The organism is Pseudomonas sp. TE12234 (assembly GCF_054061835.1).
This window is the reverse complement of sequence record NZ_JBSSEP010000002.1, coordinates 1-115,343: the sequence shown is the minus strand read 5'-3', so window position 1 is coordinate 115,343 and position 115,343 is coordinate 1. Positions and strand designations below refer to the sequence as shown.

Annotated in this window: 98 protein-coding genes and 4 pseudogenes (1 of these 102 running past the window's edge); 53 read left to right on the top strand and 49 right to left on the bottom strand. The window is 57.6% G+C overall.

What is annotated here, in order from left to right:
* Positions 1 to 628 carry the 3' portion of a polyphosphate kinase 2 gene (gene ppk2, locus ACVWYU_RS04200; RefSeq protein WP_247257065.1) on the top strand. Its footprint begins 194 nt before the window's first position, so the window shows 628 of its 822 coding nt (coding positions 195–822); the start codon falls outside the window, past its left edge; its stop codon occupies positions 626 to 628.
* 48 nt (positions 629 to 676) lie between these two features.
* Positions 677 to 2,461 carry a SulP family inorganic anion transporter gene (locus ACVWYU_RS04195; protein ID WP_457371997.1) on the top strand — a complete coding sequence of 595 codons (1,785 nt, stop codon included), beginning with the start codon at positions 677 to 679 and terminating at the stop codon, positions 2,459 to 2,461.
* A gap of 23 nt (positions 2,462 to 2,484) precedes the next feature.
* Here the strand turns inward: ACVWYU_RS04195 and ACVWYU_RS04190 are convergent, their stop codons facing one another.
* The 3 genes from ACVWYU_RS04190 to ACVWYU_RS04180 are packed head-to-tail and all read right to left on the bottom strand — an operon-like array spanning position 2,485 to position 8,334.
* On the bottom strand, positions 2,485 to 3,921 hold the full coding sequence (locus ACVWYU_RS04190; RefSeq protein WP_090321644.1) for an efflux transporter outer membrane subunit: 1,437 nt from the start codon (positions 3,919 to 3,921) through the stop codon (positions 2,485 to 2,487).
* Position 3,922: 1 nt separating this feature from the next.
* Positions 3,923 to 7,132, bottom strand: a complete 3,210-nt coding sequence (locus ACVWYU_RS04185; RefSeq protein ID WP_457371996.1) for an efflux RND transporter permease subunit — start codon at positions 7,130 to 7,132, stop codon at positions 3,923 to 3,925.
* Positions 7,129 to 8,334: an efflux RND transporter periplasmic adaptor subunit gene (locus tag ACVWYU_RS04180; protein ID WP_457371995.1), complete on the bottom strand. Its 1,206-nt coding sequence runs from the start codon at positions 8,332 to 8,334 to the stop codon at positions 7,129 to 7,131. The genes ACVWYU_RS04185 and ACVWYU_RS04180 overlap by 4 nt, the downstream gene beginning before the upstream one ends.
* Before the next feature lie 393 nt (positions 8,335 to 8,727).
* Here ACVWYU_RS04180 and ACVWYU_RS04175 point away from each other — a divergent pair, with 393 nt between their 5' ends.
* The 3 genes from ACVWYU_RS04175 (at position 8,728) to ACVWYU_RS04165 (ending at position 12,759) form a co-directional block, all read left to right on the top strand.
* A complete protein-coding gene (locus ACVWYU_RS04175) occupies positions 8,728 to 9,753 on the top strand; it encodes a GlxA family transcriptional regulator (RefSeq protein WP_457371994.1) in 1,026 nt (341 codons plus the stop codon).
* A 230-nt stretch (positions 9,754 to 9,983) separates the two neighbouring features.
* Complete coding sequence (locus tag ACVWYU_RS04170; RefSeq protein ID WP_457371993.1) at positions 9,984 to 11,195, top strand: M24 family metallopeptidase; 1,212 nt, start codon at positions 9,984 to 9,986, stop codon at positions 11,193 to 11,195.
* A 223-nt stretch (positions 11,196 to 11,418) separates the two neighbouring features.
* Positions 11,419 to 12,759 carry an MFS transporter gene (locus ACVWYU_RS04165; protein WP_457371992.1) on the top strand — a complete coding sequence of 447 codons (1,341 nt, stop codon included), beginning with the start codon at positions 11,419 to 11,421 and terminating at the stop codon, positions 12,757 to 12,759.
* A gap of 190 nt (positions 12,760 to 12,949) precedes the next feature.
* Here ACVWYU_RS04165 and ACVWYU_RS04160 read toward each other — a convergent pair whose 3' ends face one another.
* From ACVWYU_RS04160 to ACVWYU_RS04150, 3 genes are all read right to left on the bottom strand, one after another.
* Positions 12,950 to 13,966 carry a GlxA family transcriptional regulator gene (locus tag ACVWYU_RS04160; protein WP_090327303.1) on the bottom strand — a complete coding sequence of 339 codons (1,017 nt, stop codon included), beginning with the start codon at positions 13,964 to 13,966 and terminating at the stop codon, positions 12,950 to 12,952.
* Positions 13,967 to 14,272: 306 nt separating this feature from the next.
* Positions 14,273 to 15,487, bottom strand: coding sequence for an aldose 1-epimerase family protein (locus tag ACVWYU_RS04155; protein WP_457371991.1), 1,215 nt, complete (start codon positions 15,485 to 15,487; stop codon positions 14,273 to 14,275).
* Positions 15,488 to 15,674: 187 nt separating this feature from the next.
* Entirely contained in the window at positions 15,675 to 17,555 is a 1,881-nt protein-coding gene (locus ACVWYU_RS04150; protein WP_090321661.1) for a sigma-54-dependent Fis family transcriptional regulator, read from the bottom strand.
* Positions 17,556 to 17,898: 343 nt separating this feature from the next.
* Between ACVWYU_RS04150 and ACVWYU_RS04145 the strand changes: the two genes are divergently transcribed.
* The 11 genes from ACVWYU_RS04145 (at position 17,899) to ACVWYU_RS04095 (ending at position 29,102) form a co-directional block, all read left to right on the top strand.
* A complete protein-coding gene (locus tag ACVWYU_RS04145; RefSeq protein ID WP_457371990.1) occupies positions 17,899 to 18,999 on the top strand; it encodes an ATP-NAD kinase family protein in 1,101 nt (366 codons plus the stop codon).
* A complete protein-coding gene (locus tag ACVWYU_RS04140; RefSeq protein WP_457371989.1) occupies positions 18,977 to 19,954 on the top strand; it encodes a thiamine pyrophosphate-dependent dehydrogenase E1 component subunit alpha in 978 nt (325 codons plus the stop codon). The genes ACVWYU_RS04145 and ACVWYU_RS04140 overlap by 23 nt, the downstream gene beginning before the upstream one ends.
* A 32-nt stretch (positions 19,955 to 19,986) precedes the next feature.
* The gene (locus ACVWYU_RS04135; protein ID WP_090321669.1) at positions 19,987 to 21,006 is read left to right on the top strand and encodes an alpha-ketoacid dehydrogenase subunit beta; all 1,020 of its coding nucleotides are present in this window, start codon (positions 19,987 to 19,989) and stop codon (positions 21,004 to 21,006) included.
* Positions 21,003 to 22,115 (top strand): acetoin dehydrogenase dihydrolipoyllysine-residue acetyltransferase subunit, encoded by a 1,113-nt coding sequence (locus ACVWYU_RS04130; RefSeq protein WP_457371988.1) that lies wholly within the window; start codon positions 21,003 to 21,005, stop codon positions 22,113 to 22,115. The genes ACVWYU_RS04135 and ACVWYU_RS04130 overlap by 4 nt, the downstream gene beginning before the upstream one ends.
* Before the next feature lie 90 nt (positions 22,116 to 22,205).
* Positions 22,206 to 23,270, top strand: a complete 1,065-nt coding sequence (locus ACVWYU_RS04125; RefSeq protein ID WP_245706734.1) for a 2,3-butanediol dehydrogenase — start codon at positions 22,206 to 22,208, stop codon at positions 23,268 to 23,270.
* Positions 23,271 to 23,547: 277 nt separating this feature from the next.
* Entirely contained in the window at positions 23,548 to 24,216 is a 669-nt protein-coding gene (locus ACVWYU_RS04120) for a dTMP kinase (RefSeq protein WP_457371987.1), read from the top strand.
* Between the two features lie 176 nt (positions 24,217 to 24,392).
* On the top strand, positions 24,393 to 25,124 hold the full coding sequence (locus tag ACVWYU_RS04115) for a GntR family transcriptional regulator (protein WP_090321679.1): 732 nt from the start codon (positions 24,393 to 24,395) through the stop codon (positions 25,122 to 25,124).
* Positions 25,125 to 25,258: 134 nt separating this feature from the next.
* Positions 25,259 to 26,548, top strand: a complete 1,290-nt coding sequence (locus ACVWYU_RS04110) for an MFS transporter (RefSeq protein ID WP_390956142.1) — start codon at positions 25,259 to 25,261, stop codon at positions 26,546 to 26,548.
* Positions 26,549 to 26,576: 28 nt separating this feature from the next.
* A complete protein-coding gene (locus ACVWYU_RS04105) occupies positions 26,577 to 27,422 on the top strand; it encodes an amidohydrolase family protein (RefSeq protein ID WP_457371986.1) in 846 nt (281 codons plus the stop codon).
* Between the two features lie 154 nt (positions 27,423 to 27,576).
* A complete protein-coding gene (locus ACVWYU_RS04100) occupies positions 27,577 to 27,720 on the top strand; it encodes a hypothetical protein (RefSeq protein ID WP_248914929.1) in 144 nt (47 codons plus the stop codon).
* Entirely contained in the window at positions 27,717 to 29,102 is a 1,386-nt protein-coding gene (locus tag ACVWYU_RS04095) for a GntP family permease (protein ID WP_457371985.1), read from the top strand. The genes ACVWYU_RS04100 and ACVWYU_RS04095 overlap by 4 nt, the downstream gene beginning before the upstream one ends.
* A gap of 327 nt (positions 29,103 to 29,429) precedes the next feature.
* Here ACVWYU_RS04095 and ACVWYU_RS04090 read toward each other — a convergent pair whose 3' ends face one another.
* The 4 genes from ACVWYU_RS04090 to ACVWYU_RS04075 all read right to left on the bottom strand — a co-directional run bounded on the left by ACVWYU_RS04090 (position 29,430) and on the right by ACVWYU_RS04075 (position 34,724).
* Positions 29,430 to 30,770: an OprD family outer membrane porin gene (locus ACVWYU_RS04090; protein WP_457371984.1), complete on the bottom strand. Its 1,341-nt coding sequence runs from the start codon at positions 30,768 to 30,770 to the stop codon at positions 29,430 to 29,432.
* A 215-nt stretch (positions 30,771 to 30,985) separates the two neighbouring features.
* On the bottom strand, positions 30,986 to 32,170 hold the full coding sequence (locus ACVWYU_RS04085) for an amidohydrolase (protein WP_457371983.1): 1,185 nt from the start codon (positions 32,168 to 32,170) through the stop codon (positions 30,986 to 30,988).
* Positions 32,171 to 32,174: 4 nt separating this feature from the next.
* The gene (locus ACVWYU_RS04080) at positions 32,175 to 33,464 is read right to left on the bottom strand and encodes an MFS transporter (RefSeq protein WP_390956136.1); all 1,290 of its coding nucleotides are present in this window, start codon (positions 33,462 to 33,464) and stop codon (positions 32,175 to 32,177) included.
* A 336-nt stretch (positions 33,465 to 33,800) separates the two neighbouring features.
* On the bottom strand, positions 33,801 to 34,724 hold the full coding sequence (locus ACVWYU_RS04075; protein WP_457371982.1) for a LysR family transcriptional regulator: 924 nt from the start codon (positions 34,722 to 34,724) through the stop codon (positions 33,801 to 33,803).
* Between the two features lie 292 nt (positions 34,725 to 35,016).
* On the opposite strand from ACVWYU_RS04075, the gene ACVWYU_RS04070 reads away from it, so the two are divergent.
* The 4 genes and pseudogenes from ACVWYU_RS04070 to ACVWYU_RS04055 form a co-directional block, all read left to right on the top strand.
* Complete coding sequence (locus ACVWYU_RS04070; RefSeq protein WP_390956135.1) at positions 35,017 to 36,360, top strand: MFS transporter; 1,344 nt, start codon at positions 35,017 to 35,019, stop codon at positions 36,358 to 36,360.
* 19 nt (positions 36,361 to 36,379) lie between these two features.
* Entirely contained in the window at positions 36,380 to 37,588 is a 1,209-nt protein-coding gene (locus tag ACVWYU_RS04065) for a benzoate/H(+) symporter BenE family transporter (RefSeq protein WP_457371981.1), read from the top strand.
* A gap of 50 nt (positions 37,589 to 37,638) precedes the next feature.
* Entirely contained in the window at positions 37,639 to 38,907 is a 1,269-nt protein-coding gene (locus ACVWYU_RS04060) for an OprD family porin (RefSeq protein ID WP_247257039.1), read from the top strand.
* Positions 38,908 to 39,386: 479 nt separating this feature from the next.
* A pseudogene (locus tag ACVWYU_RS04055) lies at positions 39,387 to 39,788 on the top strand (methyl-accepting chemotaxis protein); the annotation flags it as partial.
* Between the two features lie 21 nt (positions 39,789 to 39,809).
* Here the strand turns inward: ACVWYU_RS04055 and ACVWYU_RS04050 are convergent.
* Entirely contained in the window at positions 39,810 to 40,037 is a 228-nt protein-coding gene (locus ACVWYU_RS04050) for a DUF2790 domain-containing protein (protein ID WP_457371980.1), read from the bottom strand.
* A 119-nt stretch (positions 40,038 to 40,156) separates the two neighbouring features.
* Between ACVWYU_RS04050 and ACVWYU_RS04045 the strand changes: the two genes are divergently transcribed.
* A complete protein-coding gene (locus ACVWYU_RS04045) occupies positions 40,157 to 41,095 on the top strand; it encodes a LysR family transcriptional regulator (RefSeq protein ID WP_457371979.1) in 939 nt (312 codons plus the stop codon).
* Between the two features lie 57 nt (positions 41,096 to 41,152).
* On the opposite strand, the gene ACVWYU_RS04040 is transcribed toward ACVWYU_RS04045, so the two are convergent.
* The 4 genes from ACVWYU_RS04040 to ACVWYU_RS04025 all read right to left on the bottom strand — a co-directional run bounded on the left by ACVWYU_RS04040 (position 41,153) and on the right by ACVWYU_RS04025 (position 45,724).
* Positions 41,153 to 42,079 carry a helix-turn-helix transcriptional regulator gene (locus ACVWYU_RS04040; RefSeq protein WP_457371978.1) on the bottom strand — a complete coding sequence of 309 codons (927 nt, stop codon included), beginning with the start codon at positions 42,077 to 42,079 and terminating at the stop codon, positions 41,153 to 41,155.
* A gap of 177 nt (positions 42,080 to 42,256) precedes the next feature.
* Complete coding sequence (locus tag ACVWYU_RS04035; protein WP_457371977.1) at positions 42,257 to 42,799, bottom strand: VOC family protein; 543 nt, start codon at positions 42,797 to 42,799, stop codon at positions 42,257 to 42,259.
* Positions 42,796 to 44,691, bottom strand: coding sequence for an oxidoreductase (locus ACVWYU_RS04030; RefSeq protein ID WP_457371976.1), 1,896 nt, complete (start codon positions 44,689 to 44,691; stop codon positions 42,796 to 42,798). Before ACVWYU_RS04030 ends, ACVWYU_RS04035 begins: the two co-directional genes overlap by 4 nt.
* A 130-nt stretch (positions 44,692 to 44,821) precedes the next feature.
* Positions 44,822 to 45,724, bottom strand: a complete 903-nt coding sequence (locus ACVWYU_RS04025; RefSeq protein ID WP_007980482.1) for a LysR family transcriptional regulator — start codon at positions 45,722 to 45,724, stop codon at positions 44,822 to 44,824.
* Between the two features lie 334 nt (positions 45,725 to 46,058).
* On the opposite strand from ACVWYU_RS04025, the gene ACVWYU_RS04020 reads away from it, so the two are divergent.
* From ACVWYU_RS04020 to ACVWYU_RS04000, 5 genes are all read left to right on the top strand, one after another.
* A complete protein-coding gene (locus tag ACVWYU_RS04020; RefSeq protein ID WP_457371975.1) occupies positions 46,059 to 47,396 on the top strand; it encodes an MFS transporter in 1,338 nt (445 codons plus the stop codon).
* Between the two features lie 175 nt (positions 47,397 to 47,571).
* The gene (gene salA, locus ACVWYU_RS04015; RefSeq protein ID WP_019689163.1) at positions 47,572 to 48,855 is read left to right on the top strand and encodes a salicylate 1-monooxygenase; all 1,284 of its coding nucleotides are present in this window, start codon (positions 47,572 to 47,574) and stop codon (positions 48,853 to 48,855) included.
* An 80-nt stretch (positions 48,856 to 48,935) separates the two neighbouring features.
* A complete protein-coding gene (catA, locus tag ACVWYU_RS04010; protein ID WP_457371974.1) occupies positions 48,936 to 49,874 on the top strand; it encodes a catechol 1,2-dioxygenase in 939 nt (312 codons plus the stop codon).
* A gap of 48 nt (positions 49,875 to 49,922) precedes the next feature.
* Complete coding sequence (locus ACVWYU_RS04005) at positions 49,923 to 51,068, top strand: NAD(P)-dependent alcohol dehydrogenase (RefSeq protein ID WP_457371973.1); 1,146 nt, start codon at positions 49,923 to 49,925, stop codon at positions 51,066 to 51,068.
* 27 nt (positions 51,069 to 51,095) lie between these two features.
* On the top strand, positions 51,096 to 52,547 hold the full coding sequence (locus tag ACVWYU_RS04000; RefSeq protein ID WP_457371972.1) for an aldehyde dehydrogenase: 1,452 nt from the start codon (positions 51,096 to 51,098) through the stop codon (positions 52,545 to 52,547).
* 81 nt (positions 52,548 to 52,628) lie between these two features.
* Here the strand turns inward: ACVWYU_RS04000 and ACVWYU_RS03995 are convergent, their stop codons facing one another.
* From ACVWYU_RS03995 to ACVWYU_RS03985, 3 genes are all read right to left on the bottom strand, one after another.
* Complete coding sequence (locus tag ACVWYU_RS03995) at positions 52,629 to 53,903, bottom strand: MFS transporter (RefSeq protein ID WP_457371971.1); 1,275 nt, start codon at positions 53,901 to 53,903, stop codon at positions 52,629 to 52,631.
* Between the two features lie 63 nt (positions 53,904 to 53,966).
* A complete protein-coding gene (locus tag ACVWYU_RS03990) occupies positions 53,967 to 55,121 on the bottom strand; it encodes an acyl-CoA dehydrogenase family protein (RefSeq protein ID WP_457371970.1) in 1,155 nt (384 codons plus the stop codon).
* Between the two features lie 58 nt (positions 55,122 to 55,179).
* A complete protein-coding gene (locus tag ACVWYU_RS03985) occupies positions 55,180 to 56,046 on the bottom strand; it encodes an IclR family transcriptional regulator (RefSeq protein ID WP_457371969.1) in 867 nt (288 codons plus the stop codon).
* Between the two features lie 237 nt (positions 56,047 to 56,283).
* On the opposite strand from ACVWYU_RS03985, the gene ACVWYU_RS03980 reads away from it, so the two are divergent.
* The 5 genes from ACVWYU_RS03980 to ACVWYU_RS03960 are packed head-to-tail and all read left to right on the top strand — an operon-like array spanning position 56,284 to position 61,606.
* The gene (locus ACVWYU_RS03980) at positions 56,284 to 57,069 is read left to right on the top strand and encodes an enoyl-CoA hydratase (RefSeq protein WP_457371968.1); all 786 of its coding nucleotides are present in this window, start codon (positions 56,284 to 56,286) and stop codon (positions 57,067 to 57,069) included.
* Between the two features lie 3 nt (positions 57,070 to 57,072).
* The gene (locus tag ACVWYU_RS03975) at positions 57,073 to 58,611 is read left to right on the top strand and encodes a 3-hydroxyacyl-CoA dehydrogenase (RefSeq protein ID WP_457371967.1); all 1,539 of its coding nucleotides are present in this window, start codon (positions 57,073 to 57,075) and stop codon (positions 58,609 to 58,611) included.
* Between the two features lies 1 nt (position 58,612).
* Positions 58,613 to 59,851 (top strand): CaiB/BaiF CoA transferase family protein, encoded by a 1,239-nt coding sequence (locus ACVWYU_RS03970; protein WP_457371966.1) that lies wholly within the window; start codon positions 58,613 to 58,615, stop codon positions 59,849 to 59,851.
* Between the two features lie 60 nt (positions 59,852 to 59,911).
* A complete protein-coding gene (locus tag ACVWYU_RS03965) occupies positions 59,912 to 60,676 on the top strand; it encodes an electron transfer flavoprotein subunit beta/FixA family protein (protein ID WP_457371965.1) in 765 nt (254 codons plus the stop codon).
* The gene (locus tag ACVWYU_RS03960) at positions 60,677 to 61,606 is read left to right on the top strand and encodes an electron transfer flavoprotein subunit alpha/FixB family protein (protein ID WP_457371964.1); all 930 of its coding nucleotides are present in this window, start codon (positions 60,677 to 60,679) and stop codon (positions 61,604 to 61,606) included.
* A gap of 48 nt (positions 61,607 to 61,654) precedes the next feature.
* On the opposite strand, the gene ACVWYU_RS03955 is transcribed toward ACVWYU_RS03960, so the two are convergent.
* The gene (locus ACVWYU_RS03955; RefSeq protein WP_457371963.1) at positions 61,655 to 63,523 is read right to left on the bottom strand and encodes a sigma-54-dependent Fis family transcriptional regulator; all 1,869 of its coding nucleotides are present in this window, start codon (positions 63,521 to 63,523) and stop codon (positions 61,655 to 61,657) included.
* A gap of 314 nt (positions 63,524 to 63,837) precedes the next feature.
* On the opposite strand from ACVWYU_RS03955, the gene ACVWYU_RS03950 reads away from it, so the two are divergent.
* From ACVWYU_RS03950 to ACVWYU_RS03930, 5 genes are all read left to right on the top strand, one after another.
* Positions 63,838 to 64,638 carry an SDR family NAD(P)-dependent oxidoreductase gene (locus tag ACVWYU_RS03950; protein WP_457372262.1) on the top strand — a complete coding sequence of 267 codons (801 nt, stop codon included), beginning with the start codon at positions 63,838 to 63,840 and terminating at the stop codon, positions 64,636 to 64,638.
* Between the two features lie 160 nt (positions 64,639 to 64,798).
* Positions 64,799 to 66,469, top strand: coding sequence for a flavin-containing monooxygenase (locus ACVWYU_RS03945; protein ID WP_457371962.1), 1,671 nt, complete (start codon positions 64,799 to 64,801; stop codon positions 66,467 to 66,469).
* A 113-nt stretch (positions 66,470 to 66,582) separates the two neighbouring features.
* The gene (gabD, locus tag ACVWYU_RS03940; RefSeq protein ID WP_457371961.1) at positions 66,583 to 68,031 is read left to right on the top strand and encodes an NADP-dependent succinate-semialdehyde dehydrogenase; all 1,449 of its coding nucleotides are present in this window, start codon (positions 66,583 to 66,585) and stop codon (positions 68,029 to 68,031) included.
* A gap of 111 nt (positions 68,032 to 68,142) precedes the next feature.
* Positions 68,143 to 69,474 (top strand): carbohydrate porin, encoded by a 1,332-nt coding sequence (locus ACVWYU_RS03935; protein ID WP_457371960.1) that lies wholly within the window; start codon positions 68,143 to 68,145, stop codon positions 69,472 to 69,474.
* Between the two features lie 121 nt (positions 69,475 to 69,595).
* Entirely contained in the window at positions 69,596 to 70,378 is a 783-nt protein-coding gene (locus tag ACVWYU_RS03930; RefSeq protein ID WP_457371959.1) for a (S)-acetoin forming diacetyl reductase, read from the top strand.
* 142 nt (positions 70,379 to 70,520) lie between these two features.
* Here ACVWYU_RS03930 and ACVWYU_RS03925 read toward each other — a convergent pair whose 3' ends face one another.
* The 4 genes from ACVWYU_RS03925 to ACVWYU_RS03910 are packed head-to-tail and all read right to left on the bottom strand — an operon-like array spanning position 70,521 to position 74,184.
* A complete protein-coding gene (locus ACVWYU_RS03925; protein ID WP_457371958.1) occupies positions 70,521 to 71,504 on the bottom strand; it encodes an LLM class flavin-dependent oxidoreductase in 984 nt (327 codons plus the stop codon).
* A 44-nt stretch (positions 71,505 to 71,548) separates the two neighbouring features.
* Positions 71,549 to 72,355, bottom strand: a complete 807-nt coding sequence (locus ACVWYU_RS03920; RefSeq protein ID WP_457371957.1) for a sugar phosphate isomerase/epimerase family protein — start codon at positions 72,353 to 72,355, stop codon at positions 71,549 to 71,551.
* A gap of 15 nt (positions 72,356 to 72,370) precedes the next feature.
* The gene (locus tag ACVWYU_RS03915; protein ID WP_457371956.1) at positions 72,371 to 73,171 is read right to left on the bottom strand and encodes a sugar phosphate isomerase/epimerase family protein; all 801 of its coding nucleotides are present in this window, start codon (positions 73,169 to 73,171) and stop codon (positions 72,371 to 72,373) included.
* Entirely contained in the window at positions 73,168 to 74,184 is a 1,017-nt protein-coding gene (locus ACVWYU_RS03910; RefSeq protein WP_457371955.1) for an LLM class oxidoreductase, read from the bottom strand. The genes ACVWYU_RS03915 and ACVWYU_RS03910 overlap by 4 nt, the downstream gene beginning before the upstream one ends.
* Before the next feature lie 156 nt (positions 74,185 to 74,340).
* Here ACVWYU_RS03910 and ACVWYU_RS03905 point away from each other — a divergent pair, with 156 nt between their 5' ends.
* Positions 74,341 to 75,222, top strand: coding sequence for a LysR family transcriptional regulator (locus ACVWYU_RS03905; RefSeq protein WP_457371954.1), 882 nt, complete (start codon positions 74,341 to 74,343; stop codon positions 75,220 to 75,222).
* A gap of 76 nt (positions 75,223 to 75,298) precedes the next feature.
* Here the strand turns inward: ACVWYU_RS03905 and ACVWYU_RS03900 are convergent, their stop codons facing one another.
* Genes ACVWYU_RS03900 through ACVWYU_RS03885 form a run of 4 tightly spaced genes read right to left on the bottom strand, consistent with a single transcriptional unit; the run spans position 75,299 to position 77,872 of the window.
* The gene (locus tag ACVWYU_RS03900) at positions 75,299 to 75,700 is read right to left on the bottom strand and encodes a DoxX family protein (protein ID WP_457371953.1); all 402 of its coding nucleotides are present in this window, start codon (positions 75,698 to 75,700) and stop codon (positions 75,299 to 75,301) included.
* A gap of 16 nt (positions 75,701 to 75,716) precedes the next feature.
* The gene (locus ACVWYU_RS03895) at positions 75,717 to 76,388 is read right to left on the bottom strand and encodes an alpha/beta hydrolase (RefSeq protein ID WP_457371952.1); all 672 of its coding nucleotides are present in this window, start codon (positions 76,386 to 76,388) and stop codon (positions 75,717 to 75,719) included.
* A complete protein-coding gene (locus ACVWYU_RS03890) occupies positions 76,381 to 77,223 on the bottom strand; it encodes a DODA-type extradiol aromatic ring-opening family dioxygenase (RefSeq protein WP_457371951.1) in 843 nt (280 codons plus the stop codon). The genes ACVWYU_RS03895 and ACVWYU_RS03890 overlap by 8 nt, the downstream gene beginning before the upstream one ends.
* A gap of 19 nt (positions 77,224 to 77,242) precedes the next feature.
* Positions 77,243 to 77,872 (bottom strand): NADPH-dependent F420 reductase, encoded by a 630-nt coding sequence (locus ACVWYU_RS03885; protein ID WP_457371950.1) that lies wholly within the window; start codon positions 77,870 to 77,872, stop codon positions 77,243 to 77,245.
* A gap of 109 nt (positions 77,873 to 77,981) precedes the next feature.
* On the opposite strand from ACVWYU_RS03885, the gene ACVWYU_RS03880 reads away from it, so the two are divergent.
* Entirely contained in the window at positions 77,982 to 78,881 is a 900-nt protein-coding gene (locus ACVWYU_RS03880; RefSeq protein WP_457371949.1) for a LysR family transcriptional regulator, read from the top strand.
* Between the two features lie 12 nt (positions 78,882 to 78,893).
* On the opposite strand, the gene ACVWYU_RS03875 is transcribed toward ACVWYU_RS03880, so the two are convergent.
* The 5 genes from ACVWYU_RS03875 to ACVWYU_RS03855 form a co-directional block, all read right to left on the bottom strand.
* On the bottom strand, positions 78,894 to 79,847 hold the full coding sequence (locus tag ACVWYU_RS03875) for an alpha/beta fold hydrolase (protein ID WP_457371948.1): 954 nt from the start codon (positions 79,845 to 79,847) through the stop codon (positions 78,894 to 78,896).
* Between the two features lie 58 nt (positions 79,848 to 79,905).
* Positions 79,906 to 81,285 carry an MFS transporter gene (locus ACVWYU_RS03870; RefSeq protein WP_457371947.1) on the bottom strand — a complete coding sequence of 460 codons (1,380 nt, stop codon included), beginning with the start codon at positions 81,283 to 81,285 and terminating at the stop codon, positions 79,906 to 79,908.
* Positions 81,286 to 81,375: 90 nt separating this feature from the next.
* The gene (locus tag ACVWYU_RS03865; protein WP_457371946.1) at positions 81,376 to 81,990 is read right to left on the bottom strand and encodes a nitroreductase family protein; all 615 of its coding nucleotides are present in this window, start codon (positions 81,988 to 81,990) and stop codon (positions 81,376 to 81,378) included.
* A gap of 70 nt (positions 81,991 to 82,060) precedes the next feature.
* Positions 82,061 to 82,414, bottom strand: a complete 354-nt coding sequence (locus ACVWYU_RS03860) for a putative quinol monooxygenase (protein ID WP_457371945.1) — start codon at positions 82,412 to 82,414, stop codon at positions 82,061 to 82,063.
* A gap of 82 nt (positions 82,415 to 82,496) precedes the next feature.
* Positions 82,497 to 82,694 carry a tautomerase family protein gene (locus ACVWYU_RS03855; protein ID WP_057397893.1) on the bottom strand — a complete coding sequence of 66 codons (198 nt, stop codon included), beginning with the start codon at positions 82,692 to 82,694 and terminating at the stop codon, positions 82,497 to 82,499.
* 166 nt (positions 82,695 to 82,860) lie between these two features.
* On the opposite strand from ACVWYU_RS03855, the gene ACVWYU_RS03850 reads away from it, so the two are divergent.
* Complete coding sequence (locus tag ACVWYU_RS03850; RefSeq protein ID WP_457371944.1) at positions 82,861 to 83,763, top strand: LysR family transcriptional regulator; 903 nt, start codon at positions 82,861 to 82,863, stop codon at positions 83,761 to 83,763.
* 25 nt (positions 83,764 to 83,788) lie between these two features.
* On the opposite strand, the gene ACVWYU_RS03845 is transcribed toward ACVWYU_RS03850, so the two are convergent.
* The 4 genes from ACVWYU_RS03845 to ACVWYU_RS03830 form a co-directional block, all read right to left on the bottom strand.
* The gene (locus ACVWYU_RS03845) at positions 83,789 to 85,309 is read right to left on the bottom strand and encodes an MFS transporter (RefSeq protein WP_457371943.1); all 1,521 of its coding nucleotides are present in this window, start codon (positions 85,307 to 85,309) and stop codon (positions 83,789 to 83,791) included.
* Positions 85,310 to 85,321: 12 nt separating this feature from the next.
* On the bottom strand, positions 85,322 to 86,509 hold the full coding sequence (locus ACVWYU_RS03840; protein WP_457371942.1) for an efflux RND transporter periplasmic adaptor subunit: 1,188 nt from the start codon (positions 86,507 to 86,509) through the stop codon (positions 85,322 to 85,324).
* Positions 86,506 to 88,014 (bottom strand): efflux transporter outer membrane subunit, encoded by a 1,509-nt coding sequence (locus ACVWYU_RS03835; protein WP_457371941.1) that lies wholly within the window; start codon positions 88,012 to 88,014, stop codon positions 86,506 to 86,508. The genes ACVWYU_RS03840 and ACVWYU_RS03835 overlap by 4 nt, the downstream gene beginning before the upstream one ends.
* A 122-nt stretch (positions 88,015 to 88,136) precedes the next feature.
* Positions 88,137 to 88,757, bottom strand: a complete 621-nt coding sequence (locus ACVWYU_RS03830) for a TetR/AcrR family transcriptional regulator (protein WP_457371940.1) — start codon at positions 88,755 to 88,757, stop codon at positions 88,137 to 88,139.
* A 242-nt stretch (positions 88,758 to 88,999) separates the two neighbouring features.
* On the opposite strand from ACVWYU_RS03830, the gene ACVWYU_RS03825 reads away from it, so the two are divergent.
* Complete coding sequence (locus ACVWYU_RS03825; protein WP_457371939.1) at positions 89,000 to 89,464, top strand: transcriptional regulator, SarA/Rot family; 465 nt, start codon at positions 89,000 to 89,002, stop codon at positions 89,462 to 89,464.
* 95 nt (positions 89,465 to 89,559) lie between these two features.
* Here ACVWYU_RS03825 and ACVWYU_RS03820 read toward each other — a convergent pair whose 3' ends face one another.
* The 11 genes and pseudogenes from ACVWYU_RS03820 to ACVWYU_RS03770 form a co-directional block, all read right to left on the bottom strand.
* Positions 89,560 to 90,816: an OprD family porin gene (locus ACVWYU_RS03820; RefSeq protein ID WP_457372261.1), complete on the bottom strand. Its 1,257-nt coding sequence runs from the start codon at positions 90,814 to 90,816 to the stop codon at positions 89,560 to 89,562.
* A gap of 374 nt (positions 90,817 to 91,190) precedes the next feature.
* The gene (locus ACVWYU_RS03815) at positions 91,191 to 91,817 is read right to left on the bottom strand and encodes a trimeric intracellular cation channel family protein (protein ID WP_457371938.1); all 627 of its coding nucleotides are present in this window, start codon (positions 91,815 to 91,817) and stop codon (positions 91,191 to 91,193) included.
* A 7-nt stretch (positions 91,818 to 91,824) separates the two neighbouring features.
* Positions 91,825 to 93,081 (bottom strand): M20 family metallopeptidase, encoded by a 1,257-nt coding sequence (locus ACVWYU_RS03810; RefSeq protein WP_457371937.1) that lies wholly within the window; start codon positions 93,079 to 93,081, stop codon positions 91,825 to 91,827.
* Positions 93,082 to 93,132: 51 nt separating this feature from the next.
* Entirely contained in the window at positions 93,133 to 93,561 is a 429-nt protein-coding gene (locus ACVWYU_RS03805; RefSeq protein ID WP_457371936.1) for a MarR family winged helix-turn-helix transcriptional regulator, read from the bottom strand.
* A gap of 165 nt (positions 93,562 to 93,726) precedes the next feature.
* The gene (locus ACVWYU_RS03800; RefSeq protein ID WP_457371935.1) at positions 93,727 to 94,368 is read right to left on the bottom strand and encodes a 3-oxoacid CoA-transferase subunit B; all 642 of its coding nucleotides are present in this window, start codon (positions 94,366 to 94,368) and stop codon (positions 93,727 to 93,729) included.
* Between the two features lie 8 nt (positions 94,369 to 94,376).
* The gene (locus tag ACVWYU_RS03795; RefSeq protein WP_457371934.1) at positions 94,377 to 95,069 is read right to left on the bottom strand and encodes a 3-oxoacid CoA-transferase subunit A; all 693 of its coding nucleotides are present in this window, start codon (positions 95,067 to 95,069) and stop codon (positions 94,377 to 94,379) included.
* Positions 95,070 to 95,478: 409 nt separating this feature from the next.
* Positions 95,479 to 96,621 (bottom strand): carbohydrate porin, encoded by a 1,143-nt coding sequence (locus tag ACVWYU_RS03790; protein WP_457372260.1) that lies wholly within the window; start codon positions 96,619 to 96,621, stop codon positions 95,479 to 95,481.
* Between the two features lie 253 nt (positions 96,622 to 96,874).
* Positions 96,875 to 99,280, bottom strand: coding sequence for a glucose/quinate/shikimate family membrane-bound PQQ-dependent dehydrogenase (locus ACVWYU_RS03785; RefSeq protein WP_457371933.1), 2,406 nt, complete (start codon positions 99,278 to 99,280; stop codon positions 96,875 to 96,877).
* Between the two features lie 405 nt (positions 99,281 to 99,685).
* Positions 99,686 to 101,032, bottom strand: a complete 1,347-nt coding sequence (locus ACVWYU_RS03780) for a short-chain fatty acid transporter (protein WP_457371932.1) — start codon at positions 101,030 to 101,032, stop codon at positions 99,686 to 99,688.
* A 425-nt stretch (positions 101,033 to 101,457) separates the two neighbouring features.
* Positions 101,458 to 102,126: pseudogene (locus ACVWYU_RS03775) on the bottom strand (site-specific integrase); the annotation flags it as partial.
* A 27-nt stretch (positions 102,127 to 102,153) separates the two neighbouring features.
* Positions 102,154 to 102,432, bottom strand: coding sequence for a DUF6088 family protein (locus ACVWYU_RS03770; RefSeq protein WP_457371931.1), 279 nt, complete (start codon positions 102,430 to 102,432; stop codon positions 102,154 to 102,156).
* A 115-nt stretch (positions 102,433 to 102,547) separates the two neighbouring features.
* On the opposite strand from ACVWYU_RS03770, the gene ACVWYU_RS03765 reads away from it, so the two are divergent.
* The 9 genes and pseudogenes from ACVWYU_RS03765 to ACVWYU_RS03725 all read left to right on the top strand — a co-directional run bounded on the left by ACVWYU_RS03765 (position 102,548) and on the right by ACVWYU_RS03725 (position 108,795).
* Positions 102,548 to 102,946: a hypothetical protein gene (locus ACVWYU_RS03765; protein WP_457371930.1), complete on the top strand. Its 399-nt coding sequence runs from the start codon at positions 102,548 to 102,550 to the stop codon at positions 102,944 to 102,946.
* 23 nt (positions 102,947 to 102,969) lie between these two features.
* A complete protein-coding gene (locus tag ACVWYU_RS03760) occupies positions 102,970 to 103,353 on the top strand; it encodes a hypothetical protein (RefSeq protein ID WP_457371929.1) in 384 nt (127 codons plus the stop codon).
* 513 nt (positions 103,354 to 103,866) lie between these two features.
* Complete coding sequence (locus ACVWYU_RS03755; RefSeq protein WP_457371928.1) at positions 103,867 to 104,082, top strand: hypothetical protein; 216 nt, start codon at positions 103,867 to 103,869, stop codon at positions 104,080 to 104,082.
* 147 nt (positions 104,083 to 104,229) lie between these two features.
* On the top strand, positions 104,230 to 104,958 hold the full coding sequence (locus ACVWYU_RS03750) for a metallophosphoesterase family protein (protein ID WP_457371927.1): 729 nt from the start codon (positions 104,230 to 104,232) through the stop codon (positions 104,956 to 104,958).
* Positions 104,959 to 104,981: 23 nt separating this feature from the next.
* Positions 104,982 to 105,317, top strand: a complete 336-nt coding sequence (locus ACVWYU_RS03745; RefSeq protein WP_457371926.1) for a hypothetical protein — start codon at positions 104,982 to 104,984, stop codon at positions 105,315 to 105,317.
* 399 nt (positions 105,318 to 105,716) lie between these two features.
* The gene (locus tag ACVWYU_RS03740; RefSeq protein ID WP_457371925.1) at positions 105,717 to 106,394 is read left to right on the top strand and encodes a hypothetical protein; all 678 of its coding nucleotides are present in this window, start codon (positions 105,717 to 105,719) and stop codon (positions 106,392 to 106,394) included.
* A 264-nt stretch (positions 106,395 to 106,658) separates the two neighbouring features.
* Positions 106,659 to 106,901: pseudogene (locus ACVWYU_RS03735) on the top strand (DNA polymerase V subunit UmuC); the annotation flags it as partial.
* A 212-nt stretch (positions 106,902 to 107,113) separates the two neighbouring features.
* Positions 107,114 to 108,268 carry a diguanylate cyclase gene (locus tag ACVWYU_RS03730; RefSeq protein ID WP_457371924.1) on the top strand — a complete coding sequence of 385 codons (1,155 nt, stop codon included), beginning with the start codon at positions 107,114 to 107,116 and terminating at the stop codon, positions 108,266 to 108,268.
* Positions 108,253 to 108,795: an RES family NAD+ phosphorylase gene (locus ACVWYU_RS03725; protein WP_457371923.1), complete on the top strand. Its 543-nt coding sequence runs from the start codon at positions 108,253 to 108,255 to the stop codon at positions 108,793 to 108,795. Before ACVWYU_RS03730 ends, ACVWYU_RS03725 begins: the two co-directional genes overlap by 16 nt.
* Positions 108,796 to 109,182: 387 nt before the next feature.
* Here the strand turns inward: ACVWYU_RS03725 and ACVWYU_RS03720 are convergent, their stop codons facing one another.
* On the bottom strand, positions 109,183 to 110,370 hold the full coding sequence (locus ACVWYU_RS03720) for an MFS transporter (RefSeq protein WP_457371922.1): 1,188 nt from the start codon (positions 110,368 to 110,370) through the stop codon (positions 109,183 to 109,185).
* Between the two features lie 109 nt (positions 110,371 to 110,479).
* Between ACVWYU_RS03720 and ACVWYU_RS03715 the strand changes: the two genes are divergently transcribed.
* On the top strand, positions 110,480 to 111,445 hold the full coding sequence (locus tag ACVWYU_RS03715; protein WP_457371921.1) for a LysR substrate-binding domain-containing protein: 966 nt from the start codon (positions 110,480 to 110,482) through the stop codon (positions 111,443 to 111,445).
* A gap of 85 nt (positions 111,446 to 111,530) precedes the next feature.
* On the opposite strand, the pseudogene ACVWYU_RS03710 reads toward ACVWYU_RS03715, so the two are convergent.
* Positions 111,531 to 112,433 (bottom strand): annotated as a pseudogene (locus ACVWYU_RS03710) (alpha/beta hydrolase).
* 301 nt (positions 112,434 to 112,734) lie between these two features.
* Between ACVWYU_RS03710 and solA the strand changes: the two are divergent.
* The 3 genes from solA to ACVWYU_RS03695 all read left to right on the top strand — a co-directional run bounded on the left by solA (position 112,735) and on the right by ACVWYU_RS03695 (position 115,133).
* On the top strand, positions 112,735 to 113,913 hold the full coding sequence (gene solA, locus ACVWYU_RS03705) for an N-methyl-L-tryptophan oxidase (protein ID WP_457371920.1): 1,179 nt from the start codon (positions 112,735 to 112,737) through the stop codon (positions 113,911 to 113,913).
* On the top strand, positions 113,910 to 114,689 hold the full coding sequence (locus ACVWYU_RS03700; protein ID WP_457371919.1) for a MetQ/NlpA family ABC transporter substrate-binding protein: 780 nt from the start codon (positions 113,910 to 113,912) through the stop codon (positions 114,687 to 114,689). The genes solA and ACVWYU_RS03700 overlap by 4 nt, the downstream gene beginning before the upstream one ends.
* Before the next feature lie 78 nt (positions 114,690 to 114,767).
* Positions 114,768 to 115,133, top strand: coding sequence for a histone-like nucleoid-structuring protein, MvaT/MvaU family (locus ACVWYU_RS03695; protein ID WP_457371918.1), 366 nt, complete (start codon positions 114,768 to 114,770; stop codon positions 115,131 to 115,133).
* The last annotated feature ends 210 nt before the right edge of the window (positions 115,134 to 115,343 follow it).

The following is a 115,343-nucleotide window of genomic DNA, read 5'->3' as shown; positions in this document are numbered from 1 at the left end:
CAAGGCGCTGACCGAGCGCGTCAGCCCGCGGGTCTTTCGGGTGGTGGCCCTGCCAGCCCCGACCGACCGTGAAAAGAGCCAGATGTATGTGCAGCGCTACCTGCCGCACCTGCCGGCGGCTGGTGAAGTGGTGATCTTCGATCGCAGTTGGTACAACCGCGCGGGCGTCGAGCGGGTGATGGGATTCTGCAGTGAAGAACAGGTGGAAAAATTCCTGCAAACGGCCCCCCTCGTAGAACACGCCATCGTCAATTCCGGGGTTATCCTGCTCAAGTACTGGCTGGAGGTCAGCCCGCAGGAGCAGACCCGCCGACTCGAGGCACGGATCAAGGACGGGCGCAAAATCTGGAAGCTGTCGCCGATGGACCTCAAGTCCTATGGCCGCTGGTACGACTATTCACGGGCACGAGATGCGATGTTCAACGCCACCGACACCGAATATGCCCCTTGGCTGGTCGCGAACTCGAACGACAAGCGTCGGGCCCGCCTCAACATCATCACTGACCTGCTCAGCCGCATCCCGTACAAAGAGATCCCGCGCGAGAAGGTGACCTTGCCCAAACGGCAGAAACCTGGCAGCTATCGCGAGCCGGATTATCCGTTCCGGCACATCCCGGAAAAATTCTGACCGGTACGTCCACGCGAACCTGCGCCATCGCCAGAGGGCTGAAGTCCCATGAATCATTCGGATACGCCGCCCACAGAGCCTGGACGGATCGCGCGCAGGGAAACAGGCGCCGACCAACCCGGCTGGAGCCGCTGGCTGCCGGGCCTGCGGATGCTGCGCAGCTATAAGGCTGCCTGGCTGCAGCACGATATCGTCGCCGGCCTGGTGCTCACGACCATGCTGGTGCCAGTCGGCATCGCTTATGCGGTGGCCTCAGGTGTCCCCGGTATCTACGGCCTCTACGCAACCATCGTGCCGCTACTCGCCTATGCGTTGTTCGGGCCCAGCCGGATTCTGGTACTGGGGCCTGATTCTTCGCTGGCGGCGGTGATACTTGCGGTGGTCCTGCCATTGTCCGGCGGCGATCCGCAACGCGCGATCGCCCTGGCGGGCATGATGGCGATCGTCTCGGGGACGGTGTGTATCCTGGCCGGTATCGCGCGCCTGGGCTTCGTCACGGAACTGCTGTCCAAACCGATCCGCTATGGCTACATGAACGGGATCGCGTTGACGGTATTGATCAGCCAGTTACCGAAGTTTTTCGGCTTCTCGATCAACAGCGAAGGCCCCCTGAGAAATCTGTGGGCCATTGCAATGGCGGTGGTCGATGGCAAGACCAATTGGGTCACGTTCGCCATCGGCGCGGCGACCCTGCTGGTGATCCTGCTGCTCAAGGACAAAAAACGTGTGCCGGGGATTTTGATCGCGGTGGCAGGCGCCACGGTGGCCGTGGGAGTGCTGGACCTGGCGTCGCATAACGTAGCGATCCTCGGTTCACTGCCACAAGGCCTGCCGGCGTTCGCCATCCCGTGGATCACCACTGAGGATATCGTTCCGGTGATCATTGGCGGTTGTGCCGTCGCCCTCGTGTCGTTCGCCGACACCAGTGTGCTTTCCCGGGTGTATGCGGCACGCACCCGTTCCTATGTCGATCCGAACCAGGAGATGGTAGGGCTCGGCGTCGCCAATCTGGCGGGTGGGTTGTTTCAAGGCTTCCCGATCAGCAGCAGTTCATCACGCACACCCGTGGCCGAAGCGGCGGGGGCCAGGACCCAACTGGCCGGCGTCGTCGGTGCACTGGCGGTCGCCGTGCTGCTGATGGTAGCGCCGGACCTGCTGCACAACCTGCCGACCAGTGCCTTGGCCGCTGTCGTGATCGCGTCGGCGATCGGCCTGATCGAAGTCACTGACCTCCTGCGAATCTATCGTATCCAGCGTTGGGAGTTCTGGCTCTCCATCGTCTGCACGATAGGCGTGGCCGTGTTTGGCGCGATCGAGGGCATCGGCCTGGCGATCGTCATTGCGGTCATTGAGTTTCTGTGGGATGCCTGGCGCCCGTACTCTGCCATTCTGGGGCGTGCCGATGGCGTGCACGGTTTTCACGACATCAAACGTTACCCCAACGCGCGCATGCTGCCCGGACTGGTGTTGTTCCGCTGGGACGCACCGTTGTTTTTCGCCAACGCCGAACTGTTCAGTGACCGGGTGCTGGACGCCGTGGCCGCGTCCCCCACGCCCGTGCGCTGGCTGGTCGTGGCAGCGGAGCCGGTGACCAGCGTCGACGTGACCTCCGCCGACATGCTCGCCGAGCTGCACGAAACCTTGCACGAGGCCGGCATCAAATTGTGCGTGGCGGAAATGAAGGACCCGGTCAAGGACAAGCTCAAGCGATTCGGGCTTATGCCGCGGTTCGGCGAATCGGCGTTCTATCCGACGGTGGGCTCTGCCGTGAGCGGCTACCTCAATAACCATCCGCAAGAACGAAAGCCGGGGCTGGACGAGGATTACGAATAAGCGGTGAAGGGGCAACCCGGCGACTACTGGCCAGGTTTGTCCTTGCCGACGACCGTCAGCTTGTCAGCCTCGCTTACCCAACCACCGCCAGTCGCTTTGTACAGATCGATCATGTTGGTGAACACCGAGCCACGGGTGCGGGTGTAATTCAATTCGGCGTCGAACAGGCTGCGCTCGGCGTCCAGCACTTCGATGTAGCTGGTGTAACCGTTGTCGTAGCGCAACCGTGCGTAATGGGCGTAAGTGCTCAGTGCCTCGACCTGCCTGGCCTGGTAATCCATCTGCTCTCTGGATTTACTCGACGCGACCAAGGCATTTTCCACGTCCCTGAACGCCGATTGAATCGCCTGCTGGTAAGTCAGCAGCGCTTGTTTCTGGAAGGCTTCGGCTTGTTGCACCTGCCCGGCGATACCGCCGGCCGTGAAGATCGGCATGCTCGCCGCCACACCATAGGACCAGGTGGAAGCGGGCCCGGTGAACAGGTTCGACAGTTGGGTGCTGGCGGAGCCCAACAGCCCGGTCAGGGAGATTGTCGGGAAGTACTGGGCCTTGGCGGCGCCGATCTGGGCATTGGCCGAGATCAGATTCAGCTCGGCCTGACGCAAATCAGGTCGCCGCTCGAGCAGGTCCGACGGCAAGCCGGCCGGCACCGTTGGCAGATTCAGTTGGGCCAGGTCACGGCCGCGGATGATCGGCCCCGGGTTGCGCCCAAGCAGCACGGCCAGGGCGTTTTCCTGTTGCGCGACCAAGGGTTCGAATTGCGCAACCGACGCCTGGGTGCGCTCGAATTCGGATTGGTTCTGCGCCAGTTCCATTTCGGAAATGGTGCCGGCACCGTAGCGCAGTTTGAATATTTCATAGGATTCACCGCGCGCCTTGGCCGTCGTGCGGGCGATTTCCAGCTCCCGGTCGAGATCGCGCAGGGTCACGTAACTCGACGCTACCGAGGCGACCAGACTCAATATCACGCTTCGACGGCCTTCTTCCGAGGCCAGCAAATCGGCACGGGCGGATTCGTCCAGGCGGCGCAAACGGCCCCAGATATCCAGTTCCCAGTTCACGCTGAGAATGGCCTGGTAGTTGTTGAACACCGGATCCACCGATGGATCCAGCGGTACCGGGCCGGTGTCTCGCTGCGAACGGGACCGCTGCCCCTGGGCACCCAGCCCGACTTGCGGGAACAACAGGGAGCGGGTCTGGCCGTAACGGCCCTGGAACTCTTCGACCCGCGCGGCGGCAATCTTGATGTCCTTGTTTTCGAGCAGCGCCGTGCGGATCAGGTCATTGAGGACAGGGTCCTGGAACTGCTCCCACCACAGCGTGTTCGACAGATTCTTTGCTTCTTTGTCCGCGTAACGGTAGGCCGCGGGGGTGTCGATATTCGGGTGCTGGTAGTCAGGCCCTACCATGCAACCCGCCAGGCCCAGGCACAACAACAGTGGGAAAGGAGGCTTACGCATCTCAATCCCCCTCATGTCGGTTTTGTGCCGCGCCGTCGGGAATCGTCGGAGCCTGCGTCAGTGCCGGCGGCTTGGCAGCCTTTTGGGCGTTGTCCTTTTCCCCGAACATTCGCTCTATCAGGTAATAGAACATGGGGATGAAGAAGATCGCGATCACCGTCGCCGCCAGCATGCCGCCAATCACCCCGGTACCGATGGAGTGACGGCTGTTCTCCGAGGCACCGACGGCGATGGCCAACGGAACGCAGCCGAGGATGAACGCCAGGGACGTCATCACGATAGGGCGCAGACGTTCTTTTGCGGCGGTCATGGCGGCGTCGTAGGCCGACATGCCGGTTTCCCGGTTCAGTACCGCAAACTCGAAAATCAGGATGGCGTTCTTGGCGGCCAGCGCCACCAGCATGGTCAAGCCGATCTGGAAGTAGACGTCGTTGCTCAAGCCCCTAAGCAGGACGGCGAGCAGGGCGCCGAACAAGGCAAAGGGTACGGCCAGCAGCACACCCACGGGCAGCGACCACTTTTCGTACTGCGCCGCGAGGATCAGGAACACCATTACCAGGCCGAAGATGAACACCTGGGAGGAGGCACCGCCGCTCTTTTTCTCCTCGAATGCCTCGCCGCTCAAGGCCAGCGCATAGTCATTGGTCATGATTTCCGCGCTGATTTCTTCCAGAGCCTTGAGTGCCTGGCCGGAGCTATAGCCCGGTGCGGGGTTCGCCGTGAGTTTGACCGCCGGGAAGTTGTTGAAACGGGTCAGCAGGTCGGGGCCGGTGACGTAGCGGGTGGTCAGCAAGGCCTTGAGCGGCACCATGTCGAGGTTTTTGCTGCGCACGAAGATCTCCTGCAGGTCCTCGGCCTTCAAGCGATACTCCGGTTCGGCCTGCAAAATCACCTGCCACAGGCGACTGAACTTGTTGAATTGCGAGACGTAGAGCGAGCCGAACATGGTCTGCATGGCGCTGTAGACATCTTCGACCGGCACGCCCAGGGATTCCGCTTTCTCCCGATCGACGTCGACCATCAATTGACGGGAAAACACATTGAAGGTGGAGGTGATGACACCCAGCTCAGGGCGTGTTTTGGCCTTCGCCACCAGATTGGCGACCAGTTCCGCCAGTTGACCGACACTGCCGTCGCCCTTGCTCTGCACCCAGACCTCCATGCCGCCGGTGGTACCCAGGCCGGGAATGGACGGTGGGTTGACCGGCAAAATGATCCCGCCCTGAACCGTGGAAAACGCCCGCGCGGCTTTCTGAATCACCGCCGGGGCGCTTTGTGCCTTGATGGTTTCGGAGTCTTTGTAACGCCCCTCGAAATCCTTGAAGCCGACGAAAAATGCACCGGCATTGTTCTTGTTCTGGCCGTCGAGCAGGCTGTAGCCGTTCACAATCGCGACACCTTCGACGGCCTCGTCGTTCATGAAGAAATCACTGGCTACTTTGCCCACTTCTCCGGTGCGATCCAGGCTGGCGGCGTCGGGCATGATCACCGCGCCGAGCAAGTAGCCCTGGTCTTCCGGTGGCAGGAACGCGCTGGGGATACGCTGAGCCATCAACAGGATCAGCACGACCATGCTGGCAAAAAGCAGCAACGCCAGCACGAAGCGCTTGATCATGAAGGCCACCGAGCGTGAATAGCCCTCGGTCATGCGCTCGAAATTGCGTTCGAACCAGCGGAAAAAGGCGTTCTTGTCACCGTGCTGCGGCTTGAGCAGCAGGGCGGCCAGGGCAGGGGACAGGGTCAGGGCAACCAGGCCGGAAATCACCACGGAAATGGCGATGGTGATCGCAAACTGTTTGTAGAGCTGACCGGTGATACCGCCCATGAACGCCACCGGAATGAACACCGCGCACAGCACCAGCACAATGGCCACCACCGGGCCTGCCACTTCATCCATCGCCCGTTTTGCCGCGTCCTTGGGCGTCATCTGGTGCACATGCATGTTGCGTTCGACGTTTTCGATCACCACGATCGCGTCGTCCACCACGATACCGATGGCCAGCACCATGCCGAACAACGTCAGCATGTTCACCGAAAATCCGAGGGCGGACATGCCGATGAACGTGCCGACAATCGACACCGGCACCGCGATTACCGGAATCAGCGTCGCTCGCAGGCTCTGGAGGAAGATGTAGACCACGATGACCACCAGCACCAGGGCTTCGAAGAAGGTGCGGATCACCTCGGTAATCGAAGCGCGGGTAAAGGCCGTGGTGTCCATCACGATCTTGTATTCGATGCCCTCGGGAAACGTGGCCTTCATGTCCGACAGGGTCTTGGTCACCGCCGCGGAAACGTCGAGGGCGTTGGCCCCGGGTTGCTGGTACACGGCAATCAGCGTCGCCGGCCGGCCCTGATAGGTGCTGCGCAGGGAATAGTCCTTTTGCCCGAGTTCGGCGCGCCCGACGTCCTTGAGTCGCACGATGGCAGCGCCGTTGCTGCTGGCGCGCAAGATGATGTTCTCGAACTCCGATGGCTCGGTCAGGCGTCCCTTGGTGGTCACGGCAAACGACTGCTCCACGGGTTGCCCCGTTGGCGACTGACCGACCCGGCCCACGGCGAACTGCTGGTTCTGATTGGCCACGGCTTTCTGCACATCGGCGGCGGTGATGCCCAACTGGGCCATGCGGTCGGGCTTGAGCCAGATCCGCATGGCGTAGTCCGGCGTACCGAAGATACTGGCCTGGTTCGCCCCCGGAATGCGCTTGATCGCATCGAGGATATAGAGGTTGGCGTAGTTGGCGACGTAGGTGCTGTCGTAGCGATCGCCGGGGGAATACACCGCAAGCACCATCATGAACGCCGAGGATTTTTTCTGTACCTGGATGCCCTGGCTCTGCACGGCGGAGGGCAGTTGCGGCAAGGCCAGGTTGACCCGGTTCTGCACGTCGACCTGGGCCAGCGACGGATCGGTGCCGATTTCGAAGAACACGTTGAGGGTCATGTTGCCCGTCGCGGAGCTCGACGAGTTCATGTAGATCATGTTGTCGGCGCCGTTGACCTGCTGCTCGATGGGCGCGGCGACGTTATTGGCCACGACCTGCGCATCGGCACCGGGGTAGGTCGCCGCCACCGTAATCTGTGGCGGCGTGATGTCCGGGTACTGCGCAACGGGCAGCTTGAGCATGGCCACTGCACCGGCCAGGGTGATGATGATGGAGATCACCGAGGCGAAGATCGGCCGATCGATGCAATAGTGGGAAATGCTCATTGGCTTTTCCCGCCGTTGGCTTTTGCCGCTTGCCCATCGGCTGCGCCTGTGGACGCGGCACCAGGTGCATCGACAATGTTCAATGGTCCGCCCGGCGTGACCCTGATCGCACCATCGACCACGATGCGCTCGCCAGCCCGCAGGCCCTTGTTGATGAACCAGTTGTCCCCTTGCCAATCGCCCACTTCAACCACCCGTTGCTCGGGTTTGCCTTCGGCATTGAGGACCCAAACGAAGTGACTCTTGGCACCTTCGAGCACGGCTTTTTGCGGCACGAGAATGGCATTGGGCCGGGATGCGCCTTTGGCCAGCGCCCGCACAAACTGGCCCGGACGGAGCTGGCCATTGGGGTTGGCGAACACGGCGCGAACCAGGAAGGTGCCGGTGCCCTGGCTGTAGGCAGGCGCCAGAAAATTCAACTTGCCCGTGTTGGGGAACAAGGTGCCGTCCGCCAGGACCACTTCAACGGTAAATTCACTGCGCGGCGGGAAAATGAGATGGCCGGCGGCGATTTCGTCGCGGTACTTCAGGGTTTCGTTTTCCGACAGGCTGAAGTTGACGTACATCGGGTCCATCTGTGACACCGACGTCAGCAACCCCGACTCGCCTGGCGTCACATAACTGCCTTCCTGCTTCTTTGCATAGCTGGAAAGTCCGGTGAGGGGAGAGGTGATGGTGGTGTAGCTGAGGTTCAACTGCTCGGTGCGCACAGTACCCTCTGCGGCCAGTACGGCGGCACGGGTTTCACGCTCGTTGCCGACGGCATTGTCCAGGTCCATCTTGCTGACCGCATTCTGCGCCGCCAGTGGCTTGACCCGGGCCAGCGTAGCCTTGGCCACTTCCCAGCGGGCCTGCTGCTGGGCCAGTTGACCCTGGGCCGACACCAGCGCGGCTTCAAAGGGTTTACGGTCCATCTGGAACAGCGTCTGCCCGGCTTTCACCAGATCGCCTTCGGTGTACAGCCGCTTGTCCAGGAAGCCGGCCACGCGGGCACGGATTTCCACCTCGCGGGAACTCTGGGTCTGGGCGACAAATTCAAAAGTCACCGGCGTGTCGCGAGCGGTGACCGTCATGACCGTCACTTCAGGCGGCTTGCGCGCCGGGGAATCCGGTTCTTTGCCGCAGCCGCCCAACAGGACGAAAATCCCCAGCAAACTGGCAACTGGCAGGCCGAAACCGCTGGAAAATTTCACGCCGCCCATGCCGATGCTCCCTCAAGGTCGATGAAGCAAGCGTAGCTAGCATTGCTTTGGATACCAGTGATCCAAAGCAATTCTGGTTCAAAAAAAAGCCGACCGTGCAGCGGTGACGATTGGCTTTGATCGGAGGGGGGCGCAAAAGGTCGAGTCTGGCCATTTCCGGCGTCGAGCCAAGTGTTTCATTGTTAATGCAATTCGCTTGTGCCTGATAGTGATCGGGACGCATTGACACTCATGACCCCGGCTTGCCCTTGGCAGTGGCGAGCATTCAGGAGTCGAAATCTGACAAACCCTGCGCCCCCCGGGCACCGACAATCAGGTGCATTGCTGCCACCTTTGACGCGGCGTGGAGATCGACATGGTTATCAAAGCCCTTGGCCAACGGGAGCGTGGAACATGCTGCCATTGACCGAATCCGACCGGCTCCGGACGCCAGTGCTGCAGATAGGTTTCTGGTTGGTCGAAGCCTTTGACTTTTATGCCCTGGCCAATGCACTGGAGCCACTGCGGCTGGCCAATCAGATAGCGGGGCGCCGTGTCTGCCAGTGGCAGATCCTTAGCCTGGAGGGGCAGCCGTTGCATGCCACTAACGGCATCGCAACCGCCACTGCGCGACTGGATCAAGCGCTGCCGCTGGATGTGTTAATCCTCTGTGGCGGCGATGACTTGCCTCTTCGGACGGATCATCCGGCCCTGTGCACTCGACTGCGCCACTGGGCAGCGCAACCGATAGGCCTGGGGGCCTTGGGCAATGCCGGATGGCTGCTGGCGAAGATTGGCGCCCTGGATGGGTTCCGTTGCAGCCTGCCCGAGCCAGACCCTTCAATGAAGATGGCGGCCTATAGCGAGTTGACTCCGGTAGCCGCGCCGTTTTGTGTCGATCGCCAACGGTTGACCTGCGTCGGTCCGCAGGCCGTCCAGGGGTTGATGCACGAAGTGATCGGCCGGACCCACGGTCGTGGCCTGATCCTGCGAATGGAAAAATACGCAGCACGCCAGTCCCGGCCGCTGCTGCCGATGCATGAGGCCCCGGCAAAACTTCAGGCAACACTGGCATTGATGAACGAGCACTTGTGCCGAACGCTGGGGATCGATGAACTGGCCGAGACCATGGGCGTTTCCCGCAGACACCTTGAACGGCTGTTCAAAAGCAGCCTGGGCTGTTCGCCGTCCAGACACTACCTGGATTTGCGCCTGCAACGGGCGCGACAGTTATTGCGCGACGGTGAACAGACCCTGGCGACTGTCGTTGGGGCGTGCGGATTCGTTTCGCTGCAGCATTTCATTCGTTGCTATCGCCAGTACTTCGGCGCACACCCTCGTGAGCACATGGGCATGAACCTGCCTGCAAAGGCCCAGAGTGCTTCGGCCTCCTTACGCATGGCACCGGTCCGGTCGCGAGCCTCTTCTTTGTCCCACTGACACACACAAGCCGTTTGCCAATGCCTCCGCCAAGCGCCTGTATCGCGCTTGCCGGGGGCATTTTGCGTTCTGTCGCTGTGGTCTTCAGGCGTGCCGTCGCAAACAGCGGGTATGGCCAATTACAGGTCGGATTCGCACAAAAAACCACGCTTTGCATCTGTTCGAATGATCTTCAGCGGCCCGCCAGATTGGCGCCTTCTGTAGCTCAAACAATGACAAGGATAAATGACATGCAAATGCCGAAAACCATCCAGATCAAGAACGGCGAAAAAACCACCCCGACGTTCTCCGCTCAGGAATATGCCAACCGCCAGGCCAAATTGCGGGCTTATCTGGCGCAGAACAACATCGACGCAGCCGTCTTCACGTCCTACCACAACATCAACTACTACAGTGATTTCCTCTATTGCTCGTTCGGTCGCTCATACGCGCTGGTGGTGACCCAGGACAGCGCCGTGACCATCAGCGCCAACATCGACGGCGGTCAGCCATGGCGCCGTACCGTCGGCACGGAAAACATCGTCTACACCGACTGGCAGCGCGACAACTTCTTCGTCGCGATCCAGCAGGCCTTACCGAAGGCCGGACGCATCGGCATTGAGTTCGACCATCTGAACCTGCTCAATCGCGACAAACTCGCCAGCCGCTATCCGCAGGCCGAACTGGTGGACGTAGCCGCCCCCTGCATGCGTATGCGCATGATCAAGTCCGCCGAGGAACACGCGATCATCCGTCAGGGTGCCCGGGTAGCGGACATCGGTGGTGCCGCCATCGTCGAAGCCTTGCGTGATCAGGTTCCGGAATACGAAGTGGCCCTGCACGCCACTCAGGCCATGGTGCGCGAAATCGCCCGTACCTTCCCGGACTCCGAACTGATGGACACCTGGACCTGGTTCCAGTCCGGCATCAACACCGACGGCGCGCATAACCCGGTCACCTCGCGCAAGGTCAACAAGGGCGACATTCTCAGCCTCAACTGTTTCCCGATGATCGCCGGTTACTACACGGCCCTGGAACGCACCTTGTTCCTGGACCACTGCTCCGACGAGCACTTGCGCCTGTGGGAAGTCAACGTCAAGGTGCACGAGGCCGGTCTCAAACTGATCAAGCCGGGTATGCGCTGCTGCGACATTGCGTTGCAGTTGAACGAGATCTTCCTGGAGCACGATCTGCTGCAATACCGCACCTTCGGCTATGGTCACTCCTTCGGGACCCTGAGCCACTACTACGGCCGCGAAGCAGGACTAGAACTGCGCGAAGACATCGACACCGTTCTGGAGCCGGGGATGGTGGTTTCGATCGAACCGATGATCATGCTGCCCGAAGGCCTTCCGGGTGCGGGCGGTTATCGTGAACACGACATACTGATCGTCAACGAGGAGGGCGGGGAAAACATCACCAAGTTCCCGTATGGCCCGGAACACAACATCATCAAAAAGTAAGACCTTGCGCCGCACAGTGATCCTGTGCGGCGTTTGATTTTGATGTGCGGCCAAACAGCTTTCCGGCGACCGAGTCAAACCGAAAAAAAACGCATGCGCACCCAGAGCGCGCAGCATCCACTGACCCTTAACCCTGCCAAGTACAACAATAGAGGGTATATGTCATGTTCTTAGTCCCGACTTCTCATTACGATCAACTCACCGCCAGCATTGGAGGTGGCCAATGAGTACCCAAAGCGCAAGCCTGACGCCGACCCTGGCCCAGAAATTAGAACAGACCGCCGAGCGCAAGGCCCTGCGCCGCGCTGCCAGTGCCAGTTTCATGGGAAATTTCGTCGAATGGTTCGACTACGCGGCCTACGGCTACCTGGCCACCGTCATCGCCCTGACGTTCTTTCCGCAAACCGACAAGGCCACCGCGTTGCTGGCGACGTTCGCGGTGTTTGCGCTGTCGTTTATCGTCCGTCCGCTGGGGGGACTGGTCTGGGGCCACTTCGGTGACAGGTATGGGCGGCGCAGTGCGTTGTCCTGGTCGATCCTGATCATGTCTGTCTCGACCTTCTGCATCGGCATTCTGCCGACCTACAACCATATTGGCCTGTGGGCACCGGCGTTGTTGTTGCTGATTCGCTTGTTCCAGGGCTTCTCCGCGTCGGGTGAATACGCCGGAGCCTCGGCCTTTCTCGCCGAATATGCCCCTGAGGGCAAACGCGGTTTGTACACCAGCATCGTCCCGGCCAGTACGGCGGCCGGCTTGCTGTTCGGCGCGGTGTTTGTGGCCGGCTTGCATTCATGGATGAGTGTCGAAAACCTGCACAGCTGGGGCTGGCGCTTACCCTTCCTGCTGGCCGCGCCATTCGGCCTGGTGGGGCGCTATATCCGCATGAGCCTGCAGGACACGCCCAAGTTCCTGGAGATGGAAAAACGCCTGGAAGCGAAGGAGTGCGCAACCCCGGCGCCGATTCGCGAATTGCTGACGGTGCATCGGCGCAGCGTGATCATCGGGATCGGCGTGACCTGCCTGAATGCCGTGGCGTTCTACCTGTTGCTCAGCTACATGCCGACCTACCTGTCCACCGAAATGGGCATGACCGAGAGCGATTCGTTCCTGGCGTCGACGGTGTCGCTGGCCACCTACATCGGCCTGATTTTCCTGATGGGCAAGCTGTCGGACCGGTTCGGGCGCAAGACCATGTTGCTGACGGCTTCGGTGTTGTTCCTGCTGCTGACATTTCCGCTGTTCGGGATGCTCGAGAATCAACCGCTGATCGTGATTCTGATGATCCAGATTGCGTTCGGCGCGATCCTGGCCATGAATGACGGCACCTTGCCGTGCTTCCTCGCCGAGATATTCCCCACCCGCGTACGCTTCAGCGGATTTGCCTTCAGCTTCAACATCGCCAACGCGGTGTTCGGTGGCACCGCGCCGTTTATCGCGACCTGGCTGATTCAACTGACCGGCAACAAAATGGCCCCGGCCTGGTACCTGCTGGCGGCAGCGGCGGTGGCCTTGATTGCCATGCTGGCGAGTCGGGAAACGGCGCATAAGGCGTTGCAGGACTGACCTGCACTCGGGCGAACGCTTGGACGCCATCGCCAGCCAGCTCGCTCCCACAGGGGATCTTCAGTGGATGTCGAATCGATGTTCACAAAGATCAAATGCGGGAGCGAGTTTGCTCGCGAAGAGGCCAGTCCCACCCACATCACTCTTTAGCGTCAGCGCGGCTTCGCGAGCAATTGCATCGTTTGCCGCACTAATGTGCGGCAGCGACTTGTTTACGCTCACCAATGGGCGATACACCGAAGAAACGGCTGTAGCACTTGGAGAAGTGCGCCGGGGAAACGAAGCCGCAGGCGAGGGCAATGTCACGAACCTGCGATTCGCTGCGAAGCAGTAATTGTCGCGCCCGTGAAAGACGCAGTTCCAGGTAGTACTGACTCGGTGTGCGTTGCAGATGCTTGTGGAACAGACGCTCCAGTTGGCGGACCGATACCTCGTTCAACCGCGCCAGTTCCTCCAGGCCTACCGGCTCCTCAAGGTTGGCCTCCATGATCGCCACCATCTGGCTGAGCTTGGGCTGCGAAGTGCCCAGCTTTTGCCGCAATGGAACACGCTGTTGCTCCTGAGCCCCTCGTACCCGATCGCACAACAGCAACTCGGCCGCATGGGCCGCGATTTCACGACCACCCGGTTCGCGGGCAATCAATTGCAGGGTCATGTCCATGGATGCCACGCCACCGGAACAGGTGTAGCGATCACGGTCGAGCTCGAACAACTGGTTGGAAATAATGATCCCCGGGAAACGCTCCTTCAGGGCTTCGATGTCTTCCCAGTGAATCGTGCAGCGATAGCCCTTGAGTAAATCGGCGCGAGCCAGCAAGTGGCTGCCGGTGCAAATCCCGCCCAGCGGCACCTGATCGTGCGCCAGTTTGCGCAACCAGTTGATGAGCGGTCGGCTGCTGTGATTGGAGACGATCGGGTTTGATCCGACCACGAACAGCATGTCGAGCCTGGGCGCATCGGCGATGGTGTAGTCAGGCAGGATGCGCATGCCGTTGCTGGCCGTCACCGGGTCCAGACTGGCGGCGATGATGACCGTGCGGAACATCGTCTGGCGCGCCGCCAGATTGGCCATGCGCAGGGTTTCCACGGCCGAGGCGAAGCCGATGGTGGTGAAGTTGGGGATGACCAGAAAGCCGACGGTTTTCACCGGCCGTTGTTCATTCGTCGAACGTCCTGCAGGGGGCCTGGCCGCCTGGAGTTTCGCCATCATTACCGCTCCTCAACTGCATCGGTGACGTGTCCTGCGACAAGCAGCGACAGGGCCACGTCATCTCGTTTTTGTTGTTGTCAGCCCTGTGTACGGGGTACTGGATATTACACCGGGTGGCCGCTCAATAGGCCATCACAGGATGAACAGGCAGCATTCGTGTGGAGCGTTCAACAATGTCGTTGCAAGCAGCCCATCAACCGCTCAAGGTCGCACACAGGGGTGGACCTTGAGCATGCCGAGTGGATCAGGCGCGAACATTTGGCCGAGGCGCGGCGATATCGGCCGACAATGATCTAGCCGGTGTCACCCCTTGGTCAGATCAACCAGCGGCGTCTGCCGCACCTCAGTCTCGCGCCCCCCCTGAATCTCGCTCACCTGCTTCAAGGCCTTATCCACGGCCGCCTTATCCGCCAACAAGCTGTAGCTGATGCGGAACTGCTTGTGTTCCTTCGGCCCAATGGTCGGCACCAGGTTCAGTGGTCGCTGATAACGGCGGTTGTAGGAAAAACTTGTCCCCGGCTCCAGCCCCGTGACATAGCCCTGGCCTTGGGTATCGGTATTTTTCCAAAGAGAAAACACGGGCAGTGTCTGCGTGTTGAAACCGACCGAAACACCCAGGCTGCCGGCCTTGTTATGCAACACGGTCAACGTATCGCCCTTGGCATCGGCATACGGCACCACGTTGTAAACCGTTTCGTCGTAGTCCTTGGTCGGTGCGCGGTAGGTTTGCCAGTCGGGCAGATCGCCCTTGGCCTTGTCGTTGAACGGTGACACCTGTTTCACCGGCGCGGCGAAACGAGCGCCTTGCTCCAGGAACGGGGTGCTGAAGTTACTGTGATACAGCGCCTGGTATTCCTTCGGATAGTCACCATTATTGGTCAGGGTGTCGTTGAGGGCGAACACTACGCTGCCGGGTTCGGTGACCAGTTCGGTCTCAACAGAGAAGTCGACCTTCTTGAACGCCTGCTCTTTCAATTCGCCGCGCAGGGTGATGGCGTACGGTGGTTTTTCATCGATGTGCAGGGTGACGGTGTTCGCAGGAATGTTGGCGGCCCGACCGTGCAGGGTCAGCAGTTCGCCGTTATCGACGCCGGGGTGGCCGACCCATTCGTATCCGCAGCGGGTGACCAGCTCATTGAATCCTTCCAGCCAGCCCAGACCACCACGGCCATTGAGTTCGATAAAGGCCGGATTGACCACTTCCTTGACCGGCGAATCCCAGCCCATGCGCACATTGCCGACCGAGGCGTGCAAGACGTTCATTCCACGAGTCGGCACGACCGAGAGTTTCATCGTGCCGTTATCGATGTCGACGATGCTGACGCCTTCCTGCCGACCGCCGTGCAAGGTGCGCAGGGCGACACTGAAGGGTTTGTCGGTTTTTACGCCGAGTTGCTGGCTGGTGATCTGCCAGTCCTGGGCGGCTTTGTCGGTGTCTAGAAGAACGTAATCCCAGGCCATGGCGTGGGAGGCAGCGGACAGTGCGCTGAGGGCAACAAAGAGTTTGAGCGGGGTCATGACAGCAGCCTTTCTTGGAGTTGTGCCATTTTTATAGACTTGATGAATCGTTTCAGCAAGCTGAAAAAGCGAAAAACCTCCCGCACATTCCAAGAAATATTCGGGACAAATCGGAAAATCGAGTCGATGGAATCGCGATCAGGCCGCTGAGGCGCCGGGTACTTTCACGCCACGTGTCGTGACAGGCTTACACCTGGCTTCTGCCAGGCATGTCGATCCCGTGCTGATGCACCCGCCGATACAGGGTTGCCCGGGAGATACCCAATGCCTTGGCAGCGGCAGTGGGTTTCCAGCGGTGGCGCACCAAGGCGTCGAGCAGGGCCTGACGTTCGGGGCTCGCACAGCCATCGATGGTTGGTCCATCAAGTCGGTGATCTTGCAACTGCTCGGGCAAATGGCTGACCTGAATCAGGTTTGAATCGCACACCGCGCAGGCATAACGCAACACGTGCCGTAACTGACGTACGTTACCTGGCCAGCGGTAGCCGAGCAGGCATTCCAGAGCCGCACCTCCCAGTTGCATCGGTTCCGCGCAAAGCGTCGATTCCTCATCGAGAATCCGGTTGATCAGCGCCAACCGGTCACTACGCTCGCGCAACGGCGGTAACTGGAAGCGCGCACCATTCAAACGAAAGTAGAGGTCTTCCCGAAACTCACCCGAGGCGACCAGTCCTTCCAGGTCGCGGTGGCTCGCGCAGACGACCTGAAGGTCGATCGCTCTACTGCGTGAAGCTCCCAGAGGCGCCACTTCACCCTCTGCAAGAACCCGCAGCAGCCGTGTTTGCAAGGGCAGGGGCATGTCGCCGATTTCATCGAGAAACAGAGTGCCGCCATCGGCCTGTTCCAGCAGGCCTTGCATGCCCTTGCTCGAGGCACCTGTGAAGGCACCGGCGACATAGCCAAATAATTCGCTTTCGATCAGGTTCTCGGGGATCGCCGCGCAGTTCACCGCAACGAACGGCCGCTCGCGGCGCTGGCTGGCTTGGTGCAACTGACGGGCGAAGACTTCCTTGCCGGAACCGGTCTCGCCCTGGATCAGCACCGGCAGGTTGCGGTCTTTAACCCGCACGGCAAGACGCAGGCTTTCTTCCAGTCGCGGGTCGAGTTCGGCGGGTGTCAGTGCCAGTCGTGAAGCGTTGCGCTTCACCCGCCGTGGCACGTTAAGACGACCGTGCACTTGCGTGTGGCCATCCTGGCTGTGCAACAGGCACAGCGACTCGTCTCTGATCCGATGCAGCAACTGCTGATCGAACACTTGGCCAATGTGTTCCGGCAGTTGACCAAAACTGTGCAACAGCCATTGCCGCGCAGCAGGGTTCAACGCCTGCAGGCAGCCGTCGTCGTCCCAGGCGAGCAAGTAATCGGGTTGGCTGTCGACGTAGCCTGGGCTGCTGTGGGCTCGCAGCACCCAGTAGCCCTGGGCGCTGCTCATGAAAAATGCCTGTTCGATTTCACGCGCGCTCTGCACCACCATCTGCCGGATCAGGTGTTGGGAGCGGCGGTCGTCGGGTGAGCGCACCGCCGACACATCGAGCACCCCGAGCAGTTCCCCCTTGGGGTCGAAGACCGGCGCGGCCGAGCAGGTGAGTCCGATGAAGGCGGCGCGAAAATGATCGCGTTTGTGGACGGTGACCGGCGTTCGCGCAGTCAGTACCGCCGCCACGCCACACGTACCTTCCTCACCCTCCGACCAGCAAGTGCCGAGGTAAAGACCGGCCTTGCGGCAGTCATTGCGGATGGAGGATTCGACGCGGTAATCGATGGTCTGGCCCTGAGCGTCGGTGAGCAGGACGCAGTAGTCGGCATCGCGGACCCGACCGTGGAGGCGGGCGACTTCTTCACTGGCGATGCGCAAGAACAACTCGGAGCGCTCGCGGCATTCCTGCAGCACGTTCTGCGAGAGGATCCGTGGTCCTTGTAGCGAGCCGGGATCCAGGTGGTGTTGCTCCATGGAGCGGCGCCAGGAGTCGAGAATCAGGTCCGACACAGGCAGCTGTGGCAGATGTCCGGCATTTTTCAAAACACGGCTGACGCAATCCACATGCGCCTTTGAGTGTGCGGAAAGCATTCAGGCCTCCGGTTCCATCTTCTTTTAGTTGTGCGGCTATTAAGCGCCGTTCATGGGTCACAGACAAGTGTCGAGGCAAGCGGGGCCGGCGGTGAGACGCGACGTCTCAGCGTCTCGCCGCCACCTCGTGCAGCCTGACATGACGCGTCTCATTCGGAATTGATTCGGGCCACCCATGGGTGACCATCGGAATGCTCTACGGCGGGCTTTTGCAGGCGTTTTTGCAGACCTGGCACCGGCCTTGCTCTAGCCCTGGCAACCAGCCCGACTGGCCACCCAATAATAAAAAGAGGTGCCCGATGTCCTGCCGAAACCCTTTCCTTGATCTGCCGATGGTGGCGTCATGAGTCGTGCGCCGCTGACCGTAGGCATCATTGCCAACCCGGCCTCCGGCCGCGACGTGCGGCGACTGACCGCCAACGCCGGGTTGTTTTCCAGCACCGACAAGGTCTCGGTGATCCAGCGCTTGCTGGCGGCCTTTGGCGCCACGGGTGTCGAACGGGTGCTGATGCCCACGGACATGACCGGGATTGCCGCCGCCGTGCTGAAAAACAGCCACGGCCGCCAGGCGCGCAGCAGTCACTGGCCGGTCCTTGAGTTTCTCGACCTGACCCTGCGCCAAAGCGTCGAGGACACCCGCCTCGCGGCACGCTGGATGGCTGAACGCGGTGTCGCGCTGATTGCAGTGCTGGGCGGTGACGGCACTCACAAGGCGGTGGCCGCTGAAGTGGGCGACATTCCGCTGCTGACGCTGTCCACCGGCACCAATAACGCCTTTCCGGAATTACGTGAAGCCACCAGCGCCGGGTTGGCCGGCGGGCTGTTTGTCAGTGGGCGGATCCCGCCCGAGATCGCCTTGCGCCGCAACAAACGCTTGCTGGTGCGCGAACCGAGTCGTGGCCTGTGCGAGATGGCCCTGGTGGACGTGGCGGTGTCCTCGCTGCCCTTTGTCGGCGCACGGGCCATCAGTCGCGGGGCCGATCTGGCCGAGGTCTTTGTGACCTTCGCCGAACCTCAGTCCATTGGCATCTCGGCCCTTTGCGGCTTGTGGTTTCCCGTGTCACGTCAGGCGCCTGGCGGAGCCTGGATGCGACTCGATGCACGATCGCCCGAAGCGCTGTTGGTGCCTCTGGCTCCAGGCCTGCTGCAAGGCTGCGGTGTGCTCGCGGCCGGAAGCCTTGAACCCGGGGTCGCCCATCGTCTGTGCCTGGCCAGCGGAACCCTCGCTCTGGATGGCGAGCGCGAGATCGAATTCAACGCCCATGACCGGCCCACGGTCACTCTCGATGCCGGCGGCCCGCTGAGCATTGATGTCAATGCGACCCTGGCCCATGCCGCGCAACTGCGACTACTGGCCATCGGCCGCGAGCACCCGCAACACCCTCTGAACCTTGAATCACAAGACACCCTGGAGAATAAAAATGTCGACACAGCTGACCGCTGATCAATTGCTGCGTGCCTATCAGGTGATGCGCACCATCCGCGTCTTTGAAGAGCGCCTGCACGTGGAATTTGCCACCGGTGAGATTCCCGGTTTTGTCCATCTGTATGCCGGCGAAGAGGCCTCGGCCGCCGGGGTCATGGCCCACTTGGGGGATGACGATTGCATTGCCTCCAACCACCGTGGTCACGGCCATTGCATCGCCAAAGGCGTCGATGTGTACGGGATGATGGCCGAGATCTACGGCAAGAAAACCGGGGTCTGCCAAGGCAAAGGCGGCTCCATGCACATCGCCGATTTCGAGAAGGGCATGCTCGGTGCCAATGGCATTGTGGGGGCCGGTGCGCCGCTGGTCGTGGGCGCGGCGCTGGCTGCGAAACTCAAGGGCACTGACAGTGTTGCGGTGGTGTTCTTTGGCGACGGTGGTTCCAACGAAGGGGCGGTGTTCGAAGCGATGAACATGGCCTCGGTGTGGAATCTGCCGTGCCTGTTCATTGCCGAGAACAACGGTTACGCCGAAGCCACGGCCTCCAACTGGTCGGTGGCCTGCGATCACATCGCCGACCGCGCAGCCGGTTTCGGCATGCCCGGCGTCACGGTGGACGGTTTCGACTTCTTCGCCGTTCACGAAGCCGCCGGTGCCGCCGTGGAACGGGCCAGGGCCGGGGAGGGGCCGTCGCTGATCGAGGTCAAACTGACTCGCTATTACGGTCACTTTGAGGGCGACGCCCAGACCTATCGGGCGCCGGACGAGGTCAAGCATTTCCGCGAGCACAACGATTGTTTGATGCAGTTCCGCGATCGCGTCATCCGCGCCGGGCGGGTGCAGGCCAGCCAGTTGGACCAGATCGACAGCGAGGTGGACCTGCTGATCGAGAACGCCGTGCGCAAGGCCAAGTCCGACCCCAAGCCAAGCGCGGCCGACCTGCTTTCCGACGTCTACGTTTCCTATCCCTGAACGCCCCCATAACAAGAATCGAGACCTTCATCATGGCGAGAAAAATCAGTTATCAGCAGGCAATCAACGAAGCGCTGGCCCAGGAAATGCGCCGCGATCCCAGCGTGTTCATCATGGGGGAGGACGTCGCCGGCGGTGCCGGTGCCCCCGGTGAAAACGACGCCTGGGGCGGGGTGCTGGGCGTGACCAAGGGCCTCTATCACCAATTCCCGGGACGAGTGCTGGACACGCCATTGTCGGAGTTGGGCTATGTCGGTGCTGCCGTGGGCGCCGCGACCTGCGGCGTGCGCCCGGTGTGCGAGTTGATGTTCGTCGACTTCGCCGGTTGCTGCCTGGACCAGATCCTCAATCAGGCGGCCAAGTTTCGCTACATGTTCGGCGGCAAGGCGTCCACGCCACTGGTGATCCGCACGATGGTCGGTGCCGGGTTGCGGGCCGCCGCCCAGCACTCGCAGATGCTGACCTCATTGTGGACTCACATTCCAGGGCTGAAAGTGGTCTGCCCGTCGTCACCTTATGACGCCAAAGGGTTGCTTATCCAGGCGATCCGCGACAACGACCCGGTGATCTTCTGTGAACACAAATTGCTCTACAGCATGCAGGGTGAAGTACCGCAAGAGCTCTATACCATCCCCTTCGGCGAAGCCAACTTCCTGCGTGATGGCAAGGATGTGACGCTGGTCTCCTATGGCCGCACGGTCAACACCGCGATGGACGCCGCCCGCAATCTGGCCGCGCGCGGCATCGATTGCGAGGTGATCGACTTGCGCACCACCAGCCCGCTGGACGAAGACAGCATTTTGGAAAGTGTGGAGAAGACCGGACGCCTGGTGGTCATCGACGAAGCCAACCCGCGTTGCTCCATGGCCACTGATATTTCGGCTTTGGTGGCGCAAAAAGCATTCGCCTCGCTCAAGGCGCCGATCGAGATGGTGACTGCACCGCATACGCCGGTACCGTTCTCTGACGCCCTGGAAGACCTCTACATTCCCGACGCGGCGAAGATCGAGAACGCCGTGCTCAAACTGATCGAGTGGAGCAAGCGTTCATGAGCCAGATCCATACCCTGACCATGCCCAAGTGGGGCCTGTCCATGACGGAGGGCCGGGTCGATGTCTGGCTCAAGGAAGAAGGCGAGGCCATCGCCAAGGGCGACGAAGTGCTGGACGTCGAAACCGACAAAATCTCCAGCAGTGTTGAGGCGCCTTTTTCGGGGGTGCTTCGTCGGCAGATCGCCCGCCAGGACGAAACCCTCGCGGTGGGTGCGTTACTCGGCATCGTGGTCGATGGCGAGGCGAGCGAGGTCGAGATCGATGCGGTTATCGAGCAGTTTCAGGCCACGTTCGTGCCCGGGGGCAACGCTGAGGAAGACCAGGGGCCGACGCCGCAGAAGGTCGAGCTGGACGGGCGGTTGATCCGTTACTTCGAGCGCGGCGAAGGCGGGGTGCCATTGGTACTGGTGCACGGCTTTGGCGGTGACCTGAACAACTGGATGTTCAATCATGAAGCATTGGCTGCCGGGCGTCGGGTGGTTGCTCTGGACCTGCCAGGCCATGGCGAGTCGACCAAACAACTGGAGCGCGGAGACCTGGATGAGCTGAGCAGCTCAGTGCTGGCGCTGCTGGATCACCTGGACATTCCGGCAGCGCATCTGGTGGGTCATTCCATGGGCGGAGCGGTGTCGCTGAACGTTGCGCGCCTGGAACCGCAGCGGGTACGGAGCTTGACCTTGATCGGCAGCGCAGGTCTGGGGGAGGGCATCAACGGCGATTACCTGGAAGGTTTTGTCGAGGCGGCCAACCGCAATGCCCTCAAGACACAGTTGGTGAAACTGTTCTCCAATCCCGATCTGGTCAACCGGCAGATGCTCGAAGACATGCTCAAGTACAAGCGCCTGGAAGGCGTGGGCGCGGCCCTGCGCCTGCTGGTCTCAGGCTTGTTCAAGGAAGGATCTCAGCAGCTCGATCTGCGGGGCGTGGTGCAGGACGGCGAGCAGCCGGTATTGCTGATCTGGGGCAGTGACGACGCGATTATTCCAGCGAACCATAGCGCCGGGCTGAAGGCCCAGGTCGAGGTCCTGCCAGGTCAGGCGCACATGGTGCAGATGGAAGCCGCCGAGCAAGTCAACCAATTGATTCTGAAGTTTGTGCAACAGCACTGACGCCCCTCCTGGCGGCCTCTCGCGGGCTGCCAGGAGTCACTATTTCAAGGAGATGTCGCTATGAGCCTTCCGAGCAATCCTCAACGCAGTATGCGTGCCGCTGTCTGGCATGGCCGCCACGATATTCGTGTCGAAGACGTTCCGCTGCCAATGGCGCCACCGGCCGGTTGGGTGCAGATCCGTGTGCAATGGTGCGGAATTTGTGGTTCCGATCTGCATGAGTACGTGGCCGGGCCGGTGTTCATACCGGTTGATGCGCCGCACCCACTGACCGGAATCAAGGGCCAGTGCATTCTCGGTCACGAGTTCTGTGGCGAAATCGTCGAGCTCGGTGCCGGTGTCGAGGGTTTCAGCGTCGGCGAACCGGTGGCGGCCGATGCCTGCCAACACTGCGGTACCTGCTACTACTGCACCCACGGGCTGTACAACATCTGCGAGAACCTGGCCTTCACCGGACTGATGAATAATGGTGCCTTCGCCGAACGGGTCAACGTGCCGGCGAATCTGTTGTACAAGTTGCCGGCGAACTTTCCTGCAGAAGCCGGGGCCTTGATCGAGCCTCTGGCGGTGGGCATGCACGCGGTGAAAAAAGCCGGGAGCCTGCTCGGGCAGAACGTTGTCGTCGTGGGTGCGGGCACCATTGGCTTATGCACCATCATGTGCGCCAAGGCTGCCGGCGCGGCTCAGGTGATCGCTCTGGAAATGTCTGGGGCGCGCAAGGCCAAGGCCCTGGAAGTGGGGGCGACCCATGTGCTTGATCCCAAGGAGTGCGATGCCTTGGCTGAAGTGCGGCGCCTGACGGGTGGGCTCGGGGCGGATGTCAGCTTCGAATGCATCGGCAACAAACACACGGCCAAGCTCGCGATCGATCTGATCCGCAAAGCCGGCAAGTGCGTACTGGTGGGGATCTTCGAGGAGCCCAGCGAGTTCAACTTTTTCGAGCTGGTGGCGACCGAAAAACAGGTGCTGGGTGCGCTGGCCTACAACGGTGAGTTCGCGGATGTGATCGCTTTTATCGCGGATGGCCGCCTGGATATCACGCCGCTGGTGACGGGGCGCATTCAGTTGGAGCAGATCGTGGGGCAGGGCTTCGAGGAGCTGGTGAACAACAAGGAGCACAACGTCAAAATCATCGTGTCACCCGGTCGAGTCTGAAACGGCTCAATCGGGCGATGAACCAGGCTGGTCGCTGGCGGACGAGGGCTAGGACGCTGAGTGCCTGCGACGCCATTGCGACCGGCGCAACATCATCGAACGCAGGTTAGGCTGGTTGGAAGAGAACCTGGTTCTGAGAACTATTAGCCAGAATCCGGGTTAGAGTGCTCATCGAATGTCAGTTCATAAGGTCCCTCCACTTGATTCGCAACGTCGCGCCAAGCGGTTACAGCGAACGAACCGGGCAAAAAAACGTATACCAATCGTTATTTGAAGAATGAATCCTCCGCTGTTTGTTTCACTCGATGGGCCCAAGGGAACCGGCAAAACCACGCTGTTGGAGGCCGTTACGAAAGTGCTGCGCGCCGACAACAAAATGGTGATCCGACTTTGCGAGAAAAAAAGCGATCCCTATAGGGGTGAAACAATGGCCCTCGTTAACAAGCTCGTCAGAAATCCCGCTCGGGATCTGGAGTGGGCGGTTTGTGAGCGCCTTGCTGATAGCCGCAACTGGATTTCCCGGCATGTGCTGACTAAACAGCCACCAGGCAGCATCATCCTGATCGATCGCTGGTACCCGTCAGATGCGGCGTTTCGCCGGATAATTCCGTTTGCAGAGATCCTGCAGTTAAACATTGATCGAAACGTGCGAGTGCCAGACCTGCATGTCGGGGTTGTCACCGACCCTGATATTTCATGGGCCAGGGCTGCGGCACGACAGCGTGGGTTGAGCAGTACGGTCATCCATAAGCTGGAAGAACAGGTCGCTTGTACCAACGCGTTCGAACGAGCGATTGCGGATCACGGCTGGGTTCTATGCCGTAATGAAGGAACGATCGAAGACGCAACGATGCAGGTGATTTCTGAGATCTATAAAGTCCTTGGGTGCCCGGAAGATGAAATCCGCTGCGCCGGTCTTGATGCGGTTGAGCTAGCCAAGGTTTAGATCGTTAGCAGGATCGAACGTCTGCATCCATGACCAAGACTTAATTCGACTTGCCTCGGTGTCACCCCGCCATTCGTCTGCAAGGTGCCTTGCCGCTCCTTGACAGGCAAGTGATCTGGGGAAATACTCGCACCAATATTCATATATATGACTAGATAACAAGGTGAATAAAGTCGATGAATGCTCTCTCCAGTGATGTCCGCCTGCCGCTTTACCAACGCTTGCGTGATCAATTGGCTGAACAGATCGCCAATAATCGCTGGCGTCCAGGGGAAGCCATTCCCACCGAAGCCGCGCTTTCGGCCGAATACCAATTGTCCACGGGGACCGTGCGCAAAGCGGTCGATGCCTTGGTCAGTGAGGGCATTCTGGAGCGGCAACAGGGTCGAGGTACCTTCATTCGGCGACCGCAATTCCAGTCTTCGCTATTCCGATTCTTCCGTTTTCAAACCGCTGCCGGCGAACGCCAGGTACCGGAAAGTCGCATCCTGTCCATTGAACCGGTGCCTGCGCCCTCGGCGGTGGCACAGGCCTTGGGGCTGCCTCCCGAAGCGCCAGTCATTCGCATCGTCCGCGTGCGACTGCTTGATGTTAAGCCGGTGCTCGCCGAGGAAATATGGCTGCCACGCGACCGCTTCCAACCACTGTTGGAGATCGACCTGAGTCTGAAAGGGCCGCTGCTGTATCCGATCTATGAAGAGGTCTGCGGTCAGGTTGTCGCATCGGCCGAAGAAACGCTGACCGCCGAATCGGTGAATGACGTGCACGCGCGATTGCTGCAGGTCCCGGTCAACAGCCCGGTGGTGGTGATTGAGCGCCTGGCCCGGGATTACGCCGGCACGCCGCTGGAGTGGCGCCGTTCTCGCGGGCATGCCGAGCACTTCCGTTACAGCGTGGAGATTCGTTAACCCGTGCCTGGGTAGCGGATCGTAAAGCGGCGAGACGCTCGCCGCTGGCTTCATTGTTTTGTGTTCATGACTGGCCCCGTAGCGGCGCGGTTCGCTCTCGGCTGCCTCACGTTCCACCTATAAGGATAAGAATCATGTTCAGCTGGTATCGCCAAGTCACTCCTCGGGAGCGCAAAACGTTTTGGGCCTGCTTCGGCGGATGGTCGCTCGACGCGCTGGAAGTACAAATGTTCGGCCTGGCGATTCCGGCGTTGATCGCCGCGTTTGCCTTGACCAAGGGTGATGCAGGGCTGATCAGCGGGGTCACGCTGGTCACTTCGGCCATCGGCGGCTGGGTAGGGGGGACATTGTCCGACCGCTATGGCCGGGTACGCACACTGCAATGGATGATTGTGTGGTTCTCGGTCTTCACCTTTCTGTCCGCGTTCGTCACGGGCTTTCATCAGCTGTTGATCGTCAAGGCACTGCAAGGCTTCGGCATCGGTGGCGAGTGGGCGGCCGGCGCGGTGCTGATGGCTGAAACCATCAACCCTCAATATCGCGGCAAAGTGATGGGCACCGTGCAGAGTGCGTGGGCCGTGGGTTGGGGGCTGGCCGTCGGCGTGTTTGCGCTGATTTATTCTTTCGTCCCGCAAGACATGGCCTGGCGTGTGATGTTTATCGTGGGCCTGCTGCCGTCGTTCCTGATCATCTGGGTACGGCGTAATGTCGAGGAACCTGACAGTTTCCAGCGCCTGCAAAAGCAAAACGCGATTCCGCAAAGCTTCTTCAAATCCCTGGCCGGTATTTTCCGCCCTGAACTGATCCGCGTGACGTTGTTCGGTGGTCTGTTGGGCCTTGGGGCGCACGGTGGTTACCACGCGGTGATGACCTGGCTGCCGACGTTTCTCAAGACCGAACGCAACCTGTCGGTACTCAACTCTGGTGGCTACCTGGCGGTGATCATCCTGGCCTTTTGGTGTGGATGCGTGGTCAGCGGGTTTCTGATCGACCGTATTGGCCGTCGTAAAAACATCGTGCTGTTCGCGCTGTGCTGTGTCGTCACTGTGCAGTGTTATGTGTTCATGCCCCTGACCAATACCCAGATGCTGTTCCTTGGTTTTCCGCTCGGCTTTTTCGCGGCCGGTATTCCCGCGAGCCTTGGCGCACTGTTCAACGAGCTGTACCCGGCGGATGTACGCGGTGCCGGTGTGGGCTTCTGCTACAACTTTGGCCGGGTGCTATCTGCAGTCTTCCCTTTCCTGGTCGGTCACATGAGCGACTCCATGTCCCTGGGGTCTGCGATTGGCATCGACGCCGGGATTGCCTATGGCGTGGCAGTGGTCGCGGCACTTTGCCTGCCGGAAACCCGTGGACGCAGCCTCGAAGCTTCGAGTGCATCGGTGCCAGCAACGGTCAATGGCAACGAGAGTGCCCGGGCCTGATGCCCTTTACCTTCTATAGATGAACGCTATGACTGACACCAGTTCTACGCCGATCACCGGCATCGACTCCCATGCTCATGTGTTTAGCCGTGATCTGAATCTGGTCGGTGCACGGCGCTATACCCCTGATTACGACGCCACGCTTGAGCAGTATCTGACGCACTTGCACGCTCATGGCCTGAGTCATGGCGTATTGGTGCAACCGAGCTTTCTCGGCACCGACAATAGCTACCTGCTGGCGGCGTTGAGGCAGGCGCCGGAGCAGTTGCGAGGCGTGGTTGTGCTGGAACCAGGCGTCAGTCGCGCCACGTTGAATGATATGGATCACCTGGGCGTGGTCGGCGTTCGCTTGAACCTGATGGGTAAGGCGTTACCTGATTTTCGTAATAGTGCCTGGAGAGAGTTTTTCAGCCGCATTGCTGATCTTGACTGGCATGTCGAGTTGCATCGGGAGGTAATAGACCTGCCGGGACTGATCCATCAATTGATGCCGTTCGGTTTGAAGTTGGTGGTTGATCACTTTGGTCGGCCGGATGCCAATTCGGGCGTCGATCAGCCCGGGTTTTGCGAGTTACTGGAGTTGGGATCGAAAGGTTCGATCTGGATGAAGGTATCGGGAATCTATCGTTTGGGAGGTACGCCGCAACAGAACATCAATTTCGCTCGAAAGGCATTACCGCTGTTGGAACAAAGTTTCGGCCTCGGCCAGTTGGTGTGGGGCAGCGACTGGCCGCATACGCAGCATGAGCAAAGTGTCGGTTTCGGCACCGTAGTCGATCAGTTGCAAGCCCTGGAGTGTTCGACGCAGGTTAGCTATTCGTTGCTGGTGCAAGCCCCTCGAAGGTTATTCGGTTTTGCAAAAGGCGAAAGCTGAAACTTGCGCCTGCATTTGCAGATGACCATTCAACTCACCCATTTAAACGAATACATACAGAACGTTCGAAGTGCGACGTTGCAGTAAAACCTATCGTGCCGCATCGAGAAATTCTGTGTAACAGCAGCATATTCCAATGACAAGAGTAGATTCCATGAACACGTCATCCAATGCCGAAGTTGAAAGCACCCAAACGCTGTTTGGTTTATCGCGTGCGCCGACAGGCGTTACGGTTTCAAACTTCTCTTTCAAAACTGAGTGCAGTTTGAACGCCAGCCCAACCGAGATCCTTTCATGACTCCCTTAGATATAGACCTCTTGTTGACCGCACTGGTGAGCGTCCTGGTGCTGGTGGCGCTCATCGTGTCGCGTCTCAAAATGCACCCGCTCCTGGCCTTGCTAGTCGTTTCCGTTGGCGTTGGCTTTGCAACCAGTATGGAGCCAGACACCATCGTCTCCCACTTGATCACCGGCGCCGGAAAGACACTGGGGGCAGTAGGGATCGTCATCGCGCTTGGAGCGATGCTAGGCAAAATTCTTGCTGACGCAGGCGTCACAGAGCAGATCGCCGAGGTCATCCTCAAGCGAACATCGGATCGGATGATTCCTTGGGCCATGATGATGGTTGCATTTGTAATTGGGATTCCCATGTTTTTCGAGGTGGGCCTGGTGATCATGCTGCCGCTGATATTCAGCGTGGCTCGCAAGCTGGAAAGCCAGGCTCGCTTCAAAGGTTCAGCGTATGTGTATGTGGGGGTTCCGGTGATTGCGGCACTTGCAGCCATGCACGGGATGGTACCGCCGCACCCTGGCCCCTTGACGGCTATCGCCGCGCTCAAAACCTCGGTTGGGCCCACCATGCTCTATGGCTTCCTTGCGGCTATTCCAGCAATGATTTTAGGCGGCCCGCTTTATGGCGCGTTCATTTCTCCGCGCATGAGCACTCGGCCCGATCAGGTTTTGCTGGATCAGTTCACCCTGGCTGAAAAAGCCGACGATCAACCAGGCACCAGCGTATGGCTTGGCGTGCTGGCAGCCTTGCTACCGGCGATCCTGATGCTGATTCATGCCGTCGCTGAGATGGTATTACCCAAGGGCAATGGGATCCTGAAAATGGCTGGTTTCTTGGGCAATCCCCTGATAGCCATGCTCCTGGGCGTGCTGTTCGCCGGGGCAAGTCTGGTACTCGCGCGGGGCGGCGATGCGGGGCAATTGCGCGAATCCCTGGGCAAGAGCCTCAAGCCAATCGCCTCAATCATCATGATCATCGCCGGCGGTGGTGCCTTTCAGGAGCTGCTGACCAGCGCCAAGGTGGGCGATGCCATTGTGCACCTGATCCAGCAGTCTGCGTTCCCTCCGCTGATCTTGGGTTGGTTGATCGCGATGCTGCTCTCGGTATCTACCGGTTCTGCCACTGTAGGTATCGTTGGTGCTGCTGGCTTGCTGGCGCCGCTTGCAGGTGCAGATCCCGGCCTCAACCTGCCTCTGCTTGCCTTGTCCATAGGTTGTGGCTCGCTGTTCTTCAACTATGCGAACCATGCGGGCTTCTGGATGGTGAAGGAATCCTTCGGCATGACTATGGGCGAAGCCACCAAGACCATTTCGGTGGTTCAATCCATCGTAGCCGTGGTCGGTTTGATTGTGGTGTTGATGTTGAATGCGGCTGTCACGGTGAATTGAGTCAGGATCCGTTCGCAGGTAGTCACCCTGCCGCAGTCAGTTAGCCGAGTGTGGGAAATTCTATGGTTGAGGAAATGCCCTCAACCCGCTTTTGATTGGTATTCGCTCTGTCCTTTTAGCAGGGCGAACACGCCCAATCGCGCAGCTACCTCTGAAACAGGAAGCTGTTTTTCGGTCACACACGCCGCTGAGCAAAAGTTGCATTTAAGGAGAGCGCCTCATGGGAGGGAACGCCCTATGAGTCCTACCCTGAAGGATGCGCCGCAAGGCATGTTGCACACCTTGCGGCGATTTCGCCCTTTAATCGGCAACATGCCGCGTGTTGGCCTAGAAGATCTTGATCGGTACGTTGACGATCAACCTGAACTCTTCAAGATTGCCTTCAAGTTGATATTCACTGGCGCGGTGCCAGGAGTAATTAGCGATCAGGCTAATGTTCTTGAAGGTGCCCGATTGCACGGTGTAGCTGGCATAAGTGCCCACTTCGTAGTGGCTTTCACCCTGCTGTTTGAGTACCGAGGTGTAGATGCCGTTCGGGCCACCGTTGTAGTGACTGCCGTCGATGCCCATGCCCTTGATGTACCAGAGCGAAGTCGTCAGTCCAGGTAGGCCATAAGCGACGAAATCAGTGCTGTAGTTCACCCCGATCGAGCGCTCATTGGGGCCGTTGTAAAAGGACAGCATGGTATTGGGCAGGCTGATGGCGTTGGATTCGGCCGGGTAATCGAAATATTCGTCACCCTTGATTTGCTGCAAGCCGAACTTCAGCGTGTGGTTGCGCCAACGGGGCGTAATCGTCAGGCCGTAGGCCTGCTGATTGATGTTGCCGGCGATTTCACGACCACTCGACTGGGTGTTATAGGCATCCAGTTGCACATCGACATTAACCGGTCCCCAAGCGGACTTTTTGCCCAGGCCCAGGTACTCACGATCCCAGATATCATCGAATCGAGAGACATAGGCGCTGCTGCGCCAGCCACCGGCCGACAGGTAGTCGGCCCCGGCGTAAGCGTTGAAGTCACTGGTGACCAGGCGTGAACCGTAAGTGGGGCTCAAGTCCTCGCTTCCGGCCCCGGTACGCGGCGAGCCCCTGTCGAAATAGCCAGACTTGATCGTCAATCCTTCGATGTCATGACTTTCCAGGGAGATCCCATTGAATGTTGAAGGCAAGGTGCGGGTGTCGGTGTAGGACATCATCGGTGTCCTGACTTGCTGCCGGCCCACCTTGAGCAGCGTCTCGGCAACCTTGAACTTCAGCGCTGCAATACCGAGTTTGCTCCAGTCATCGACCACATCGCCGTCCTTGTCCACCAGCATTCGATTACTGCCACCTGCCGCCGCTGTCCGGCTGCGCTCCAGCGCCACTGCCGAGAAGGTCGAAAGATCCAGCCCGAACTTTACCGGTCCGTCGGTGAAACCTGAGACGAAGTCGAGTCTGAAGCCTTGCAGCCAAGCGGTACGATCACGCAACTTGCGTACCCCGTCCGGTGTTTGCAGTTTGAAGTAAGTGGCTTTGTGGCCCACCTCATGTGAGTACCAATGACGGGTATTAAGGGTCAGTGAACTGTCTTCCAGAAAACCTTGTTCCTGGGCATTGACCTGGGAAGTAGAAATTGCGGCCGCCAGCGAGCCGGCGGTGAATAGCGCCAAATTACCGTTGCGATACATAGACTTTGCCTGTTGTTGTTTTTAGGGCAGATATGAAAAAAGTCGCCGAGTCATCGTTATGTATGGTTATTGCGCGGGCAGGGCGTAGCCCGACTTGCCCATCAGGCCGCAGGCGGCTGGATGGTGGTCGTTCAGATATTGGGTTGCCGGTTTAGTGGCTCGGGTACCTGGACGTCATCCAACAGCGATGAAGTTGTGAACCCGAGCCTGTGGCATCAGTTGAGATAATCCTTCACCAGTTTCAGCCAGCAGTCGGAGCCGATGCGAATCAGCTCGTCGTTGAAGTCGTAGTGAGGGTTATGCACGGAGCAGCCATGAAATTCGCCTTCGCCGTTGCCCAGGAAGAAGTAACAACCGGGAACTTCGGTCAGCATCCAGGCAAAATCTTCAGTCGCCATGATCTTCGCCGCGTGGGGCAACAGGTGGCCGGGCTTGAATAACGGCTCCAGGCTTTGGCGAAGCATCTGCGTCTGCGCCGCGGTATTGACGAGCGCCGGTGCCAGTTGTGTGGTCTGAAGTTCGATTTCGACACCGAACATCTGTTCATGGCCTTGGGCAATCTGCGCGAGGCGCTGATTGATTTTACGTTCGGTCTGCTCGGTGTCGGTACGCACGCTAAGCAACATCGAGGCCGTGTCGGGAATGATGTTGTAGACGGTGCCAGCCTCGACCACGCCAATGCTGATCACGGCGTGTTCATCGACGCAGAGATTGCGCGATTTCACGGTCTGGATTGCGTTGATCAGGCTGGCCAGCACCGGTACCGGATCTATGGCGCGCTCGGGCATTGCGCCGTGACCTCCACGACCTTTGATCAACAGGCTCACACGTTCCGAAGAGGCCATGGTGGGGCCGGCCTGGACCACAGCGGTCCCCACGGGAATGCCCGGCAGGTTGTGCAAGGCAAAGATCGCATCACAAGGGAAACGTCTGAAAAGGCCGTCATCCATCATGGCCTTGGCCCCCCCCAGACCTTCCTCATCAGGCTGGAAAATCAGGTTGAGCGTGCCGTCAAAGTCAGGCGACTGAGCGATTCGCCATGCGGCAGCCAGCAGGATGGCGGTGTGGCCGTCGTGGCCGCAGCCGTGCATGCGGCCTTCGATCCGGCTGGCATGTGCGAAGCGGTTTTTCTCCTGCATCGGCAGGGCATCCATGTCGGCACGCAGGCCCAGTCGGCGAGTGCCACCGCCTCGGCGCAGCACGCCGACCACGCCATGGCCACCGATGCCGCGATGAACTTCGTAGCCCCAGTCTTCGAGCTTGCTGGCCACCAACTCGGCGGTCAGCGGGGTGTGAGCGCCCAATTCAGGGTTCTGGTGGATTTCTCTGCGCAGCTGGATAAACGTGTCCAGGTCCGGTTCGGCAAGGGGCCGGGCTTGGGTTTGGTTCAATGCATTCATCAGGTCACTCCCGACCAGGGTTTTCGGGGAATACAGCCAGGCACGCCAGACTGATGGCGCCGCCTGCGAGCAGGTACAGCGCCGGCGCCTGTGGGTTATTCAAGGCGCCTGTGAGCCATGTCGCGATCAACGGGGAGAAACCGCCGAACAAGGTGACGCCGAAGCTGTAGCTGACAGCGGTGCCCAGTGCGCGGCGATTTTTCGGAAAGGCTTCCATGATCAGGGCGAAGAAGGCGCCCGAACCGATGCAACCAGGCAGTACCAGCATCGCGATGACGAACATCGCCACAAACAAGTTGGTGCTCAAGCTGAGCAAGTAGAAGGCTGGCCAGGCCATCAGCACGGGCAGGGTGATCGTCCAGGCCAGCAGTTTTTTGCGCAGGCCATGGCGATCGGCAAAGCGCCCGGCCAGCGGCGTGATGATCGCCAGGCAGGCACTTGCCACGCAGGTGATGGCCAAGGCACTACGTTGCGGGTAACCCAGGGTGACGGTCAGGTAGGCCGGCATATAGAAAATGAACAGGTAGATGCCGATGGTGGCGCTGGCCATCAGGCCGATCGCCAGCAAGGTGTGACGCATATCGATGTGGTCGCGCAACCGACCGTCGCGCTTGGTCGGTTCGGCTTCGTGGGTTTCCGGCAGGCAGCGACGGATGTACCAGCCCAGCGGTCCGATGAGCAGCCCCAGGACAAAGGGGATGCGCCAGCCCCAGCTTTCAAGGTCCTCGACACTCAACGCATTGGTGAGCAATAACCCGAGACCGGCCCCGACCATGGCCGCGTAGCCCTGGCTGGCGGCCTGCCAACTGACATTGCGGCAGCGATTGGCCGTAGCGCTGGACTCCATCAGATACACCGACGCAGTGCCTATTTCCCCACCCGCCGAAAAGCCCTGGGTAAGGCGGCCAGCCACCAGCAGGAACGTGCCGAACAAGCCTGTTGCCTGATAGGACGGCGCGAAGGCAATCATCGCGGTACCGAATGTCATCAAGCTGATCGTGAGGCTCAAAGCGGCCTTGCGACCATGGCGGTCGGCAAAGCGACCAATCACCAGAGCCCCCACCGGGCGCATGAGGAAACCGACGCCAAAGGTGGCCAGCGACATCAGTAGCGAGGCCATTGCCGACTGAGCGGGGAAGAAGTTCCTGGCAATCACCACGGCGAAGAAGCTGTAAATCGTGAAGTCATACATTTCCAGGGCATTGCCTAGGGCGCAGGCGACGGTGGCTTTCCTGGAACCGATCACGGATGGAGTAGCGATGCCGGGGAGGGGGGGCGCGTGCAGGGTAGTCATCAATTTTTCCTGTGACAGTTTTTGTTGTGGCCTGAATATCCGGCAAACACTGTCACTGCGCACTTGCGCTTTTCTTCGATGATTAACCGCTGGTTAAGATGCCTGGCAGCACCGACGAAAGACGGCGCCAGTTCGGTGCGATATTGGCCGATTACCGATCACACGCACCGTTTGACGACAGCGATGCATTCGTCGAGGCAAGCCGCACGGGAGGCGGCTGGAGGGTTTAGCTCAATGCCCTGGAGGTTATGGCGGTCGGCCCCAGGCAACCGGGACAGACTTAACCGTTGGGCATATCGTTGCATTTTTCTTATGTTGCTCGATTCCGACTGCGCGCTAGCGCGAAGCATCCATTGCCTGTGTCTTCGAGAGCACGCTTCTGATGGCGTAATAAAGGTCTGCGGCCGTTGTTGTCAGAGCGTGGCGATCAATGCAGACCAGGTAGATGGGGTACTCGGGGATGCTTTCTTCGATCTTGACCTGCATCAGGTCTTCATTGAGCCCTCTGGGCAGTGAGTTTTCCATTCCGGCTTCGCTGAGCGTCATGAACGCATCGGCGTGGTGCAACAGATCAAGCGCCAACAATACCGATGAACACTCGGTGATCCGCTGCGGTGGAGGAATCTCGTTGTCTTCGAACATTTGATAGAACTGCGACGAGTGATCGTCGATGGCATCCAGGCTGATCCAGTTTGCAAACTGCAACTGACGCAGCGAATGGGAGTGGCGGAGAGGATTGTTCTTTCGACAGACCACCAGACCCCGCATGCGGCTCAACGCTTCCCAATCCAGGTTCAGTCTTTGCGTATGCTGCTGCGAGGTAATGGCGAAATCCAGCGTGCCGTCCCGCAGACGCTGCAGCATCTGGTTGGGTCGCAGGTCCACCAGGCGGATTCGGACACGCGGATTCTTCGCCTGGAACGCAGCAACGCATTCTCCCAGCCCCTTGAGCACGGCGGTCAGGGAAGTGACGCCGATGGTGACCTCACCGACCTGCATATCCTTGATATTTTCAGCCTCCAGTTGCAGTCGTCGCATGCTCTCGACCGTCAACTGTGCATGGCGAATGATGCGGCGGCCTTCGTCGGTGAGCGACATGCCCCTGTGGGAACGCTGCAGCAGAGCCAGGCCCAATTCGCTTTCCAGATCCTTGATTGAGCGGCTGATGGCGGGCTGGGTGACATGCAGTATCTGCGAGGCCTCACTGATGCTTCCGGTTTGGTGGATGGCGACCAGCGCTTTGATCTGATGGAGTTTCACGTACGGACAGGTCCTTGCGGTGCGACGAAGATTCAATCGCTTTCATAGTGTCACGCCTGCCACCGCTGCAACACTCCGACATCTCTCTCTGCACAAAACGGATAGCGATCTGCGCAGAGCGGATATTGCCCCGCTGCCGGTCTCAATACCCTTCATTTGCATCCTGCGTAACAGTCCTGTGCATGACACGTAACAATGCGGCCGCCATCGGTGGAGCGTTGCGTGCGCTGCCTGCAGCAGGCGGCTGAGCGCCCAAACGAACAATAAAAAATAACAACAAGAGACCGATGTCATGCGAAAAATCGATGTACACGAGGTGATCGACAACGCACGCTTCAACCGCTTTCACTGGATGGTGTTGTTCTGGTGCGCGCTGATCATCATCTTCGACGGCTACGACCTGGTGATCTACGGGGTGGTCTTGCCGACGTTGATGAAAGAGTGGGGACTGAGCCCGCTGGAGGCCGGGGCGCTGGGCAGTTATGCGCTGTTTGGCATGATGTTCGGTGCGCTGTTTTTCGGTCCGCTGTCGGACAAGATCGGGCGCAAGAAAACCATCACCCTTTGCGTAATGCTCTTCAGCGGTTTTACCGTGCTCAACGGCTTTGCCACGAGCCCCACGACCTTTGGCATCTGCCGGTTCATTGCCGGCCTTGGCATCGGCGGCGTCATGCCCAATGTGGTGGCGCTGATGAACGAGTACGCGCCAAAGAAAATTCGCAGCACCCTGGTCGCCATCATGTTCAGCGGTTATTCGGTGGGTGGCATGCTCTCGGCGGGCCTGGGGATCGTGCTTATTCCCAGCTTCGGTTGGCAGGCGGTGTTCTACATCGCGGGGCTGCCGCTGTTGCTGCTGCCATTGATCATGTATTTCCTGCCGGAATCGGTGGGTTTCATGCTGCGCCAAGGCCGCAACGAGCAAGCGCGCGCTGTCTTGCTACGCGTTGACCCGGCCTATGTCGCCCAGGCCAGCGACACCCTGCACATGGCGGAAGTGAAGGGCACCGGCACGCCGGTACTGCAGCTGTTCCGCGAAGGCCGCGCCATGCGCACGCTGATGCTTTGGCTGGCGTTTTTCTGCTGCCTGTTGATGGTCTACGCCTTGAGTTCCTGGCTGCCGAAACTCATGGCCAACGCCGGTTACAGCCTGGGCTCAAGCTTGTCCTTCCTGCTGGCGTTGAACTTCGGCGCGATTTTCGGTGCGGTGGGTGGGGGCGTACTGGGCGACAAGCTCAACCTGCCAAGGGTGCTGGCGGTGTTCTTCGCGATTGCCGCGGTGTCGATCACCTTGCTCGGATTCAAAAGTCCGACCCCTGTGTTGTACCTGCTGATCGCCATTGCCGGCGCCACCACCATCGGTTCGCAAATCCTGCTGTATGCCTGTGCCGCGCAGTTCTATTCCATGGCCATTCGTTCCACCGGGCTTGGCTGGGCGTCGGGGATCGGCCGTAACGGTGCCATTGTCGGCCCGCTGTTAGGCGGCGCATTGCTGGGAATCAATTTGCCGCTGCAACTCAATTTCATGGCGTTCGCCTTGCCGGGTGCGGTGGCCGCCCTCGCCATGACCCTGTATGCCATCAGCAGCCAGCGAAACGCCTCCAACGTGACCGCGCCGCTGTCGGCGGCCAAGGCTTGAGTGCGCAAGGAGCTGTTTGATGAAAGGCTTGATGCGTGACTTTTCGCTGTCCGCTGCGGTTGCGGGCTTTATTGCCACGGTGATCTCGTATGCGGGCCCACTGGTGATCATTTTCCAGGCGGCGGACGCCGCGCACCTGTCTCGCGAGCTGTTGTCGTCGTGGGTCTGGGCGATCTCCATTGGCAGTGCGCTGCTGGGTATCGGCCTGAGCCTGCGTTACCGCGTGCCGATCATCATTGCCTGGTCGGCACCGGGCTCGGCCCTGCTGGTGGCGTTGCTGCCGGGCATCTCGATGAACGAGGCCGTCGGTGCCTACTTGCTGAGCAGTCTGATGATCTTTCTGGTCGGCATTTCGGGCGCCTTCGACCGCGTTATCGGCAAGCTGCCCGGAGCCATCGCAGCGGCGATGCTGGCGGGGATTCTGTTGCGTTTCGGCACGGGTCTGTTCGTGTCATTGCAAGGCCAGCCCGGGTTGGTGCTGGCGATGTTCGCCACCTACCTGGTGTGCAAACGACTGCTGCCGCGTTACGCGGTGATGGCGGTACTGGTGGTGGGCTGTGCCATCGCCATGCTCACCGGCCAATTGCACCGCGAAGCCCTGGTGATCGGCCTGGCGACACCGGTTTGGGTCACCCCGCAGTTCAGCCTGGGAGCAACCTTGAACGTCGCCTTGCCACTGGTGATGGTGGCGCTGACCGGGCAGTTCGTGCCGGGCATGGCGGTGTTGCGCGCCTCGGGTTACGCCACGCCGGCCAGACCGATCATTGCCTGTAGTGCGCTGGGCACGGCGTTGTTGGCGCCGTTTGGCTGCCACGGCCTCAACCTGGCGGCGATCACTGCCGCCATCTGCACGGGCCGCGAGGCCCATGAAGATCCGGGCAAACGCTATGTCGCCGGCGTGGTCGGCGGCCTCTGTTACCTGGTGTTGGGCATCTTTGGGGCGACCCTGGTGTCGTTGTTCGCCGCCTTCCCAAAAGAGCTGATCGCCGCCCTGGCGGGACTGGCCCTGTTCGCTGCCATTGCCGGCGCCCTGGCCAACGCGATGGCTGTGCCCAATGACCGCGAAGCGGCGCTGGTGACGTTCCTCACCACCGGCTCGGGCATGTCGCTGTTCGGCTTGTCCGCCGCGTTCTGGGGGCTGATTTTCGGCATGACCGCGCACCTGCTGTCGGGTGCGCGGCGGCCGCCCCTTGCCACCTCCAGCAGCGCCCGAGAGGTGGCGCGCTGACCTGTATCCGCCACGCCTTACCTTTTCATAACAACAATAAGAGCACACCGATGAAGTCAACCATTCATGCAACTCGTACGCTATTGTCCATGGCTGTCGCCTTGGGGTGTTCCAGCCAATTGATGGCCGCGCAGGGCGGTTTTATCGAGGATGCCACCGCCACCTTGCAGGCTCGCAATTACTACTTCAGTCGGGACTACTCAGACATTGTCGGCGCTAACCGGCAGTCGAAGGCCGAGGAGTGGGCCCAGGGCTTTATCCTCAACGCCAAGTCCGGTTACACCCAAGGGCCTATCGGCGTTGGCGTCGATGTCATCGGCCTGCTCGGGCTCAAGCTCGACAGCAGCCCGGACCGGGTCAACACCGGCCTGTTGCCGGTACAGAGCGATGGCCGCGCGGCCGATGAGTACAGCCGCCTGGAAGGCACGCTAAAGCTGCGCTACTCGAAGACCGAACTGCGCGTCGGCGAGCTACAACCAAACGTGCCGGTGCTGGTTTTCAGTGACATCCGTCTGCTGCCGCCCAGTTACCAGGGGGCGAGCTTCACTTCCGCCGAGATCAATGGCCTGACGTTGCAAGGTGGCCATCTGAGTTCCACTCATCTGCGCAACGAGGCCGGCGACGAGAAGATGCAGGCGATGCTCAGCTACGTGCCCCAGCGCCAGGCCAGCAGTGACGCGTTCAACTACGGTGGCGGCGATTACGTCTTCAACGAAAAACACACCAGCGTCAGCGCCTGGTACGGGCAACTGGAAGACATCTACCAGCAAGGCTTCCTGGGGCTGAAACACAGCCAGCCCCTGGGCAGTTGGACCCTGGGCGCCAACCTCGGCTATTTCGACGCGAAGGAGGATGGCAAGAAGCTGTTGGGCAATATCGACAACCAGGCGTTCTTCTCCCTGCTGTCGGCCAAGTACGGCGGCCATACCTTCTACGTCGGCTACCAGGGCATGTACGGTGAAAGCGCGTTCCCTCGGGTATTTGCCAACATCTCGCCGCTGGGCAACGAAGTGCCGACCTATGAATTCGCCTCCACCGACGAGCGATCCTGGCAGGCGCGCTACGACTACGACTTCGCCGCCCTCGGCGTGCCGGGGCTGACCAGCACCGTGCGCTACATCACCGGCAACAACGTCGACACCGGCAAGGGCTTCGAAGGCAAGGACCGCGAGCGCGACCTGGACCTCGGTTACGTCGTGCAGAGCGGGACTTTCGCAGGGCTTGGCGTCCGGGTGCGCAATGCCATGGCGCGCTCCAATTACCGCAGCGATATTGACGAGAACCGGCTGATCCTGAGCTACACCTGGACGTTGCTGTGAGTGAGGCGAGTATGAGCAATAGAGTCTGGGCACGATTGGCCCTGGTTACAGCGGGTGGCGCAGTTGTGCTGCTCGCTTTCGGCGACGGCATGCACCTGATGTATGCCGGCATCATCAACCTGTTGCTGCTGGCAGCGGCGGTGCTTTTTCAGCGTCAGCCAATACGGGTAGTCGAAGTGCTCGTGCAGCGGGAGCCGGATCCCGTGGTGTCCAGTGCGCCGGTCCCGCTACCGTCGTTGCCGGTGGTCGAGCCCGCTTGGCCGGGCGCCGAGGTAAAGGAGGCACTTGAACACTTGACGAGAGTGGTGCAACAAACCGAAGACGACATGCGCTTTGCCAACCAGCTGGCGCGTGGCGCGGGCGAACGGGTACAGGCCAGTGCCGTGAGCATGCAGTCTTCGGCTGCCGTGCTGGGGGATCTGGATCAGTATCTGCAGCGCCTGGATCAGGTGTTCGATGAACTGGGCAGCCAGTCGATTCGCATCGGTGCGATTGTCGGCAGCATCCAGGACATCGCCCGGCAGACCAATCTACTGGCGCTCAATGCCGCGATCGAGGCCGCACGGGCCGGTGATCATGGCCGGGGTTTTGCTGTGGTGGCAGACGAGGTGCGCAATCTGTCGCGCCAGGCAGCGGACTCCAGTGCGCAGATCCGGCAGATCGCCACAGGCCTGGAAAAGTCGGCACAGGATGCCCGTCAGGGCCTTGAACAGCTTACCGATTCGACGCGTTTGGGCCTGGACAAGGCCGAGGTCGCATTGCAGTCGATGGGGGAGTTACGCAGTGGCGCGGTGGCCAGGCTGGAAGTGGTCGAGCGCGTCATGCAACGGTTGGCCAGTTTGCACGAGTTGGCCCTGCAGGCAACCCGGATCGCGGTCTGAACAACCTGCTGTTTCGGCCTCTCAAACGCCCGAGCAACTGCCCATCACCCGGTAGGTCAACGTGTGACTTTCACCCTGATGGTCGATGTAAACCATCGTCGCCGGCACGACGTCGCATGCAGTCGAGGTATCGGTTACCGAAATGACCTTGGCGATATCCAGGGTTTGAGGTGCCGGGGCCGGATTGCTCTCGCCGGCCATTACGGCAGTTGTGGTCAGGGCCAGCAGCACGCTCAATAAAGTCTTCATGCTTTGTTCTCTTTCGTTGTTTGATGAGTCAATTTTATTCCTCTGCAGATACGGATAAAGAGGGCTGTACTTGATGCAGCGTTACATCAGATGCAACAGTCGTTGCCATGGGAGGGTTCATGGACTTGCTTAACAGCCTGCGTGTATTTGTGCGTGTAGCCGACGCAGGCAGCTTTACCACCGCCGCACAGGCGCTGGACTTTTCCACGGCGCAGGTGTCTCGGCTAGTGGCTGATCTTGAGCAGCACGTGCAGGCACGCCTGCTGCAGCGCACCACCCGCCGTTTGAGTCTGACCGAAGCGGGTGAACGCTTTCTGCTGCGGGCGCGGCAAATTCTGGACGACATGGCCGAGGCCACCGCGGAAGCGCGTGGCGCTCACCTCAAGCCCAGTGGCCGCTTGCGTTTGCATTGTTTGAACGGGTTGGGTGTTTTGATGACACCACTGATTGCCCGCTACTGCGAGCTTTACCCGGACGTGGTGGTTGAGCTGACCTTGTCACAGCGCAACCCCGACCCCCTTGAAGACGGACACGACGTGGTCATCTCCATTGCCCAGGAGTTGGAGGATTCACAATTCGTTGCCCAAACGGTAGGGCGCATTTTCAGCATGCTTTGCGCATCGCCTGTGTACATTGCGCGTCGGGGCCTGCCCACTCACCCGGAACAACTGAATCAACATAGCTGCCTGCGCATGCTTGACCCATTGTACGGCGATGAGTGGGCGTTCCGTGACAAGCAGGGCGAGGTTTCAGTGGTGCCCGGTAAAACCTTCCAGAGCAACGTTCCCGAGGCGATGGTCAATGCGTCGGAGGCCGGGATGGGCATCAGCCTGCTGCCGTTCTACACCGCCACCCGTTCGCTGCGCGAGGGCACGTTGGTGCGCGTGCTGGGGGACCACCGGCTCAGAGAGCGCAACGTCTATGCACTCTATCCTTCCAAGCGTTTTCTGGATGCCAAGGTGAGGACCTGGGTGGACTTTCTCAAGGCCGAATTGCCCGGGCTTTTTTCCGGGCATGAGATCACAGCCAATGATGTTCGGTATTGGGGAGTGGGCTAGCTGATAAGGTCAACATTCTCAGGCGGTGTCTTGGTGATTAGCCGACGCGTGGATTCGTTACTGCAAGGCCGATGAGCAAAAAAGCCTGGAGATGTTTTTCTCGCGATACTGTTTGGGCGTCATGAACAGTTTTTCCTGAAACAGTCGGGTCATATGGCTTTGGTCCGAGAACCCGCAATCCATGGCCACAGCTTTCAACGGAATATCGCGCACCGTCGACAAGATGCGCTCCGCCTTTTTCAAGCGGCGCGACTGAACGTACTGATGGGGAGATACGCCATACACCGCCCCGAACACTCGTACAAAGTAGGACGGACTCAGGTCGACGATGGCGGCCATGTCTTTGACCGAAATGGGGCAGGACAGATGCGAATCGATGTATTGCTGAAGCTGGTCGCGTTTGAGGTTTGTCAGGCGAGACGCTTGATCGCTGTCTCTGAGGTCACACCGCACGTACTGACGCAGCAGATGGATGCAAATCTGTATTTCCAACGTCTGAGCGAAGATGCTGCTCCCCGGTTCGCCACTCAGGCACTCCATTTCATAGGTCGCCATGAGTCTGGAGAGCTTCGCGTCGTTGACGAGCGGGCAGTGGTCGACAAAAACACCGTCAACATCCTGTTGAAAGACTTCATTGGCGACTTTGGCCATCATGGCTTGCGAAATGTAGATATGACTGACTTCGATATCGTTCATCCAGTACCACCTGGATGATTCGCCTCGGGTCAAAATGGTGACGTCGTTATCGCCAACGGACCATTTTTGCCATTGCTTGCCATCGTGGAAGCCCAGATTTGACGTGCCTGATTTCCATCTCACCAACTCGTAATCGCGCATGCACGGGATGCTGACTTCGGTTTTGTCAAAGCGGTAGCCCCGAATCGACACGCCATTATCAGGTGCGGTCTCAACGGTTCCCTTGATCGTTACTTCACCAGGGATAACGTCCAGCATTTTTTCTGGCGTTAGCAGGATGGCACTCATCACAACTCCCTTTTTATTTGTATTGGCTGTGGAGTTTTTATCAGTACTTAGCGGCTTTTGAACGTTGAAGGCATCGAGAGCACAGATTTAAAAATTAACACATCCTTCAAATTTTTATGCAAAACAGGCTTGCCATCGATCGGGGGAATTTCCACCGCTCGTCTGGCAAGCCTTTTCTTACTGCGCTTGGATTTCGTGGTCACCCGGCCCGGTCAAGTCCGGTCGCCAGCGGCGCAGGTGAGTGTGACGCTCATAGACTTGCGATGAGGGGTAAGTCACCAATTCAATCGTGCTTCCCCAAGGGGTGCGGGTGTACACGTAGCGATTACCTGGTCCGGCGTCACCACCCGGGAGGTCGCCGGGTCGGCTGAGCAGAACGCCGCCGGCCTTCTCGAGGCGATTGGCAGCGGCATCGATATCGTCAACGTAGATGCAGATGTGCTGAATACCAAAGTCGCTCGGAACAATCGGCTGCAACTGCTGGACGCCAGTGTAGGAAAACAGCTCCAGGTTGGGGCTGTTGCCCAGACGCAGCATCCGGATTGAGGCAATCACTGCACCGGGCGGAATGCCGAGTCCCGCTTCTACCTCAGGCCCTCCCAGGGGAGCGTCGAGCATGTCGTAAAGCTTCTCGGCACCAAAGGCCTCGACGAAGAATCGGGTTGCCGCTTCCATATCGGGAACGGTAATGCCTACGTGTTCAATTGCACGAACATTCATGACAACTCTCCTATTTTCGCCGCCGCCCAGAAACCGGATTGGGTCGCCTCATACATCCGCCCACCACGGGACCTTGTACCGATGCTGTGGACGCGAATGTCATCGACCGACTCCTCCAGAACCATTGAAGGCGCACGGGCGGTCGCCATGACTACGTAACCATCATCAGGCACCTTTGCTGCCGTGTTGATCGATACGTCCAGATGCTTGAGAAGGCCGGCGAGATGCTCGCGCTGCATATCATTGGTGTCGATACCCACGCTATCCGCGGGTGAAACAAGGCTGACCTTTTTGCCTTGCTCCGCCAGCCACAGGGCAGCGAACATTGCCGCCTCGGTTTCACCAAATACGGTGACCTCGTCCGTCACAGGCAAATTGGCGCTTGCCAGCATATCGGCCACATCCGGGCCGCGATCCTGCGCAACGGTACCGGTCGCAAGCAGTACGGTGTCCCATGGGCTCAGGTCCAAGTCAGCTGCATCGGTATTGAGATGAACGTCGACGCCTACGCGTTCGAGTTCGCTCTCGTAAAACGCAATCATGTTCTTGACCTCCATGCGAAACGGGCTCGCGGCTGCCCACGCATGGAGCTGGCCGCCGATGCGATCCGCTCTCTCGACCAACCTCACACTATGTCCACGCTCGGCAGCCAGTATCGCGGCCTCACAACCGGCCGGTCCGCCACCGACAATCAATACTCGCTCCTGTCTGGAAGCAGGGCGGCGAGCATCACTTGCGCGACGCTCCTGTCCGAGGGTCGGATTGATCACGCACTGGGTGCCTTTGCCGTTGAACATCCACCGCGAGATGCATTCATTGACCGCCAGGCAGCGGCGGACACTTTGCGGTTGCCCGCGCCGTGTCTTGTTGACTGTTTCGGGGTCCGCCAGGCCCGATCGACCCAGGGCCACAAAGTCGAGTTCGCCGTCAGACACCGCTTGTGCCATCTCGTCGAACAGCCAGGTAAGTCGACCGACACCGATCACCGGGATGGAGACACGCTGTTTCACCAGCTTGGCGTAGTTGACTAATGATCCTGGCGGGACCATCGGCAGCAACGTCATCGCGGTGTCGTAGTTCCCGGCACTGACATCCAGGGCGTCAACGTAAGGCTCGAGCATTTCGCAGAAGGCCAGGCCATCTTCCAGTGAGAGACCGCCCTTGTAAGGCTCCATCACGCTGAGCCGATACAGGATCGGATAATCCGCACCGACCTGTTCGCGAATCCCACGCACGACTTCGAGAGCGAAACGGGCACGGTTTTCCAGGGAGCCGCCCCAGCGGTCGGTGCGTTTGTTTGTGAAAGGGGAGAGAAACTGGCCGAGCAGATAGCCATGTGCACCGTGCAGCTCAACGGCATCGAAGCCAGCGGCCACCGCACGTCGGGCGCCCTGGACATACTTATCGATCAGTCCTGGAATTTCATGTTCTTCGATTGCACGCGGTGGGGTACCGAATGCGCTGGTGATACCGGCTGTCGGTGCCAGTGGTGGCTCGTTACGCTCTGTGTTGTTTTGGGAGTTCTGGCGCCCGGTGTGGTGCAGCTGCACGGCAATCTTCGCGCCTTCACCGTGGACCGCGTCGACCAGGTTGCTGAGTGCGCCAATGAACCTGTCATGGTCGATTCGCATCGGGTGACCCGCGGTGCGCCCGACCTCCCAATCGATAGAGGTATTCTCGGTGATGATCAGACCAACGCCGCCTCGGGCGCGGGCTCTATGGTATTCGATGAGCTTATCGAATACCTCACCGAAGGTGCTGGCGAACTGAGTGAAGATCGGTGCTTGCACGAAGCGATTGCGCAACTGCAAGGTGCCAATACGTCCGGGTTGGTAAAGCGCCGCGGCAGGGCCGTCTGAAATCACAAGGTTTCGGATGTCTGGGTGTGCCATTGCCATCTCCTCATTATTTTTTTTGTTTGAGGTTCAAGCATGGAATGAGTGCCGGCATGAGTATTGAACATTCATGTCGAGGCGTTGAAGAATCCTGCCTTGGCGTCGTAGCGGTACTTGTTCAGGTGGCTTAGTCCGAAAACAACTCGAACATCAGTTGGCGAAGCCAACGATTGGCGGGGTCTTTGTTATAGCGTGCGTGCCAGAACAGGTTGATTTCGATGTTCGGCAGTTCCACAGGCGTCGGTAGAACCGCGAGGCCAAAGGGTTGTTCGCAACTGCTGGCGAATCGTTCAGGCACTGTTGCCACTAAGTTAGTGCGTTGAAGGATGTGGCCAACTGCAACAAAATGGGGGACTTCCAGGCGAATGTTGCGCTCGATGCCGGCCCGCGCCAGAAACGTATCGACTTCGCCGTGTCCTGTGTTCGCCGCTACCACGCGAACGTGCTCATAACTGCAAAAGCGCTCAAGCGTTAACGGTTCCCGGGTAGCGGGGTGATCCTTACGGCACATGCAGACATAGCGATGGTGAAACAGGCGCTGCTGAAAAAAACCGGCTTGCAGGTGTGGCAGTAATCCAACGGCGAGGTCGATCGCACCGTTTTGCAACCCTTCGGCCAGGGTATCGGATGTGTTGCGCAGCGTGCTGATCGAACAGCCCGGCGCGCGTTCAGCCAGCGCGTCCATCAGCCTTGGCATGAAGTAGATTTCACCAATATCGGTCATTGCCATGGTAAATCGGCGATTGCTGTTGAGCGGGTCGAACGTATCCTGTCGGCTCAGTGCATCGCGTAAGGTCTGAATGGCCAGTGCGACGGGTTCGGCCAACTGCCGGGCATAAGGAGTGGGCTCCATTCCCTGATAAGTGCGCACGAAAAGCTCGTCGTTCAAGGCGACACGCAGGCGTTTCAACGCGTTGCTGACAGCGGGCTGGGTCAGATCGAGATTATCCGCCGCCGTCGATACCCGCCGGTCAACCAGCAGTTGGTTAAATACCAGCAGAAGATTGAGGTCAAGCTCACGTAATTCCATAACGCCTCGTGCAGATTGTGCGCTCATAAGGGCGATAAATTTTCGCCCGTCTTTGGGTCTGCACCGCTCCGAAATTGCCGCTGCAAGAGCCAAAGCCTAACAAGTGCCAGACCGCCGCGTCCATCGTGGGATCGATAGGACTTTTGCTCGCCTTCGATCTTTATTCACGTTCGAAATAGTGCCTATTCAGCTGGCTGCATTTATCACGGTCGATCGTTTGCCCATGATCGAATCCATGCCCGGTTCTGAACGCTCCGCGTCCAATGGGCAGCTCGCAATTTTCCGGAGGCGCCAGATCCTCCGGCTCTATAACAATGACAAGAAGAGCGAAGCCATGCGTACGATAGATGTGTCAGCCCTAATTGACGGGGCACGGTTCAATGCCTTCCATGCGCGCGTACTGTTCTGGTGCGCGCTGATCATCATTTTCGACGGTTACGATCTGGTCATCTATGGGGTCGTGCTGCCCTCATTGATGTCCGAGTGGGGCCTCAGTTCGTTGCAGGCTGGTGCGCTGGGCAGTTGCGCGTTGGTGGGCATGATGCTGGGGGCACTGTTTTTCGGTTCACTGTCCGATCGTATAGGTCGACGCAAAACCATCATGATGTGTGTCGCCATCTTCAGTGGCGTCACAGCGATCAACGGCTTGGCGCAGAGCCCGGAGGCGTTTGCGTTGTGCCGGTTTATCGCCGGTCTTGGCATCGGCGGGGTGATGCCCAACGTTGTGGCGTTGATGAACGAGTACGCGCCAAAGAAATCCCGTAGCACCCTGGTGGCGATCATGTTCAGCGGCTACTCGTTGGGCGGAATGCTATCGGCAGGCCTGGGCATGGTGCTCATCCCGCAATGGGGATGGCAAGCCGTGTTCTATGTAGCGCTGATCCCTCTGATGGCCTTGCCTTTTTTAATACGCCAATTGCCTGAGTCGATGGATTTTCTACTGCGCACCGGGCAGTCCGTGAAGGCTCAAAATCTATTGGCACAAGCCGAGCCGTCTTACGTACCCACTCCCAATGACCAGTTGAACCAAATGGTCGCCAAAGGCACGAAAGTGTCGATTGCGCAGCTGTTCCAGGACGGGCGCAAGGTGAACACTTTCATGCTGTGGCTGGCGTTTTTCTGTTGTTTGCTGATGGTTTACGCACTGAGTTCCTGGCTGCCGAAACTGATGACGGCCGCAGGCTACGGATTGAACTCCAGCCTGGCGTTTCTGCTGGCACTAAACGTCGGCGCGATTATTGGCGCAGTGGCCGGTGGGTGGCTGGGGGACCGCATTGGAATCGCCAAGGTCTTGTTCGCGTTTTTCAGTTGTGGAGCGTTAGCCCTGAGCCTGTTGGCGCTCAAGGCGCCGTTACCCGTTCTTTATCTGCTTATCGCCATCGCCGGGGCCTGCACCATTGGTACGCAAATACTGGCCAACGCTTGCACCGTGCAGTATTACCCCGCGCACATAAGGTCTACCGGGCTTGGCTGGGCAATGGGTGTCGGGCGTACCGGGGCCATCATCGGTCCGTTGCTGGGTGGGGCACTGCACGCTTCATCACTGCCACTGCAGGCCAGCTTTCTCATCTTCGCCTTACCAGGATTGGTAGGGGCCATCGCTATTCTGGTGTTTCTGATTCAGAACGCTCCAGGCCGTCAGGCTGCTTTATCCCGGCAACCGGCGCAGTAACCCTTGCAGCAAAAGACGAGCCCCGAGAGGGCTCGTCCGGCCGATGCCTGTTCGACCTGGCGAGTAATATTCACAACCATGATGGGGTGTATGGGAGTTGCGGTATTTATCAATAGCGCTCGGATGGCGATGATTTGCTTACTCCAATAACAATCAGCCTCATGGGTAACTTGCTATGCGTACTTCTCAATCCAAACTGCAAATCGGCATTGTTGGCGGCGGTATCGCCGGGGTCGCTCTGGCCTTGGACCTTTGCCGTCATTCCCACCTCGACGTGCAATTATTCGAATCGGCGCCTGCCTTTGGCGAGGTCGGAGCGGGTGTCTCGTTCGGCGCCAACGCCGTTCGTGCCATTGCGGGCCTGGGTATTGCCGAACCCTACCGCAAGATTGCCGACCAGACGCAGGATCCCTGGCAGGACATCTGGTTCGAATGGCGTCGTGGTGAAGATGCCGGTTATCTGGGCGCAAGCCTGGCCGAAGGGGTAGGGCAGTCATCGGTACACCGTGCTGACTTCCTCGATGCGCTGGCCAGCCAGTTGCCGGACGGAATCGCTCAATTCGGCAAGCGCGCCGTCAGCGTGGAGCAGGATGCCGAACAGGCTCGCGTCGTGTTCACCGATGGCACTGAGCATCGCTGCGACCTGTTGATCGCCGCGGACGGTATCAAGTCATCGATTCGTGATCATGTTCTCAACGGTCTTGGTCAACCCCTGGTGGCGCCGCGTTTCAGTGGTACCTGCGCCTATCGCGGGATGATCGACAGTCAACAGTTGCGCGCGGCCTACCGCGCCCGGGGTGTCGATGAACACTTGATCGACGTCCCGCAGATGTACCTGGGGCTTGATGCACATATCCTCACTTTCCCCGTCAAACAAGGCCGACTCATCAACGTTGTGGCCTTCATTTCCGATCGCAGTCGTCCTGATCCAACCTGGCCAAGCGATGCTCCGTGGGTACGCAATGCCAGCCAGGAAGAAATGCTCTCTGCCTTCAACCATTGGGGAGACGCTGCTCGGGTTCTGCTCGAATGCATTCCATCCCCCACGCTTTGGGCGCTGCATGAACTCGATGAGTTGCCAGGTTACGTGCACGGCCGCGTGGGTCTGATCGGCGATGCTGCGCATGCGATGTTGCCACATCAGGGCGCTGGAGCAGGTCAGGGCCTGGAAGACGCCTGGCTTCTGGCGCGATTGCTGGCCGATCCGCAGGTCCTGGACAGCCAGCCACAGGCGGTGCTCGAAGCCTACGACGCCATCCGTCGTCCCCGTGCCTGCCGTGTGCAGCGTACCTCCTGGGAAGCCGGGGAGCTTTATGAAATGCGTGATCCAGCGGTGGCCGATGACGAACAACTGCTGAGCAAAACCCTCGCCGAGCGTTTCGACTGGCTATGGAATCACGACATGCAGTCCGACCTTCAAGAGGCCCGTGCCCAGTTGGGCTGGCGAGCGGTCGCCTAATGATTTGAACCGACACGCAGGGAGGGAGCGCCGAGCGGCTCTCTTCGTGGGTGGATACCAATAAGATCAGGTGAATCGAAATGACAGTGAAAATTTCTCAACTGCCGCAATTGCAGCAATTCTTCCGAGAAGCCTCTGGGCTGGACAACAATGCAGGCGATCCGCGCCATAAGCAGATTGTCTTGCGGTTGCTGCAGGAAGTCGCCCGAGTGATCGAAGATCTGCAGATCAGCGACGATGAATTCTGGGGCGCGGTGGACTACGTAAACCGCCTGGGCGCCAGAAACGAAGCAGGTTTGCTGGTCGCCGGGCTTGGCATCGAACACTTCCTTGATCTGCTGGCGGATGCCAGGGACGCTGAAGCGGGTCGAACCGGTGGCACCCCACGGACAATTGAAGGCCCGTTGTACGTCGCCGGTGCACCACTGTGTGAGTACCAAACTCGAATGGATGATGGGACCGAGGATGGCACAGCAACGGTGATGTTTCTGGAAGGGCGTGTAACCGACCTGAACGGTCAGCCGATCGCTGGGGCCACCGTGGATTTGTGGCAAGCCAACACCCAAGGCAACTACTCCTACTTCGACAAAAGCCAATCTGAATTCAACTTGCGTCGCCGGATTCTCACGGACGCCAATGGATGCTACCGGGCTCGCAGCATCGTGCCTTCGGGCTACGGTTGCGATCCAGCCGGCCCGACTCAGGAATGCCTCGATCACTTGGGCCGCCACGGTCAGCGACCCGCGCATATCCATTTCTTCATTTCTGCCCCTGGGCATGAACATCTGACCACCCAGATCAATCTGTCGAATGACAAGTACCTGTGGGACGACTTCGCCTATGCGACGCGTGACGGATTGATCGGTGAAGTTCGCTTTGTGGAAGACGAGGAACGAGCTGCCGCCATGGGAGTGGCAGGGCGCTTCGCCGAGATGACTTTCAATTTCAGCCTGCGTCCGGCTGCCAGCGAACAAGCAACCCATCGCAGCCAACGCCCGCGTGCGTTGCAGTCTGCTTGACCAACCGACGTTCACTCGACGTCGACGAACCACTTCAAGGAGACAACGATGTCCCGGACTGATGCACAATCGATGAACATCCGTGCCGCAGTATTGCGCACCTCGGGAGCCCCTTTGCAAATTGAGGATGTCTTGCTCGAGGCTCCTCGGCCAACCGAAGTGCGCGTGCGTGTGGTCGCTACAGGTGTTTGCCACACTGACATGGTGGTGCGTGATCAGCTGTTTCCCACTCCTCTGCCCATTATTCTCGGTCATGAAGGTGCCGGTGTCGTCGATGCAGTCGGTTCTGCCGTGACGACGGTACAACCGGGCGATCACGTGGTCATGACGTACATGTCCTGCGGTCTTTGCCTGCCTTGCGAAACAGGCCACCCGGCGCACTGCACACACATGCACCCGTTGAACTTTGGTGGTGGCCGACTAGATGGCACCACCTCCGCTTGCGCATGTGGCAGCGACCATGCCATCCACGACCATTTCTTTGGCCAATCCTCGTTTTCCACTTACACGATCGCCAATGAGCGCAACGTCGTCAAAGTCCCAAAGCAGGCACCACTGGAACTCTTGGGGCCGCTGGGTTGTGGTATTCAGACGGGCGCAGGATCAGTGCTCAATGCACTCAGGGTTGATGCAGGATCGAGCTTCGCCGCCTTTGGTGCAGGCGCGGTCGGGCTGGCGGCGGTAATGGCGGCGAAGGTCGCTGGCGCCACGACCATCATTGCTGTGGACGTCACTCCGAGTCGGCTGGAACTGGCTCTCGAACTGGGAGCGACCCATGTCATCAATAGTCGCGAAGAAGATCCGGTTCAACGCATTCAGGCCATCACCCAGGGCGGTGTCAATTATAGCCTTGAATGCTCTGGTCGCTCCGAGGTGTTGCGCCAGGCGATCGACTCGGTCACCACGCTTGGCACCTGTGGCATTGTCGGCGCTACCCAAATGGGTACCGAGGTCGCCTTCAATATCAACGACGTGATGATTCCCGGCAAACGCATCATGGGCATCGTGCAAGGCGATGTCGTTGCCAATGCCTTTATTCCGAAGCTGGTTGATCTGTTCCTGCAGGGCCGATTCCCCTTCGACAAGCTATGCAAGTTTTATGAGTTCGATGAGGTGAACCAGGCGATGGCCGATAGCGAGCGCGGTATCACCATCAAACCGATTCTCCGTATGCCAGTCCCTGCTTCGGTCTAACTTTTTCGATCTGCCAAGGAACCAGCAATGACCGTTCAAATCGTAATAGACAATCAAAAGCTCGACGCCTCCAATGGCAAGACTTTCCAGCGCATCGATCCGCTCAGTGCCGCGACCGTGAGTGTAGGTGCAGCCTGCAGCGTCGAGGACGCCATCCGTGCTGCCGAGTCTTCCCAGCGCGCTTTTCAAACATGGTCAAAAACCGGGCCAACCGAACGCCGCCGCATACTGCTAGCGGCAGCCGATGCCCTGGAATCGAAAATGGCGCAGTTCTGCTCGGTCATGGCCGAGGAGATTGGCGCTTCGCAACTCTGGGCACAATTCAACGTGGGAGCATCGGCCAACCTGCTGCGTGAAGCTGCAGCCCTGACCACACAAATCAAAGGCGAAACCATACCTACCGACAAGCCCGGCGCACTGTCGATGACGTTGCGCCAACCGGTGGGCGCCATACTGAGTATCGTGCCTTGGAACGGGCCGGTCATTCTTGGCGCACGGGCTATTGCCTACCCACTGGCGTGTGGCAATACGGTGATCTTCAAGGGTTCTGAAAGCAGCCCACGTACGCATGCGTTGCTGGCCGAAGCCTTTTACGATGCCGGTTTGCCGGCGGGGGTATTGAACTTTCTGATCAGCGCGCCAGAAGACGCGTCTGCGGTGACTGAAGCACTGGTCGCTCATGACGTTGTGCGTCGAGTGAATTTCACCGGTTCGACCAAGGTTGGCCGCATGATCGCCCAGACGTGCGCCAGTCATCTCAAGCGCTGCCTCCTGGAACTGGGTGGTAAAGCACCTTTTGTTGTTCTGGACGATGCGGATATCGACGGAGCAGTCAACGCGGCCGTTTTCGGAGCCTTCCTTTATCAGGGTCAAATCTGCATGTCGACCGAGCGTTTCGTGGTCGATGAAGCGGTTGCCGAGCAATTCGTTTCTCGTTTTGCAGAACGCGTAAAGTCGCTGGAAACGGGCGTTCCATCGACGTCGCCAAGTTGCGTGATAGGCCCGATGATCGGCCAAGGCTCGGTACAACGGATCAATCATTTACTCGACGACGCCATCGGCAAGGGCGCTGTCATCGTGGCTGGCGGCCTGGCCGAAAATGCTTTGATGGGCCCGACGCTGGTCGATCGGGTTACCCGTGAGATGTCGATTTACGACGAAGAGACCTTTGGTCCCGTTACAACGATCGTACGGGTGAAGGGTGCCGAGCAAGCGCTCGAGGTCGCCAACGACACCGCCTACGGACTTTCCTCTTCAATCTTCAGTCGCGATGTGACACGGGCATTGGAGTTAGCGGGCCGACTGGATGCTGGCTGTGTACACATCAATGGCGCCACCGTGCAAAACGAACCGCAGGCCCCTTACGGCGGAATGAAGAAAAGCGGCTACGGACGCTTCGACGGCAGTGCAGTCATTGAAGAGTTTACCGAGGTCAAGTGGGTCACGGTTGAACCTTCCAACCAGCCGTACCCTTTCTAAGTTTGAAACCGGCGCGTAATGCGCCGGTTTTTTTATCCCTCCGATGCCAAGCATCGGCAATCCTGCTGGGATTACAAAGCGTTACTGCTTTTGCGGGTCAAACTGCTTGTCCCTGATAAACAGCGCCGGAATCACGCCACAGATGAAGTAGGCCGCGCCCATGACCAGGAAACCCACGCCGATTGAACCGTGGGAGGCGAGGAACCCAATTGCAGCCGGCGCAATCGCTGCGCCCAGGCGCCCGATATTGTACGCACCGCCGACGGCGGACCCTCGAAACTTGGCCTCGAAGCTTTCGGTCATGTACGTGGCATTCACTCCGTAAGGAATGCCGTACAAAAAGCCGAACACCACCAGCATCCACAAGATGTTTTCCGGGCTTTGGAAGAGCACGATCACCGGCAGGAATACCGCAGTCCCCAGGGCACCAAAAGCAAATACAGTACGACGTCCGATACGATCAGCGGCCAGGCCAGCTAGAACTTTGCCGAGGATCATGGCGGTGTAGGTGCCGACCATATAACCCGTCATGGATTTGAGATTCAAGCCCAGTTCGCTCTCTAGGTACGTCGGCATCCAGTTGTTCACACCGTAGTAGCCGAACTGCAAAAAGCCGGCCGTCAGAGCCCAGAAAATAAACATCCTGCTAGCTTTTGGATCACTGAAAATCAGCTTGTACATGCTTTCGCGCTTTTTGGAGAGCAGGCTTTGGGTACCGGTGAGTTTGTTCCTGGCGCGCTCCGTCTGAGCGTTGATCCAGGCCTGTGGCTCAGGCACGAAATGCTGCATCACCACAGCCAGTATCACCGGGATAATCGCGATGTAGAAGAGCCAGCGCCAACCGTGGCTCGGCAGTATCCAGCCCGCCAGCAGCGTCGCAACGATATACCCCACCGACCACCCTGCCTGTAGCGTGCCGAGTACAGTTGTGCGGTAGCGGGTGGGCACGTATTCCGACATCAGCGTATTGCAAGCCACATACAGTGCCCCGATCCCCAGGGAGGCCACGAAACGGGTGATCGCGAATTGCCAATAACTATGCGTTAGGCCCAGTACCGCCGTGCCTACGGAAAACAGCGTGATACTCCAGACCACCGTTTTCACCCGACCGAAACGATCGCAGGCCCAGCCACCGTAGATGCCACCAATGGCCATCCCGGCCAAGGTGAAACTTCCCAGACTGCCGGCCTCAACGTTGCTCAGGCCGAACTCGGCCTTCAGGCTGCTGAGGCTGTAGGAAAGCAGCATCAGATCGGCACCGTCGATCAGCAATCCAAGAAAACAGAAGATGAATACCAGCACCCAGGTACTGGTTTTGGCGTGCGAAGTCACGCTCGCCTGAGCTGCAGCGTCCATGGTGATACCTTTTTGTATTTATTGGAGGAGGGCACTTGAACCGGAAATTGAAAGCCCGTGACCTCAGCTTTGAGCGTCGCGAATCATGTTGCGCGCGATAACGATTTGCTGGATCTGGGTCGTGCCTTCGTAAATGCGGAATAGACGAACATCCCGATAGAAGCGCTCGATGGCGTATTCGCTCACATAGCCGGCGCCACCATGAATCTGCACGCAGCGGTCGGCGACACGACCGCACATTTCAGTGGAGAACATCTTGGCGCAGGAGGCTTCAGTGCTGACGTTACGTCCATCGTCACGCTTGCGTGCAGCGTCCAGCACCATGCAACGACTCGCATAGATTTCAGCCTTGCTGTCAGCGAGCATGGCCTGGATCAGTTGAAACTCGGCGATCGGTTTGCCGAACTGTTTGCGCTCCATTGCGTAGCGCAAGGCATCGTCGAGCATTCGCTCAGCAGCACCAATACTCAGGGCTGCAATATGCAGGCGCCCCTTGTCGAGCACTTTCATGGCGGTCTTGAAGCCTACGCCTTCGACACCTCCAATGAGTTGGCTGGCGGGGACACGTGCATTTTCGAATATGACGTCGCAGGTGTGTGCCCCCTTGTGACCCATTTTGTGGTCAGGCTTGCCTAGGGAAACACCGGGTGTGCCGCGCTCGACAATAAACGCGCTAATGCCGGCGGCGCCTTTGATCTCAGGATTGGTTCGAGCCATCACCGTATAGATTCCGGCGTGCGGGGCATTGGTGATAAAGCGCTTGGTGCCATTGAGAATGTAGCTGTCGCCTTCACGCACCGCGGTGGTTTTCAGTGAAGCGGCGTCCGAGCCCGCATCTGGCTCAGTCAGGCAGAAGGAGCTGAGCAACTCGCCGCTGGCCAGTTTTGGCAGGTAGTGATGCTTCTGCTCGTTAGTGCCATCCAGGAGGATACCGATTGAGCCGATACCGTTATTGGTTCCGATGTAGGAGCGAAACGCCGGTGAAGTGCGACCCAGTTCGAAGGCAATATTGACCTCTTCCTCCATCGTGACACCCAAGCCACCAAACTCTTCCGGAAGCGTCAGGCCAAACAGGCCCATTTCCCGCATCTGCTCGACGATGTCCTGGGGGATTGCGTCGGTGTCAGCTACCTCATTTTCCCGGGGAATCAGCACTTCGCTGACGAACTGACGAAGGGAATCCAACAGAATCTGCAGGGTTTCGGTATCACGGATCATGTGCGCTCCTGAGGCTCGCAAGCGAGCCGTTTTGTTAGAGCGCCGTTACTCCGTTGCGTCAGCGAGCAGCGGCGCCAATGTTATTGACCATGTTGATCAGGCGAGGCCCGATATCGTCCATGAGCTGTTCACGGGGAAGCTGAAAGCTCGGTCCACCGCAGTTGAAGGTCAGTAACCCGTACTGCGGGTGTAGCAATGGCACTGCAACGGAGTTGACGTCACGGTGCCACTCACCGATCGACAGGCAGAAGCCGTAGTCGGCGAAATCCCTGAACGCTTTGTCCAGCCCCTTACGAATGGCTGGCCACTGCTCCGATTCGCGCTGGCGAATGTGATCGAGCAGAAATTCCCGCTCGGTTTCCGGCATTGCAGCAAGGCAGGCGCGACCCACCGAACTCTGTGCCAGGGGCAAATAACTGCCGATCTGACGACGCATGGTCATGTTGCCCTGGCCCTGGACTACATCCAGGTACACCATCTGCAGTCGATCGCGGGCGGCCATGGCGACGGCGGCCTGAGCGTGATTGGCCAACTCTTCCATCAAGGGATGAGCCACCGTGCGGATCGCCAGATTCGACAACATGGCGTAACCGAAACCCAATACACCCACGTCCAACTGATACTTGCCTGAATGCACTTCACGTTTGAGGCAGCCCAACCGCATCAACGTATTGGTCAGACGCGTTACGGTCGGTTTGGGCAGTCCGGTCATTCGCGCCAGGTCCTGATTGCCGAGTACGTTTTCGCGCGGGGTGAAACACCTCATCAATTCAAGCCCGCGAGCTAACGCCGTTACGAACTGGCCACCGCTTTCGTCTTCGCTCAGCGCGCTGGCGGGATCGAGCATGCCCATCTTCAACAAGCCGATTTCATCTGTTCCTTTCGACTGGCCCACGGCCTGGTGATCTGCCTTGTTGCGACCCATGGTAGAACCTCGCTTTCAAGAAATGCAAGAAAATAAAATATAGTTTCGCTAGACGAAATTATATTTGCTGCCTTTAAAAAAACCAATCTATTTATTTTTCAGGCTTAAACACCTGTAAACAAAGGACTAAAGCAGATTTATTGGTTTTCCTGTTTACAGCGATTTAGAAGCGTATCTATGATTGATCGTAATTACGGTACTCAGTTTCGTATAGCGAAATACAAATAAGAGGTAGCTATGGACTCCCGACTCAACGCTGTAGTGGATTTGCACATTCGCGATAATGCCGTCGCTGTCGTACAGATCCAGCGGCCCGAGGCCAGGAACGCGCTCAACAGCGCAGTGCGCGAACAGCTGGCAGCAATCTTTCGCTCTTTGACCAGCAATGAGCAGGTGCGCGCGATCGTCCTCACCGGTGGTGAACAGTGCTTTGTCGCCGGGGCCGACATCCGCGAGTTCGCCGAGGCCAGCCCTATCGAGATGTATCGCCGCCACACGGAGTACTTGTGGGAGGCCATCGCTCGTTGCCCTAAACCTGTGATCGCAGCGGTGAATGGTTTCGCCCTGGGAGGCGGCTGCGAATTGGCGATGCACTGCGACATCATCGTTGCCGGACAATCGGCGCGTTTCGGTCAACCGGAGGTCAAGCTTGGCCTCATGCCGGGAGCGGGTGGCACCCAGCGCCTGATTCGTGCCGTCGGCAAATTCCAGGCGATGCGTATCGCACTGACGGGCTGTCTGGTCCCAGCCCCCGAAGCGCTTGCCATAGGCATGGTCAGCGAAGTGGTGAGTGACGAACGCACAGTACCGCGAGCACTTGAACTGGCTGCTGAAATAGCCGCCTTGCCGCCGCTGGCTGTCGCACAGATCAAGGAGGTGATGTTGCTGGGTGCTGACTTGCCCCTCGACAGCGCGCTTGCGTTGGAGCGCAAGGCGTTTCAGTTGCTGTTCGATTCCAGGGATCAGAAAGAGGGTGCCAGTGCCTTCCTTGAAAAACGTAAAGCCACCTTCTCGGGAGAGTGATTCATGACACGCGAGATCAACCATATGGCGATTGTCGGGGCTGGCATCATGGGCACCGGCATTGCCCAGATTGCAGCCCAGGCTGGTATTGAGGTCCTGCTGTTTGATAACCGCGAAGGCGCTGCCCAGTCGGCTCGCGATAACCTGGAACAGACCCTGAAAAAACTGGTGGGCAAGGGCAAGGTCCTCGCCGCGGATGCACAGGCCGCACTCGACCGCCTGCGTGTAGCGACCGATATGACCGAGCTAAAGGATGTCGACCTGGTCGTCGAAGCGATTATCGAGCGCCTTGATGCCAAGCAAGCCTTGCTCGCACAACTTGAAGCAGTCGTCGGTGACGATTGCATTCTTGCAACCAATACCTCATCGCTGTCTGTGACCAGCATCGCACGGGAATGTCGGCGCCCTGAGCGTGTCGCCGGGTTTCATTTCTTTAACCCGGTGCCACTTATGAAAGTCGTTGAGGTCATCGACGGGCTGGCCAGTGATCCGCAAGTAGGTGATCGCCTGCAGGCGTTGGCATCGCGCATGGGGCATCGTGGAATTCGGGCCAAGGACACACCTGGTTTCATCATCAACCACGCGGGACGAGCCTACAGCACCGAGGCGTTGCAAATCCTCAAGGAGGGCGTGACTGAGCCCGCCGAAATCGACCGAATCCTGCGTGAAGGACTGGGTTTTCGCATGGGACCGTTGGAGTTGTTCGACCTTACGGCCCTGGATGTCTCGCATCCGGTGATCGAGTCTATCTACAACCAGTTTTACCAGGAGCCTCGATATCGCCCGGCAGCGCTGACGCGTCAGATGCTTGAGGCTGGTTATGTCGGTCGCAAGGTTGGGCGTGGTTTTTACCGATACGCCAACGGCCAAATGGTTGATGCCCCCCCGGCGCAGTCAGTGCCAGTCGTGGAGACTCTACCACCCGTGTGGTTGGGTACCGAGAACGAGGTCGATCGTGCCAATCTGACTGCTTTGCTCGAGAAGTTAGGCGCGGAGGTAGAGCAGGGCGCCACACCGTCCAGCAAAGCTCTCTGCTTGCTGGCGCCCTACGGTTTGGATGCGACCGGTGCCGTGGAACACTTTGACACTGACCCGACCCGCACGGTGTGCATCGACCCGTTGCTAGACAGCGCTCGCTACCGCACGTTGATGTTGAACCCGGCAACCCAAGTCGACATGCGCAATGCCGCGCATGCATTGCTCGCTCGCGATGGCGTCGGCGTGAGCGTGATCAACGACAGTGTCGGCTTCGTCGCCCAACGCGTGCTGGCAATGATCGTCAACCTGGCTGGCGATATCGTCCAACAGCGCATCGCCAATGTCGAAGACCTCGATGAAGGTGTTCGACGGGGGCTGGGCTATCCGCAGGGACCGTTGGCCTGGGGTGACAGTGTCGGCAGCAAACGCTTGCTGACCATCCTGGAGCGCATGACCAATTTGACCGGGGATCCGCGTTACCGACCGGGCCCTTGGCTGCGCCGACGCGCGACCCTCGGCCTGTCGCTGTGCCATGGCGAATGCCCACAAATAAAGGTGGTATGAAATGGGTGCTTTGACGGGATACCGCGTGCTCGACTTGAGCCGTGTGCTGGCAGGTCCCTGGTGTGGCCAGACCCTGGCCGACCTGGGAGCCGAAGTCATCAAGGTTGAACGACCGGGTGTGGGTGACGACACTCGTGGCTGGGGGCCACCATGGATGAAGGGCCAGAACGATGAGGCTACAAACGAAGCCTCCTATTACCAATCGACCAACCGTGGCAAGTTGTCGGTGGCGCTGAACCTGGCGAGCGCCGAAGGTCAGGAACTGGTGCGTGCGCTGGCTAATTCCTGCGATGTGCTGATCGAAAACTATAAAGCCGGCTCGTTGGCCAAATACGGACTGGATTATGCCTCTTTGTCCCGGCTCAATCCGCGGCTGGTGTATTGCTCGGTGACCGGCTTCGGGCAGACCGGGCCACGGGCGGCGGAGCCTGGTTATGACTTCATCATCCAGGGAATCGGTGGGCTGATGAGCATCACCGGGGAGCGTGATGACCTACCCGGTGGCGGGCCACAGAAAGTTGGCGTGGCGTTTTCTGACCTGATGACAGGGCTCTACTCTACAGTTGCTATACAGGCCGCATTGCTCAGTCGCGAGAAGACTGGCATGGGGCAGCACGTCGATATGGCGCTGCTTGACGTTCAAGTCGCCACGCTGTGCAACCAGAGCCAGAACTTCCTGGCTTCCGGTAAATCTCCAGGTCGCTACGGCAACGCCCACGCCAACATAGTGCCGTATCAGGTGTTTCGCGCCAGTGACCAGGATTTCGTGATCGCCTGCGGCAACGACTCCCAGTTCGGTGCACTGTGCGAGGCTATCGGTTTGGCGGACCTTCCTCTAGACCCTCGCTTTGCGCGCAATGCGGACAGAGTGACGAATCGGGAGGCAATCATCGAGATTCTTGCGCAACACTTTCTCGCTGCCACCGCCGATGAGTGGGTGCGGCGTATTCACCCGCAAGGCGTGCCAATTGGTGTGATCAATAGCATTGCCCAGGCACTGGATGAGCCGCAGGTGAAGGCGCGCAATATGCTGGTGAACATCCCCCATCCGCTAAAGGCCGATTTCGTTACCGTGGGCAGCCCCATCAAGCTATCGGGCACGCCGGTGGAGTATCTGCGCCCGGCACCGATGTTAGGTGAACATACCGATGAAGTCCTCAAGCGTCAGTTGGGACTGGACGATGAGCGCCTTGCCGAATTGAAGTCACGCGGCGTCATCGAGCAACTGGGCGAACGCTGATATACATGACCTCGCACGCCACCTGAGCTGCCGGGGCAATTTTTACCATTGGAGTCTGTCATGAAAGTCCTCGTAGCCATCAAGCGCGTGGTCGACTACAACGTGAAAATCCGCGTCAAGGCGGACAATAGCGGCGTCGACCTCGCCAACGTCAAGATGTCGATGAACCCGTTCTGCGAAATCGCAGTGGAAGAAGCCGTACGCCTGAAAGAACTCTCTATAGAAGAAGGGCGCGTTGCGACTGAAATCGTCGTCGTCTCCGTCGGCCCGTCCACCGCTCAAGAGCAACTGCGCACCGCGCTGGCTCTGGGTGCCGATCGCGCCATCCTCGTCGAATCCGCCGAAGATCTGACTTCCCTGGCCGTTGCCAAACTGTTGAAAGCGGTTGTCGACAAGGAACAGCCTCAACTGGTGATCCTTGGCAAACAAGCCATCGACAGCGACAACAACCAGACTGGCCAAATGCTTGCTGCGTTGAGCGGTTACGGTCAGGGCACCTTCGCTTCCAAAGTTGAAATCAGCGGCGACAGCGTAGCTGTCACCCGCGAAATCGACGGCGGCGCGCAGACCGTTTCCCTGAAACTGCCGGCCATCGTCACCACCGACCTGCGTTTGAACGAGCCGCGCTACGCGTCCCTGCCAAACATCATGAAAGCCAAGAAGAAGCCTCTCGAAGTGCTGACTCCGGACGCTTTGGGCGTTTCCACCGCCTCCACCAACAAGACCGTGAAAGTCGAAGCGCCTGCTGCACGCAGCGCGGGTATCAAGGTCAAGTCGGTGGCTGAACTGGTCGAGAAACTGAAAAACGAAGCGAAGGTAATCTAAATGACTATCTTGGTTATTGCTGAACACGACAACAAAGTGCTGGCTCCGGCCACGCTGAACACCGTTGCTGCCGCTGCCAAAATCGGCGGCGACATCCACGTGCTGGTTGCAGGCCAGGGCGCTGGCGCCGTGGCTGAAGCCGCTGCGAAAGTCGCAGGCGTAGCTAAAGTGCTGGTAGCCGATAACGCTGCCTACGCTCACCAGCTGCCGGAAAACGTTGCTCCTCTGGTTGCCGAGTTGGGCAAGGGCTACAGCCACATCCTGGCTGCCGCCACTTCCAACGGCAAAAACATCCTGCCGCGCGTCGCCGCTGCACTGGACGTTGACCAGATCTCCGAGATCATCTCGGTCGAAAGCGCTGACACCTTCAAGCGTCCGATCTATGCCGGTAACGCCATCGCTACCGTCCAGTCGAACGCTTCCGTGAAAGTGATCACCGTGCGTGCCACCGGTTTCGACCCGGTTGCCGCTGAAGGTGGTTCGGCTTCGGTTGAATCCGTTGGCGCTGCCCACGACGCGGGCATCTCCAGCTTCGTTGGCGAAGAATTGGCCAAGTCCGATCGTCCGGAACTGACCGCTGCCAAAATCGTCGTTTCCGGCGGTCGCGGCATGCAGAACGGTGACAACTTCAAACACCTGTACGCCCTGGCCGACAAGCTGGGCGCTGCCGTCGGTGCTTCGCGCGCCGCAGTCGACGCAGGTTTCGTACCGAACGACATGCAGGTCGGTCAGACCGGCAAGATCGTTGCGCCACAGCTGTACATCGCCGTCGGTATCTCCGGCGCGATCCAGCACCTGGCCGGCATGAAAGACTCCAAAGTGATCGTGGCGATCAACAAGGACGAAGAAGCGCCGATCTTCCAGGTGGCCGATTACGGCCTGGTAGCAGACTTGTTTGAGGCAGTGCCGCAGTTGCAGCAATTGATCTGAACTTGAAACGATGGGGCCAGGCGCTACGTTCGTAGCGCCTGTGCATGCTCAGTTATAGGAGCCTTTGCCCGGCATTTTGATGCCGTGCTGGTTCACTTTGCGATAGAGAGTTGCACGAGAAATTCCCAATTCTTGTGCGGCCAGCAGAGGTTTCCAACGATTGCGAACAAGGGTATCAATCAATGCCTGACGTTCGGGGCTGCCCGATACCGCTTCCTGCCCCATTACCGGCGTGCTTGTGCCTAGGGTGGCAGGCAAGTCCTGCGCGCGGATGATGTGGCTGGTACAGACTGCACACGCGTAGCGCAGTACGTGATGCAACTGACGCATATTACCTGGCCAGTTGTAGTTCAAGAGCATTTCCAGTGCCGCCTCGCTCAGTTCGAGCTTGTCTCCAGAGCGCTGACACTCCTCATCCAGCAGCCTGTTGATCAGCGCGAGCTTGTCTTTGCGCTCACGCAGTGGCGGTATGTCGAAGCGCGCTCCGCTCAAACGAAAATACAGGTCTTCGCGAAAGCCGCCGGCTTCCACTAGCGTGGAAATATCACGGTGACTGGCGCAAATGACCTGGATGTCGATGGACTGTGGCCGGGCGCCACCTAACGGCGCCACCTCACCCTCGCTCAGGACTCTGAGCAAGCGAGTTTGCAACATCAGCGGCATATCGCCGATTTCATCCAGGAACAGCGTGCCACCATCGGCTTGTTGCAACAGGCCGCGCATGCCTTTGCTGGATGCACCGGTGAACGCACCGGCGACATATCCGAACAACTCGCTCTCAATGAGATTCTCGGGTATCGCCGCACAGTTCACCGCAACGAAGGGTTTGTCGCGGCGCTTGCTGGCTCTATGCAGTTGCAGGGCGAAGTATTCCTTGCCAGCTCCAGTCTCTCCATGGACCAGAACGGGCAACCCGCGGTCCTTGACACGCACGGCCAGCTCCAGTGCCTGAGCGACCTTGGGGTCAATTGATGAAACGACATTGTTCTCAACGACCACACTGGTCGGTCTACGTGGAGCTTTGAGTCGAACGTGCAGCCCAATTGAAGGCAGGTAGTGAACACTGTCGTCGCTGGCGGCAGGCAATCGTGCCGAGCCGAATACTTCATAAATACTGACGGGAATTCTGCCGTGGCGCTGTAACAAGAGGCGTCGGGCGGCGGGGTTGAGCGCCTGAATCACGCCATCGCGGTCCCAGGCGAACAGGCATTGTGGCTGGCTGTCGATGTAGCCGGGCAGGGGATGTGCGCGTAAAACCCAAAGATCCTGAGTGCTGTACATGAAGTAGGCGTTCTCGATGTCAGTGGCGCTCTGGATGACCATCTGCCTGATCAAGTGCTGACTGCGCCGGTCATCTGGAGAGCGGATCGAAGAGGCATCCAGAACAGCCAGGATCTCGCCGTTTGGTGAAAATACCGGCGCGGCGGAGCAGGTGATTCCGATAAAAGCGGCGCGGAAGTGGTCGTGTTTATGCACGGTGACCGGCTGTTTGTCGATAAGGACCGCACAGACGCCCGTTGTTCCTTCTACGCTTTCGGACCAACAGGTCCCCACATCCATGCCCGCGCGGCGGTATTCGCTGCGTATGGTCGATTCAATGCGGTAGTCAACCGTGCAACCCAGCGTGTCGGTGAGCATCACACAGTAATCGGCGTCACGTACCCGGTTGTGCAGGCGAGATATCTCATCGCCTGCCAGGTGCAGGAAGTCGTCGACGCGCTCACGGTGCTCATGGAGCTGGTGAGCCTCAAGAATTCTGGGCCCCTGCAATGAACCAGGGTCGAGTTTGTGGTGCTGCACCGAGCGACGCCACGAATCGAGGATGATGTTGGGCACCGGCAGGGTCGGAGCACTTTCGGCAGTGCGTAACACTCGACTCACGTGGTCGACGTGAGTCTTTGCGTAGCCAGAGGACATGGTACCTCCGAAGGGTCAGATCTTATTTTTTGTGGGTTTCATTAAAGGCTTGTTGGGCAGCCCCTACAAGCTGATTCGATCTGCAGCTCCTGCGTGAGACATAACATCTCAGTATTCGCAGTCTTAAGGGCGGGGCAAGAGCCATTATGTCTTTCCTCAGCAGCCAGCCTCGCCACATTTTTTATATTCGAAACCGCTCTATTCAGGGGCTTTCAGGCATTTGTTCGGTACTTGGCATCCGACTTGCTCTTACTGTCTCAGCGGGCCGCGTGAGACGGCCGCATCTCAACAACAATAATGAACAGAGGCATCAAATGAGCGTATCCAAAGCTATCGACTTCTCCCTCACAGGCAAAGTTGCCCTGGTGACAGGCGCCGGGCGTGGTATTGGTCAGGGCATAGCGCTGAGCCTGGCCCAGGCTGGCGCTGATCTGGTACTCGCTGATTACGACATCGGCATCGCTGAAGAGGCCGCCGCCAAGGTTCGCGCCCTAGGTCGTCAAGCTGTCGCCCTGCAAGTTGATGTAAGTAAGCCCGAGAGCGTCGCCAGCATGATCGAACAAGTCAGGAGCGCGTTTGATCGCCTCGATGTGGCGGTCAACAACGCGGGCGTGGTCAGCCTCGGCAAGGTCGAAGAATTGCCGGTTAGCGAATGGGACCGGATCATGAACATCAACGCGCGCGGTGTGTTCCTGTGCTGCCAGGCGGAACTCAAATTGATGCGCGAACATAAGTTCGGGCGAATCATCAATCTCGCCTCGATCGCCGGCAAAGTCGGATTCCCGGACCTGTCCCATTACAGCGCTTCCAAATTTGCAGTGATCGGCTTTACCAATGCCTTTGCCAAAGAGGTTGCCCGCGAAGGCATCACCGTCAATGCACTTTGCCCTGGAGTGGTCGGCACTGGCATGTGGCGTGGTGATGAAGGGCTTTCTGCACGCTGGGCTCAGCCTGGCGAGACGGAAGTGCAGTCCTGGGAGCGCCACCAGTCCAGCCTCCTGCCCCAAGGCGAGGCCCAAACGGTTGAAGACATGGGCCAATTGGCGGTTTATCTGGCCTGTGCGCCCCATGTCACCGGACAGGCGATCGCCGTAGATGGCGGCTTCTCGCTCTAGTTGAACGGGCGGGAAGGTACTAACCCGCTCAACCCAATATTTCTTGATCACTTCCCTGGCCGTTCAGTCAAGGGAAGCGGATACGGCTTGCTTGCAGCTTTCAAAAACGCGCTGCCGTTAGTTGAAGTCTGCGGCGAATAGATCGAAACAGGAGAACATAATGACAACTACAGTTCTGGCCAAACGTTCTGTTGGCACCGATATCATTGACTACGACGCCATCGTAATTGGCGCGGGCTTTGGCGGCATTTACATGCTCAAGAAGTTGCGCGATGAACTCGGCTTGAAAGTTCGCGCCTTCGATAAGGCGGGCGGCGTCGGTGGCACCTGGTACTGGAACCGCTATCCGGGTGCATTGTCCGACAGTGAATCCTTCGTCTATTGCTTCTCCTGGGATCGCGAGCTGTGCCAGGAGTGGGATATCACCACACGCTATCTGACCCAGCCGCAAATCCTGTCCTACCTGAACCACGCAGTTGATCGACATGACCTGCGTCGCGATATCCAACTGGAAACTGCGATCACCTCTGCCGTGTTCGACGAGCAAAGCAGCCGCTGGCTCCTCAGCACCGATGACGGACATCAGTACAGCGCCAAGTATCTGGTCACGGCGTTGGGTCTGCTTTCAGCAACTAATGTTCCGAAGATCAAGGGCCTCGATCAATTCAAGGGCCAGATGTACCACACCGCCAACTGGCCTGCTGATGCTGTGCTGGAAGGTAAGCGTGTGGGCGTCATCGGCACAGGTTCGACAGGTTGCCAGGTCATCACCGCAATTGCCCCGATAGTCGGCCACTTGAGTGTGTTCCAACGTTCCGCGCAATACACAGTGCCGGTGGGTAACGGGCCACTCAGTCGCGAATACGTGGATGACATCAAACGCAACTACGACACCATCTGGAAAGAAGTGCGGTCCTCGCGGCTGGCATTCGGTTTCCAGGAAAGCGATATTCCAACCATGAGTGTCGACGCCGCCGAGCGAAAAGCCATCTTTCAGCGCGCCTGGGACGGCGGTGGTGGTTTCCGCTACATGTTCCAGACCTTCAATGACATCGCAACCAGCGAGGAAGCGAACATCGCCGCCCAGGACTTCGTGCGGGAAAAAATCGCCGAAATCGTCAAGGACCCGGAAACCGCGCGCAAGTTGATGCCCCGCGACCTCTATGCGAAACGGCCGCTGTGCGACAGCGGCTACTACGCCACCTTCAACCGGGAAAACGTGTCGCTGGTCGATGTAAAGGCCAATCCTATCGAAGAAATCACCGCCAAGGGTATTTGCACCGCGGATGGAGTGGAGCACGAGTTGGATGTACTGGTATTTGCCACTGGCTTCGATGCCGTGGACGGCAACTACAAGCGCATCGATATACGCGGGCGTGACAATGTGTCGATAAACGATCACTGGGCCGACGGACCTTCGAGTTATCTATCGGTCGCCACCGCCAACTTCCCCAATATGTTCATGATCCTTGGCCCGAACGGTCCTTTCACCAACCTGCCACCCACCATTGAAACGGAAGTGGAGTGGGTATCGGAGCTGATTGGCTTCATGGAGGAAAACGAGTTGGCATGCGTGGAACCCGATCCGCAAAGCGAACATGAATGGGGGGTGATTTGCCAGGAAATTGCCGATCAAACGCTGTTCGCCAAGACCGACTCGTGGATCTTCGGTGCCAACATACCCGGCAAGAGCAACAAGGTTTATTTCTACATGGGCGGACTGGGGGCATTCAGCGAACAGCTTGCGTCGGTGAAAAACAATGACTACCGAGGCTTCAAGTTCAGGGCCGTGAGTGTGTCGGACAAGCACGCGCGTATCGCCCTGCATTAATCGACCGGACGCAACTGGCAATCACGGATGCATTCGCCTGCAGCGCAGGGCGCACAGGCGAGTGTTGAACAGGTGCGGCTCCGCCGGAGCTACGCCCCATTGGAGAACATGCAGTGATACTGAATAACCCTCAACTTTTCCGCCAGCAATCTTATATCGATGGTCAATGGATCTCTGGTGACAGCGCCGCCACCATCACAGTCGTTAATCCGTCGTCCAATGTCTCCATTGGCCAGGTTCCACGTATGGGCAAGGCCGAGACCCGTCGGGCTATTGCGGCGGCCGAACGCGCGCTGCCTTCCTGGCGTGACCTGTCGGCGAAGGATCGCGCCACTGTGCTGCGGCGCTGGTACAACCTGATCATTGAGAACCGGCACGATCTGGCTCAGATCATGACCCTGGAGCAGGGTAAGCCACTGCCCGAAGCACTGGGCGAAATCACCTTCGGCGCGTCCTATATCGAGTGGTATGCGGAGGAGGCCAAGCGTGTATACGGGGATATTATTCCGGGTGCCTCGGACAAGCGCCTGCTGGTCATCAAACAGCCCGTGGGTGTTTGCGCAGCCATCACCCCATGGAACTTCCCCAGCGCCATGATCACCCGCAAAGCCGGCCCTGCATTAGCGGCCGGTTGCACCATGGTCATCAAGCCAGCCTCGCAAACGCCATATTCAGCATTGGCGTTGGTCTACCTGGCCGAGCAGGCGGGGATCCCAAAAGGGGTCCTGTCGGTGGTGACCGGCGCGGCAGCAGAGATTGCAGAAGAGCTGACCAGCAACCCGACTGTGCGCAAAATTTCCTTTACCGGCTCCACTGAAATCGGCCGTCAGATCATGGAAAAGTGCGCTCACGACATCAAGAAAGTCTCTCTGGAGTTAGGCGGTAATGCGCCCTTCATTGTCTTTGAAGATGCCGATATTGATGCTGCCGTAGAGGGAGCGTTGGCCTCCAAATTTCGCAATGCCGGGCAAACCTGTGTTTGTGCTAACCGCCTGTATGTCCACGATAAGGTATACGACACCTTCGTCGACAAACTTGCTTCAGCGGTGGGCGCACTGAAGATCGGCGACGGCTTTTCTGACGGCGTTACCCTTGGTCCGCTAATTGATGGCAAGGCTGTCTCCAAAGTCCGCGAGCATATCGAAGATGCTCTGGCCAAGGGTGCCAAAGTCATCAAAGGAGGGACCGCCCATGCCCTAGGCGGCAACTTCTTCGAGCCGACCATCCTCGTGGATGTGCCCGATAGCGCGCGGGTAGCTAAAGAAGAAACCTTCGGTCCGCTCGCGCCAGTCTTCCGCTTCTACGATGACGCCGAAGTCATCGACAAAGCCAACGACACCGAGTTCGGCCTGGCGGCGTATTTCTATACCGCGAACCTGGGCAGGGCGTTCCGCATCGGTGAAGCCCTGGAGTACGGTATTGTCGGCGTAAACACCGGAATCATCAGTTCCGAAGCCGCGCCCTTCGGCGGCATCAAGGCGTCCGGTGTCGGCCGGGAGGGATCGAAGTACGGACTCGAGGACTATCTCGAAATCAAGTACCTGTGCCTGGCCGGCATCTAACCCGCCACTGTCCTTTTTTCAAAGAACCACTTTTTTCATGACCGCAACGGCATTGCCCTGCGGTCTGGCTAACGCTGTGTCGTAAAAACATAAAAACAAGGATCAATCGACATGAACACCTATTGGCAACTGCCGTTGGGGCTTGGGCTACTGGCATGCATCACTGTACCTGCGTCAGCAGCAGACTCCTCGTCCCGATGGGGATTGGGAGATTGGGGCGGTGAACGCAGTGAGTTACTGGAAAAGGGTGTAGACGTCATCGTCGGCTATACCGGTGAGGCAGCCACCAATCTGCACGGTGGCTACAACCATGATCAAACGGCACGCTATACGGCTCAATGGGCGCTCGGTACGCACCTGGACCTGCAAAAACTCCTTGGTTGGAATGAGGCGGAGTTCCAACTGTTGGTGACCGAGCGTAACGGCAACAATCTCTCTAACGATCGGGTTGCAGACCCACGTACAGGTCAACTCAGTTCCGTGCAGGAAGTCTGGGGACGGGGTCAGACTTGGCGCTTGACCCAGTTGTGGTACAGACAAAAGTTTTTCGACAGTGCCCTGGACTTCAAGCTTGGACGATTGGGTGTCAACGAGGACTTCAACAGTTTTCCTTGTGACTTCCAGAGCCTGTCGTTCTGCAGCGCTCCCGTCGGCAATGTGGCCGGGGATGTGTGGTACAGCGGTCCCGTCAGCCAGTGGGGGCTGCGAGCCAAATACAACATTGATCAACAGTGGGCCGTGCAGATCGGGGTGTACGAGCAAAACCCTTCGAACCTGGAGACCAACAACGGCTTCAAGCTCAGCGGCAGTGGTACCAAGGGCGCACTGGTACCCGTGGAGTTGATCTGGAAACCAATGCTGGGCGGCGAAAAATTGCCGGGTGAATACCGCTTGGGCTACTACCACAGCAGTGCCAGTGCGAATGATGTGTACGACGATATTAATGGCCAGCCGCAAGGGTTGACCGGGCAGGCGCCCAAATCCCGCAGCAGCAAACAGGGTGCGTGGCTCATGGGCCAGCAGCAACTCACCACCCATCACGGCGATGCTTCACGCGGATTGAGCGTTTTCGCCAGTGTGACCGTACACGACAAGGCCACCAGCAGCATCGAGAGTTTCCAGAACATCGGCATGGTCTACAAAGGACCGCTCAATGCCCGGCCGAAGGATGACATCGGTCTGGGTGTCGCTCGGCTACTGGTTAACGATGCCGTGAGCAAACGCCAGAGCCAGATCAATCAAAGCTCCGGCATCGATGACTACGACAACCCGCAATACGTCCCCGTTCAACACAGCGAATACGACATTGAACTCAACTATGGCGTACACGTTACCGACTGGCTGACCGTGCGCCCGAACATGCAGTACGTCCGTCATCCCGGCGGTGTTTACGAAGTGGATAACGCTTTGGTCGCAGGCGTGAAGATCCAGGCCAGCTTCTAAGCGTTTGACCTGCCTGCTGAAGCAGATTTTTTATAAGCAATCGAAGATTGAAGCGTTGGTGTTGGAGCAATAAGTATTCGCTGTCTAACTTCCCCGGTAACGTTTGAGAAGGAAAATTGAAATGAGTAAATCCCAAGGAAAAGTTGCTTTTGTAACAGGTGCAGGTCAAGGGATCGGTGAGGCCATTGCTTTGCGATTGGCGTCAGATGGTTTCGCGGTGGCCTGTGCTGACATGAATATCGAAACCGCAAGCCACGTGGCTGAAAGAATCAATAAAGAGGGTGGCAGAGCCCTGGCGATAAAAGTTGATGTGGCCGATCGCGAGGATGTGTTCAACGCCGTGAAGGACGCGGTAGATGGTTTGGGTGATCTGCACGTGGTCATCAATAACGCGGGCATTGCACCGATTGCCCCGATTGAGTCGATCACGCCAGAGATCTATCGGAGAACGTTCGATATCAATGTGGGGGGCGTTTTATGGGGTATACAGGCGGCTGTCGATGCGTTCAAAACGCTGGGGCATGGAGGCAAGATCATCAGTGCTTCCTCGCAGGCAGGTCACGTCGGGAATCCGGACCTGGCGGTTTATGGCGGGACCAAGTTTGCCGTACGTGGCATTACCCAGACGGCGGCCAGAGAGTTGGCCCACCTTGGCATTACAGTGAATGCATATTGCCCTGGAATTGTTAATACGCCCATGATGCGCAAGGTTGCTCAAGATGTGGCGGACAATGCCAACCAAAGCTTTGAATGGGGAATGGAGCAATTTGCCCAGCACATTACGTTAAAGAGACTTTCGCAGCCAGAGGATGTTGCCGCTTGTGTTTCATTCCTGTCTGGCCCGGATTCTGACTATATGACGGGGCAGGCGGTGATTATTGATGGTGGGATGGTTTTTAATTAAGTATTGACTGGCGGCCATGCACCGCTGAAGAAAAGGTCGTTGCGAACAGGCGTCGTCAGTCACTCAAGCGGATTGACGACGCCTTGTCTTGGTCATGACATTTCCAAGGCATTCTCCAGTGGCGTTTCAGCTAATGGACGCCTCAGTCAAGCAAATCGACAATGGATTCGGCGGCCAGTTGGTAGGAGCGGCAGCGTGCGTCGGTGTCATAGATTCTTGCGTCGATAATGACCTCGTCAGCCTCGGTGGTCGCGATGAATTGGCGCAACCAACTTCCAACATCATCCTTGTCGCCTACTGCCGTGCAAGCCATGGCTTGAGCCAGATTGTGGCGATCTGCGTCGGTGAGTCTTTCCATGAAACCTTCTTGCGGACGCGGCAGGGCACCTGCTTTTCCCGCGTACAAATTGCTTACCCAATGACGGTGCGAGCTCGCCAGGTAATCGGCTTCGGCGCGTGATGGGGCCGCGAAGACATTTGCGCCAGCGATGACATAGGGGCGGTCCAGCAATGCCGACGGCCTGAACGAGGCGCGATAGTGCGTGATGGCTTGCATCAGGAATCGAGGCGCGAAATGTGAAGCGAATGCATAGGGAAGCCCCATTTTCGCAGCGAGATCCGCACTATTGAGGCTCGAGCCAAGCAGCCAAAGGGGAACGTCATGGGTTTCGGGGATTGCACGAACCAATTGATTTCCATTGTCCGCCAGATAGTCCGTCAATTGCTGGATGTCCTGCTTGAAGTCGCGTTCGGAGGCGTCCCCGCGCATGGCGCGGATAGCCAGCCCTGCTGATCCGGGAGCTCTGCCAATGCCCAAATCGATACGGCCTGGAAACAAGGTGTCCAAAGTGCCGAACTGCTCTGCCACGATCAGAGGGGAGTGGTTGGGTAGCATGATTCCTCCGGAACCAACTCGCAGGCTGCTGGTTGCCGCAGCGAGATGCTGGATGAGCAACGTGGTGGCCGAAGAGGCAATCCCCGGCAGGTCGTGGTGCTCGGCGATCCAGTAGCGTTTGTAGCCGTGGACTTCCACGTGGCGCGCCAGGGAGGTGGCGTCATGAATCGTGTGGGCAAAGGTTTTGCCTTCGCCGATCATCATGAGGTCAAGCACAGAAAGGGCAGTCATTGCATGTTCCGTTTTTAAGGTGAGGTTTGTAACGCGGTAATCCGCTACTTCAGTGGGAAATCCGACCAGGATGGATGACGGTCCAGGCGTTGATGGATTTCCCGTAGCGTTGCCAGGCAGCGCTGGAGCTTGAGGTAAATGTCCCCCCCGTAATCCCAGCCGAGTACACCAATGCTGCCGGTATAACCGACGCGATTCAGTGCGGCGATCAAGGCGAAGTTGTCCATCTCTCCGCGGTCGACCGGCTCCATGGTCGCCACGCCGCCCCAGCCCAGCTGTGAAAGTGCACTACCAGAGGTCACCACTTGCATCAGCCAGGGTTTCATCGCGCCAAGGCGCTGTTCCAGTTCGCCTTCCTGGCTGGCGTACCAGTGATATCCATTGAACGAGGCTCCCAGGCGTGGGTGAGCAAATAGCTCGCAAATCTGCACAACGTGCGTAGTGGTCTGGGTGACATGATGAAGATGCGGATACAACGCGATGCGTAATCCGCGTCGTTCGGCAATGGGCAGCAGCGACTCGATAAACCGCAGAATGGCTTGGGTGCCATTGACTGAAGTCTGAATCGCCAGCTCGATCAGCTCGACACCCTCGACGGTTTCAACGATGCGCCGTATCAGCGCATCGTTGCGCCCCTCGTGTAGCACCAGGTAAAGGCCCTCAATGTGCAGGCCATGCTTTTCCCGGACGCCGGGCAATAGGCTGAGGTCAGTCAGTGGTGTGCCACCCCAGGCGGCGACAGTGATACCGTCGTAGCCAATCTCGGCCAACATTTCGCACTGTGTCTGAAAGGCGTATACACCCATGGACGAGTAGAAGAAGGAATCGAGTGCATGGATGCGCTGAGCCATGATTTATCTCCTGGCTCAGCGAGGTGAGTCGGTCAAGACGGCCCACTCAGGGTGGGCGGCCAACCGTTGTTCCATGGACCGGAAGGCGGTGACCGAACGGCGCAGGCTGCCATAGACATCGCCGCCCATGCTTTCCCAGCCAAGCACACCAAACCGCCCGTCAAAGCCGCGCCGTTCGAGCGCGCCCAACAACACGAAGTTGTCCATCTCCCCCTCATCGAGTGGTTCGATGGTTGCCAGGCCACCCCATCCGAGTGGGGAGCGCCGGGTCCCAGCCATATTCACCTGTTTCAGCCAGGGCCACATCGCGTCAAGGCGCTGCTCCAGGGCGTGCTCTTCAGTTGCGTACCAGTGATACCCGTTGAACACGATGTTGAGGCGTGGATGATTAAACTCCTTGCACAGGGCCACCGCCTCGGTGGTCGTCTGCATGCCATAGCGGGCATGTGGGTACAGGCTGATCTCAAGGCCCCGGCGCTCGCAGACTGGCAGCAGGTGCTCGAGCATTTGACGGTCAAAGTTGGTGACTTCGTCTCCGGAATGCAGGGCCAGTTCGATGGTGGTGCAGCCCTCGATGGTCTCGAATATGTTGGTCACAAACGATTCCAGGCCCCTGCGATAGATCAGGTAGACCGCACCCACGTCCAAGCCCCAAGCGGGTTTGACCTGAGCGATCGACTTCAGGTCTTTACTCCAGGCAGACATCGTCAACCCCTGATAGCCGAGTTCGGCGAGCATTTCGCACTGCGCCGCCAGGGGATAGGTCCCCAGGGCCGTCTGAAAAATGAAATCCATATGATGCAAAGGACGTTTCATGAGTGGGTCTGCGCTGTTGATGGTTTGGCGGGTAAGGACGCACTTGGAAAGTGCGGCAAGAGGTATTCGCCCAGCTCGTCGATGACTTCCGAGGCGTGGCGTCGCTGAGGTTTGAAGTGCAGGGCAACGTGACCTACGCCCTGATCCTGTTGAAGTTTCCAGAGTTCGATCAGCGCGTTTCGCCCGGCACGCAGCACGCGCCCCGCCTGGAGGGGATGGTTCGGATCTCGGTCCAGGTCGAACAGAGTGCCGTAGCCATAGGGCTTGTAGACGTTGTCGCTGCAGGCTGCACGCCAGCGCTCGATGACCTGGGGAATCAGGACGGGGTTGGAAATGTAGGAAAGGATGCCGTCACTGTTCGCACCAATCCACTCCAGCGACTGACCAGCCTGGCCAACGATAAGGGTGGGCATACGCGAGCCCACTGGTTTGGGAACGAGGTCAATTTCTCCATTCAACTGGCCATAAAACCGCGACGGGTGCACGGCCCAGTGTGTTTCCGAGGCGGCGCGAATGATTGCCAGTGCGTCACGGAAACGCTCGGCGCGATTACTGAAGTCGAGGCCGAAGGCGGGGTATTCCACTGGCCGATCGCCTGTGGCCAGTCCCAGAATGAATCGTCCTCCAAGCAACTGATCGATACTCGACGCCTGCTTGGCAACGATCAACGGGTCGCGCAGGGGCAGGACAATCCCGGCGGTACCGATGGCTATCTGTCTGGTCACGGCAGCGAGGAAGCCGGCATAGACCAACGGATCGAGGATTTGACCCACGTCACCGAAGTTCGGATCGTAAAAGGGCACGTCCCGCAACCAAATGGCGGAAAACCCGGCTTCGTCAACCTTATGAGCTAATTGCGCGTGATCCTGCAGGGTTGGGCCGGGGCTACCGGGATAGCTTTCCAGTGGCGCGATAAAACCGAATGTCAAATGGCCGGGCTGGAAAACGCGGGCGAAGCCGGGGTGTTGTTTGAGCTCCGGCGCAAGTTCATGAGTGGAAGGCATCGAAGTCATTCGAGGTCGCTCGTGTAGTCAGATGACGGTAACTTCTCGTGAGACAGAGAGGGGCAAGTCACAATGGCGGTGACTATAAGTTGTATGATTGGAAAGAAAAACAGGATGAAATTCCGAACATTTGCGAATTAAACGCTCGAATAGATTGAGGTGGCCATGGATCATTTTGGAGCGCTCGGCGCGTTCGTTCATGCCGCGCAAACCCGAAGCTTTACCGAAGCTGGACGCAGAACCGGTGTGTCTTCATCTGCCGTTGGCAAGGCGATTGCGCGACTGGAGGAAGAACTGGGTGTAAGGCTGTTTCACCGGTCCACGCGGGCGATCACCCTGACGTCCGAGGGCAGCCTGTTTCTGGAACGCTGCAATCGAATTTTTGCGGAGTATGAAGTTGCCAAGCGGGAACTCACCCAGGCTGCCGGCAGACCCCAGGGGAAGTTGCGCCTCGGGTTACCACAGCTAGGGATGAGGTTGATGCCTCACTTGATTGCGTTTCAGCAGGCGTATCCCGAAGTGGAGTTGGACCTGGAGTTCAGTGATCGACTGGTCAACGTCATCGAGGAGGGCTTTGATGCCGTGATGCGTATCGGTGATGTTGAAGACTCACGGCTGATGATGCGCAAGCTCAATGGCTACAGTCATCGTCTGGTCGCATCGCCACACTACCTTTCACACCGGGGTGTACCTTTACGGCCATCGGAACTGTCCAGCCATTCATGTCTGCGTTACCGATTTCCCACCAGCGGTAAACTTGACCCTTGGCCAATGGTGACAAAAAAGGGGCAGACCAGTGTTGAACTGGGGCAATCAGCTACCGCCAACGCAATTGAACCGTTGATGGCAATGGCTGAGGCCGGTCTGGGAATCGCCTGTCTTCCAGATTTTTTCGTCGAGGGCGCCATTGCTGAAGGACGATTGGTGCCGGTACTGGATCGCTACGTTCGCGACCACCGCACGTTCAGCATTCTCTGGCCATCGAGTCGCCATCCGTTGCCCAAGATAAAGGCGTTCGTGAGCTTCATGACATCGCGCCTGACGTAATGACTTACGGCTGAGCTCGAACGCAAACCACCGACGCTCCGGGGCGGGGCGTCGGTGGATTTTGAGCCAGCAGTAACTATGCGTTGCTGGATGCTTTTGTCGCCATGGCGCCGTCACCCAACAACGCGACGACCAGTGCTGTTACTGCCAGGTAGATTGGATATTCCCAGCCGCCATGGGCGTTGGTGAAGCTCCAGCCATTGCCGAAGTGGACGGTCGCGGCCACCAACAGTTGAACCACCGCCAGAGCGGCCACCCAGCGCGCATAGACGCCCAGTACCAGCATCAAGCCGCCGATGACTTCAAAGGCCATGACCGGGTATGCCAGGAAGCCCGGGAAACCGATGGATTCAAAAAAGCCTGCAGTGCCTGCCGGGGTGAACACAAGCACTTTGGTCAGGCCGTGAGCAATGAACATGATGCCCAGGGCCAGGCGCATAACAAGTGCAGCATAAGGAGCGGTGCGTGAGTCGATCATTGTGTGGTTCCTTTATTTACTTGGAGAGTGACAGCGTGTGGTTCAGCCATTGCGAAAAATCCGCCAGTTCTTCAGCGACTATCTCGTGGGCCATGTCGTAGAAGTGCGTTTCATGGACAACGCCGATTCGATCCAGCCAGGCGTCTGCTTCTTTCGCCCAGGCCACAGGCAGGACGTTGTCCTGCTGCCCATGGGCAATGAACGCGCGGACGGACTTGAGGCGATCTGCAGAGGCGATCCGAGGGTCAAGTTCACGCAGCATTCGGCCGCTCAAAATGGCGAAACCGGCAACCTGTTCAGGCTCGGTGAGCCCAAGGCTTGCGCTCATGATGCCGCCCTGGCTGAAGCCTGCGATTACGGTCGGCAGCTTGGGCAGTGTTTCGATGAAACGCCGCAGCAGTTGGCGGCTGGACTCCGCTTGCTCTTGATTGAACGAAGGGCCGTTGCTGGTGAAGTTCACCTGGTACCAGGCGTAGCCCTGGGGGCCGACTTGCAGCGGACCGCGCAACAGAATCACCTCCAGCTCTTCAGGTAACCACGCGGCCAATGAGGCGAGATTCGATTCGTTTGAGCCGACACCATGCAGCAAAAGCAGGCGGCCCTTGGGTGCCGAAGTACGGCTCCCTTTGCGAAAAAACAGGCCCGTTTGCGGCTCGCGGGCAGCTTCAGAAAAAGTCATGTCACCCATGGTCTGTCATGCCTTGCTTGAATTGAATGGATTCAGAACCATTCTTGTGGTTCGAGGAAAACAGGTAGCTGTCCATCGACAGCACCCCGTAGCTCACGCCGCCGTCCAGGACACGCGTTTGGTAGTGTTCTCCGGCAGCACCCAGGGCGATCAGCAACGGTAAAAAATGCTCGTCAGTCGGGTGGGCACGTTCGGCAGAAGGGGCGTGCTGCCTGTAGTCCAGCAGTAAATCGGTGTTCCCTGCCTTTAGGGTTTGGGCTGTCCAGGCAGCAAATTCCTTGACGTAGTCTGCCCCGTGGCTGGAAGCCCCCCGAAACTCATACAAGTTATGGGTCAAGCTTCCTGAAGCCACGATCAGCACATTCATATCGCGCAGTGGCGCAAGGGCTTTGCCCAGATTCCAGGCTTGGTGGGTGTCGAGGCCGGCAGGCATCGATACCTGAACGACAGGTATGTCGGCCTCAGGGGCCAGATACAGCAGAGGCACCCAGGCGCCGTGGTCAAGACCTCGACGGGCGTCAAGCCGGGACCTCCATCCCGCATTCTGCAGCAACCTCACGATATGAGCGGCGAGGGCCGGAGCGCCCGGCGCCGGGTAGTGCAATTGGTACAAGGCGTCGGGAAATCCACCGAAATCGTGAATGGTTTCAGGGGCGGTGCTCGCCGTAACGCTGACTTCGCCACGGGTCATCCAGTGCGGGGAGAGGATGACGATGGCATCAGGCCGCGGCAGTTCACGACCGAGTTCGGCCAGGCGTGGACCCGCCAGACCCGGCTCGATGGCGAACATCGGAGCACCATGGGACACAAACAACAGGGGGAACGAAGTGTTCATGGTGAATGCTCCTCTCGTATTACTTGTTAAGCCAGGCAGGGGCGATGGAAGTGCCCAAGCCAGCGCCGTACCCGAGGTAGATATTCAGACCTGCCAATGGCTCCAGGTAACGGGCGTTGATCAGCCCGCCTGCGTCCACTGTGTTCCAGCCCAAGCTGTGTGCCAGGGCGGTCGCGGTCTGCTTGGCGCGCTCGCTGTCGCTGGCAACAAACACGCAGCCCCGTTGGTCATTGGCGAACGTCGGACCATCGGCAAGCACTTGGGCGAACAGCGTGTTAAACGCTTTGACGACTTGGGCTTGAGGCACTGCTTTAGCAATTTCTTCGCCAGCGCTGGTCACGTGACCGAGAGTCAGCGACATATAGTCGGTACTCAATGGGTTGGTGATGTCGATGACTACTTTGCCCCTCAGATCACCCAGGCTTTGCAGTGCTTCGCCGGCATCTTCATACGCTGTTGCAACAACGACGATGTCGCTATCACCCAGTGCTTCTGTAGCCGTATAAGCGCTGACATTGTCAAACTGAGCGGCCAGAGTTTTGGCCTTGCCGATGTCGCGGCCGGTGATCCGAACGATATGGCCGACACTGGACAACTGTTTCGCGAAGGCCGCCCCCATATTGCCGGTACCCACTACTGTAATTTTCATCGCGACCTCATTTAGGTTGATGTGCAGCTCGATGGGCTCAGTTTATAGGTTGTGATATTGAGATAAATAAGGCCAAATGCGATTAACCGTTCCACTAACCGAGACAATAATGGACAGAGCGTTGGAGATGCAGGTCTTCTGCACCGTGGTCGACAAAGGCAGTTTTGTCGGGGCGGCCGAACCCCTGGGCATGTCGAAGGCGGCCATCTCACGCTACGTGAGCGGCCTTGAAGAACGACTCGGTGTGCGGCTTCTGCAGCGCACGACACGACGACTTTCTATGACGGAGGAGGGGCGCCAGTTTTACCACCAGGCACGTGAAGTCCTTGCGCTCATGGATCAGGCCGAAGAGGCCGTATCGGCCATCGCACCGGAACCCAGTGGCGTATTGAGGGTGAATGCACCGGTCAGTTTCGGTGTGCTGCACTTGGCGCCACTGTGGGGCGACTTCATGAAGGCCTACCCCAACATCGAGTTGGACATCAGTCTGAACGACCGATTGGTGGATCTGGTTGAAGAGGGCTTCGACGCCGCTGTTCGTATTGCGCGCATGGAAAGCTCTTCCTTGATCGGGCGCCGACTGGCGGGCACGCGGATGTGCCTGTGCGCTTCACCCGACTATTTGGCGAGCCATGCACAAGTGCGCACCCTGGCTGACCTGGCAGAGCACGGAGTGATTGCGTATACCAACTTCGCGAGCGGCAATGAATGGCAGTTCACCGGCCCTGATGGCAACGAAACCGTGCGCACCCGCTCGATTGTTCGCTGCAACAATGGCGATACCTGTCGCAGTATTGCCTTGGCGGGGGGCGGCATTGCCTTGCAGCCCAGCTTCATGGTGGCCGAGGATTTGCGGGCGGGAGTCCTGGTAGAGATCCTGCCCGAGTACCAGTCCGTCGAACTGGGTATCTACGTGGTCTATCCCACCCGCAAGCACTTGGCGACCAAGGTCCGTGTGCTGATCAATTTTCTGGCTGAGCGATTTGCCCACCCTCAATGGGAACAGTAGTGGGACAGGCGTTTACTGCTTATCCAGAAAGCCTCGCAGGTCGGCCGCGAATTTTTCCGGATTCTTCAACGCCAGGAAGTGATCGCCCTGTTCCGCCTTGGTGTACACATGCAGCGCAGATCCCGCGACGACCGAATTCATCCAGCGCTGGCTGTCCAGCCAGTCGCTGTATTCGCCGGTGAAAATGGCGGTTGGAACATCAATCTTTGTCTGGATGACATCCCGCCAATCGTTGGTGACGTGATCGAACAGCACGCCCTGCATAAACGCCATGTCATCCTTCACAACCGCCTGAGTCAGGCTTATTGCGTTGTGAAACCAGGGTGAGTCCAGGGCAATGGCCCGTTCCAGCACCCTCGTCGCGCTGATCAATTGATTGGTGGGCGCTCCTTTGGCGTAGGAGGCAATCATGCGCTCTGGCGAAGTGGTAAACGCCCCGGCTTGCAGTCGCTCCTGCTCCGTCCAGTCTTCATGACAATAAACCGAGGGCGCCTGGTCAATGATGCTCAGCGTGCGCATGCCTTGTGTACCGAACAGGTCGATAGAGGCCCACAGGATCGCCGCGCCCATCGACCAGCCGCAGTAATCGGCCTGGGACACGCCCAGGTGATCCGCAAACTGTTTCACGTCCATGGCATATCGGGAAATCCGGTTGCCAAAGGCGACCTTTTCGGAGAGTCCTTGGTTTCTGACATCCAGCACGTACACGTGATAGTGCTGGCTGAGGATGTGTATGAGGTGGAAATACAATGCGCCGTTGGCTGACCACCCCGGAATGAAAATCAGCGGCGTGCCCGCACCGGCTTCCCAATAGGCGAGGTTGACCCCGTCGCTGGTGACAAAGCTGTTGAGTTTCAGGCCATCAAAGTCAGAAACCCGAACCGGTTGACCAGGGATTTCATGGGGAAAGTGAAAGTCTTCGCCGAGCAATGAGAGCAACGATTGATTGTTCAGTGGGTATTTCAAAGTGCAATCCCATCCAGTTGAATAAATGACATAGTTGAGTCAGGGCGTGATGGGGCATTCATGCCGGTATTTTTTGACGCCGGCCGGACGCTGCATACAGGTTGACCGCGATGCAAATTGCCAGGACCAGCGCCGAAAACAGCATCGCGCTGGATAGCCCGGCAGAAAATGCGGCTTTATCCGTATGAGCGATCATCGTGCCGAAGACAGCGACACCTATCACCCCGCCCAATTGCCGGGCGGAAGCCATCAGGCCGGAGGCGATGCCCGCGTCATGCTGTGTGACCGATGACAGCATCGAGTTGGTGATGAAGGGTACTGACATGGCGCTGCCAATTCCCACCAGCATCAACGCACCATTGAGCAACCAGAGCGAGCTATTGGAAGTGGTTTGCGACAGCGCGATGAACCCGACAATCTGAACCGTGAAACCCGTCGTGATAATACGAATGGCACTGAACCGCCGAGCGAACCTTGATGAGAGCATCGTGGAAAGTGTCAGCACCGCCGTCAGCGGAATAAACGACAACCCCGTTTTGAATGCGTCGTAGTGCAGGAAGGCTTGAAAGTAGATGCTGAAAACGAAGACCGTCCCATAGAACGTCAAATTGATCGCAGCGCCGGCGAGCGCCATGCTCCCCAACACTTTGTTCTTCGCCAGGTGAGCGGGCAGCATCGGATGCTTTACTCGACGCTCGATCAGAACAAATGCCGCCGCACAAATCGCGGCAATGGCCATCGCGGTGAGTGTTTCGCTTGCCCAGCCTTTGGCGCTGGATTCGGTCAAGCCATAGGTCAGTGACGCCAGGCAAATCGCAATACTGATTTGCCCCGGAATATCGACGTGCTTATCAACCCTAGGGGAGGCGGGGGCGTAGCGCAGGATCAACCCGACCGCCAGCAGGCCGATCGGAATGTTCAGCAGAAAGACGCTTCGCCATCCGAAGTACTCGATCATCAGTCCACCGATCACGGGGCCGGCGGCCAAGGCGATCCCCCCACAGGCGCCCCAGAGCGCAACAGCAGCGCGACGTGTATCGGGGTCATGAAATGACACGCGAATCAGGGTTAGTGATGTAGGTATCAGGAAGGCCGCGCCGATGCCCTGCATGATGCGCATGGCGATCAGCAGGGTCATGCTGCCTGCCAGACCACAGCCAATGGAGGCGAGCGTAAAGAGAGTGAAGCCCGCTGCAAAGACGGATTTTGCCCCCCACTTGTCGCCCCAGGCGCCACCCAGGATAAGCAAGGCAGAAAAAGGCAGCGCGTAGCTGTTAATGACCCACTGCAGGCCTGTGAGGTCGGTGCCGAACGCGCTCTTGAGGGCGCCCAGGCCGACGTTAACGACGCTGACGTCGAGTTGAACGACAAGGAATCCCAAACAGGCGGCAATCAAAATCGCACGTAGCGAAGCGGGTGAAATGGGATTTGCAGTCACTGGTTTACAGTCCAGGCATGTTGTAGTCGCAAGTCGATCAGCAACGGCCAGCGCAGCCAGGGAATGCCTGGCTCTCGCTGGCAGCATTGCTTACACGAACTGCAGAACGTCGTTGACAGCTTTACGAGGCTTTTGTGGCCAGTTGGCCGAGCCAGGGTAGCCAACGGTGATCAACATCACCGGGATCTCCGTCGCGGAAAGACCGAACGCTTGTGCCACTGCCGATTGGTCGAACCCGATCATGGGCGTCGAAACAAGGCCTTGTCCTTTGGCGGCGAGCATCAGGGTCATGGCGGCTAGCGAGCCCGAGCGGATTGCCTCGTCGCGTTGCAGCTGCGGGTTTTGCTGGTACATGCCTTGAGCGGCGCCCAACCACATGTCGTAGATCGACTGGTCAATAATGCCGGCGTCCAACGTCGGTTTCAGGGCTGAAGGCAGGGTCTCATGGGGATTGAGGGTGCCACAGACAATGAAGGTCACGGCGGCGTCCATGACTTTTTGTTGGCCGTAGGCCAGCGGCAGCAAACGTGCCTTGGCTTCACTGCTGCGAACAGCCAGGAACTTCCAGTTTTGGAGGTTGAAAGCCGAAGGGGCGTGCGTAGCCAGATCGATCAGGTCGCTGACCTGTTGGTCGGTCAACTCACGTTCCGTGTCGTAGCTGTTGGCGGAAATTCGGGACTTAATAACTTCAGCAATACCGGACATGGTGGTCTCTGTGCAGGGTGGGAGTGTGCGCAGCCACGGCGGTTACCGTCGGCGTGCGCAGTCAATGGAGTTATCGACTGAAGCCGTCGAAAGGGGTCATGTAGACCGCGCCGAACGGATCCAGGCGTTTGCGCACTTCAGCATCCGGCGTGCCGTAGACCACCAGACTGGTGATGGTGCACAACTCAAGGAAACGTTTGCCGAAGGGTGCGAAGGTGGTGTCTACGTGACTGACGATGGCGTCGGCGTTATAGCGTTCAAGGATGTGAACCGTGCTGTTGTCTTCGTTGACGCTGTATTCGTAAACCAGCGTGCCGGGCTCCGTGCGGGTGGCGGCCACAATGTTCGAGATCAGTGCCTTGAACTCTGGAAACGATTCGGGTTTTACAGCGAGGGAGAACAGACAGGAAATATATGAGTGCATGGTTAGCCCTTGCGTCAGAGGCTTGATATAGCCCGTTGAGGATGCATCACTGGCCAAGCCGATGCATTCGATACTGATGGGGTCAGGATTTCTCGGGCGCGTCCCCGAACAGCTTGCCGGCGCCAGCCCAATCCGAAGCCGCCACGTCCTCGAAAATAACGTAGATGTAATTGGCATCCGTACCGGTGTGCTTAACGATGCTTTCGGTGATGTCGGCGGCAACAGCAGCTTTTTGCGCGTGTTCTTTACCTTCGAACCAGCTCACACGTACGACGGGCATGATGATGTCCTTTTTGGGCATTGATGATCGGGAGGAGGTGCGCTACGTGCGATTACGAACTGCACCGTTGCATTGCTGGGGCTCATCTTACTGTTGCGGCTGCTGGCGATAAATGGCCTAAAACTATAATCTGGGTAGATCAAAACTCTACAATTGGCGGGTCGGCATGGTCCCTATCGAATCGTTTCAAGGCGTCATCACCTTCGTCGTGGCGGCGCGTTCGATCAGCTTCACTCAGGCTGCCGAGCGCCTCGGGGTGTCAAAATCCGCTGTTGGCAAAGCCATTGCGCGCTTGGAAGAACGCTTGGGCACACAGTTGTTTCATCGCACGACGCGGCGCATTTCCCTGACCGCGGATGGTGAGGCCTATTTCGTTGCGTGTTCTTCCGCCCTTGAAGAAATCGGTGCCGCAGAGAGTGGATTGGGGCCCGGTGGTGGCGAGCCCTCCGGACGCCTGCGAGTCGACATTCCTGTGGCATTCGGGCGTCGGGTCGTGGCCCCATTGCTGTTCGAGATCGCCAACAAGTACCCGGCTTTGCAACTGAGCCTGACATTCTCCGATCACCTGGTTGACCCCTTCGAGGAAGGCATCGATTTACTGGTTCGCTTTGGAGAACTACAGGACACCAGCGGTCTGGTAGCGCGGCGACTGACCCGACAACGCTGGGTCATTTGTGCCTCCCCTGACTATCTGATGCGCTTTGGCGTCCCGCAGACCCTGGAAGACCTGAGCCACCACCGTTGCATTGTCGGGCATCGACGCGGCCAGCCGCTGTCGTGGCGGGTCATGCAGGCAGGGCAGACCGTACGTTACGCGCCACCTTTGACCCATCAGATTGGCGATGGGGAAGCCATGATTCTCGCGGCGGTCGCTGGCGCCGGTTTGTGTCAGATGCCACGCAGCCTGTTCCAGGAGGAGATCCAGACGGGCAGGCTGGTGGAGGTTCTGCAAGGGTATGAACCCGAAGCTGTCGATGTGCATGCCGTGTGGCCGAAGGTGTCTCACCTGCGACCGAAGGTCAGGTATGTGGTCGATGAGTTGGTCAGGCTCTGTGAGCTTTGGCAGTGATGCAGTCTAATAAGCGGAAAAGGCCTCACTTGAAGGTTTTCTGAGTGATAGAAATGACAAGCGCAACACTGGCGACAATGATGACCGCCCAGAAGTACTCCATGCTCGCGACCAGGGTTGATTGTTGGTGCAAGGATTGGGCAATTGTCGCTACCGAAATCTGACTGGCTGGCCCTGCTCCTACAGAGGGTGTCAGTGCCTGAGTGAGCGAATGAATCTGGTCCAGATAGAGCGGGTCGCCAGAGCTGAAGTGAGTATTGAGGTTGTTGTATTGCAGCGTGGTACGCCATTGCAGGAACAAGGTGGCGACGGTTGTACCCAGTGCCATGGCGATCTGAGCCAGCATACTTTTGATCTGATAAGCGTGGGCGAATAGCGTGTCGTGGTGTGTCACATCGCGAAATGTCTGCATGGCCGCCGTGGCGAGCACCAGCATCACGAAACAGCCGTTAAGCACCAGTGCAGGCAAGATGTTTGACCACATGTTCGCGTCAGGCGTAAGGGAGGAGGACAACCAACCGAAGCCTATCAACGCTGCGAACCCGGCCACGAAGAACTTCTTTGGCGCAGGGAATTTGGGAATAACGACGGACATGATGCCCCAGGTGATCAACGCTCCCGCCAGGCCGAAAGCCTGAAAGGTACCGATTGTGTCCCACGAGTAGCCGAGTCCGGTCTGCAGAAAGTACGGCAAGATGTAGTTGTTGCCGCCCAGTACTATGTAGGTGAAGCAGAAGAGGGCCACCCCTAACATGTAGCGGTGTTGCATCAGGTCCTTAACCTTGAGAAACGGTTCATGTTTACCGTGTTCGGTGTGAAAAAAGATGTAGATGCCCAGAGCAGCCAGCAGCGCAAAGGCGATGATAATGAATGACTCGTTGTAAAAGTCGTAGTAGGAGCGTTGCAGAACATAAAGCAGGAAAAAACTGCTGACCGATAACAAGAGGATATTGGCCGGGCTGGAGGGCGTTCTTTCATCTTCCGGAGCGAGGGTGTTGGGCAAAAAACGCGTGCACAGAAAAGCGGCTAGCAATGCGCCTGCGGCCAATATCGCGAAAATGGCGTGCCAGGTATCTTCAACCACCACAAGTGACGAAAGAAATGGCGCCGAAGCCGTACCGCCCGCCAGACCGGTCGCAAACACCTTGACCCCGGCAAAACGGCCAGGGCCGGGCGGGAGCAGATTGACCATCAAGCGCGCGGATGTCATGAACGACGCTCCACCCAATGCCATGATGACCCGGCCGACTGTAAAGGTACTCAAATCAGTCCCCACGCCACACACGAAAGCGCCCACGATGTAGATGCTGATTGAACCCAGCATGAAGTTACGCCAGCCCAGTCGTTCGACCAGCCAGCGCTGCTTGGAAATCACCACAACGGCGATGCACGCATACAGCGCGGCGACAAGCGTGAACTCTTCGGGACTGGCGTCGATTTCTCCGCGGATTGGCGCCGAGGCGAATGCAATCATGCCTGCCTGCAAGTATTCCAACGCGCATAACAGTCCCACTGTCAGCAATAAGGCGGCATTCTTTCTGTACATGGTCAGGCCCCGTTACAGATTCATATCTTTGGAGGCAGGACGATCTGCGTTAGCACTGATCACTTGCTCGACGATGTCGTTGGCATCTTTAAGCTCATTGTCAAAAATATCAGTGCTGTAGGCAGGTTGCGGCGGTGTTCGAGTGTTAAGAACAGGGCCGCTGGTGTCAGAGGTGTCCACCGAAACTCGCATGGACAACCCGAGGCGAAGCGGGTTTTGTGCAACCTCTTCAGGTTGAAGTGCAATGCGCACAGGTACGCGCTGAGTGACTTTGATCCAGTTGCCTGTAGCATTTTGTGCCGGCATCAGAGAGAACGCGCTTCCGGTGCCCGCGTCCAGCCCGACGACCGTTCCGTGGAAATCCACACGACGGCTGTAGGCATCGGCACTGAGGTGGACGGATTGCCCTATACGCAAATGTTCGAGTTGAGATTCCTTGAAGTTGGCGTTCACCCACACCTGATCCATGGGAACAACCGACATGAGCGCCACGCCCGGACTGATCCGCTGACCAACTTGCACACTGCGTTTGGTCACGATGCCTGAGGTAGGGGAGTAGACCTGCGTGCGGTGCAGTGAGATGTATGCATCACGCAGATTGCTTGCAGCAACGAGAACATCAGGGTGGGTTCGAAGCGTCGTGTTGTCCACCATGGCCAGGCGAACTGCCAAGGCATGCCGAGTACCTTCCAGGCCCGCCACGGCATTTTTGAGAACCTCTTCGGCATGGCTGATCTCCTCACGGGAAACGGCGCCACTGGAGGCAAGCTGATTGCGGCGGCGTACATCATCCTGTGCCTTGCGCACGTCGTTTTGTCGTTGGTTGACCTCGGCCTGCAACTGCTGCACTTGATAATACTGAGTGCGTGCCTGGCGAACAGCCCGGGCCAGGTTGGATTTCGCGCGCTCATATTGGATCTCGGCATCCACGGCATTGAGTGTGACAAGCGGCGAGTTAGTATCGACGTGATCCGTATTGTCGACATTGATCACCGTCACCGTACCGCTGACCTGCGACGTCACTTGAACGATGTTGCCGTCCACATAGGCGTCGTCGGTGGTTTCTGTTCCCTGTTTCAGGACGTACCAGCCCCCCAGCGCTACCACTAACAGCGCGATGACGAGAATCAAAAGAAGTCGAGGCCAGACAGGGGCTTTTCGGGTGACGGGTTCAGTAACGGGCGAAGTATTGGACGTCATGATTTATCGGCTACGGTAGAGTTTGCATTGGCGGTCATGGGCAGTTCCGGGCGGTACCCACCACCCAAAGCCCGGCTCAAGTTGGCTTGCAAGGAAAGTGCTCTGGATTGCAGGTCGACCAACTGGCGTTTTTCAACGAGCGTTGCGTTCTGCGTTGCCAAGACTTGCAGATAGGTAGCCAGTCCCGCGGCATAGCGCTTGTCAACGAGATCTGCGGCGGCCACGGCGGTCGCCACGGCCTCGTTTTGTTGGGCAAGGCGTTCCTTCAACCAGCGCAGCGAAGACAATTGATCGGCGATGTCACGCAGCGCATCGATGACCGTCTGGTTGTAGTTTTCAACAGCGAGATCGTAGGCCGCGTCCTGAGCATCCAGGTTGCCGCGCAAGCGGCCGCCTTCGAAAATGGGCAGACTGATCGCCGGCGCGACGCCCAAAATGCGACTGCTGCGATCGTTGAATGTGTCAAAAGCCAAACTCTGCAATCCAATGAAAGCAGTCAGGTTCACATCCGGGTAGAAGCGTGCCTTGGCCACATCAATCTCATGACCGGAGGCTTCCACACGCCAGCGTTGAGCCACAACATCCGGGCGGTGGCCGATCAGCTCAGCCGGGATATTCGATGGCATCACGACCGAGTCACTTGATTCCATGTGAGGTCGGGTGATTGTGCGACCACGGTCAGGCCCTTTACCCAGCAATGAGGCGAGCTTGTTTTGATTGAGTTCGATGGACTCCTTCAGCGCTGCGATATTGGCTCTGCTGGCAGGTAAGGCTGCCTGAGACTGCTTGATGTCGATTTCCGTACCGAGCTCGGCGACGAAACGCTTTTTGGTGAGTTCCTCAATCTGCTCTTGTTGGTTGAGCAGGGCCTGCGCAACGTCGATTTGTTCATAGACATTTTGCAAGGTGATATAGGTTTGTACGATGGACGAGGAGAGAATGAGAGACGCGGCGCGCTCATCGACTTCCAATGCCTTTCGCCTGCCCACGGCCGCCTCGACTGAAGATCGGTTCTTCCCCCAGAAATCCAACTCATATCCGATATTCAAGGTCCCTTGGTGAACGTTCTGCCATGTGCCCTTGGCGGGCGCAGGGGTCGTACCATTGGAGCTGAACCGCTCGCGGGTAACGCTCATGGACGCACTGACGTCAGGGAATAACTGGGCACCCTGTATCGCTTCCAGTGCGCTGGCCTGGTGGACGCGCGCAGCGGCGGAACGGAGGTTAGGGTTGTTGGCCAGGGCTTCATGTATCAACTCGTCAAGTTGCGGATCCTTGAAACTGCTCCACCAGTTCTCGGCCGGCCACGAAGCCTCCGAGAGCTTGATTCCGCTGTTGGCTAGCGTCTCGTTGACCTCGGAAGGCTGCAACATGTGTGATAGGGGTTTCAGATCGCTGAATGTACATCCAGCAAGCATCACCAGCACCAACGCTAACGATGCGTTCCTGCCTGATGTCGTGAAGGGCGGCCTGTCCTTTGCCCCCTGAGTAGATGGAGTTTTCATTAACGATTTCTCTGAAGCCTGCGGTGAAAATGAACAAGGGCAGGGTGTTTCACCAAGGGAGGTAATAAACACTGTTAGTGTCGTTATGCTTATTAAAAAAACGCCGAAGCGGCATTGTCGGTTTATCCAGACCTCAAACCCTTCACGACAATGGCAACGGCACTGTCGATGTAATCCAAGTTTTCGAGGTTTGCCGTGACCAAGTGAAGCCAGGACATACCAGTCAACATCGAGACGGCGCTATCAACGGCTGGACCATCGTGGATATCCCCTGATTCCACCGCCCGGGCAAAAATCTTTCGCAACGTGCGCTCTCGACGTGGCAAAAACTCTTTCCTGAACTCCTCAAGCGCTCTGGGCTCGTGCTGGATCTCTGCAATCAAGCTGCGCAATGTTTCGCCCGCGCTTGAAGTGCGCCACCAGTTCCAGAGGGAGCGCAAGTGAACGATCAAGTCGCTCTCCAGATCCCCTGTGTTCGGTTGTGTCACAAACGTCAGTGCGGTGCGTTCATACACATCCCTGAGCAAAGCGCTCTTGTTCTTCCACCAGCGATAGATCGTAGGCTTGCTCGAACCGGCACGTTCCACCAGCGCATCCATCGTAAATGCTTGATACCCGCGCTCCTCAAGGATCGCCGCAGCGGCCTCAAGAATGGCTTCTGTACTCTGAGGGCTGCGCACGGCGCCGATGGAGGATCGGCTACGCGCTTTGACGGGTTTGGGCTGGTCGGAATTGGAAGTCATATGGTGTTCTGAATTGTTTTGCACGGCCTATAGAAACTGTGAGTATTTATAAGTTCAAAAATATCTTCAGTCAATAAGAGAAGCTCATTTCAAGTATTCAATCCGTGAATAGTCAGTATGGTGTTAGGTTATGATCTGTTGCTGAGGTTGATGTTACAGTGATAATTATTTTGATCGTGCGCTGTTAATTTATTGTTGATTTTCATTAGAAACACCCACGCGACAGACTTTTGGAGGTACGAGTGGCTACGCATTTAATTGACGCATTTAATGTACTTGAGAGCGTTAATAAAGCGATGGGGGATTGGATAGAAAAGTCCATTGTCAGCCACAATCTGGCGGTTCTGGATTTTCGTATCCTTGATAGCTTGGCCCAAGGCAATGCAGCCACTATGGACCAGTGCGCCAGGCATCTAAACATCATGCCATCCAAAGTTTCTTCAAGTGTGGAGAAACTTGAAAAAGTTGGCTACGTGCAGCGTCGTCGCGACCGGCCGGATAGACGAATGGTTTTTTTGCAATTATCTGATGAGGGTCTTGAAGTATATGAGCTTGCTCTAAACACGTTGAATGAGCAGTGGCGAAACGTACTGGGTAATGTCGGCACCGATGTAAAGCAAATGGCTGCACTGTTCGCCGGCCCCACTCTAGCCCCCGTTGGGGATTTGGTCAAAAACCTGCTGCGGGAAAGAAGTTCGGCCGTTTAATCGGCATTACGATATCTATGCAGTCGCGGCGGCTATTGAATCTTAAAGCCGCCGCGTCACTTTCGATGAATAGCTCAGTTACACCTAGCGATTGCTTAGAGTATGTCTAGAGGGTATTCGATGAAGGCTCGGACCTCGTTCATGTTAGGGCCGACATCGCGGTCTGCTCGGTAAATCGAGTTTCGCAACTTGAATGACAGATCCTTGAATGAGCCCTCCTGCACCACGTATTTGACCTGGTTGAAGAACTCACGCTCTGTATTGTCTTGCTCTCCACCTGCAACGATGTTGCTGCCGCGTACATACGCTGTCTTGTACGTAAGCCCCGGCACGCCAAACTCCGCGAAGTCCAGCTCGTAACTCAGTTGCCACGACTGCTCGTCTTTCAGGTTGAAGTCAGAGTAGTAAGAGTTGGCGACATAAATGGCGCTACCACCATCGCCATAGTCATAGGCATAGCCGGCATCGCCGCTGTTACGCTGGTGGGCGATGATAAACGCATGCGCGCCGACGCTGTATTTAGCCGCCAGACTCCAGATAGTGTTGGTGTCATTGACGCCATCGCCACCAAAATCCAACGCTGCTTGGGAGCCATTGTCATAGTCAGTGCGGTAAATGTTGAAGTCGAGGTTCAGCGCCTGGGAATCCGAAAACGGCACTGTATAGTTAACGTTGCCATAGTACTTCTTGTAGGTGTCCTTTACGTCAGAATGATACGCCGCGACACTTAAGGCGTCGGTCACTCTGTAGGTGCCACCAATCACATCAATACTTTTGAGATGATTCGGGTCACGTGCCGGATCGCCCATTGGGCTATCTGCGGTGAACCGTCCGGCATTCAACTCCAGCCCTTCGATTTCCTTGCTTGTGACAAGTGTGCCGGTAAAGGCTTCGGGCAACAGACGCGAGTCGTCGTATGCGAGCACCGGCATAGACGGGAACTGGTTGCCGTAGCGCAATACGGTATTGGAAAAGCGCAATTTCAGTGTCGCCCCTGCCTCTGAAAGGTCGTCGACAGGGTGGCCATCGCTGTCGGCGTCGAAAAAGGCCGTGTAATTGCGCCCGCGACCGCTATCGAGCTTCACACCGAGCAAGCCATAAACATCCAGGCCGACACCGACTGTTCCCTGGGTAAAGCCAGACTGGAATGTACCAATGAAACCCTGGCCCCATACCTTGGCGTCATTGGTGTCGTTCTTGTAGTCGCGATTGAAGTAGGCATTACGCAACAGCAAGCTCAAGTCACTGTCCTCGATAAAGCCTTTGGCGTCGGACTGATCACTGGCAAAGGCACAAGACGAGCTTGCCGAGATCAGCGTGCACGCGATCGCGACATGTCTAGGATTGAACATCAGATACTCCCAATAGCTATTTTCTAGATTCTGGTGTTGGCAGGAGGCTGCAAAAATCGTTGCTGGCCACAATGAGAAGTGGTTTTTTGGCGGGGTAATTGTTGGTCTGAATGCTTCCACCGGTTGCAGCAGCACGATAAATACTATTGGAAACAGCTCTGGGATAAGTCCTATTTTTGATTCTAATTATCAATAAAATCAATGATCTAGAATTTAGTAACAGGGGTAAGCTAGCGGGGATGAATTCACAGGGTGATGCTTGCGCAGCAGTGCAGGTGTATCTCCACTTCATCACTCCTTTGATGCACTTTTTTGGCCCGCCCACGCGCGGGCCTTTTTTATGTGCGCTGTCGGACCTGAAGAGCACTGCCAGGCTATTTGGAAGAATCATCTCCAATGGAGGGCAGCCGCCAACCGTAGTGAAGTGACGCCATGCGCAGTACGGTACATCCTGCGGCGGTCAGCCACGAGGTCAACACCGAATTGGCGCCGCTATAGCTGAGCACAACCTCGACAGCTGCGCCTGCCAACGCGGCAGACGCGTAGATTTCCCGCTGCAGGATGCCTGGCACGCGTGATAGCAAAACATCCCTGAGTACGCCGCCACCGACAGCGCTGACCATCCCCAGAACTATCGCGACCTCGGCCCCGGCCTGCACGGCCAGCGCCTTTTTCGCGCCGGCCACTGCAAACAGTCCAAGGCCAATCGAGTCGAACAGTTGTACGGGGGATTTCATTCGACACACCATCGGATAAGCCCACACCACCCACGCAGCAGCGATCAGCGACACGACCAGATAGCGCCAACTCGACAGCCCGGCTGGCGGCAGCGTACCCAGGCAGAGGTCGCGAAGAATCCCACCACCGCATGCGACGATGAACGTGATAGAGGATATGCCGAACAGGTCCAATCGCTGCTGGCGTGCGGCAACTGCGCCGCTTACACCAAATGCGAATGTGCCGAGCAGATCTATGACGGTGTATATCAGGTGAGTGTCCATTGCTGCGCTACTCAGCGTTACCGAACCAGGCGAATGCTGCGCAAAGCATCGTTTCGAGCCCCGTACGCAATGTGGGGTGCAGTAAAGGTGCGAACTGTGGCGAGTGATTGCTTGGTATGCTGTTTATTTTTCCCTTGGCCTTGGCCTGTTCGTACACTTGCGGATCTGTACAACCTACGAACCAGAACACATAGGGCACCTTCCAGGCTCGGCCGAACACACTGAAATCCTCACTGGCCGCTGCCGGCGCCGTTTCATAGGCTCTGTCACCAAACCAGGCGCCAAAGGCATCAGCCAAACGGGTAGAGGCGCGCTCATCATTAACCGTCAACGGGTAGCGGTTGATTGTTGTGATCTCCGGATCGCGTGGAGCATTGGATGCAGAGCATTCGGCGCAGCAGATCCGCTTGATGGCGCCCAGCATGTGCTCGCGCACGCCCTCGTCGTAGGTGCGCATATTGAGTTTCAACGTCGCATTATCCGGGATGATGTTTTCCTTGGTGCCAGCCTGTAACGAGCCAACCGTCAGGACTGCCTGGTCCAGCGGGGAGATTTCTCTGGACACAATGGTCTGCAGCCGCAGTACCGTTGACGCCGCCATGATTACCGGATCGACCGACGTTTGTGGCTGTGAGCCATGGGCGCCACGGCCGAACATCTTGATTTTCAAGCTGTCACCGGCGGAAAGGATGGTGCCACTGCGGTGCCCCACAGTGCCGGCTGGCCCTACCATTACATGCTGACCCAGAATGATGTCCGGCTTGGGGAAACGATCGAGCATGCCGTCGTCGATCATGTTTTGCGCGCCCACACCCACTTCTTCACCCGGTTGGAAAACAGCCAGGAGAGTACCGCGCCAGGTGCCGCGGTTTTCGGACAACACCCGAGCAACCCCCATCAACCAGGTGACATGCATGTCATGCCCGCACGAGTGGCAGACTGACACCTCCACACCGTCTTCGTCACGGGTGACGACGTCGCTGGCATAGGGCAGGCCTGTTGCTTCGGCCATGGGCAACGCATCCATGTCGGCGCGCAGCATCACCACCGGGCCCTCACCGTTGCGCAGCACGCCGACAACACCTGTGACGCCGATTTCGCGTGTCACCTCGTATCCGTAGCGCACCAGGTAGTCGGCGGCGATTTTTGCGGTGCGATACTCATACATCGACAGTTCAGGATGACGGTGCAAATCCTTGTAGACCTCTTCCAGCTCAGGCAACAAGGCATCAAGATCGGAAATCAACTTTTCGAGGGACGACATGGGGTACTCCTTAATGTAAAAGAGGGCGGGAAAAGTGGAAGAGGGACGGTGTCAGGAAGGCGGAAGCAGACTTTCCATCAGTTTTGAAAGCAGACCATCAAGTGCAATGCGTTCCTTGGGCGAGAGCGCGCAAACCAGCTGGTCTTCAAGTTCGGAGCCGACGACAGAGGACTCGTCAGCGATCCGCGAGCCCTCGGCGGTTGTGCGCAAACCAACGCTACGGCGGTCGACCGGGTGAGGGGCGCGCGAGATGAGCTCACGCGTCTCCAGCAGCGCCAACGTCTTGGAGAGCAGTGTTTTTTCCAGGAGGGCGCGTGATGAAACTTCTTTTGGAGTGATGTCTGGGCAGGCCTGAATCAGACGCAACACCCGCAATCCGCGGACATCCAGATCCCAGTGCTGACGGTACACGGCGTTCGCGTGTTCCATCAGCAGGGCACTGGTCATATCCAGCTTGAAGTTCAGAAAGTCGGAATACATGGCAAGCTCCAGTCGAATGGCTGAAGTATAGCCGAATAGTTGAAATATTCAACTATAATTACAATGACTGGCCGCTCTGGCTTAACCTTGGAGCCCTGACTACCTGTTGCCGGACAAGCTTGAAGCCGTCCGGCACATGGCTGCCTGACCGGTAAACTCAGTCCGTTATCGGATCAACGGCACGCCACTGAGCGCTTGCAGGTCCTCAAAGCTGATGTCGGCCAGAATCTCCCGGACCTTCAATCCTTTCGCAGTAACGTCCAGAATAGCCAGGTCGGTATAAATCCGAGTCACGCAGCCAATGCCGGTCAACGGGTAGGTACATTGCGGCACCAATTTGCTTTCGCCCGTCTTGGTCAGGTGATCCATCATGACGAACACCTGGCGTGCACCTGTCGCGAGGTCCATGGCGCCACCCACGGCCGGAATGGAACCTTCGGCGCCGGTGTGCCAGTTGGCAAGGTCGCCATTGACCGAGACCTGAAAGGCGCCAAGCACGGCAATGTCGATGTGCCCACCGCGCATCATCGAGAACGAATCGGCGTGGTGAAAATAGGCACCACCGGGCAGCAGCGTCACATGCTGTTTACCCGCGTTGATCAGATCATCGTCTTCCTCACCCGGCGCAGGACTCGGGCCCATGCCCAGTACACCGTTTTCACTGTGCAGGAACACTTCCTTGTCACCCAGGTAGTTGGCCACCAGCGTAGGCACGCCAATGCCCAGGTTCACGTAAGAGCCTTCGAGAATATCGTCGGCCACACGTTGGGCCATTTCGCTGCGCGATAGTTTTTTCATAACAGTCATGGCGGGCCTCAGTTGACGTTGGCTTTCGAGAGAGGGGAGCGCGGCACTTTGACCACGCGCTGAACGAAGATCCCCGGCGTAATAATGTGTTCGGGGTCCAGCTCTCCCAACTCGACGATCTGATTGACCTGGGCGATTGTGGTTGTCGCTGCCATTGCCATGATCGGTCCAAAATTACGCGCAGCTTTGCGATAGGTGAGGTTGCCCCAGCGATCGCCCTTTTCGGCCTTGATCAGTGCGACGTCGGCGCGCAACGGCATTTCAAGTACATAGTTGCGACCGTCGATCACCCGGGTTTCCTTGCCTTCGGCCAGCAACGTGCCATATCCGGTAGGCGAATAAAACGCACCGATCCCGGAGCCTGCCGCACGAATGCGTTCGGCCAGGTTGCCCTGAGGCACGACCTCAAGCTGGACCTTTCCGGCCAGGTAGAGTTCGTCGAAAACATAGGAATCGGATTGGCGTGGAAACGAACAAATGACCTTGGCAACGCGCCCGGCCTTGAGCAAGGCGGCCAGACCGATTTCACCGTTGCCGGCATTGTTGCTGATGATGGTCAGCTCGCGAGCGCCCGACGCAATGACACCATCTACCAACTCCGATGGCATCCCGGCAGTGCCGAAGCCACCCACCATGATGACCGAACCATCGGCAATGCCGTCCAGTGCGGCAGCGATGGATTCAAATGTTTTATTGATCAAGGCGTACTCCTGTTTTTATGTGGGCTGAACAGAGTGATCCGACGGAAAACCGCATGAATCACTGTGACTGCAACGATGTGTATAGCCTGCCAAACTACGGGTGAAGGAGGGTGCCCCAGCACGAGATGTCGTGCGATTAGCGAACAGAACCGTGAGTAGTTGAACGGGCATGACTGAAAGCCTTCGGCGGCAATCGCGGGGTTTCGTGTCGCGCCCGTCGTCGATAGACGATCGGCGCAGAGGTCTTACGAAGGCTTGAAGAACGTGTCTTCCTAATAACCCCAACCCTCTGATGCTGCCGCATCCGTGCATAGATGAAGTTCTTCGCGATCAACACAAATAATCGGACAACAAAAAACCGGACTTGCGCCGGTTTTCCTGTTTCTTTGCAGGTCCCATAATCGAGAGATTAGAGCGCAGCTTTCACCTGCAAACCGAGCACCAGTGCATTGTCGATGTCTTGCCCGGAAAATGCGCCCGGTTCGATGATGTATTGCACATTCGGTCGAAGTGTCAACCAAGGAGTGGCTTGGTAGCCGTAGCCAAGCTCAATCAATTGTTCGGCACTGTTCAAATTCGGGAACGTTCCGCCATTGGCCAGCGCGGCGTCCTCCTGCACATCGCGGCTGCGCGGGTTAGGTACAGCCCGGCCATAGCCCAGAGCGACAGTGTCACGCGGGCGACCTTCGAACGGCTTGTACAGTACCACGCCGGTGCCGTACCACTTGGTGAACGGTGAAGCCGCTTCGCTGGCCGACGAGAATTGGCCGAAGGCGTGCAGGCTGCGCCCCTCGGACGATTGCGAACCCCACACGGCCTGATCAACCAGCAGGTAATACCCGCCGCGGCCGGACACTTCTTTATCGCTGCCGATACGTTTCACGTCGGAACTGTCGTAGTAGTAGCCAACCTTGTACTCGCCGGGCAACTCACCCGCGTGCTTGTAAACCAGTTCGATCGGCACCACGGTGCCGGTCGTATGTTTCGGGCCCAGATGCCAGGCACGGCTGGAATTGCCGTTGCTCTCAGGATCGACATTGAAAGCCGCCACTCGCAGCTGCCAGGACGACGACAGATCGTACTTCACACGCACGCCTAAGTGGGCGTTGGGGTAGTTAGTCCAGCCACTGCCGCCGGACATGTTCAGCGGATGGCCGCAAAAACCGGCGTTCATGAAGTTGCAGAGAATGCCGCTGTCCAGGCCACCGAGGTCGTTGCCCATGGCCATGTAACCCAGCTTCACATTGAGCGCCGGGATGAACAGGCTGCGCTCGTAACTCAGTTCAGTCAGGCGAGTGTAGAGACCGCCGTAGTTTTCCTGGATGGGCAGGCGGTTGCCGACCAGATCCTCGGAGGCGCTATTGCCGCGTCGGTCGTTGATAGTCAGCTGAATTTTGCCGGCGTTTTCGACGCCATACAGTTTGCTCAGGTCGAACTGCGCGCCGAGCTTGATGTTCTGCGAGTAACGAGCCGAACGGTGTAGGCCGCCATCGGCGTTGTAGGCGGTCTCGCCGCTGTAATCACCGGTGAATTTGATGCCATCTTGATCCATCTGTTGACGCAGACCACCCCAATCACCGCTCAGGGTACTGCGGGTAAAAAGATTCGAATCAGTATCGGCGAAGGCAGGAAGGGAGGTGCTGCAGGTCAGGCCCAACAGCAAGCCCCAGCCTGCATGAGAAAAGCGAACAGCCAAAAACATGTAAGTCGTCCTGGTGGAATCTTGAATGATTTCGCAAAGCACCGTGGCACCCGCAGGTGCCGCGTACACTGAGATTGCCCGCCTGTGAGGCGGGCACAGCGGCTTACGGCAAGGCGTAAGCCATCACGTAGTCGCCGCGATCGGTCGACTGGCGCGCACCACCGGCGGTGACGACGATGTACTGCTTGCCGGTCTTCGGTGACACGTAGGTCATCGGGCCGCCCTGACTGCCGACTGGCAGGCGAGCTTTCCACACTTCTTCACCGTTGCCGCTGTTGAAGGCGCGCAGGTAGAAGTCCTGAGTACCGGCGATGAAGATCAAGCCACCTTGAGTCGACAGGGTACCGCCGAGGGTTGGCAGACCTATCTTGATCGGCAGATGCATGCGAATACCCAATGGACCGGTGTCTTCAACTGTGCCGACCGGAACCTGCCATGCGATTTTCTGCGTCTTCATGTCGATGGCGGTCAGCGTGCCGAACGGCGGTGCCTGACAAGGAATGCCGGCGACCGACAGGAAGCGGTTTTTGTTCACCGCATACGGCGTGCCCTTGAGCGGCACGGCGCCCATACCGGTGTTCAGCGCTTCGCCACCGGACGTGGCCTGGCCTTTGTTCTGCGACGGGATCATCTGAATCCATAGGCCCAGACGCATGTCGTTGACGAAGATGAAACCGTGCACCGGGTCGGTGGAGATGCTGCCCCAATTCATGCCACCCAGCGAACCCGGGAAACTCAGCGATTTGTCGGTACCCGGCGCGGTGTACAGGCCGTCATAACGCATCGATTTGAAATCGATTCGGCACAACAGCTGGTCGTACGGCGTCGCGCCCCACATGTCGGATTCGGTCAGGTGCTGAGCACCGATCTGCGGCATGCCCACCGATTTCGGCTGGGTTGGCGAGTACGGTTCGTTGGGGATGTTTGCCGCCTTGACCGGTACTTCTTTAACGTCGGTCAGTGGCTTGCCAGTGGAGCGATCGAGCACGTAGATCTGCCCGGCCTTGGTGCCGATGACCAGCGCCGGAACGGTTTTGCCGTCCTTGGTGAAGTCGATCAGGCTCGGCTGCATCGGCAGGTCGAAGTCCCAGAGATCGTTGTGCACGGTCTGGAACACCCAGCGCTCTTCACCGCTGGTGGCGTCCAGCGCGAGAATCGAAGCGCCGTAGGTGTGATCGAGTTTGCTGCGCTCGACACCATAGATGTCGGTGGACGAACTGCCCATCGGCAGGAAGACCGTGTTGGTGGCCGGGTCATAGGACATCGGCGCCCAGCTGTTCGGCGTGCTGCGTACGTAGGTGCTGCCTTCTGCCGGCGCATTACGATCCTGCGGGTTGCCCGGGTCGAACGCCCAGCGCAAGGCGCCGGTCATCACGTCGAAACCACGGATCACGCCGCCCGGCATGTCGGTTTGTACGTTGTCAGCCACGCGACCACCAACCACCACGGTGGTGCCCGCCATCAGCGGTGCGGATGACAATTGATAGTAGCTGTCCGGAACATCACCCAGGCCTGCCTTCAGATCAACCTGACCGTTGTTGCCGAACCCTTGGCAAAACTCGCCGGTGTCGGCATCGACTGCGATCAGGCGGGCATCAATGGTGTTGGTCAGCAAACGGCGCTGGCAATTGGCTGCCGGGGCAGGTTTGGCTTCGATGATGGTCGAGTTGCCTGGCTGGGCGATGGACTTTGTGGCATCGAAATAGGCCATGCCACGGCAACGCTGCCAGACTTTCGACTTGGCGTTGATCGCGTTTTTCCAAAGTTCCTTACCCGTGTCGGCATCTAGTGCGATCAGGTTGTTGTGCGGGGTGCAGATGAACACTTTGTTGCCTATCTGCAGCGGGGTGAGCTGGTCTTCGGCGCCATTGCCATCGCTCTCGGCGACGTCACCGGTGTGGTACGTCCACGCTACCTTCAACTTGTCGACGTTGTTGCGGTTGATCTGATCCAGCGCAGCAAAGCGGCTACCGCCCTCGGTATTACCGTAGTGAGCCCAGTCCTTCTGCGCATTGGCTGGCTCGACGGGCGTCAGGCCGGGGCCAGTGCCCGTGGCGGCGACAGTCGGGTGCGCAACGAACATGTTGCCAGCGGCCACTGCCAGCGCAATCGCCAGCACAGCAGCGATGCCATAGGCACCGTAACCTGGCACGCCACCATTGGCACGCTTGAGCAGCGGGTAGACCAGCGTGACCGCCAGGCCAACGGCGCTGAACATGAACAGGCGCGAGAACACCGGCCAGAACACCAGCCCGGCATCACTCACCGCCCAGATCGCCGTACCCACCAGAAACGCAGCGAACAACCAGGCACCGGCTGTTTTGAAGCGAGCGATTAGAAGACCGGAAACGGCCATCACCAGCCCACCCACCAGGAAGTACCAGGAGCCTCCCAGGCTGACCAACTTCACGCCGCCTGCAGCAAGCGCCAGGCCGAGCAGTACTATGATCACGCCCAGTCCAACCAGAATGAATTTTGATATGCCCGAGAGGCGTTGACTCTGCTTCACGTTGAATGTCCCGTTGAAATGAGGGGGGCATTATATAGTTAGGTAACTAACTAGTTAAATCATAATTCGGAATGAAGCGTATTTCACTGCTCAATTAAGCGCCTGATCGAAGAGCAGCTCGCCTCGGGGATTTGCAGGGATCGATGAACGTAAACAAAAGGCTCTTTTTTGTCAGGGGAGGGCGGATTTATGACAGGTATGGATCACGGCGTGGTAGTGCGAATCGAACAGACTCGGCCGCGACTTGCTGACGATTAACTGACGCATGGTTGGAAGCGTAACGGTTTCGACTAGGAGGGCTCGCGCGCACCACCCGTGGGCGGCTACACGCGGATGATCGACAGGAGAGATGGAATCCTGGCTCAACGAACAAGGCGATGGGAATAATCCCGTCGCCCTCAAACGTCAGTGGCCCTGATAACCCCACAACAACACAGCCCCGATGTAAATCAACCCAACCCAAATCATCATGATGACGGTATAACCCATCACGTCTTTGAGCCGCAGTCGCGAAAGTGCAAGCGCCGGCAAAATCCAGAATGGCTGTACCAAATCGTTCCAGGCATTGCCCAGCATGACCGCCATCGATGTCTGGGCGAGAGAGCTGTTCAGTGATTTCGCAGCCTCAATCATGAAAGGGCCCTGGATCGCCCAGTGTCCACCACCCGACGGTGCGAAGAAGTTGATCACGAACGAACTGGTCAATCCCCAGAACGGCAACGTCTGAGCATTCGCTACCCCGACAAAAGTGTGGGAAATACTTTCGACAAGACCCGAACTCTGCATGATTGCCATGATGCCGGCATAAAACGGGAATTGCAGGATGATGCCCGAGATCGTCTTGATGCCTTCGCCGAGGCTCGCGATGTACTGTCTAGGTGTGCCGAGAAGCAATATGCCGAGAAATAGAATGAGAAAATTGATCTTATTCAGGTCCAGACTGCCACCATTGATGAAATGCAGGGCCAGGTAGCCCATGCCGAGCAGTCCGATAACTGTGCTTAGCAGTCGGCTGTTGTTTAACTTGGCCGCCAATGTGTTATCGGCAAAAAGAGTGTCGATTGGTGATGCCTTATTAATCGAGTCCCCCCGGCGCAGTGACGGATCTATCTCAACGATGTCCCTGGCATGTTTGGGGTGCAGCCACGCATTGAGAAGAGGCAAGGTGATTAGCACGCACAGCGTTGTGAGCAACATAGGCAAAGAAAAAATAGTGTCTCCTAAACCGATCAGCCCCATCTTGGATTCCAAAGAGTGGCCGGGCGTAGAGATCAATACTGGAATGGTTGCCGATAATCCCAGACCGTAAAATGTGAAACCGCTGTACGCCGCGGCGATAATCAGAGGGTAATGGACACCCCTGACATGCACAGCCAATTTGCGCGCCACGATACCGCCGATGACAAGACCAAACCCCCAATTAAGATAACTGCCGATCGCCCCGACCAGTGTTGCAACAATGATCGCAGTCGTAGGTTTGCTGACACGGCTTACGACCCGGTCTAGAAAACCGTTAACAACCGAAGAGACTGCCAAGACGTAACCCATCGCCAGAATGACAGCCATCTGTGCGGTGAATGCCAACAGACTCCAAAAACCATCTCCCCAGCTTCGTAGCACTGCTGCAGGCGCCTGTCCTTGCGTCAGGACTGCAAGAGCCATGGTCAATAGTGTTAACCCGATCGCAAAAACGAACGGATCAGGCATATACCGCCTCATCAATTCTGTAAAAAAGTCAGCCAGCTTATCCAATGTATATTCCTTGTGTTTATTCTGTTGGCTCACCGCCTAACACTAACTAAGTGTCTGTTTGGCGGCCGACTGCAACATACGCCAGAAAACAATCAAGGTTCAATAAATAAGCGTCAGAAGCGTTCGGTGATCGGCCAAAACAACCTAAGAGGTTATTAATAGCTCACATTAGATACTTTGGAGGTATGTCACAATACCTGTAAAGTATTTAACTCCACTAAAAGCAGCTATCAAAAGGGCGCCAATACCCCTCAATGCCTACGAAGCCCAGCGGCCTATGCAGCACGCCGCAGACAGTGGTGCTGACCAAAGTTGTCGCGAGCCAACAATATGGTGTCGCTGTACAAAGCACTAGGCGGCCAACCAGAGAAAATCGCGCGATGTAAGGCTCCATCCAGAACCAACATTATCTGATGCGCACGAAATTACTTCCGCATTTTTAATCCCTTAACCGACTTCGCTCGTTGTTCATCCAAGGCATTGTAATAGGTGTTTTGGGTCGTACTTAAACTGTTGTGTCGCAAGTCTGCCTGGAGGTCTTTCATGTCGCGAAATGGCGCGTCGAACGTCGCGGCCGTATGGCGTAACCAATGAAGCGACGCAGAGCGAAGTTGATCAATCTCGTCTTCACTCCAACCTTCACTCCAACCTTCACTCTTCATACGTTGCAAGGAGCGGTCAAACACGACTTGAAGAATCGAACGTAAATGTCGATCCGAGAGCCCACCGCGACCGTTCAACGTGCTAATCAGTGGCGTTTTTTTCTGTGGCGAGGGCAGGGGAGAGAGATTAAGGAAGTGGCGATACCTCACAAGATAGCGCTCGATGTACTCGTCCCTCACACTGATCTTCGCCGCTTTGTTACCTTTACCGACGACGTGAAACCACCAATTGCCCGTTGTATCGCGCCGTAAATCTCCCATTGTTGGCTGCCAGTTGTCACGCCCGATCAGGTCCGAGACCCGGAGGTACATCGCAAAAAGTGTCGTTAGGATAAATAGCGTGCGTTCGTGGGCGGGGTCATCGTCCGCCATCTGTTCTGCAGTATCAATCACGAAACTCCATTGCAACTCGGTTAGGGACCGTGAATCCACAGAACATACGCCCGGAGCCAAGTGGATTTAAATAGCTTGACGGAGCGCGACCTGCATCCAGACGGGAATATCACTGTCTGCGAGCTGCTTGAATTCAGACGGGGTCATCTTAGCTTTGATACTGGTTATGACGGTGTCATTCAGGCCTTTTTTGCCTAAGTAGAAGAGGGCGCAAAGCGCTAATCCAACGTGGGTGCCAGCATGCTGCAGTTTTCTAGGGGTGACGTGGAGCAAGCGTACATGCCTCGCCCCAACTTTCACCTTGCGACTTGCACCGCTCGTGTAAAAAACTGGTTTGATTTGCATCTGGGTACTCAACCCGAAAGACCTGACCGCTACTGCACCATGCACCTGAATAATCTCGCGATTAGGCAATGATCTCAACGTAAGAGTCAATATGTTCAGAACGATAGACACAGAAATGGCAGGTATTCCCGGTATGTTTGGGGAGGGCCTGGCGCACTGGCATAGAGTATCGCGCGTGTTGAATACCCACTGGTATCACGTTGCAGTGAAAATCAGACATGAAGACCGCTTTGTGGACACAGTCGAATTTTTGAACGATGAGACCAGATTGCATGAGCTCGTCTCCTCGCAAAGCGAGGATTTAGTTATTACTGAAGTGCAGGTTCAGACGCCTCCGTGGATGAACCGTAGTAAAAGCTGGCGTATGGAAAAATTGAATGGTGTATCGATCGGTTACAACCCTCATAGCGTTGTTATCTGTTTGCTTGAGGTCGAGAGTGGGATCGTTTACTCAGATACTCACGATGACTCGTTCGACGCACGATCATTAACAAACGTCAAAAAGATCTACTGATCAACGTACGCTGCGGAGGCATCATGCGCAAAGGTATCAACACGGAATGGCACTCCAAACGGCTTTCGGATTTCCATATCAAGCGGATCATTCGGGCTCAGAGGTATATGCATGATGCCTCCATCACAGCTTATTTGAGCGACGTTGTCATAGCCGACGGTACAGCGGTTGGAGTTACTTATGGGCATCAACAGGTTGACCAGTTTGGGCGGTTTGCCGATGAACATCTCATGCGCACCTCTCACATTCGTTTCGCCGCCAAAATTGGGCCATTCTGGGTGCTGACGACTATGAATTCGCGCTACGTCATTGCCTCGTTCAAGAGGGGGGACGGACGACCTAGCTTTCACAACCTCCTCCGGTCAGCCGTGGGACAGGTGGATGTGCCATCGCCAGGCATCCATTGATCGATGCGCCTGGTTCAGGACAGGTACTGAACTCTCAGTACCTTGGCCTTCGAATCCGGTTGAGCGAGGAGATCCGAGTCCGTAGGGTAATTTCGCAGTTGCTCGAATTTAGCCTCGACCTCCCTGATGTTTTCGCACTCAGAATAAGCCAATTCATGAGTATCAATGATTTCATGTCGGACATTGCTAATTACAGCATTATCCCGAGAAAGATCGAATCGCAAGGTATTAACAATCATATAGTCAATTAGGAGTTTCAATTGATGCCTTGGTATTGAGATGAGTAGGGCGCGATGAATTGTTCCCTAACATGACAATTATTATCAAGGTGCGAGCTCAAAAATAAATAGCTTTGCAGCTGATATAAATCTCTATAGGTGTAAGCGATGGAGTTTAGTGTTCATTTGTACAGTCAATTTATAATTGTAACGCTCTGCATTTCGCCATATGAACATCGCTTTCACGCCCAAGTGACACGCAGTGCCGCCCGCCAAAATATGATGGAGATAGGAAATGGGAAGGGGTGATGACGACACCGTTTTTTGCAATGTCCAGATGCCGTTAGGGCAGGGTCGAGAATTGTTGAGCCTGGTCACCGTGTTGCGCGAGTCCAGAGCACATCCAAACCTTGATTTCGTATTTCAGCACATGCAGCTCGAGCTCAAGATGTCGATTGATATTGTGGAAAACCAACCGACCTGGGGTGAGAGCGAACCCACCAAGCACTGATTGCCCTTGTCATTCATTCGCTGCCTGTAGATGACTTGGAGAAGCTAGGCGCTAACGCGAAAGGGCGATGTGGGGGCGTATCTTGATTGAGTGCAGCCGGCTCGCATGTTCACCGTCGCACCTCGCAAAAAGCTTGAGGATTCACAAATGAAGATTCACGTGCTCTCAGATCTACACCTCGAGTTTTCCGAATTCGTGCCGCCTACGACCAACGCAGATCTAGTGATCTTAGCGGGTGACATCGACACAAAATGTCGAGGCGTGGAGTGGGCAAATGAGATCTTCAGCTGTGAGGTTTTTTATGTATGTGGGAATCATGAATTTTACGGTGGCCACATCGATCACACCCTCCGCAAAATGCGAGACGCTGCCGCACCCCATGTCCATGTCCTGGAAAACCAGGTGTGGATTCAAAACGGAGTACGATTTTTGGTCACGACGGCTTGGACGGATTTCACATCCACTGGCGACAAGATCGCGGCTTCAATGACGTGTGCAGCCTTGATGAATGATTTCGGGCTGATCCGCGCGACGGAGAGTTTTCGCCGGCTGCGTCCAGCCGATGTGATAGAGCGAAATCGCGTGGCTTTTGACTTTCTTAAGCGCGAGCTCAATGAACCGTTTGATGGCAAAACCGTTGTCGTTACTCATCATTGTCCCGTCCCCGAAGTCGGTGGTGAAAAACATGACGGCCATCTCAGCGCAGCGTATTTCAACCGCTGGCACGGGCTTCTACCTTTAGTGGACGTTTGGATTTTCGGTCACACGCACCGAGCTGTGGATTGCGAGCTAGATGGATGCCGAATCATTTCCAACCCCCTTGGTTATCCAGGGGAAGAGACAGGTTTTGTTCCCAATTTGACTGTAGAAATCTGATCGCTGAAAGAGGGGGAGACCAGATGCACTGGATCAAAACTTATGGGACGGAACTGTCTGACTTTAGGTTTTTCAAACTGCCGAAGGTCATAGAGCAAGCGCGTGCTGCTATCAGAGATCCGGATATTGTTGGCTATTTGCTATGCGCATTGGAGCGTCCTCCGCGCATGACCGGGCTTTTGTTTTGCGATCACGCCAGGGCCTTTCCGGAAGGGTTGCCAATCCATACGCAACCCATTGCTAATCGACACAAGCGTGATGGCTATGAAATCGTGATTGCAGCCGATGGCGGTAAGTATGTCGTAGCCCACTGGCTTTATGACAATGGCGCGTTAGACCGGTTTGATCGAATTCACTGAAGTCGGTATCTGAATGCCAAGAGGGTCGAGAGTTGGGATTCCCTAATAGCGTGTTAGAGGCAAGGGAAATTGATTTCGGTGTCCGGATCACAGGGTATCTCTGCTGTGCCGAAATTCAGCCTCCATGCATGACCGGTATCGTTTTTTTTGAAACACGAGGTCGCTTTGAAGATGGCAGAAGTATCCGGACATCTAGTGTCCAAAGAGTGTTTAAGCTCGCGGGTTACCAGCTTTGTGAAACGAGCAACGGGAGTCGGTATGTGATTTGCCACTGGTTACACGAAAACGGTGCCAAGCCTGTAAGGACTACCGTTCACTGAGCTAAGGATGTCGCCACCGGAGACATGAAGGTGGGAGCGTTTACCATCGTTCAACATTGGGTGACTAGAAGAAATGCTGATGGAAAATTACGTAGAGTCTTTCCGAGTAGCTGCGGAGCGGAGTGACGCTCTAGCGGGGGGAATGTCGAACTACCCTTTGAAAATTGATCCAAGCTTCGACATCGATATGGGGTTGGTCGTTGCCGAGATTGCAAAAGAGTTTTCGGACTTCCTACCGCACACCGAGGTGTTGCCAGGAAATTGCTTTCAAATATCACGAGAGCTCTCCTACATTTTTTTCAGTCTCGGAATCAGGCACACCATCACGATCGGAGACGTAGAACTATCTGATGGTCTCTATCTGGGGCTGAGTGTTGAAAAGCTCGTTAGGGATGTTACTGACGCCGACAAACTCGATTCCGTGGACAACCTACCTGCCAGTAAGCACGCACATGCTTGGATCACGCTTGAGAATGGGGTGGTCATTGATGCCACCATCCTCGCGTCACTGCATCGCAAGTGCTCAACTTCGATGGAGGTTCTGACCTTTGAAGATGCTGTCTACTTCAGCGGAAAGCCGAATACGCCATTGATCCGACACATACCGGTGATGACCGGCTTCGTGTATTACCAAAAGGCGCTGACTGCGCGAAGGAACCTAGATCTGCAGAACTACCGGCAATGGTATGAAGACTACGCGTTGGGGATGGCGCGCCTAGATCTATTTCGGTTGGCGCCTAGTCTATCGTTCCGGTGAGCCCATTTGGCTCTGTCTTTCGTGGTCACGAATCCGCCTCGGCTTCTCCTGGAATTCCTTTTTGATCACTCGACCTCATGATTCTGAGCGTGTCATGTGCGCATATTCAACATGAGATCCCTACAGAGAGGTTTAATGGGTGTAAATGGTTGTGTAATTGGGTTTTAAGCCGCTTACGCTCATTTTACACAATTTTCCCCCGGCTTAGAGGAGGTGCGCCTTAGCTTACAGGCTCACTGCTCTGGCCCTGGGAAGCTTCTTCCCTTGATGACAAAAGCCGTAGTGGAAGCAGTCGATTGAGTTTTCCGGCTAGGCTTCAAATACAGCAAAGCCAAGGCACTCGTGGTCAACCTCTGCCAAAAAGGCGAATGCACCGATGACCTTTTCTCGACCTCTGAGCCGGTGGTTACGGAGAAGGTCATGGGCGTGTTGGGCTCCATTATTGAGCGATGGGGCAGGGGAACATTGCGCCTTGCCAGTGTGCCAACCAATCCTGATTGGTGGATGCATTGAGAGATGAGGAGTCAGTGATGATTGAACTGTCAGCAAGACCTGTAAGATGGCGCCAAATGGCGGGGGGCAGAGCGGTTGGTGCAACCCTGAAATGGCTTGCAGGGGAATATTATTGAACAATACTCATACCGTTTAAGCGATTAACGGCGATTACCATGGTAGTCAATAACGATAGAGGGAACTAAACGTGACTGGAACCAGGGACGATGCAAAATAGAATCGGTAAAGGACTTTCGTTCGCTAAACGGATTTACCTGCCGCGTATCATCGGCCTTGCGATCGGCATGCTGAGCGTGCTGGCCGCGATCGCACCACTGGGCTTGCCGGGATGGGTATGGATACTTCTGTTTTTCAATGGCTTGGTCTGGCCGCACCTGGCCTATCAATTGGCCACTCGTTCGCACGAGCCGTATCAGGCAGAGCGCCGCAACTTACTCTACGATTCATTGCTGGGCGGTTTCTGGGCTGCGACTATGCAGTTCAACCCGCTGCCCACCGTCACCATCATTGCGATGATGACGATGAACAACATCGCTGCCGGCGGCCAGCGCCTGTTTGTGCATGGTGGGCTGGCCCAAGGTATTGGGATGCTGGTGTCGATAGCGTTGTTCGGCCCGAGGCTGGAACTGGCTGCAACCCAGCTACAGATCTACGCCTGCCTGCCGATGCTGACGCTCTACCCCTTGGCCGTGGGCGGTGTCTGTTATCGCTTGGCGATCAAGCTCGCGGAACACAAGCGACAACTCAGCGTCCTGAGTCGTACCGACAGCCTTACCGGTTTGCTCAATTATGGGGCGTTGAAGGACTCGCTGCATTCGCTGTTTAACACCTGCCGGCAGGAATTCTGTGAAGTTGTCATAGCTATCATTGATGTCGATCACTTCAAGCAAATCAACGATACTTACGGCCATGTCGTCGGCGATTGTGTTCTGCGTCAGATAAGCGCAGAACTGAAAAAAAACCTTCGCCAAGGCGACCTGGCTGGTCGCTATGGTGGCGACGAATTCTGCGTGATCCTACTTAATAGCTCATTGAATCAGGCCAGTGAAATCATGGAGCGCCTGCGGCAGGTGATGTGCTGCTACCGTAATGAGCACCTGCCTGAGCTGCGAGTCAGCCTGAGCGTCGGCCTTGCATTGTGCCGCAGTGAAATGGCAGACCCCACGGCCTGGCTCGACGAAGCCGACAAGGCACTGTATGCGGCTAAAAATAGTGGTCGCAACAAGGTCAATTTCACCCCGGACTTCACACCGCGAGCGAACCACGTTCAGCTATCACCCTTGCCGGCCCCGGCTAGCCCCTCATTGCCTTTCAGGGGGCAAGGAAGTTTGAAGACGAGGAGGCCATGGTCGCTGCTTTGAAACATCCTGAGAAGTATCTCGGCCCAACGCCAAGGGGGAAGGGATCGGCAGGTCGTATGAATGCAGCAGGTATATCCGTCTTTTACGGGGCCACGGATGACGAAACTGCCATCGCTGAGGTTCGTCCCCCTGTTGGCAGTTGGGTCGTCACAGCAACCTTTGAGGTCATCCGGCTGCTGCGACTGTTAAACCTGGGTGACTTAGGTGGAATTCGACCCGACTCGACGCTGAGCTATTTTGATCCATTGCGCCGGGAGCAAGCCGAACGTTGCGCCTTTCTTCGAGAGCTACAGCAACAAATGCTCATGCCTGTAATGCCGGAGAACGCAGATCAGGGCTATTTGATCACCCAGGCAATCGCGGACTACCTCGCCACCAATGAAGCGCTCAACCTGGACGGCATACTCTTTCCGTCTGTACAGGTGCCTACAGATGCCTCCCCAAGGCTGAGCGCCATCCTGTTTCACAAGGCCCGCGGCGTCGAGAAGACTGAGGATCTAGAAGCGCTTGAGCACGTGAGCCTTTAGGAGTCAGACGAGGATCAATGGATTTTCTACCCGCAAATCTGGGAGGGCAGTCCACTGACACAAGAACCAGCGACTGGCTCCATGGGGTACTTTCAAGCGCCCGAGCGCAGTCTTCGACTCACCCGAAATGGCATCGCAATCCATAAAATTCAGGGTGTGAGCTTCACTTATAAATTCGATCCAGTTCGGCACGAGCTTTGGTCAGAAGGAACACGTCAATACGGGATTCGATAATTGCCAAGGTCATTTGCTTTCGAAGAACCGTGACGATCGATGTCCTCTGGAACAGGGTGGTGCGACACGGCGTAGTGAGGAGATCGACAGGTACAAAGATTCGCCTATAGCATCGTGGGCACCCACATTATCTGCCACCATCTCACAGTTGTGTTAACGCTTACGCATCATGAGCACTGCGACGATGATTGCCAGTGCGGCAATTGCTGTGGCGATCCAGCCCAATGCCCCCAATCCGAACTCCCCAATGCCCAAGCCACCAAAGATAGCTCCCAAGCCGATACCTGCGTTGGCTGCCGAGATGTTCATCGTCGCCGCAAGGGCTTGAGCCTTAACGCCGGCATTCATCACCCGAACCTGGCATACGGGGAAAAGCGCAGTGTAGGCGACGCCCCACAGAATCAGCGCGCCGATCAGCAGCATATGGTTACCAGCTAACGGTACAGCCGCCATCATGCCGACTGCGAGAATCGTCAGGAACAACACCATTGCTCCAAGCGGGCTGCGATCAACGAGCGCGCCCCCCCATTGGTTGCCAATCATGCCTACCGCACCAAACCCCATGAGCCACCAACCGACTTGATTGGCCGGCACCGCACCCAGCGTCTGAAGGATGTCTGCCAAGTAGGTGTATGCCGTGAACATCGCAGTGAACGCTAAGACCGACAGCAGCACATGGGCAAGAAATCGTGGTTGCTTGAGGATGTCGGTCTGCTTCTCGCCATGCTCTTTGGCGGGCGAGGAGGGCAGTGTCGGCATGCACAGTTGCATCAGGATCGCGATGATCAGAGAGATGGCAGCCAGCGCCCAGAAGCTTCCTCGCCAGCCCAGGGTATCCGCTGCCACAGTTCCCAATGGCACGCCGAACACCAGTGCCGCAGAGATGCCGAGGTAAACACGCGACACGGCTTTGCCTGCGTTACCAGGGCCGGCCAGCTGCCCGGCAGTCTCGCTCGCGGTGCCCCAGAACACAGGAAGTCCCAGTGCTGGAATGAAGCGCGCCAGTGCCATCACCCAGATATTGGTCGAGAGCGCGGCAAGCACGTTAGACGCGGCGAAAACCAGGAGGATGACGGTGAACAGTTTCTTGCGTTCTACACCTGCGAGCTTGGCTGTCAGAAAAGGGCCGAACAGCATCACGGTAAAGGCAAACAGTGTCACAACCTGACCTGCCACTGCCACGGATACATCGAGGTCGCGCGCCATCGCAGGGAGCAGCCCCACGATCAGGAACTCGGTGGTGACAATAATAAATGCGGCGATTGCCATGATGAGGATCTGAAGAGCTGATCGCGAGGATGTGGCAGGCGCCAGGGCAGCTCCTGTCGTCGAGGATTGCATGTAGGTAATGCTCCAATAAGTTTAGACATAGCTTATTGGAGATTTTCGTTCCTATCCGAGATATAAATGACTGGCTATAGCGAACTAAATTCATTAATTGAGGTGGGTTATGTATTCGTCTGAACGCCTCAAGGGCATCGACGTATTTGTCACGGTGGCGGAAACCGGCAGCTTCGCCAGCGCTGCGCTCAGGTTGAATCTCACTGCCTCAGCCGTGAGCAAAAGCATTGCCAGACTTGAGCAGCGGCTGGGCCAGCGTCTGTTCGCCCGAACCACTCGACGTCTTGCGTTGACTGAAGCTGGAGTTAAGTTCTACCGAACCTGCAGCGGCGTCCTGGCTGACCTCGAAGAATCTGAACTAGCGCTCGCATCAGAGAGGCACGAGCCCCATGGCAGGGTGCGTATCGATCTGCCTGCATCATATGGCCGGCTCCATGTGCTGCCCCTGATCCTCAGCTTCCTGAAGGAGTATCCGCTGCTGCAGCCGCACATTTCGTTCTCGGATCGCTTTATCGACCCCGTCCACGAGGGTATCGACATCGTTGTCAGGATCGGTGGCCCCGATGCCTGGCATCCAGGGCTTGGCCATCGGTTCATTGGTGCTCAGCGCATGGTCTTCTGCGCATCTCCGAGTTATCTGCATGAGCACGGTAGGCCATCGGGTGAAGCAGGGCTGGAGCATCACCATTGCATCGCTTATGGCTACACCGATGGTCAGGTAGGCGCGTGGTATTTCGGGGGCCGCCAGTCTGGTGATCAGGAGCGCCGAATTATTCACCCGCGAATCGCTGTTGGGGATGGCGAAGGAGAGGTGGCAGCAACATTGGCTGGACATGGTATTGCTCAATTGCCGACCTGGCTTGTCCAGACACACTTGGATGAAGGCCGCTTGGTAGAGGTGCTACCTGAGCTTGCCACTGATGGATTGCCGATGAATCTGGTGTGGCTCAAAACCCGGGAAGCGCTTCCCAAAGTCAGCATCCTGCTTAGACATCTGGGTGAGCATTTGGCGCCCTACGGCAGTGTGAAAGAGGGCGATCGTCATAACTCTATCGCGCCGCAGTCCGTGAGGTAGACCAGGTAAGGGTTGGGCAAGCTGTGGTCGTGCCACCTAAGCAATAAAAAAGGGGGGGCAATAAAAAAACTGGCGTGTGCTCTGGTCAGTCCAGATGTTTTTCTTTGAGAAACGCCGACACCAGATCCGCGATTTGCGCGTTGTTCAAGTCCGACATAGGGAAGTGGATATTGCCCTTGATGCCAATCTCCGGCAAGTGGATCAGCCCCACGTCTCCGCCGTGCTGGTTGACGGCATCGCGCCATAGCCGGGCCATCTTGAGGCGCGCGCCAACTGTCCTGCGCGGGCAGGTCGACGGATTGCTCTGGGATGTTGTCGCCTTACAGGTTCAGGATCGGAAGGCGTGTGAGCGCCATGAACTGATCTATTGGCACCGCTGTTCCCAGCACCGTGTCGAACGCGCTGGGAATTGGCGCGGGAACCTCACCCTGTGGGAAGACGAAGCTGCTTCCAGGTTCGGAAGCCACAATGGCTTTAACCTTGTCGTTCTTGATTGCCGTTAACCAGCCAGGCCCGCCACCCTGGGAGTGAGTGAACAGAATGCCGGGCCCGATTCTGTCGAAGACTGCCGACACGCCATTGGAGACCACGTCCATGTCGAACGGCCCGGTGTTAGGTGTCATCACGCGAAAAAACTGTTCGCGGGTTTGCGCATCCCGGGCCACCTGCACACCGTCGAAATAGTTGGGCCAAAGGCCGATGCGGAACTGGTTGAACCAGAGTTGCTCGTCCGGGTGGGTTTGACCGTTGCTTCGACCATGCTGCGGCCGGCATCACCACGACGCGGCTGATCGATCAGGTACACACCAAAGTGACGGCGCAGAAAGATGTTCTGGAACCCTTCGCGGCCATCGGCGGTGTTTTCCCAGGTTTTGGAAAACTGGCCTGCGCCGTGCCACATGACGATGGGCAGTTTTCGCGCATCAACCGGGATTTGGTAGAAGGTGTAGGCATGGTCAGCGTGGTAGGTCTGGCCATCCGGTGTCATCGGCTTGCGCGGATTGAACGTGCCAGGTGCGAGGCAAACGCTTCGCCAGGATCGAGTGCCATTTGTACGGTGCCCCTTAAGAAATTCACTGCCAGTGCTATATCACTTGTGACAGCTTAATGTTTCACGCGAATTGATTATAGTTGACGATGATCAGAAGCGAAGGATCGACGCCTTACCGATAAATTGCTGCAGCAGAGCGGCCGGTGATACGCGATTGAGAATATGTATATGCTCTTTTAGTCGTTGATTCTTACTCGCTTTCGCTTTCAACTGGCTTCTTTTTGACAGGTGAGAGTTGATGTCCGAGCGGTGTGATGTAGTGGTATTGGGGTTGGGGGCCATGGGGGCCGCTACGGTGTATCAGTTGGCGAAGGCGGGTGCGAATGTTGTTGGTATCGACCGCCATCACCCGCCTCACAACTTGGGCTCCAGCCACGGCGATACGCGTATTACTCGGCTTTCAGTAGGTGAGGGCGCTCAATACGTCCCCATCGTGCGCAATTCCCACCGCATCTGGCGCGAGCTTGAGCAACTGTCTGGGGAGTCGCTGTTCGAACAGTCGGGTCTACTGGTTCTGACTTCCAGTCCCGAGTTTGACCCCAACGACAAATCCGACTTCACCTTGCGCACCATCGGCCTGGCGCAGGCCTATGGCATCGAACACGAAGTCTTGTCCGCCGAACAGATTCGTCAGCGCTTTCCACAATTTGCCAACGTACACGACACGGCCATCGGCTATTTCGAGCCTGGTGGAGGTTTTGTGCGCCCTGAACGGTGCATCGACGTGCAGCTCAAGTTGGCCGAACAACACGGCGCGCCCCTGTACAAAGGTGAAACCGTGACCGGGATTAGCTCGAATGAGCAGGGTGTCCATGTCACCACGAACCTGCGCACGCTCTTTGCCAACAAGCTGGTGATCAGCGCCGGCAACTGGAGTGGTGGTTTGCTGGGCGAACCGTTTGACGACCTGCTCAGTGTCTACCGGCAGAAGCTGTTCTGGTTCGAACTGGAGGAGGGCGCCGAGCTGGTGGGCCATTCACCGACGTTTATCCTCACCCACGGTCGTGGCGACGACAAAGTCAACTACGGTTTCCCCGCGTTACATGGCGAGGGCAGCCTGAAAATCGCCACCGCGCAGTACCACACCACTTCGTTGCCGCAAACAATGGATCGAACGATCTCGGCAGCCGAAGAGCAGGACATGTATGAGCACCAGGTGCACGGCCGCATCGCCGGTGTTACCTCGAAGGTGGTCAAGTCTGCGGTCTGTGCCTACACCGTGACACCGGATCGCCATTTCATCATCGACGAGCATCCGTCGTTGCAGCACACCTTGGTGGTGTCAGCCTGTTCCGGCCACGGTTTCAAACATTCCGCTGCACTTGGCGAGGCGTTTGCGCAGTGGTGCATGCGCGGCTCGACCGACTTGGATCTCTCATCTTTCTCCCTGAAACGCTTCGAAGGAAAACTATCGTGAAACGCGTCGCTCTCTCCGTTGCACTGCTGGTCGCAGCCATGGGTTCTGCCTATGCCGAAACCTTGAAAATCGCAATGGTGCCTGTGCCCCATGCCGAGATCCTAGAATTCCTCAAACCTGAGCTTGCCAAGGAAGGGGTGACGTTGGATGTCAAAGTCTTCTCTGATTACATTCAGCCAGACCGGCAAACGGATGAAGGTTTGCTGGACGCCAATTACTTTCAGAGTAAGCCGTACTACGAGGCGTATAAAAAAGATCGCCCAAGCAGCGATCAGGTGCCAATCGTGGCCGTGCACATCGAACCGTTCGGTGCCTATTCGAAAAAGATCAAATCCATCAGTGAACTCAAAGATGGCGCCACCATCGCCATTCCCAACGACCCGACCAACTCGGGTCGTGCGCTGCTGCTGATCGCCAAGCAAGGCCTGATTACCCTTAAGGATCCCGATAACATCATGGCTACTCGCCTCGACATCGTCAGCAACCCCAAGCATCTGAAATTTCAGGAGCTGGAAGCGGCCATGCTGCCGCGCGTGCTTAACCAGGTCGACCTGGCATTGATCAATGCTAACTACGCGCTGGAAGCGAAGCTTGAGCCTCATAAGGATGCTCTGTTTATTGAAAGCTCGGAGTCACCGTACGCCAATTACCTATACGTCCGTCGCGACAAGGCAAACGCCCCAGCAGTATTGAAGCTCAGCGCTTTGCTTAATTCGCCTGAAGTGAAGAAGTTCATCCTTGAGCGCTATCACGGCGATGTCGTGCCTGCCTTTTGACGAAAGTAGGCTTACGCCAATTACAAACTTTTTTTTATTTAGTGTACGGTTAGGAGACTAACCAACTAGAGGCTTCTCATGTCTAAGCTCGCAGAATTCCGCCAGCTCGAAAAACACCTAGCCGAGCAACTCCAAACTCTCGAAGCCCTGAAAGGTGATGCTGGCCTCAAGAAAGAAATTGAATTTGAAACCAAGCTACGCGCTCTGCTTGCCGAGTATGGCTACAGCCTGCCGAACGTTATCAACCTCCTAGATCCAAACGCGAGCCGTCGCGCTCCAGCCGCCGAGTCCAAAGTCGGCACTCGCAAGCCTCGCCAAGTGAAGGTCTACAAGAACCCTCACACCGGTGAAGTCGTCGAAACCAAAGGCGGCAACCACAAAACCCTGAAAGAGTGGAAAGCGAAATACGGTTCCGACACTGTCGAGTCCTGGCTAACCAAGTGAGTTTGGTTTGAGTACAAAAGGCCCGAGACAGGCTGTGTGAAAACACACTGAAGGCCAGCCCAACAAACGCCCCGACTTGTTCGGGGCGTTTGTTTTTTGTGCGGGCAACAGACGAAAAAAGGCCTTTCAGCCCATTAGCGCCATCAGCTGGCGGGCTCCGAGCACGCTAATTGCTCGTTTGAGGTTATAAGCATTCACCGCCAAGGCCAT

Excerpts from the sequence above, each read along its gene's own strand:
- ACVWYU_RS04195 (WP_457371997.1), top strand. The coding sequence starts at position 677 with ATGAATCATTCGGATACGCCGCCCACAGAGCCTGGACGGATCGCGCGC.
- ACVWYU_RS04190 (WP_090321644.1), bottom strand. The coding sequence starts at position 3,921 with ATGCGTAAGCCTCCTTTCCCACTGTTGTTGTGCCTGGGCCTGGCGGGT.
- ACVWYU_RS04185 (WP_457371996.1), bottom strand. The coding sequence starts at position 7,132 with ATGAGCATTTCCCACTATTGCATCGATCGGCCGATCTTCGCCTCGGTG.
- ACVWYU_RS04180 (WP_457371995.1), bottom strand. The coding sequence starts at position 8,334 with ATGGGCGGCGTGAAATTTTCCAGCGGTTTCGGCCTGCCAGTTGCCAGT.
- ACVWYU_RS04175 (WP_457371994.1), top strand. The coding sequence starts at position 8,728 with ATGCTGCCATTGACCGAATCCGACCGGCTCCGGACGCCAGTGCTGCAG.
- ACVWYU_RS04170 (WP_457371993.1), top strand. The coding sequence starts at position 9,984 with ATGCAAATGCCGAAAACCATCCAGATCAAGAACGGCGAAAAAACCACC.
- ACVWYU_RS04165 (WP_457371992.1), top strand. The coding sequence starts at position 11,419 with ATGAGTACCCAAAGCGCAAGCCTGACGCCGACCCTGGCCCAGAAATTA.
- ACVWYU_RS04160 (WP_090327303.1), bottom strand. The coding sequence starts at position 13,966 with ATGGCGAAACTCCAGGCGGCCAGGCCCCCTGCAGGACGTTCGACGAAT.
- ACVWYU_RS04155 (WP_457371991.1), bottom strand. The coding sequence starts at position 15,487 with ATGACCCCGCTCAAACTCTTTGTTGCCCTCAGCGCACTGTCCGCTGCC.
- ACVWYU_RS04150 (WP_090321661.1), bottom strand. The coding sequence starts at position 17,555 with ATGCTTTCCGCACACTCAAAGGCGCATGTGGATTGCGTCAGCCGTGTT.
- ACVWYU_RS04145 (WP_457371990.1), top strand. The coding sequence starts at position 17,899 with ATGAGTCGTGCGCCGCTGACCGTAGGCATCATTGCCAACCCGGCCTCC.
- ACVWYU_RS04140 (WP_457371989.1), top strand. The coding sequence starts at position 18,977 with ATGTCGACACAGCTGACCGCTGATCAATTGCTGCGTGCCTATCAGGTG.
- ACVWYU_RS04135 (WP_090321669.1), top strand. The coding sequence starts at position 19,987 with ATGGCGAGAAAAATCAGTTATCAGCAGGCAATCAACGAAGCGCTGGCC.
- ACVWYU_RS04130 (WP_457371988.1), top strand. The coding sequence starts at position 21,003 with ATGAGCCAGATCCATACCCTGACCATGCCCAAGTGGGGCCTGTCCATG.
- ACVWYU_RS04125 (WP_245706734.1), top strand. The coding sequence starts at position 22,206 with ATGCGTGCCGCTGTCTGGCATGGCCGCCACGATATTCGTGTCGAAGAC.
- ACVWYU_RS04120 (WP_457371987.1), top strand. The coding sequence starts at position 23,548 with ATGAATCCTCCGCTGTTTGTTTCACTCGATGGGCCCAAGGGAACCGGC.
- ACVWYU_RS04115 (WP_090321679.1), top strand. The coding sequence starts at position 24,393 with ATGAATGCTCTCTCCAGTGATGTCCGCCTGCCGCTTTACCAACGCTTG.
- ACVWYU_RS04110 (WP_390956142.1), top strand. The coding sequence starts at position 25,259 with ATGTTCAGCTGGTATCGCCAAGTCACTCCTCGGGAGCGCAAAACGTTT.
- ACVWYU_RS04105 (WP_457371986.1), top strand. The coding sequence starts at position 26,577 with ATGACTGACACCAGTTCTACGCCGATCACCGGCATCGACTCCCATGCT.
- ACVWYU_RS04100 (WP_248914929.1), top strand. The coding sequence starts at position 27,577 with ATGAACACGTCATCCAATGCCGAAGTTGAAAGCACCCAAACGCTGTTT.
- ACVWYU_RS04095 (WP_457371985.1), top strand. The coding sequence starts at position 27,717 with ATGACTCCCTTAGATATAGACCTCTTGTTGACCGCACTGGTGAGCGTC.
- ACVWYU_RS04090 (WP_457371984.1), bottom strand. The coding sequence starts at position 30,770 with ATGTATCGCAACGGTAATTTGGCGCTATTCACCGCCGGCTCGCTGGCG.
- ACVWYU_RS04085 (WP_457371983.1), bottom strand. The coding sequence starts at position 32,170 with ATGAATGCATTGAACCAAACCCAAGCCCGGCCCCTTGCCGAACCGGAC.
- ACVWYU_RS04080 (WP_390956136.1), bottom strand. The coding sequence starts at position 33,464 with ATGACTACCCTGCACGCGCCCCCCCTCCCCGGCATCGCTACTCCATCC.
- ACVWYU_RS04070 (WP_390956135.1), top strand. The coding sequence starts at position 35,017 with ATGCGAAAAATCGATGTACACGAGGTGATCGACAACGCACGCTTCAAC.
- ACVWYU_RS04065 (WP_457371981.1), top strand. The coding sequence starts at position 36,380 with ATGAAAGGCTTGATGCGTGACTTTTCGCTGTCCGCTGCGGTTGCGGGC.
- ACVWYU_RS04060 (WP_247257039.1), top strand. The coding sequence starts at position 37,639 with ATGAAGTCAACCATTCATGCAACTCGTACGCTATTGTCCATGGCTGTC.
- ACVWYU_RS04050 (WP_457371980.1), bottom strand. The coding sequence starts at position 40,037 with ATGAAGACTTTATTGAGCGTGCTGCTGGCCCTGACCACAACTGCCGTA.
- ACVWYU_RS04045 (WP_457371979.1), top strand. The coding sequence starts at position 40,157 with ATGGACTTGCTTAACAGCCTGCGTGTATTTGTGCGTGTAGCCGACGCA.
- ACVWYU_RS04040 (WP_457371978.1), bottom strand. The coding sequence starts at position 42,079 with ATGAGTGCCATCCTGCTAACGCCAGAAAAAATGCTGGACGTTATCCCT.
- ACVWYU_RS04035 (WP_457371977.1), bottom strand. The coding sequence starts at position 42,799 with ATGAATGTTCGTGCAATTGAACACGTAGGCATTACCGTTCCCGATATG.
- ACVWYU_RS04030 (WP_457371976.1), bottom strand. The coding sequence starts at position 44,691 with ATGGCACACCCAGACATCCGAAACCTTGTGATTTCAGACGGCCCTGCC.
- ACVWYU_RS04025 (WP_007980482.1), bottom strand. The coding sequence starts at position 45,724 with ATGGAATTACGTGAGCTTGACCTCAATCTTCTGCTGGTATTTAACCAA.
- ACVWYU_RS04020 (WP_457371975.1), top strand. The coding sequence starts at position 46,059 with ATGCGTACGATAGATGTGTCAGCCCTAATTGACGGGGCACGGTTCAAT.
- salA (WP_019689163.1), top strand. The coding sequence starts at position 47,572 with ATGCGTACTTCTCAATCCAAACTGCAAATCGGCATTGTTGGCGGCGGT.
- catA (WP_457371974.1), top strand. The coding sequence starts at position 48,936 with ATGACAGTGAAAATTTCTCAACTGCCGCAATTGCAGCAATTCTTCCGA.
- ACVWYU_RS04005 (WP_457371973.1), top strand. The coding sequence starts at position 49,923 with ATGTCCCGGACTGATGCACAATCGATGAACATCCGTGCCGCAGTATTG.
- ACVWYU_RS04000 (WP_457371972.1), top strand. The coding sequence starts at position 51,096 with ATGACCGTTCAAATCGTAATAGACAATCAAAAGCTCGACGCCTCCAAT.
- ACVWYU_RS03995 (WP_457371971.1), bottom strand. The coding sequence starts at position 53,903 with ATGGACGCTGCAGCTCAGGCGAGCGTGACTTCGCACGCCAAAACCAGT.
- ACVWYU_RS03990 (WP_457371970.1), bottom strand. The coding sequence starts at position 55,121 with ATGATCCGTGATACCGAAACCCTGCAGATTCTGTTGGATTCCCTTCGT.
- ACVWYU_RS03985 (WP_457371969.1), bottom strand. The coding sequence starts at position 56,046 with ATGGGTCGCAACAAGGCAGATCACCAGGCCGTGGGCCAGTCGAAAGGA.
- ACVWYU_RS03980 (WP_457371968.1), top strand. The coding sequence starts at position 56,284 with ATGGACTCCCGACTCAACGCTGTAGTGGATTTGCACATTCGCGATAAT.
- ACVWYU_RS03975 (WP_457371967.1), top strand. The coding sequence starts at position 57,073 with ATGACACGCGAGATCAACCATATGGCGATTGTCGGGGCTGGCATCATG.
- ACVWYU_RS03970 (WP_457371966.1), top strand. The coding sequence starts at position 58,613 with ATGGGTGCTTTGACGGGATACCGCGTGCTCGACTTGAGCCGTGTGCTG.
- ACVWYU_RS03965 (WP_457371965.1), top strand. The coding sequence starts at position 59,912 with ATGAAAGTCCTCGTAGCCATCAAGCGCGTGGTCGACTACAACGTGAAA.
- ACVWYU_RS03960 (WP_457371964.1), top strand. The coding sequence starts at position 60,677 with ATGACTATCTTGGTTATTGCTGAACACGACAACAAAGTGCTGGCTCCG.
- ACVWYU_RS03955 (WP_457371963.1), bottom strand. The coding sequence starts at position 63,523 with ATGTCCTCTGGCTACGCAAAGACTCACGTCGACCACGTGAGTCGAGTG.
- ACVWYU_RS03950 (WP_457372262.1), top strand. The coding sequence starts at position 63,838 with ATGAGCGTATCCAAAGCTATCGACTTCTCCCTCACAGGCAAAGTTGCC.
- ACVWYU_RS03945 (WP_457371962.1), top strand. The coding sequence starts at position 64,799 with ATGACAACTACAGTTCTGGCCAAACGTTCTGTTGGCACCGATATCATT.
- ACVWYU_RS03935 (WP_457371960.1), top strand. The coding sequence starts at position 68,143 with ATGAACACCTATTGGCAACTGCCGTTGGGGCTTGGGCTACTGGCATGC.
- ACVWYU_RS03930 (WP_457371959.1), top strand. The coding sequence starts at position 69,596 with ATGAGTAAATCCCAAGGAAAAGTTGCTTTTGTAACAGGTGCAGGTCAA.
- ACVWYU_RS03925 (WP_457371958.1), bottom strand. The coding sequence starts at position 71,504 with ATGACTGCCCTTTCTGTGCTTGACCTCATGATGATCGGCGAAGGCAAA.
- ACVWYU_RS03920 (WP_457371957.1), bottom strand. The coding sequence starts at position 72,355 with ATGGCTCAGCGCATCCATGCACTCGATTCCTTCTTCTACTCGTCCATG.
- ACVWYU_RS03915 (WP_457371956.1), bottom strand. The coding sequence starts at position 73,171 with ATGAAACGTCCTTTGCATCATATGGATTTCATTTTTCAGACGGCCCTG.
- ACVWYU_RS03910 (WP_457371955.1), bottom strand. The coding sequence starts at position 74,184 with ATGACTTCGATGCCTTCCACTCATGAACTTGCGCCGGAGCTCAAACAA.
- ACVWYU_RS03905 (WP_457371954.1), top strand. The coding sequence starts at position 74,341 with ATGGATCATTTTGGAGCGCTCGGCGCGTTCGTTCATGCCGCGCAAACC.
- ACVWYU_RS03900 (WP_457371953.1), bottom strand. The coding sequence starts at position 75,700 with ATGATCGACTCACGCACCGCTCCTTATGCTGCACTTGTTATGCGCCTG.
- ACVWYU_RS03895 (WP_457371952.1), bottom strand. The coding sequence starts at position 76,388 with ATGGGTGACATGACTTTTTCTGAAGCTGCCCGCGAGCCGCAAACGGGC.
- ACVWYU_RS03890 (WP_457371951.1), bottom strand. The coding sequence starts at position 77,223 with ATGAACACTTCGTTCCCCCTGTTGTTTGTGTCCCATGGTGCTCCGATG.
- ACVWYU_RS03885 (WP_457371950.1), bottom strand. The coding sequence starts at position 77,872 with ATGAAAATTACAGTAGTGGGTACCGGCAATATGGGGGCGGCCTTCGCG.
- ACVWYU_RS03880 (WP_457371949.1), top strand. The coding sequence starts at position 77,982 with ATGGACAGAGCGTTGGAGATGCAGGTCTTCTGCACCGTGGTCGACAAA.
- ACVWYU_RS03865 (WP_457371946.1), bottom strand. The coding sequence starts at position 81,990 with ATGTCCGGTATTGCTGAAGTTATTAAGTCCCGAATTTCCGCCAACAGC.
- ACVWYU_RS03860 (WP_457371945.1), bottom strand. The coding sequence starts at position 82,414 with ATGCACTCATATATTTCCTGTCTGTTCTCCCTCGCTGTAAAACCCGAA.
- ACVWYU_RS03855 (WP_057397893.1), bottom strand. The coding sequence starts at position 82,694 with ATGCCCGTCGTACGTGTGAGCTGGTTCGAAGGTAAAGAACACGCGCAA.
- ACVWYU_RS03850 (WP_457371944.1), top strand. The coding sequence starts at position 82,861 with ATGGTCCCTATCGAATCGTTTCAAGGCGTCATCACCTTCGTCGTGGCG.
- ACVWYU_RS03845 (WP_457371943.1), bottom strand. The coding sequence starts at position 85,309 with ATGTACAGAAAGAATGCCGCCTTATTGCTGACAGTGGGACTGTTATGC.
- ACVWYU_RS03840 (WP_457371942.1), bottom strand. The coding sequence starts at position 86,509 with ATGACGTCCAATACTTCGCCCGTTACTGAACCCGTCACCCGAAAAGCC.
- ACVWYU_RS03835 (WP_457371941.1), bottom strand. The coding sequence starts at position 88,014 with ATGAAAACTCCATCTACTCAGGGGGCAAAGGACAGGCCGCCCTTCACG.
- ACVWYU_RS03830 (WP_457371940.1), bottom strand. The coding sequence starts at position 88,757 with ATGACTTCCAATTCCGACCAGCCCAAACCCGTCAAAGCGCGTAGCCGA.
- ACVWYU_RS03820 (WP_457372261.1), bottom strand. The coding sequence starts at position 90,816 with ATGTTCAATCCTAGACATGTCGCGATCGCGTGCACGCTGATCTCGGCA.
- ACVWYU_RS03815 (WP_457371938.1), bottom strand. The coding sequence starts at position 91,817 with ATGGACACTCACCTGATATACACCGTCATAGATCTGCTCGGCACATTC.
- ACVWYU_RS03810 (WP_457371937.1), bottom strand. The coding sequence starts at position 93,081 with ATGTCGTCCCTCGAAAAGTTGATTTCCGATCTTGATGCCTTGTTGCCT.
- ACVWYU_RS03805 (WP_457371936.1), bottom strand. The coding sequence starts at position 93,561 with ATGTATTCCGACTTTCTGAACTTCAAGCTGGATATGACCAGTGCCCTG.
- ACVWYU_RS03800 (WP_457371935.1), bottom strand. The coding sequence starts at position 94,368 with ATGACTGTTATGAAAAAACTATCGCGCAGCGAAATGGCCCAACGTGTG.
- ACVWYU_RS03790 (WP_457372260.1), bottom strand. The coding sequence starts at position 96,621 with ATGGATCAAGATGGCATCAAATTCACCGGTGATTACAGCGGCGAGACC.
- ACVWYU_RS03770 (WP_457371931.1), bottom strand. The coding sequence starts at position 102,432 with ATGCAAATCAAACCAGTTTTTTACACGAGCGGTGCAAGTCGCAAGGTG.
- ACVWYU_RS03765 (WP_457371930.1), top strand. The coding sequence starts at position 102,548 with ATGGCAGGTATTCCCGGTATGTTTGGGGAGGGCCTGGCGCACTGGCAT.
- ACVWYU_RS03760 (WP_457371929.1), top strand. The coding sequence starts at position 102,970 with ATGCGCAAAGGTATCAACACGGAATGGCACTCCAAACGGCTTTCGGAT.
- ACVWYU_RS03755 (WP_457371928.1), top strand. The coding sequence starts at position 103,867 with ATGGGAAGGGGTGATGACGACACCGTTTTTTGCAATGTCCAGATGCCG.
- ACVWYU_RS03750 (WP_457371927.1), top strand. The coding sequence starts at position 104,230 with ATGAAGATTCACGTGCTCTCAGATCTACACCTCGAGTTTTCCGAATTC.
- ACVWYU_RS03745 (WP_457371926.1), top strand. The coding sequence starts at position 104,982 with ATGCACTGGATCAAAACTTATGGGACGGAACTGTCTGACTTTAGGTTT.
- ACVWYU_RS03740 (WP_457371925.1), top strand. The coding sequence starts at position 105,717 with ATGGAAAATTACGTAGAGTCTTTCCGAGTAGCTGCGGAGCGGAGTGAC.
- ACVWYU_RS03730 (WP_457371924.1), top strand. The coding sequence starts at position 107,114 with ATGCAAAATAGAATCGGTAAAGGACTTTCGTTCGCTAAACGGATTTAC.
- ACVWYU_RS03725 (WP_457371923.1), top strand. The coding sequence starts at position 108,253 with ATGGTCGCTGCTTTGAAACATCCTGAGAAGTATCTCGGCCCAACGCCA.
- ACVWYU_RS03720 (WP_457371922.1), bottom strand. The coding sequence starts at position 110,370 with ATGCAATCCTCGACGACAGGAGCTGCCCTGGCGCCTGCCACATCCTCG.
- ACVWYU_RS03715 (WP_457371921.1), top strand. The coding sequence starts at position 110,480 with ATGTATTCGTCTGAACGCCTCAAGGGCATCGACGTATTTGTCACGGTG.
- solA (WP_457371920.1), top strand. The coding sequence starts at position 112,735 with ATGTCCGAGCGGTGTGATGTAGTGGTATTGGGGTTGGGGGCCATGGGG.
- ACVWYU_RS03695 (WP_457371918.1), top strand. The coding sequence starts at position 114,768 with ATGTCTAAGCTCGCAGAATTCCGCCAGCTCGAAAAACACCTAGCCGAG.